General features: G+C 60.6%; 107 protein-coding genes, 1 tRNA gene and 2 pseudogenes (2 of these 110 cut by a window edge). 46 read left to right on the plus strand and 64 right to left on the minus strand.

Annotated elements, in window-relative coordinates:
* The 9 genes from thrS to J3P82_RS09585 form a co-directional block, all read left to right on the plus strand.
* On the plus strand, window positions 1-1253 hold the 3' portion of the coding sequence (thrS, locus tag J3P82_RS09545) for a threonine--tRNA ligase (RefSeq protein ID WP_186609420.1). Its footprint begins 670 nt before the window's first position; the window shows 1253 of its 1923 coding nt (coding positions 671-1923); the start codon falls outside the window, past its left edge; its stop codon occupies window positions 1251-1253.
* Entirely contained in the window at window positions 1253-1804 is a 552-nt protein-coding gene (gene infC / locus J3P82_RS09550) for a translation initiation factor IF-3 (RefSeq protein WP_169432615.1), read from the plus strand. Before thrS ends, infC begins: the two co-directional genes overlap by 1 nt.
* 60 nt (window positions 1805-1864) lie before the next feature.
* Window positions 1865-2059: a 50S ribosomal protein L35 gene (rpmI, locus tag J3P82_RS09555; RefSeq protein ID WP_003442181.1), complete on the plus strand. Its 195-nt coding sequence runs from the start codon at window positions 1865-1867 to the stop codon at window positions 2057-2059.
* A gap of 29 nt (window positions 2060-2088) precedes the next feature.
* A complete protein-coding gene (gene rplT / locus J3P82_RS09560) occupies window positions 2089-2445 on the plus strand; it encodes a 50S ribosomal protein L20 (protein WP_002553161.1) in 357 nt (118 codons plus the stop codon).
* 109 nt (window positions 2446-2554) lie between these two features.
* Window positions 2555-3571 carry a phenylalanine--tRNA ligase subunit alpha gene (gene pheS, locus J3P82_RS09565; RefSeq protein WP_030142134.1) on the plus strand — a complete coding sequence of 339 codons (1017 nt, stop codon included), beginning with the start codon at window positions 2555-2557 and terminating at the stop codon, window positions 3569-3571.
* Between the two features lie 35 nt (window positions 3572-3606).
* A complete protein-coding gene (gene pheT / locus J3P82_RS09570; protein ID WP_434562557.1) occupies window positions 3607-5985 on the plus strand; it encodes a phenylalanine--tRNA ligase subunit beta in 2379 nt (792 codons plus the stop codon).
* A gap of 3 nt (window positions 5986-5988) precedes the next feature.
* The gene (gene ihfA / locus J3P82_RS09575) at window positions 5989-6291 is read left to right on the plus strand and encodes an integration host factor subunit alpha (protein ID WP_002553164.1); all 303 of its coding nucleotides are present in this window, start codon (window positions 5989-5991) and stop codon (window positions 6289-6291) included.
* Window positions 6272-6628: a MerR family transcriptional regulator gene (locus J3P82_RS09580; protein ID WP_003179985.1), complete on the plus strand. Its 357-nt coding sequence runs from the start codon at window positions 6272-6274 to the stop codon at window positions 6626-6628. Before ihfA ends, J3P82_RS09580 begins: the two co-directional genes overlap by 20 nt.
* 90 nt (window positions 6629-6718) lie before the next feature.
* Window positions 6719-6795, plus strand: a tRNA-Pro gene (locus tag J3P82_RS09585).
* A gap of 100 nt (window positions 6796-6895) precedes the next feature.
* On the opposite strand, the gene J3P82_RS09590 is transcribed toward J3P82_RS09585, so the two are convergent.
* The 6 genes and pseudogenes from J3P82_RS09590 to J3P82_RS09615 all read right to left on the minus strand — a co-directional run bounded on the left by J3P82_RS09590 (window position 6896) and on the right by J3P82_RS09615 (window position 12614).
* On the minus strand, window positions 6896-8899 hold the full coding sequence (locus J3P82_RS09590) for a DKNYY domain-containing protein (protein ID WP_434562559.1): 2004 nt from the start codon (window positions 8897-8899) through the stop codon (window positions 6896-6898).
* Window positions 8900-9009: 110 nt separating this feature from the next.
* Window positions 9010-9132 (minus strand): annotated as a pseudogene (locus J3P82_RS09595) (NAD(P)-dependent oxidoreductase); the annotation flags it as partial.
* Window positions 9133-9147: 15 nt separating this feature from the next.
* Window positions 9148-9975 carry an EamA family transporter gene (locus J3P82_RS09600; protein ID WP_434562561.1) on the minus strand — a complete coding sequence of 276 codons (828 nt, stop codon included), beginning with the start codon at window positions 9973-9975 and terminating at the stop codon, window positions 9148-9150.
* A 75-nt stretch (window positions 9976-10050) separates the two neighbouring features.
* Complete coding sequence (gene gcvA / locus J3P82_RS09605) at window positions 10051-10956, minus strand: transcriptional regulator GcvA (protein ID WP_434562563.1); 906 nt, start codon at window positions 10954-10956, stop codon at window positions 10051-10053.
* Between the two features lie 71 nt (window positions 10957-11027).
* Window positions 11028-11636: a LysE family translocator gene (locus tag J3P82_RS09610; RefSeq protein WP_434562565.1), complete on the minus strand. Its 609-nt coding sequence runs from the start codon at window positions 11634-11636 to the stop codon at window positions 11028-11030.
* A gap of 189 nt (window positions 11637-11825) precedes the next feature.
* Complete coding sequence (locus tag J3P82_RS09615) at window positions 11826-12614, minus strand: SDR family NAD(P)-dependent oxidoreductase (protein WP_434562567.1); 789 nt, start codon at window positions 12612-12614, stop codon at window positions 11826-11828.
* Between the two features lie 146 nt (window positions 12615-12760).
* On the opposite strand from J3P82_RS09615, the gene J3P82_RS09620 reads away from it, so the two are divergent.
* The gene (locus J3P82_RS09620; RefSeq protein WP_434562569.1) at window positions 12761-13345 is read left to right on the plus strand and encodes a TetR/AcrR family transcriptional regulator; all 585 of its coding nucleotides are present in this window, start codon (window positions 12761-12763) and stop codon (window positions 13343-13345) included.
* A gap of 222 nt (window positions 13346-13567) precedes the next feature.
* On the opposite strand, the gene J3P82_RS09625 is transcribed toward J3P82_RS09620, so the two are convergent.
* The 5 genes from J3P82_RS09625 to J3P82_RS09645 form a co-directional block, all read right to left on the minus strand.
* On the minus strand, window positions 13568-13831 hold the full coding sequence (locus tag J3P82_RS09625) for a hypothetical protein (RefSeq protein ID WP_434562571.1): 264 nt from the start codon (window positions 13829-13831) through the stop codon (window positions 13568-13570).
* A gap of 81 nt (window positions 13832-13912) precedes the next feature.
* The gene (locus J3P82_RS09630; protein WP_434562573.1) at window positions 13913-15049 is read right to left on the minus strand and encodes an FAD-binding oxidoreductase; all 1137 of its coding nucleotides are present in this window, start codon (window positions 15047-15049) and stop codon (window positions 13913-13915) included.
* 9 nt (window positions 15050-15058) lie between these two features.
* The gene (locus J3P82_RS09635) at window positions 15059-16315 is read right to left on the minus strand and encodes an aromatic ring-hydroxylating oxygenase subunit alpha (RefSeq protein ID WP_434562575.1); all 1257 of its coding nucleotides are present in this window, start codon (window positions 16313-16315) and stop codon (window positions 15059-15061) included.
* A 139-nt stretch (window positions 16316-16454) separates the two neighbouring features.
* Window positions 16455-17393, minus strand: coding sequence for a LysR substrate-binding domain-containing protein (locus J3P82_RS09640; protein WP_434562577.1), 939 nt, complete (start codon window positions 17391-17393; stop codon window positions 16455-16457).
* 29 nt (window positions 17394-17422) lie between these two features.
* On the minus strand, window positions 17423-17554 hold the full coding sequence (locus tag J3P82_RS09645; RefSeq protein ID WP_434562579.1) for a hypothetical protein: 132 nt from the start codon (window positions 17552-17554) through the stop codon (window positions 17423-17425).
* Window positions 17555-17757: 203 nt separating this feature from the next.
* On the opposite strand from J3P82_RS09645, the gene J3P82_RS09650 reads away from it, so the two are divergent.
* A complete protein-coding gene (locus J3P82_RS09650; protein WP_434562581.1) occupies window positions 17758-18465 on the plus strand; it encodes a TetR/AcrR family transcriptional regulator in 708 nt (235 codons plus the stop codon).
* Complete coding sequence (locus J3P82_RS09655; RefSeq protein WP_434562583.1) at window positions 18455-19234, plus strand: pyrroline-5-carboxylate reductase family protein; 780 nt, start codon at window positions 18455-18457, stop codon at window positions 19232-19234. Before J3P82_RS09650 ends, J3P82_RS09655 begins: the two co-directional genes overlap by 11 nt.
* 71 nt (window positions 19235-19305) lie before the next feature.
* On the opposite strand, the gene J3P82_RS09660 is transcribed toward J3P82_RS09655, so the two are convergent.
* The gene (locus tag J3P82_RS09660; protein ID WP_434562585.1) at window positions 19306-21342 is read right to left on the minus strand and encodes an FAD-dependent oxidoreductase; all 2037 of its coding nucleotides are present in this window, start codon (window positions 21340-21342) and stop codon (window positions 19306-19308) included.
* Between J3P82_RS09660 and J3P82_RS09665 the strand changes: the two genes are divergently transcribed.
* From J3P82_RS09665 to J3P82_RS09680, 4 genes are all read left to right on the plus strand, one after another.
* Window positions 21341-21622, plus strand: coding sequence for a hypothetical protein (locus tag J3P82_RS09665; RefSeq protein WP_434562587.1), 282 nt, complete (start codon window positions 21341-21343; stop codon window positions 21620-21622). The two genes, J3P82_RS09660 and J3P82_RS09665, sit on opposite strands and share 2 nt — an antisense overlap.
* Before the next feature lie 230 nt (window positions 21623-21852).
* Window positions 21853-22752, plus strand: coding sequence for a glycine betaine ABC transporter substrate-binding protein (locus tag J3P82_RS09670; RefSeq protein ID WP_434562589.1), 900 nt, complete (start codon window positions 21853-21855; stop codon window positions 22750-22752).
* Window positions 22753-22837: 85 nt separating this feature from the next.
* A complete protein-coding gene (locus tag J3P82_RS09675) occupies window positions 22838-23182 on the plus strand; it encodes an Ldh family oxidoreductase (RefSeq protein ID WP_434562591.1) in 345 nt (114 codons plus the stop codon).
* Window positions 23131-23505 (plus strand): Ldh family oxidoreductase, encoded by a 375-nt coding sequence (locus J3P82_RS09680; protein WP_434562593.1) that lies wholly within the window; start codon window positions 23131-23133, stop codon window positions 23503-23505. The genes J3P82_RS09675 and J3P82_RS09680 overlap by 52 nt, the downstream gene beginning before the upstream one ends.
* Before the next feature lie 151 nt (window positions 23506-23656).
* Here J3P82_RS09680 and J3P82_RS09685 read toward each other — a convergent pair whose 3' ends face one another.
* From J3P82_RS09685 to J3P82_RS09720, 8 genes are all read right to left on the minus strand, one after another.
* Window positions 23657-24610, minus strand: a complete 954-nt coding sequence (locus J3P82_RS09685; protein ID WP_434562595.1) for a GlxA family transcriptional regulator — start codon at window positions 24608-24610, stop codon at window positions 23657-23659.
* Window positions 24607-25968 (minus strand): dimethylsulfonioproprionate lyase DddP, encoded by a 1362-nt coding sequence (gene dddP, locus J3P82_RS09690; protein WP_434562597.1) that lies wholly within the window; start codon window positions 25966-25968, stop codon window positions 24607-24609. Before dddP ends, J3P82_RS09685 begins: the two co-directional genes overlap by 4 nt.
* A gap of 99 nt (window positions 25969-26067) precedes the next feature.
* Window positions 26068-27558 carry an aldehyde dehydrogenase gene (locus J3P82_RS09695; RefSeq protein ID WP_434562599.1) on the minus strand — a complete coding sequence of 497 codons (1491 nt, stop codon included), beginning with the start codon at window positions 27556-27558 and terminating at the stop codon, window positions 26068-26070.
* 1 nt (window position 27559) lies between these two features.
* Window positions 27560-28462, minus strand: coding sequence for a dihydrodipicolinate synthase family protein (locus J3P82_RS09700; protein ID WP_434562601.1), 903 nt, complete (start codon window positions 28460-28462; stop codon window positions 27560-27562).
* Window positions 28463-28604: 142 nt separating this feature from the next.
* The gene (locus tag J3P82_RS09705) at window positions 28605-29924 is read right to left on the minus strand and encodes an NAD(P)/FAD-dependent oxidoreductase (protein ID WP_434563764.1); all 1320 of its coding nucleotides are present in this window, start codon (window positions 29922-29924) and stop codon (window positions 28605-28607) included.
* Window positions 29925-30131: 207 nt separating this feature from the next.
* Entirely contained in the window at window positions 30132-31160 is a 1029-nt protein-coding gene (gene proX, locus J3P82_RS09710; RefSeq protein ID WP_434562603.1) for a glycine betaine/L-proline ABC transporter substrate-binding protein ProX, read from the minus strand.
* 55 nt (window positions 31161-31215) lie between these two features.
* Window positions 31216-32169, minus strand: coding sequence for a glycine betaine/L-proline ABC transporter permease ProW (gene proW, locus J3P82_RS09715; protein WP_434562605.1), 954 nt, complete (start codon window positions 32167-32169; stop codon window positions 31216-31218).
* A 94-nt stretch (window positions 32170-32263) separates the two neighbouring features.
* Window positions 32264-33424, minus strand: a complete 1161-nt coding sequence (locus tag J3P82_RS09720; protein ID WP_434562607.1) for a quaternary amine ABC transporter ATP-binding protein — start codon at window positions 33422-33424, stop codon at window positions 32264-32266.
* Window positions 33425-33757: 333 nt separating this feature from the next.
* Here J3P82_RS09720 and J3P82_RS09725 point away from each other — a divergent pair, with 333 nt between their 5' ends.
* The 4 genes from J3P82_RS09725 to J3P82_RS09740 all read left to right on the plus strand — a co-directional run bounded on the left by J3P82_RS09725 (window position 33758) and on the right by J3P82_RS09740 (window position 38228).
* Window positions 33758-34726, plus strand: a complete 969-nt coding sequence (locus tag J3P82_RS09725; protein WP_434562609.1) for a LysR family transcriptional regulator — start codon at window positions 33758-33760, stop codon at window positions 34724-34726.
* A gap of 274 nt (window positions 34727-35000) precedes the next feature.
* The gene (locus J3P82_RS09730; protein ID WP_434562611.1) at window positions 35001-36236 is read left to right on the plus strand and encodes an aromatic ring-hydroxylating oxygenase subunit alpha; all 1236 of its coding nucleotides are present in this window, start codon (window positions 35001-35003) and stop codon (window positions 36234-36236) included.
* Window positions 36237-36350: 114 nt separating this feature from the next.
* Window positions 36351-37244 (plus strand): dihydrodipicolinate synthase family protein, encoded by an 894-nt coding sequence (locus J3P82_RS09735; RefSeq protein ID WP_434562613.1) that lies wholly within the window; start codon window positions 36351-36353, stop codon window positions 37242-37244.
* Between the two features lie 96 nt (window positions 37245-37340).
* Window positions 37341-38228: a DMT family transporter gene (locus tag J3P82_RS09740; protein ID WP_434562615.1), complete on the plus strand. Its 888-nt coding sequence runs from the start codon at window positions 37341-37343 to the stop codon at window positions 38226-38228.
* Window positions 38229-38277: 49 nt separating this feature from the next.
* Here J3P82_RS09740 and J3P82_RS09745 read toward each other — a convergent pair whose 3' ends face one another.
* Both J3P82_RS09745 and J3P82_RS09750 read right to left on the minus strand, forming a co-directional pair.
* Window positions 38278-39132 carry a methyl-accepting chemotaxis protein gene (locus J3P82_RS09745; protein WP_434563766.1) on the minus strand — a complete coding sequence of 285 codons (855 nt, stop codon included), beginning with the start codon at window positions 39130-39132 and terminating at the stop codon, window positions 38278-38280.
* Window positions 39133-39186: 54 nt separating this feature from the next.
* Window positions 39187-40221: pseudogene (locus J3P82_RS09750) on the minus strand (cache domain-containing protein); the annotation flags it as partial.
* Between the two features lie 267 nt (window positions 40222-40488).
* Here J3P82_RS09750 and J3P82_RS09755 point away from each other — a divergent pair.
* On the plus strand, window positions 40489-41532 hold the full coding sequence (locus J3P82_RS09755) for a GlxA family transcriptional regulator (RefSeq protein ID WP_434562617.1): 1044 nt from the start codon (window positions 40489-40491) through the stop codon (window positions 41530-41532).
* A gap of 7 nt (window positions 41533-41539) precedes the next feature.
* Here the strand turns inward: J3P82_RS09755 and J3P82_RS09760 are convergent, their stop codons facing one another.
* From J3P82_RS09760 to J3P82_RS09770, 3 genes are all read right to left on the minus strand, one after another.
* Window positions 41540-41746 carry a hypothetical protein gene (locus tag J3P82_RS09760; RefSeq protein WP_186609360.1) on the minus strand — a complete coding sequence of 69 codons (207 nt, stop codon included), beginning with the start codon at window positions 41744-41746 and terminating at the stop codon, window positions 41540-41542.
* Between the two features lie 231 nt (window positions 41747-41977).
* Window positions 41978-42379, minus strand: coding sequence for a hypothetical protein (locus tag J3P82_RS09765; protein ID WP_434562619.1), 402 nt, complete (start codon window positions 42377-42379; stop codon window positions 41978-41980).
* Window positions 42380-42659: 280 nt separating this feature from the next.
* Window positions 42660-43382 carry a pirin family protein gene (locus J3P82_RS09770; RefSeq protein WP_434562621.1) on the minus strand — a complete coding sequence of 241 codons (723 nt, stop codon included), beginning with the start codon at window positions 43380-43382 and terminating at the stop codon, window positions 42660-42662.
* A gap of 229 nt (window positions 43383-43611) precedes the next feature.
* Here J3P82_RS09770 and J3P82_RS09775 point away from each other — a divergent pair, with 229 nt between their 5' ends.
* Window positions 43612-44562 (plus strand): GlxA family transcriptional regulator, encoded by a 951-nt coding sequence (locus J3P82_RS09775; RefSeq protein ID WP_434562623.1) that lies wholly within the window; start codon window positions 43612-43614, stop codon window positions 44560-44562.
* A 183-nt stretch (window positions 44563-44745) separates the two neighbouring features.
* Window positions 44746-46236 (plus strand): ATP-binding protein, encoded by a 1491-nt coding sequence (locus tag J3P82_RS09780; RefSeq protein ID WP_434562625.1) that lies wholly within the window; start codon window positions 44746-44748, stop codon window positions 46234-46236.
* Here the strand turns inward: J3P82_RS09780 and J3P82_RS09785 are convergent.
* Window positions 46183-48993, minus strand: a complete 2811-nt coding sequence (locus J3P82_RS09785; protein ID WP_434562627.1) for an ATP-binding protein — start codon at window positions 48991-48993, stop codon at window positions 46183-46185. The two genes, J3P82_RS09780 and J3P82_RS09785, sit on opposite strands and share 54 nt — an antisense overlap.
* A gap of 235 nt (window positions 48994-49228) precedes the next feature.
* On the opposite strand from J3P82_RS09785, the gene J3P82_RS09790 reads away from it, so the two are divergent.
* From J3P82_RS09790 to J3P82_RS09820, 7 genes are all read left to right on the plus strand, one after another.
* Window positions 49229-50050, plus strand: a complete 822-nt coding sequence (locus J3P82_RS09790) for an alpha/beta fold hydrolase (protein ID WP_434562629.1) — start codon at window positions 49229-49231, stop codon at window positions 50048-50050.
* Window positions 50051-50110: 60 nt separating this feature from the next.
* A complete protein-coding gene (locus tag J3P82_RS09795) occupies window positions 50111-51058 on the plus strand; it encodes a LysR substrate-binding domain-containing protein (protein ID WP_186609342.1) in 948 nt (315 codons plus the stop codon).
* Window positions 51055-51468 (plus strand): DoxX family protein, encoded by a 414-nt coding sequence (locus J3P82_RS09800; RefSeq protein ID WP_434562631.1) that lies wholly within the window; start codon window positions 51055-51057, stop codon window positions 51466-51468. Before J3P82_RS09795 ends, J3P82_RS09800 begins: the two co-directional genes overlap by 4 nt.
* Window positions 51461-52087 (plus strand): antibiotic biosynthesis monooxygenase, encoded by a 627-nt coding sequence (locus tag J3P82_RS09805; RefSeq protein ID WP_434562633.1) that lies wholly within the window; start codon window positions 51461-51463, stop codon window positions 52085-52087. Before J3P82_RS09800 ends, J3P82_RS09805 begins: the two co-directional genes overlap by 8 nt.
* 121 nt (window positions 52088-52208) lie before the next feature.
* Window positions 52209-54047: an amidohydrolase gene (locus tag J3P82_RS09810; RefSeq protein WP_434562635.1), complete on the plus strand. Its 1839-nt coding sequence runs from the start codon at window positions 52209-52211 to the stop codon at window positions 54045-54047.
* A 43-nt stretch (window positions 54048-54090) separates the two neighbouring features.
* On the plus strand, window positions 54091-54720 hold the full coding sequence (gene ycaC / locus J3P82_RS09815; RefSeq protein WP_030141308.1) for an isochorismate family cysteine hydrolase YcaC: 630 nt from the start codon (window positions 54091-54093) through the stop codon (window positions 54718-54720).
* Between the two features lie 127 nt (window positions 54721-54847).
* The gene (locus J3P82_RS09820; RefSeq protein ID WP_434562637.1) at window positions 54848-55726 is read left to right on the plus strand and encodes a LysR family transcriptional regulator; all 879 of its coding nucleotides are present in this window, start codon (window positions 54848-54850) and stop codon (window positions 55724-55726) included.
* A 55-nt stretch (window positions 55727-55781) separates the two neighbouring features.
* On the opposite strand, the gene J3P82_RS09825 is transcribed toward J3P82_RS09820, so the two are convergent.
* The 23 genes from J3P82_RS09825 to J3P82_RS09935 all read right to left on the minus strand — a co-directional run bounded on the left by J3P82_RS09825 (window position 55782) and on the right by J3P82_RS09935 (window position 82896).
* On the minus strand, window positions 55782-56255 hold the full coding sequence (locus J3P82_RS09825; RefSeq protein ID WP_434562639.1) for a hemerythrin domain-containing protein: 474 nt from the start codon (window positions 56253-56255) through the stop codon (window positions 55782-55784).
* A gap of 300 nt (window positions 56256-56555) precedes the next feature.
* Window positions 56556-58019 (minus strand): NADH-quinone oxidoreductase subunit NuoN, encoded by a 1464-nt coding sequence (gene nuoN, locus J3P82_RS09830; protein ID WP_434562641.1) that lies wholly within the window; start codon window positions 58017-58019, stop codon window positions 56556-56558.
* Window positions 58020-58026: 7 nt separating this feature from the next.
* Window positions 58027-59559, minus strand: a complete 1533-nt coding sequence (nuoM, locus tag J3P82_RS09835) for an NADH-quinone oxidoreductase subunit M (RefSeq protein ID WP_434562643.1) — start codon at window positions 59557-59559, stop codon at window positions 58027-58029.
* 39 nt (window positions 59560-59598) lie between these two features.
* The gene (nuoL, locus tag J3P82_RS09840; protein ID WP_434562645.1) at window positions 59599-61452 is read right to left on the minus strand and encodes an NADH-quinone oxidoreductase subunit L; all 1854 of its coding nucleotides are present in this window, start codon (window positions 61450-61452) and stop codon (window positions 59599-59601) included.
* Window positions 61449-61757: an NADH-quinone oxidoreductase subunit NuoK gene (nuoK, locus tag J3P82_RS09845; RefSeq protein WP_003180046.1), complete on the minus strand. Its 309-nt coding sequence runs from the start codon at window positions 61755-61757 to the stop codon at window positions 61449-61451. Before nuoK ends, nuoL begins: the two co-directional genes overlap by 4 nt.
* A gap of 4 nt (window positions 61758-61761) precedes the next feature.
* Window positions 61762-62262, minus strand: a complete 501-nt coding sequence (gene nuoJ, locus J3P82_RS09850) for an NADH-quinone oxidoreductase subunit J (RefSeq protein ID WP_039592868.1) — start codon at window positions 62260-62262, stop codon at window positions 61762-61764.
* A 9-nt stretch (window positions 62263-62271) separates the two neighbouring features.
* Entirely contained in the window at window positions 62272-62820 is a 549-nt protein-coding gene (gene nuoI, locus J3P82_RS09855; protein WP_072392816.1) for an NADH-quinone oxidoreductase subunit NuoI, read from the minus strand.
* 11 nt (window positions 62821-62831) lie between these two features.
* Entirely contained in the window at window positions 62832-63839 is a 1008-nt protein-coding gene (gene nuoH, locus J3P82_RS09860; protein WP_186609329.1) for an NADH-quinone oxidoreductase subunit NuoH, read from the minus strand.
* Entirely contained in the window at window positions 63836-66550 is a 2715-nt protein-coding gene (nuoG, locus tag J3P82_RS09865) for an NADH-quinone oxidoreductase subunit NuoG (protein WP_434562647.1), read from the minus strand. Before nuoG ends, nuoH begins: the two co-directional genes overlap by 4 nt.
* A 142-nt stretch (window positions 66551-66692) precedes the next feature.
* The gene (gene nuoF, locus J3P82_RS09870) at window positions 66693-68051 is read right to left on the minus strand and encodes an NADH-quinone oxidoreductase subunit NuoF (RefSeq protein WP_434562649.1); all 1359 of its coding nucleotides are present in this window, start codon (window positions 68049-68051) and stop codon (window positions 66693-66695) included.
* Entirely contained in the window at window positions 68048-68545 is a 498-nt protein-coding gene (gene nuoE / locus J3P82_RS09875) for an NADH-quinone oxidoreductase subunit NuoE (protein WP_186637683.1), read from the minus strand. Before nuoE ends, nuoF begins: the two co-directional genes overlap by 4 nt.
* Before the next feature lie 2 nt (window positions 68546-68547).
* A complete protein-coding gene (gene nuoC, locus J3P82_RS09880) occupies window positions 68548-70332 on the minus strand; it encodes an NADH-quinone oxidoreductase subunit C/D (protein WP_434562651.1) in 1785 nt (594 codons plus the stop codon).
* Window positions 70333-70404: 72 nt separating this feature from the next.
* Window positions 70405-71079: a NuoB/complex I 20 kDa subunit family protein gene (locus tag J3P82_RS09885; protein WP_186609323.1), complete on the minus strand. Its 675-nt coding sequence runs from the start codon at window positions 71077-71079 to the stop codon at window positions 70405-70407.
* A 10-nt stretch (window positions 71080-71089) separates the two neighbouring features.
* Window positions 71090-71503: an NADH-quinone oxidoreductase subunit A gene (locus J3P82_RS09890; RefSeq protein ID WP_434562653.1), complete on the minus strand. Its 414-nt coding sequence runs from the start codon at window positions 71501-71503 to the stop codon at window positions 71090-71092.
* A gap of 548 nt (window positions 71504-72051) precedes the next feature.
* Complete coding sequence (gene aceA, locus J3P82_RS09895) at window positions 72052-73377, minus strand: isocitrate lyase (protein ID WP_434562655.1); 1326 nt, start codon at window positions 73375-73377, stop codon at window positions 72052-72054.
* Window positions 73378-73834: 457 nt separating this feature from the next.
* Window positions 73835-74596, minus strand: a complete 762-nt coding sequence (locus J3P82_RS09900) for a secretin N-terminal domain-containing protein (RefSeq protein WP_434562657.1) — start codon at window positions 74594-74596, stop codon at window positions 73835-73837.
* Between the two features lie 256 nt (window positions 74597-74852).
* On the minus strand, window positions 74853-75278 hold the full coding sequence (locus J3P82_RS09905; protein WP_434562659.1) for a GNAT family N-acetyltransferase: 426 nt from the start codon (window positions 75276-75278) through the stop codon (window positions 74853-74855).
* Window positions 75271-76437: a JmjC domain-containing protein gene (locus J3P82_RS09910; protein ID WP_434562661.1), complete on the minus strand. Its 1167-nt coding sequence runs from the start codon at window positions 76435-76437 to the stop codon at window positions 75271-75273. The genes J3P82_RS09905 and J3P82_RS09910 overlap by 8 nt, the downstream gene beginning before the upstream one ends.
* Window positions 76438-76521: 84 nt before the next feature.
* Window positions 76522-77892, minus strand: coding sequence for an adenylosuccinate lyase (purB, locus tag J3P82_RS09915; protein ID WP_434562663.1), 1371 nt, complete (start codon window positions 77890-77892; stop codon window positions 76522-76524).
* 124 nt (window positions 77893-78016) lie between these two features.
* Window positions 78017-78640 (minus strand): high frequency lysogenization protein HflD, encoded by a 624-nt coding sequence (gene hflD, locus J3P82_RS09920; protein ID WP_434562665.1) that lies wholly within the window; start codon window positions 78638-78640, stop codon window positions 78017-78019.
* Window positions 78637-79761 (minus strand): tRNA 2-thiouridine(34) synthase MnmA, encoded by a 1125-nt coding sequence (gene mnmA / locus J3P82_RS09925; protein WP_186609302.1) that lies wholly within the window; start codon window positions 79759-79761, stop codon window positions 78637-78639. Before mnmA ends, hflD begins: the two co-directional genes overlap by 4 nt.
* A gap of 59 nt (window positions 79762-79820) precedes the next feature.
* Window positions 79821-80267 (minus strand): NUDIX hydrolase, encoded by a 447-nt coding sequence (locus J3P82_RS09930; protein WP_434562667.1) that lies wholly within the window; start codon window positions 80265-80267, stop codon window positions 79821-79823.
* 403 nt (window positions 80268-80670) lie between these two features.
* A complete protein-coding gene (locus tag J3P82_RS09935; protein ID WP_434562669.1) occupies window positions 80671-82896 on the minus strand; it encodes an NADP-dependent isocitrate dehydrogenase in 2226 nt (741 codons plus the stop codon).
* 481 nt (window positions 82897-83377) lie between these two features.
* On the opposite strand from J3P82_RS09935, the gene icd reads away from it, so the two are divergent.
* On the plus strand, window positions 83378-84634 hold the full coding sequence (gene icd / locus J3P82_RS09940) for an NADP-dependent isocitrate dehydrogenase (protein WP_186609296.1): 1257 nt from the start codon (window positions 83378-83380) through the stop codon (window positions 84632-84634).
* 74 nt (window positions 84635-84708) lie between these two features.
* On the opposite strand, the gene J3P82_RS09945 is transcribed toward icd, so the two are convergent.
* Window positions 84709-85002: a cold shock domain-containing protein gene (locus J3P82_RS09945; protein ID WP_434563768.1), complete on the minus strand. Its 294-nt coding sequence runs from the start codon at window positions 85000-85002 to the stop codon at window positions 84709-84711.
* Between the two features lie 240 nt (window positions 85003-85242).
* On the opposite strand from J3P82_RS09945, the gene clpS reads away from it, so the two are divergent.
* Together clpS and clpA are read left to right on the plus strand one after the other, a co-directional pair.
* Window positions 85243-85605 carry an ATP-dependent Clp protease adapter ClpS gene (gene clpS / locus J3P82_RS09950; protein WP_053157775.1) on the plus strand — a complete coding sequence of 121 codons (363 nt, stop codon included), beginning with the start codon at window positions 85243-85245 and terminating at the stop codon, window positions 85603-85605.
* Window positions 85606-85634: 29 nt separating this feature from the next.
* A complete protein-coding gene (gene clpA, locus J3P82_RS09955; protein WP_434562671.1) occupies window positions 85635-87905 on the plus strand; it encodes an ATP-dependent Clp protease ATP-binding subunit ClpA in 2271 nt (756 codons plus the stop codon).
* Window positions 87906-88023: 118 nt separating this feature from the next.
* Here the strand turns inward: clpA and infA are convergent, their stop codons facing one another.
* The 4 genes from infA to trxB form a co-directional block, all read right to left on the minus strand.
* Window positions 88024-88242, minus strand: a complete 219-nt coding sequence (gene infA, locus J3P82_RS09960; protein WP_002553999.1) for a translation initiation factor IF-1 — start codon at window positions 88240-88242, stop codon at window positions 88024-88026.
* A gap of 158 nt (window positions 88243-88400) precedes the next feature.
* Window positions 88401-89108: an arginyltransferase gene (locus J3P82_RS09965; protein WP_186609286.1), complete on the minus strand. Its 708-nt coding sequence runs from the start codon at window positions 89106-89108 to the stop codon at window positions 88401-88403.
* Between the two features lie 57 nt (window positions 89109-89165).
* Window positions 89166-89846 carry a leucyl/phenylalanyl-tRNA--protein transferase gene (gene aat, locus J3P82_RS09970; protein WP_434562673.1) on the minus strand — a complete coding sequence of 227 codons (681 nt, stop codon included), beginning with the start codon at window positions 89844-89846 and terminating at the stop codon, window positions 89166-89168.
* Between the two features lie 67 nt (window positions 89847-89913).
* The gene (gene trxB / locus J3P82_RS09975; protein WP_434562675.1) at window positions 89914-90873 is read right to left on the minus strand and encodes a thioredoxin-disulfide reductase; all 960 of its coding nucleotides are present in this window, start codon (window positions 90871-90873) and stop codon (window positions 89914-89916) included.
* A 318-nt stretch (window positions 90874-91191) separates the two neighbouring features.
* Between trxB and J3P82_RS09980 the strand changes: the two genes are divergently transcribed.
* From J3P82_RS09980 to cysG, 6 genes are read left to right on the plus strand one after another with little or no spacing between them, the layout of a single operon-like run.
* Window positions 91192-93597 carry a DNA translocase FtsK gene (locus J3P82_RS09980; protein WP_434562677.1) on the plus strand — a complete coding sequence of 802 codons (2406 nt, stop codon included), beginning with the start codon at window positions 91192-91194 and terminating at the stop codon, window positions 93595-93597.
* Between the two features lie 58 nt (window positions 93598-93655).
* A complete protein-coding gene (gene lolA / locus J3P82_RS09985; RefSeq protein WP_434562679.1) occupies window positions 93656-94279 on the plus strand; it encodes an outer membrane lipoprotein chaperone LolA in 624 nt (207 codons plus the stop codon).
* Window positions 94280-94307: 28 nt separating this feature from the next.
* On the plus strand, window positions 94308-95633 hold the full coding sequence (locus J3P82_RS09990; protein ID WP_434562681.1) for a replication-associated recombination protein A: 1326 nt from the start codon (window positions 94308-94310) through the stop codon (window positions 95631-95633).
* Entirely contained in the window at window positions 95630-96004 is a 375-nt protein-coding gene (crcB, locus tag J3P82_RS09995) for a fluoride efflux transporter CrcB (RefSeq protein ID WP_018608522.1), read from the plus strand. Before J3P82_RS09990 ends, crcB begins: the two co-directional genes overlap by 4 nt.
* Window positions 96005-96019: 15 nt before the next feature.
* Window positions 96020-97300: a serine--tRNA ligase gene (gene serS, locus J3P82_RS10000; RefSeq protein ID WP_434562683.1), complete on the plus strand. Its 1281-nt coding sequence runs from the start codon at window positions 96020-96022 to the stop codon at window positions 97298-97300.
* The gene (cysG, locus tag J3P82_RS10005; protein WP_434562685.1) at window positions 97301-98695 is read left to right on the plus strand and encodes a siroheme synthase CysG; all 1395 of its coding nucleotides are present in this window, start codon (window positions 97301-97303) and stop codon (window positions 98693-98695) included.
* A gap of 43 nt (window positions 98696-98738) precedes the next feature.
* Here the strand turns inward: cysG and J3P82_RS10010 are convergent, their stop codons facing one another.
* The 8 genes from J3P82_RS10010 to J3P82_RS10045 form a co-directional block, all read right to left on the minus strand.
* On the minus strand, window positions 98739-99734 hold the full coding sequence (locus J3P82_RS10010) for a glutathione S-transferase family protein (protein ID WP_434562687.1): 996 nt from the start codon (window positions 99732-99734) through the stop codon (window positions 98739-98741).
* 88 nt (window positions 99735-99822) lie between these two features.
* Entirely contained in the window at window positions 99823-100824 is a 1002-nt protein-coding gene (locus J3P82_RS10015) for a glycosyl transferase family protein (RefSeq protein WP_434562689.1), read from the minus strand.
* Window positions 100821-101156 carry a TusE/DsrC/DsvC family sulfur relay protein gene (locus J3P82_RS10020; protein WP_434562691.1) on the minus strand — a complete coding sequence of 112 codons (336 nt, stop codon included), beginning with the start codon at window positions 101154-101156 and terminating at the stop codon, window positions 100821-100823. The genes J3P82_RS10015 and J3P82_RS10020 overlap by 4 nt, the downstream gene beginning before the upstream one ends.
* Window positions 101153-101446: a sulfurtransferase complex subunit TusB gene (gene tusB / locus J3P82_RS10025; protein ID WP_434562693.1), complete on the minus strand. Its 294-nt coding sequence runs from the start codon at window positions 101444-101446 to the stop codon at window positions 101153-101155. The genes J3P82_RS10020 and tusB overlap by 4 nt, the downstream gene beginning before the upstream one ends.
* Window positions 101446-101808 carry a sulfurtransferase complex subunit TusC gene (gene tusC / locus J3P82_RS10030; RefSeq protein ID WP_434562695.1) on the minus strand — a complete coding sequence of 121 codons (363 nt, stop codon included), beginning with the start codon at window positions 101806-101808 and terminating at the stop codon, window positions 101446-101448. Before tusC ends, tusB begins: the two co-directional genes overlap by 1 nt.
* Window positions 101808-102200, minus strand: coding sequence for a sulfurtransferase complex subunit TusD (gene tusD / locus J3P82_RS10035; RefSeq protein WP_434562697.1), 393 nt, complete (start codon window positions 102198-102200; stop codon window positions 101808-101810). Before tusD ends, tusC begins: the two co-directional genes overlap by 1 nt.
* 114 nt (window positions 102201-102314) lie before the next feature.
* Window positions 102315-102650: a DUF6388 family protein gene (locus J3P82_RS10040; RefSeq protein ID WP_434562699.1), complete on the minus strand. Its 336-nt coding sequence runs from the start codon at window positions 102648-102650 to the stop codon at window positions 102315-102317.
* Between the two features lie 2 nt (window positions 102651-102652).
* Window positions 102653-102913, minus strand: a complete 261-nt coding sequence (locus tag J3P82_RS10045) for a hypothetical protein (RefSeq protein ID WP_109755533.1) — start codon at window positions 102911-102913, stop codon at window positions 102653-102655.
* A 141-nt stretch (window positions 102914-103054) separates the two neighbouring features.
* Here J3P82_RS10045 and J3P82_RS10050 point away from each other — a divergent pair, with 141 nt between their 5' ends.
* Window positions 103055-103405, plus strand: a complete 351-nt coding sequence (locus tag J3P82_RS10050) for a hypothetical protein (RefSeq protein WP_434562701.1) — start codon at window positions 103055-103057, stop codon at window positions 103403-103405.
* Here J3P82_RS10050 and J3P82_RS10055 read toward each other — a convergent pair.
* A complete protein-coding gene (locus J3P82_RS10055; protein ID WP_434562703.1) occupies window positions 103402-103830 on the minus strand; it encodes a GNAT family N-acetyltransferase in 429 nt (142 codons plus the stop codon). The genes J3P82_RS10050 and J3P82_RS10055 overlap by 4 nt on opposite strands.
* Before the next feature lie 161 nt (window positions 103831-103991).
* Between J3P82_RS10055 and ggt the strand changes: the two genes are divergently transcribed.
* The 4 genes from ggt to J3P82_RS10075 all read left to right on the plus strand — a co-directional run bounded on the left by ggt (window position 103992) and on the right by J3P82_RS10075 (window position 108334).
* Window positions 103992-105719, plus strand: coding sequence for a gamma-glutamyltransferase (gene ggt, locus J3P82_RS10060; RefSeq protein WP_434562705.1), 1728 nt, complete (start codon window positions 103992-103994; stop codon window positions 105717-105719).
* An 18-nt stretch (window positions 105720-105737) separates the two neighbouring features.
* Window positions 105738-106271 carry a cysteine hydrolase family protein gene (locus J3P82_RS10065; protein ID WP_434562707.1) on the plus strand — a complete coding sequence of 178 codons (534 nt, stop codon included), beginning with the start codon at window positions 105738-105740 and terminating at the stop codon, window positions 106269-106271.
* 176 nt (window positions 106272-106447) lie between these two features.
* The gene (locus J3P82_RS10070; RefSeq protein WP_434562709.1) at window positions 106448-107668 is read left to right on the plus strand and encodes a helix-turn-helix domain-containing protein; all 1221 of its coding nucleotides are present in this window, start codon (window positions 106448-106450) and stop codon (window positions 107666-107668) included.
* 33 nt (window positions 107669-107701) lie between these two features.
* Window positions 107702-108334: a Vgb family protein gene (locus J3P82_RS10075; protein ID WP_434562711.1), complete on the plus strand. Its 633-nt coding sequence runs from the start codon at window positions 107702-107704 to the stop codon at window positions 108332-108334.
* A gap of 83 nt (window positions 108335-108417) precedes the next feature.
* On the opposite strand, the gene J3P82_RS10080 is transcribed toward J3P82_RS10075, so the two are convergent.
* Window positions 108418-109305, minus strand: coding sequence for an EamA family transporter (locus J3P82_RS10080; RefSeq protein WP_434563770.1), 888 nt, complete (start codon window positions 109303-109305; stop codon window positions 108418-108420).
* Window positions 109306-109680: 375 nt separating this feature from the next.
* On the opposite strand from J3P82_RS10080, the gene J3P82_RS10085 reads away from it, so the two are divergent.
* A complete protein-coding gene (locus J3P82_RS10085; RefSeq protein ID WP_434562713.1) occupies window positions 109681-110811 on the plus strand; it encodes a sensor histidine kinase in 1131 nt (376 codons plus the stop codon).
* Window positions 110812-110906: 95 nt separating this feature from the next.
* Window positions 110907-111740: the 5' portion of an SMP-30/gluconolactonase/LRE family protein gene (locus J3P82_RS10090; protein WP_434562715.1), read on the plus strand. The gene runs 255 nt beyond the window's last position; only the first 834 of its 1089 coding nucleotides appear in the window; it begins with the start codon at window positions 110907-110909; its stop codon lies off the right edge, out of view.

Raw genomic sequence — 111740 nt, forward strand, 5'->3', positions numbered from 1 at the left:
ACAAGAAGCAGCTGGCGGCCTACATCCAGCGCATCGAGGAAGCCGAAAAACGCGATCACCGCAAGATCGGCAAGCGGCTGGGCCTGTTCCACACCCAGGAAGAGTCCCCGGGGATGGTGTTCTGGCACCCGAACGGCTGGACCCTGTACCAGGTGCTCGAGCAGTACATGCGCCAGGTCCAGCGTGAGAACGGCTACCTTGAGATCAAGACGCCGCAGGTGGTCGACCGCAGCCTGTGGGAGAAATCCGGGCACTGGGCCAACTACGCCGACAACATGTTCACCACCCAGTCGGAAAACCGCGACTACGCTATCAAGCCAATGAACTGCCCTTGCCATGTGCAGGTGTTCAACCAAGGCCTGAAAAGCTACCGCGAGCTGCCGATGCGCCTGGCCGAGTTCGGTGCTTGCCACCGCAACGAGCCGTCGGGTGCCCTGCACGGCATCATGCGTGTACGTGCATTCACTCAGGACGACGCACACATTTTCTGCACCGAAGAGCAGATGCAGGCCGAATCTGCTGCCTTCATCAAGCTGACCATGGACGTCTATCGAGACTTCGGCTTCACCGAAGTAGAGATGAAGCTGTCCACTCGTCCGGAAAAGCGCGTTGGCTCCGACGAGCTGTGGGATCGCGCCGAAGCGGCCCTGGCCGCCGCCCTCGATAGCGCGGGCCTTGCGTACGATCTGCAACCGGGCGAGGGGGCTTTCTACGGTCCAAAGATTGAATTCTCGCTGAAAGATTGCCTTGGTCGCGTCTGGCAGTGTGGTACCCTGCAGCTCGATTTTAACCTGCCGATCCGTCTGGGCGCCGAATACGTGTCCGAAGACAACAGCCGCAAGCACCCGGTCATGCTTCACCGTGCGATTCTCGGTTCCTTCGAGCGTTTCGTCGGGATCCTGATCGAACACTACGAGGGCGCGTTCCCCGCGTGGCTGGCGCCGACCCAGGCAGTGATCATGAATATCACTGATAAACAGGCAGATTTTGCCGCTGAAGTCGAAAAAACTCTCAACCAAAGCGGATTTCGTGCCAAGTCCGACTTGAGAAATGAAAAGATCGGCTTTAAAATCCGCGAGCATACTTTGCTCAAGGTTCCCTTTCTCTTGGTTATCGGAGATCGGGAGGTCGAGATGCAGACTGTCGCTGTGCGTACTCGTGAAGGTGCTGACCTGGGCTCGATGCCCGTCGCCGAATTCGCTGAGTTTCTCGCGCAAGCGGTTTCCCGGCGTGGTCGCCCAGATTCGGAGTAATTATTATTAAGCGTGAAATGAGACAAGATAAACGAGCTGCACCGAAAGCCCCGATCAACGAGAATATCTCGGCACGCGAGGTTCGGTTAATTGGCGCTGATGGCGAGCAGATTGGCATCGTCTCGATTGATGAAGCGCTTCGTATTGCTGAAGAAGCCAAGCTTGATCTGGTAGAAATTTCCGCAGACGCAGTCCCGCCTGTTTGCCGGGTGATGGACTACGGCAAGTCGATCTTCGAAAAGAAGAAGCAGATTGCCGCGGCAAAGAAAAACCAGAAGCAGATTCAGGTAAAAGAAATCAAGTTTCGTCCAGGGACGGAGGAAGGGGATTACCAGGTAAAACTGCGCAACCTGGTACGTTTCCTGAGTGATGGGGACAGGGCCAAGGTATCCTTGCGATTCCGCGGCCGTGAGATGGCCCACCAGGAGCTGGGGATGGAACTCCTCAAGCGGGTTGAACAAGACCTGCTCGAGTACGGTTCGGTCGAACAGCATCCTAAGATGGAAGGACGCCAGCTGATCATGGTCATCGCCCCGAAAAAGAAGAAATAATCAACAGGGCACGGCAGGCCTTCTGATTATGTTTATCAACTGAATGCGGAGTATCCGAACATGCCAAAGATGAAAACGAAAAGTGGTGCTGCTAAGCGGTTTCTGAAAACTGCTAACGGTATCAAGCATAAACACGCTTTCAAGAGCCACATCCTGACCAAAATGTCGACCAAGCGTAAGCGTCAGCTGCGCGGTAGCAGCTTGCTGCACCCGTCCGACGTTGCAAAAGTCAAGCGTATGCTGCGCCTTTGCTAATTTTTGGTTAAGAATAGAGGAAGTAACTCATGGCTCGTGTAAAGCGTGGCGTCATTGCCCGTAAGCGTCACAAAAAAATTCTGAAACTTGCTAAAGGCTACTACGGCGCGCGTTCCCGCGTATTCCGTGTTGCCAAGCAAGCGGTAATCAAGGCAGGCCAATACGCCTACCGTGACCGTCGTCAGAAAAAACGTCAGTTCCGCGCTCTGTGGATCGCTCGTATCAACGCTGGTGCTCGTGTTAACGGTCTGTCCTACAGCCGTTTCATCGCTGGCCTGAAAAAAGCGTCCATCGAGATCGACCGTAAGGTTCTGGCTGATCTGGCAGTGAACGAAAAAGCGGCGTTTGCTGCGATTGTCGAGAAAGCTAAAGCCACCTTGGCTTAAGTACCCCCGGCAGTCACCCGGGCTCACCTCTGTGGGTCCAGGTGCCAAACGTCATAAATAGGGGAAGAGCCTTAAAGCTCTTCCCCTATTTTGTATCTGGAGTCTGTACATGGAAAACCTGGACGCGCTGGTCGCTCAAGCACTAGAGGCTGTGCAAAGCGCTGAAGATATCAATGCCCTGGAGCAAATCCGGGTTCACTACCTTGGCAAGAAAGGCGAGTTGACTCAGGTGATGAAGACCCTGGGGAACCTGCCGGCCGAAGAGCGTCCGCAGGTCGGTGCGCTGATCAACGTCGCCAAGGAACGTGTCACAGAGGTTCTCAATGCACGCAAGGCGCTGTTCGAGGAGGCCGGTCTGGCCGCCAAGCTCGCCGCTGAATCCATTGACGTGACCCTGCCTGGCCGTGGCCAGACTTCCGGTGGCCTGCATCCGGTGACCCGGACCCTGGAACGCATCGAGCAATTCTTCACCCACATTGGCTACGGCATCGCCGAAGGCCCTGAGGTCGAAGACGATTATCACAACTTCGAGGCGCTCAACATCCCAGGCCATCACCCGGCCCGGTCGATGCACGACACCTTCTATTTCAACGCGAACATGCTGTTGCGCACCCATACCTCGCCGGTACAGGTCCGCACCATGGAATCGCAGCAGCCTCCGATCCGCATCGTCTGCCCAGGCCGTGTGTACCGCAGCGACTCCGATATCACCCACTCACCGATGTTCCACCAGGTCGAAGGCCTGCTGGTGGATCGCGACATCAATTTCGCCGACCTGAAAGGCACCATCGAGGAATTCCTGCGGGTGTTCTTCGAGAAAGAGCTGGCCGTGCGTTTCCGCCCTTCATACTTCCCATTCACCGAGCCATCGGCAGAAGTCGATATGGAATGCGTAATGTGCAGCGGCAAAGGTTGCCGTGTCTGCAAGCAGACTGGCTGGCTGGAAGTCATGGGCTGCGGCATGGTTCATCCCAACGTGCTGCGCATGTCCGGGATCGATCCGGAAGAATTCTCGGGCTTTGCCTTCGGCATGGGCGTAGAGCGCCTGGCCATGCTGCGTTACGGTGTGAATGACTTGCGCCTGTTCTTCGACAACGACTTGCGGTTCCTTGCGCAATTTCGCTAGGTCGCAACCCGTAACGAAACTATTAGGAGAGCAGGATGAAATTCAGTGAACAGTGGCTGCGCGGCTGGGTAAGCCCGCAGGTAAGCCAGGACGAGCTGGTTGCTCGCCTGTCGATGGCCGGTCTTGAGGTCGATAGCGTGACGTCGGCCGCCGGTGCATTCAACGGTGTGGTCGTGGGCGAGGTGCTGAGCACCGAGCAGCACCCTGACGCTGACAAGCTGCGGGTTTGCCAGGTCAGCAACGGCGCGCAAACGTTCCAGGTGGTTTGTGGTGCGCCAAACGTGCGCCCCGGCTTGAAAATTCCGTTCGCCATGATCGGTGCCGAACTGCCGGGCGACTTCAAGATCAAGAAAGCCAAGCTGCGCGGCGTCGAGTCCAACGGCATGTTGTGCTCCCAGGCTGAACTGCAGGTTGGCGAAGGCAATGATGGCTTGATGGAGCTTCCGGCCGATGCGCCGGTAGGCCAGGACATCCGCCAGTATCTGGGCCTGGACGATGCGAGCATCGAGGTCGACTTGACGCCGAACCGTGGCGACTGCCTGTCGGTGGCCGGCCTGGCCCGTGAAGTCGGCGCCTTGTATGCCGCGCCTGTCACGCGTCCCGTGGTCGCGCCGGTCCCCGCGGTGCATGACGAAGTGCGTCCGGTCGACGTACTGGCGCCCGCGGCCTGTCCGCGCTACCTGGGTCGCGTGATCCGTAACGTCGACCTGTCCAAGCCGACGCCGCTGTGGATGATCGAGCGCCTGCGTCGCTCCGATGTGCGCAGCATCGACGCGGCTGTCGACATCACCAACTACGTGATGCTTGAGCTGGGCCAACCGCTGCACGCCTTCGATCTTGCCGAAATCAACGGCGGTATTCGCGTGCGCATGGCCGACGAAGGCGAGAAGCTGGTGCTGCTCGACGGCCAGGAAGTGACCTTGCGCAGCGATACGCTGGTGATTGCCGACCATACCCGCGCCCTGGCGATTGCCGGCGTGATGGGGGGCGAGCACAGCGGCGTCTCCACGACCACTCGCGACGTATTCCTTGAAAGCGCCTTCTTCGACCAGATCGCCGTTGCTGGCAAGGCTCGCTCGTACGGCCTGCACACCGATGCCTCGCACCGTTACGAGCGTGGCGTGGACTGGCAGCTCGCCCGTGAAGCCATGGAGCGCGCCACTGGCCTGCTGCTGGAAATCACCGGTGGCGAAGCCGGCCCGATCATCGAGGCCGTCAGCGAACAGCACCTGCCCAAGATTGCACCGGTCACCCTGCGTGCCCAGCGCATCACCCAGATGCTGGGCATGGCAATGGACCCGGCTGAAGTCGAGCGCCTGCTCAGTGCCCTGGGCCTGACCATCCGCGCGGACGGGGAAGGGCAGTGGCGCGTCGAAGTGCCAAGTCATCGTTTCGATATCAGCCTGGAAGTCGACCTGATCGAGGAGCTGGCTCGCCTGTACGGCTACAACCGCCTGCCGGTTCGCTATCCGCAAGCCCGCCTGGCTCCGCAAGCCAAGGCTGAGGCCCGTAGCGACCTGCCGGAGCTGCGTCGCCTGCTGGTGGCCCGTGGGTATCAGGAAGCGATCACCTACAGCTTCATCGATCCACGCCAGTTCGAGCTGTTCAATCCGGGCGTCGCGCCGCTGTTGTTGGCAAACCCGATTTCCAACGACATGGCGGCTATGCGCTCATCCCTTTGGCCAGGCCTGGTCAAGTCGCTGCAGCACAACCTGAATCGACAGCAGGATCGCGTACGCCTGTTCGAAAGCGGCCTGCGCTTCGTGGGTCAGCTGGACGGCCTGAAGCAAGAGCCGATGCTCGCCGGTGTGGTCTGTGGCAGCCGCCTGCCGGAAGGCTGGGCGCAAGGTCGCGATGTCGTGGACTTCTTCGACATCAAGGCCGACGTGGAAGCAGTGCTGGGCTTCGCCGGCGCGCTCCACGCGTTCACTTTCGTACCGGGCAAGCATCCGGCGCTGCACCCTGGGCAAACCGCGCGCATCGAGCGGGACGGGCGTGAAGTTGGCTACGTCGGTGCCATTCACCCTGAACTGTCAAAAACCCTGGGCCTGGATCGTCCGGTCTTTGTTTTCGAGCTGGTCCTGGCCGAAGTCGCCCAAGGAAAAATGCCGAAATTCCAAGAGTTATCGCGCTTTCCTGAAGTGCGTCGTGACCTGGCCCTGGTGGCTGATGTCGGTGTCGCGTCCAGCGCTGTGTTGGCGGTAATTCGTGAAAATGCAGGCGACTGGCTAACGGACCTCAGGCTATTTGACGTGTATCAGGGTAAAGGTATTGATCCGCATAGAAAAAGCCTTGCAGTCGGCTTGACCTGGCAGCATCCATCGCGCACTCTTAACGACGATGAGGTGAATACCGCAACGCAGAATATCCTCACCTCGCTCGAAAACAGGTTGAACGCCACGTTAAGGAAGTGACGTATGGGGGCTCTGACGAAAGCTGAGATGGCGGAACGTCTGTATGAGGAGTTGGGCCTGAATAAACGGGAGGCCAAAGAATTGGTCGAACTGTTTTTCGAAGAAATCAGGCACGCTCTCGAAGACAACGAACAGGTCAAATTGTCCGGTTTCGGCAATTTTGACCTCCGGGACAAACGTCAGCGGCCTGGCCGCAATCCGAAAACGGGAGAAGAAATCCCGATCACGGCTCGCCGTGTGGTCACCTTTCGTCCAGGGCAGAAGTTGAAGGCCCGAGTTGAGGCTTATGCTGGAACCAAGTCATAACGACGAACTACCCGTCATCCCGGGCAAACGCTACTTCACCATTGGTGAAGTCAGCGAGCTGTGTGCGGTAAAACCGCACGTGCTGCGCTATTGGGAGCAGGAGTTTCCTCAACTCAACCCGGTCAAGCGCCGCGGAAACCGCCGGTATTATCAGCGACAAGACGTACTGATGATCCGGCAGATCCGCGCGCTGCTGTATGACCAGGGGTTCACCATTGGCGGCGCACGCCTGCGCCTTTCCGGTGATGAAGCCAAAGACGATACAACCCAGTACAAACAAATGATCCGCCAGATGATCGCCGAGCTCGAAGACGTGCTGGTGGTGCTCAAGAAATAAATTTCTGCTTTTAAATACTTCCAGTTTTCAAAAGCTTGCGATATATTCCTGAGCGTTCCGTTGAGAAGCGGAACAAGATTCACGCCTAGTCGGGGCGTAGCGCAGTCCGGTAGCGCACTAGCATGGGGTGCTAGGGGTCGAGTGTTCGAATCACTCCGTCCCGACCATATTTTTCAATGACTTAGGCCAATGTTCACAGCATTGGCCTTTTTCATGGGCGTGACTTTTGCGGGACTATGCTTTTCATTGTTGAACCTGCCTGGGCCACTACCCCAGCGTTTCCCGATACTGCGCTTCATCGACTTCAGTCAAGGTCGCATAGCCGTCGTAGTGGTAGATTCGATACTTGTCCCGGGCATAACGGTCGGTCAGGAATTCCAGAGTGGCCAGGTCGATACGCTTGGCGCTCAGTGGGCGTCGGTGGCAGAACAACTTGCGCGTGCCCAGTTGCAGGAAGTCGGGATGCGGTACGCGGACTTCATCGGGATCGAATGCCACATCCAGCGGCTTGCCTTCCGAGAGGATCAGATCAGGGCTGATGGCATAGGTGCCTAAAAAACGGGTATCGCAAGGACGTAGCTTTTTCTTCGCCTCGCCGTAGTAATACACCAAGTCCCGGTCCTTGGCCCAGCCGTGCCCGCAGGACTCGAAAGTAGCGACTTGCGCCTTACGAATCGGTTCGGGGGGCTGATAAAAAACCCGGTGGCAGAACACGGTTTTTCCGTCCGTCAGGTAGGGCCCGCCGAGTGAGCGGAAGTGCTCCACCGGTTCCTGGGAAAACCGCTCGGGCACTTCCGTTTGCGCATTATGGAACGGGATCAGATACAAGCCTTGGACATCGCCGCACAGGTGCGTGTCGAGCAATTTGAAACTTGCCGCGTCCAGTCCGTTGATAACGCGCCCGTGGAAATAGACCTGGCGGCCCCGTTCAAAACCGAGACCGATGGCCTCTAGCGGCAGCGTATCTGCCTGTATTTGCGGTTCTTCAGGCTGCGCCTGCAAGCGGTGCCACCAGTAACCTTTGAGCTGCGGATGGGCCTCGAAGTAGGGCGCCCATTCCTGCTGCATCGCTGCGTCGATGATTCCGCCAGAGCCCAGCGGGCCATGCTTGTCACCCGCCAGCACCGGCGAGTGATCCTGCTCATCGCGGTAGAGCTGGGTCACGACGAAGCTTTCCAGCTCGACATCCAGGCGTTTCTGGTGTCGGTAGACGTGCCGGTGGTCACAGTAATAATCGAACCCCAAGTGTCGAAAACTCGGGCCATGGGCGTCACGCAAGCGCGTGCCGGCGGCGTAGACGTACAGGTCGTCCACGGCAAAATACTCATCCTCGTATTCGCTGGCGCCGACCACGCGGCCGCCCTCATCGAACGTTGGCTGGCAGCACTTGAGCAGGTGGAAATCGCCAACGTAGCGAATGCTCTTGCCGGTCAGGTAATAGGCGCGGTGCCGGTCCTTGGCGTAGCGTTCGTTGAGCACAGAGAAGGTGGCCAAGTCGGCATTGTCGATGCGGTAGAAGTATTCATAGGAAATGCTCGAGCCTTGCTGCGCTTGGACGATGATCGATTGTCCATCGGTTCCCCAGCGTTGGGCGAGCATTCGGAAGTCGTCAGGGTTTCTGATTGGCAGCGGCGTGCCGTCTTTCTGGTGCAGGGGTTTGTAACCCTTGTAGACCTGATCGTCGATCACTCGGTAGGACGGGTGATTGCAATACCGCACCCGCGTCGTGGCGCTGGCGATGAATTGTCCCTGCAGAAAGATATTCACCCCGTCGCTGAACAGGGCAGAAGCTGAAGTCACCGAGGCTGGCGACGATGCCAACAGGGCCAGGCTTTCGGACCGTGCCTCCGGGACTTGGGTGATCGCGTACTCGCCGAACCAATAGGCGCCGGTTTCGTCACGCCAGTACTGATAGCCGAGGCTTTCCAGGCCCTTGTCGAACTGAAACGCCAACGTTTGGAGCGCATGGTAGCCGTGGCGTTCACGGTAGGCTGGGAGCAGGTAGTAATCGCGCAGCGCATTGCGCAAGACCCAAGGGTTGCGGCGGTGCCGCCAGACCGGCTGGCCGGCCAGCAAGGGCGAGGGCGGATAATGTCCATCATTGGCGCATCGCGCCAACTCGCCTGGGTGTGCGCCTTCAAGATTGAGCATGATGTACACGTCGGGCACTTGCCCGTCGCCCAGCAGCACGCCGTCCATGAACGCGAAGCCTTGGTGCCATTCAAGATCCAGCAGCTCCCAGTCAGCGAAGGGTGCCTCGATGCCTGTCATATCGTTGGGGCCTGAACGCCGTGAGTATTGGCTCGAGAACTAACATTTTTGCGGCGATCTCGCCAGCTTGGCCATCCAATCATTTGCCGCCCCTTTGCATAGTCGACCTATTCATTGGGGCTGCCGAGGCGCGCCGATGCCGAAGAGATGTTGATCACCACGCCGCCCGGACCGTTGTGCCGATAGGACATGCGCTTCACCGCCTGCTGGGCGCAGAGAATCGGGCAAATGGAGGGCAGTTGGCTATATTAGCCGATGATGAGGATCCCGCTAACGATCACGGCGCACGCCAGGAGGCGGCGGGTGGTGAGTGTCTCGCCGAGGAACAGGTAGCCGATCAATGCTGCGAACAGCACGCTGGTTTCGCGCAATGCCGAAACCGCGCCCAAGGGCGCTGCGTTCATGGCGTAGATGACGATTCCATAGGCCAGCAAAGAGACCAGCCCGCCGGCCAGGGCGGTCAACATGCCGGGCCGGACGGAGAATAAACTGCGAGCGTCGCGCAGACCGATGTACACCACAGGCATCATCACGCCCCACAACGCGCACATCCATACGGTGTAGGCGAGCGGCGCGCCGGAAAGCCTGGCGCCAATACCGTCGGTGACGCTGTAGGCGGCGATGAAGCAGCCAGTCCCCAGCGCATAGGGAAGGCTGGGAACCGACAGTTTGCGGCCCCTGAAAGCCAGCGAGATGATCCCGCCTGACACCAGCGCAATACCGAATAACGTAGCGGGGGCGATGGTTTCTCCGGCGAAGACGGCGGCGCCCAGAGTGATCAACACCGGCGACGATCCACGGGATATCGGATAGACCTGCCCCAAGTCGCCGACCCGGTAGCTGCGCACCAGAAACAGGTTGTAGCCGACGTGCAGCAGCGCCGAAAGCAGCGCATAGCCCCAACTGGCAGGCGCCGGTGGCGGCATGAACGCCGCGGCGATGACACTGGCGATGGCGACAGCGATGCACATCATCGTCATCGACCATAGGCGATCGGCGCCACCGCGCAGGAGTGCATTCCAGCTGGCATGCAGGAGCGCGGCGAAAAGAACCAGAAGAACGATGTGGATAGGCATGCGCCGATGTTAAGCAAACCAACGCCGGGCCTACAGCGAAGTCTCCTCATCGCTTCATGAGGAAACGTTCATGCCTCACTCATAGGAACGTTGGACTTTCAGCGCCTCACTCATCAACCACTGGCGAAAACTCACGATGTGTGGCTGCGATTCGATGCCTTTTGGACAGACGAAATAGTAGGCAAGCGGTGAGGAGAATGGCACATCGAACAGCCGCACCAGACGGCCATCGCTGATTTCGGTTTGAACATGCCCGCTGCGCACCAAGGCAACGCCCTGGCCGAGCAAGGCTGCTTCGACCGTCATGTTGGTATCGCCAAACCTGACGCTTTCCTTGAGTGGCAAAAATTCCAGCCCGACCTTTTCGAACCAAGCCTCCCATTTCGGCACGAGCTCGGCGCCGTCTCGGGTCAGCAGCGGGTAATGCAACAATTCGGCGGGGCTGCGCGGTGTCCCGAAGCGCTGCAGCAGATCGGGGCTCGCCACCGGGAACACCTGCTCGCCGAACAGGTATTCCGAATAGAGCCCGGGGTAACTGCCCTTGCCGAGCCGGATCGCGACGTCGGCCTGGGCGTTGGAGAAATGAATGATTTTGTCCGTGGTGTCCAGCGAAACCAACAGCTCGGGATGCTGGCGGGAAAGATTCGGCAAACGCGGCAGCAGCCATTTCAGGGCGAAGGAATAGGTGGTGCTGACTTCGAGCCGGACTCGGCCTTTTTGCTCGCGCAGATCGGCCAGGGACGCCTCAAGGCTCATGAAGAACTCCCGAACGATGGGCGCCAGCGTAGCACCCGCCGCCGTGAGGCTTAATGATTTGCCACGCTCGAACAACTGCAATCCCCAAAGCGCTTCCAGATGCTTGAGCTGGTGACTGACCGCGCTTTGGGTAACGTGCAGCTCATCGGCGGCAGCGGTAAAGGTCGCGTGCCGGGTGGCTGCTTCAAATGCACGCAATGTAGCGGTTGGCGGCAGATCTCTCATGTGTACGGTGTCCCGGCGCTGCGTCAGAAATGCGCATCATGAGCGCAGGCTCATGATAGTGCATCCTGTCTTCAGCTGTGGATGGGCAGGGACAATCCAAATAGCACAAAAAATCCTCCACAGACTTTATTGAAACGGCGACCGGTGCGAGCCAGCCAAGGTCTGACTCGGTGCGCTGCGCTGGCCACCAGATACTCAACGGCGAACTCGACGACGGCGTAGGTCAGCGCGATGGCGATCGTCTGTACGACAATGTTTCTGTGCGGATCCAGGAATGGCGGGATGAATGCGGTGAACAGCAGCAGGGCCTTGGGATTGGAAATGGCTGACACCAACCCTTGGCGGAACAGCGACGAAGGTCGCAAGCTGTCTGTGCCGGTTGCCTCAAGGCTGACCGGTGGAGATCGCCACAGCCCGAAGCCCAACCAAATCAAATAGAGACCGCCGACGATTTTCAACGCGGTGAACCAGGTGGCCGACGCCTGGATGAGTGCGCCCAATCCCAACGCGCAAAGCGAAAGCACCAACGCGAAGCCGAGTACGCCGCCGGTGATGGTGAACAGCGTTTTGCGGCTTCCGTGAATCGCTCCATGGGTCAGCGCCAATAACGCGTTGGGACCTGGGACTACCGCTATGCCGCAGCAGGTAACCAAGTAAAGCAACCAAGTCTCAAATGGCATGATCCGATCCTGATGTGTTGATCCTGACGCGCATCCTGCGGGTGAACTGTTGTCATGGAAAGCGCATTATTCACGTTGTGCATGCTTCTATCATCAGGGCGTTGAGGCTTCAGGCCTAGTAGCGTTGAGGCGGTAGCAGGATCGAAGATCAGCTGGGGAGCCGTTGATTCGGCCCCCGCGACGCAACTGTCAGCCCTGGACCCGATACCGCTCGGCCACCGTCGACTGCTTGATTTGCGCCAACAACCCTTGCCGCGCAGCCTGTAAGGCGTCCCATTGAGCGCCGTCCTGCAGGGGCGGAATGGTCACTGGTTCGCGGCGATCGAATCCGACCAATGCGGCATCGACCAGGTCGCCGACTTCCATGATTTCGCTGAGGCCGTTGATGTCGATGCCCGCGCGGTCCCAGATTTCGGTGCGGGTGGCGGCGGGTAGAACGGCTTGTACGTAAACGCCCTTGGGCGAAAGCTCCAGGCTGAGCCCTTGGGAGAGAAACAGCACGAATGCCTTGGTCGCACCGTAGACCGTCATGCCGAACTCCGGCGCCAGGCCGACCACTGAGCCAATGTTGACGATCGCGCCGTCGCCGGCGTGCGCCAAGCGGGGGGCGATGGCGCTGGCCAGTCGAACCAATGCGGTGGTGTTGAGCGAAACGAGGTGCGCGACGCTGTCGGTGGTCTGTTCGATGAAACTGCCGGATTGGGCGGCTCCGGCGTTGTTGATCAGAATCCCGATGCTGGCGTCGTCACGCAGGCGCGCCTCGACGGTGTGCAGATCGCCAGTTTGGGTCAGGTCGGCCTGGAGCACATCGACGCTGACGCTGTGTTCGCTGCGCAGCTCGGCCGCCAAGGCTTGCAGTCGCGCGTTGTCGCGGGCAACCAGCACCAGGTTGTGCCCGCGTTGCGCAAAGCGCTTGGCATAGACAGCACCGATACCGGTGGAAGCGCCGGTGATGAGAACGGTTGTGGGAGTGGTCATGAGGTGAGTCTCTTCAAGGATTCGAGGACAGCGTTGCGTTGGTGATCTTAGGATGATGATCAGAATCTAAACTGTCAATGAATATGATTACGACCGGCATCTATGTATGATGCAGGCATGATTCGAACGGCTACGAGGTAATAAACATGAGAGTGACCAAGGCCCAGGCCCAGGCAAACCGGGAGCACATCGTCGAGACGGCTTCGGTGTTGTTTCGTGAGCGAGGCTTTGACGGCATAGGCGTGGCGGATTTGATGGCTGCCGCCGGCTTCACCCATGGCGGTTTCTACAAACATTTCGGTTCGAAAAGCGACCTGATGGCTGAAGCGGCCGCGAACAGTCTTTCGCGATCGCTGGCAGGCGCTGGCGAGATGGACGTGGCTGAGTTCTTCCAGATGTATGTTTCCAAGGAGCACCGTGATGCGCGGGGCAATGGTTGCACCCTGGCGGCGCTGTGCGGCGATGCGGCGCGTCAATCCGACGGGTTGAAGGCCACGTTCGCCAGCGGCATGGAAAGCACCCTGGCGTCACTTGCAGAAAAACACGACGCCGGGCCGCAAGCGCCTGACGGAGTAGAGCGGGCGGCCATGATCAGTCTGTTCGCACAGGCCGTCGGCGCGCTGATGTTGTCGCGGGCCTGCCCGGACGACGCTCCGCTGGCAAATGAAATACTCGAGGTCTGCCGTGCCCGGATCCTGGCGTCCTTGCCAATGTCAGAGGACAAGCGGTAGGGCCATCGCCTACCGCACTTCAATCAGAAGATGAACTTGAACAGGGCGATGACCACGATCAGGCCGATCAGGAAGATGATCCCAACGGTACCACCAAGAAACTTCAACATAAGAACACTCTCATCAGATGGGCTTAATTTTCTAGACCCCTGGCGAGCGTGCTCGGTTCGGTAAATTTTCTGGCGTCAATCGCTACGAAGAGGTGAGAGGGGAAGGCGCCGTTCAGTGAAGCGCCAGGGACCTCGGAACAGAGACATGTTCGAATTTTGCAATGGTCTTGATCCAATAACGCCGGTATTCGGTCTTGTCCGGCGCCAGCGGTTTATAGCTTGACCAGGGATGCTCCGCCTTCAAGCGGGCCCGATAAGCCTCCCATTCTTTTTGCTCGGCCACTTCCCTGGCTTTGTTTCTGTCATCGAACCAACCCAGGACATAGGGCTCGCCCTGATCCGAGCCGTTCGCTATCAGCAGATAAATTTCAGTCATTACGATCCCCATCGTCATCCAGCAACCCAGGTCACTGGGGTCTTGTCATGGGTATCGGCCGTCGGTTCTGGTTTTTGAGGATTAAAGATCAAGGACCAGGTCGGAAGTGGGCTTGCTGCAGCACAGCAAACGCAGGCCTTTGTCGATTTCCCGTTGCCTGATGCCGCCGTTGTGGTTCATGTCTACCGTGCCCTGGAGCAGGGTGGTCTTGCAGGTGCCACAAACGCCCTGGCTGCAGGAGGAGGGCACGATCGCACCGGCTTTCTTGGCGGCAGACAGCACGGTCTGATTGGCCGGCATGCTGAACGTCTTGCCTGAGCGCGACAGGGTCACGGTGAAGACATCTTGCTGGTTGAACGAAGGAGCCTGCTCGATCAACGGTTCGTCATTCAGCACGGCAATGTCAAAGCTTTCCTGATGGTAATGGGCGAAATCGAACGCCGCTTCCTTGAGCAGCGTCTTGACCGCTTCCATGTAGCCCTGGGGACCGCAGGTAAAGATTTCCCGTTCCTTGTAGTCCGGCACGTGTTGGCTCAACAACGACAAGTCGAGCCGGCCTATCGGTTGTTGCCATTGAGTGGTGTCGCCGAGCCCTTCGCAAACACTGATGACCCGCACCCCCGGCATGGCAGCCTGCATGCGCGTCAACTCTGCATGGAAGATGATGTCGGTGGGCGTGCGGGCGCTGTGTACAAACACGATGTCGAGGTTGCCGGCCATGTCGCAGGCAGCCCGGGTCATCGACATCAGGGGCGTTACGCCGGAACCGGCGGACAGGTACAACAACTTGGTCGCCGGATGACCGACCGGCGTAAAGCTACCCGCCGGGCCGGAGGCCTTCAGGCGGTCGCCGGGCTTGAGGTGGTCATGCAGCCAGTTCGACACCGTGCCCCCCGGCACGCGCTTGACGGTAATGGAAAACGCAAACGGCCGGGTCGGGGAGGACGACAGGGTGTAGCAGCGGGCAATGGTCTGCCCACCAATGGTCGGCGAGAGGGTGATGAATTGACCGGGCTCGAAGCTCAGCGCGCTGAAGTCCGCACAGCGAAAAATGAAGGTCTTTACGTCATGGGTTTCCGGGCGTACGGCGCAGCATTGCAGGGTTTTCTGTTCACCGCTGTGCCATTGCGCGCCGAACGTGCCCCAGGTGGCCGGGTCGGTGAAACGCTGGACTACGCTGGCGCTTGCGGGGCGTGTCGGGTTTTCGTAGGTCGTCATGTTCATTCCTCACACGCCATGGGCGGCCAGACGCGCCGCGTACCAGCGGGAGAACTGGTCGACATAGGTTTCGGTAAAGGCCGAGAGCGGCCCGGGCGTGTAGGCCGGATCCTGGGTGCCGCTGTGGGTGATGCCGACGAGGTTGGCGTCTTGCTGGTTGGTCGCGACCCAGACTTCGGTCAGCTTATCCAACTGGTAATCGACGCCTTCGACGGCATCGGCATGGACCAGCCATTTGGTGCGCACCAGGGTCTTATCGGGTGCCAGCGGGATGATGTAAGAAACCACGGCGTGGTCGCTCATGACGTGGGCCCATGAGTTGTGCGTCCAAAGATGCACGTCGCCCAAGTCGCGGCGCGTGAGGTCGCCAAACAGTCGGGTGCACGCCACGCGGGTGTCCAGGGTCTGGGATTCGCCGTCGCCGGCAATGGCCAGTCGCTGCGAGCGGAACTGGGTCACGACGTCTTCGCCCAGGTGTTCGACGGCCTCGCAGATATAACCTTCGCGCTCCCAGTTGGCCTTGGTCTCGGCGTTGCGGCGGTGATACTCCGCCAGCGCCTGGAGTGAATCCTCGCCCAGCCCGTCGGTGCAGAAACCGAAATCTTCGGGCAGGAAAGAGGCGGTCAATTCCGGGTGGGTGGCGGCGCAGTGATAACACTCGCGGTTATTCTCGATCACCAGTTTCCAATTGCCGTTCTCGATGATTTCCGATTCGTAGGCGATCTTGGAGTGGGCAATGTCATATTGGGCGAAACGCGGTGTCATGACCTGGTCAAGGTACAAGATGTCTTCTGGCGGTTCGTCGCCCAGGCAGACGAAGACATGGATGCCGATCACCCGAGTGTGCACCGGAATCAGGCTTTTGCATTTAGGGTCGAACGCCTGGCCCATGTGTGCCGCATGTTTCAGGCTGCCGTCCAGGTCGTAGGTCCACTGGTGATAAGGGCAGACCAGCATGCCCACCGTCGACTTGCCGGCCGGTTTCAAGCGAGCGCCGCGGTGCCGGCAGACATTGCGAAACGCCTGCACATGCTCGTCATCGTCGCGCACCAGGAGGATGGATGACTTGCCAATGTCGATGGTCGAGACATCACCGGGTTCGGGGACGTCGCTGGTGACCCCCACCAGAATCCAATGCTGGGTAAAAAAGATATCGACGTCGGTTTCAAAAACATCCTGGCGACCAAACAAACCGCCCGGCATGCCATGGCCGGGCGTGCGGTCGGTCAGGAGTTCACGATGGGTCTTCACGGTATTAATTGTCATTATGGGTCTCGCTCAAACGCAAAGTTGATCAGGCGGCGAGTACAGTTTGGAAAGGTGGGATAAGGCCGTCAATGCGCTTTATTTTCACGCTCGCATAACTTTGCGTTATGCGTAAAGCAGGCCTTAAAAAGCTATTTAATCAAGGGTTTAGGTAACTGTCGTCGCGCAGCCAATCGATCAGCGCCTGGGTGATGGGCTCCAGTTTTCGACCGCTCGGAATAACCAGGTAATAAGCGTCTTTTGGCTTGACCACGTAAGGCGTAATTCTGATCAGCTCACCACTGTTGAGTCGATGCGCGATCAGTCGACTCCATCCCAGTGCAATGCCGTGGCCTTGGATGGCCGCCTCGATCGCATCGTTATAGGAACTGCAGCGAAATGAATAGGTGAGCTTGGGACGCCCATCGCCGAGTTCCCGGCACCAACGGTTCCAGGTCATCCAGCCTTCCAGGGTGGAATCGGAGTCAATCAGCGCCGTGTCCAAAAAATCGGTGACGGACGAGGGGGCCGCGTTGGCGGCCAGCCAGGCTGGCGCGCAAACGGGAAACACTTCTTCATCGAACAGGAAAAGCGAACTGCCATCCTCCCATTTCCCATTGCCGAAACGGATGGCCAGGTCGACGTCATCCCGGTATGAACTGGGGGAGACCTGTTGGGTCAGCAAGCGCAACTTCAACTTCGGTTGCAGGGTGCGCAGTGCAATCAACCGGGGGAGTATTCTCGAGTGGGAAAACGCTTGCGTGCAGGCGATGGTGATCTCTTGCTCACCAATGCCCTCGGCAATTTTGTCGAAGACACTGGCCATGCGATGAATGGACTCGGCGACGACCAGGTGCAGCACATAGCCTTCGTGGGTCAGCTTGATCGACCGATGAAGCCGATGGAACAGCTTGGTCCCCAGGGTATCTTCCAATAACCGGATCTGTTTGCTGACGGCCGCCTGCGTCACGCCCAGCTCTTGGGCGGCCAGGGTGAAACTGGCCAGCCGCGCCACGGCTTCGAATTCCAGCAACGCCGTCATCGACGGTATCAACCGCCGATAGCCCTTGACCTTTTTATCGATATCGCTGGGTTGCATAGGTGTGTTCCAACGCCGTGCCGGGTGACTCACGCCACCGAAGATTCTCGTGCGGGCTCATCGGGCACGGGGTGCGACAGGTTGTGCCCCAGCAGTGCCCGATACAGGTCATCGTCGCGCAAGATGCCCAGGACGGTACCGGCTTCATCCCGCACGATCAAGGGATGGCCCGTTTCGTAGCGAATCTGCAGGGCGGCGCGCGATGATCTCGCACACCAGAGTGGCGAACGTCACCTGGGCCAGGGTTTCCATGGTTTCCTGCCAGTAGTGCTCAATACCGTCAAGTCAATAGAATGTACTCATGTGTACATTAAGGGATCATCAGGGTACATTTCTATTACGTATTTGAAGAAGGAGGCGCACGATGCCGCAGGTAGGGAAGGCCCGTAGTAAGGCCCAGGACGCAGGCTGGCGGGGCTCGCCGGAGGGCTGGCTGGAAGCGGCCTACGAAGCTCTGAAGGAGTCGGGCATCGATGCTGTCCGGGTCATGCCGCTGGCCAAGCGCCTGGGCTTGTCACGCACCAGCTTCTACTGGTTCTTCGAAGACCGCGAGCAACTGCTGGCTGCGTTGCTATCGCGTTGGCGGGAGACCAATACGGGAGGCTTGGTCCGGCAAAGTGAAAGCTATGCCGAAAGCATCTCCGAGGCGATCCTGAATGTGTTCGAGTGCTGGCTTAACCCTCAGCTGTTCGACTCGCAGTTCGAGTTTGCCGTGCGCAGTTGGGCGCTTCAGTCCGCTGAAGTGGCTCAAGAGGTCGCGGCGGTAGATGAGCAGCGAATGAACGCCCTGGCAAGCATGTTCAAGCGCTTTGGCTATGACAGCCAAGGCGCTGACACCCGGGCCCGAACGATCTATCTGACGCAGATTGGCTACATCACCATGAACACGACTGAGCTGATCACCGTGCGCTTCCAGCGCATTCCTCATTACGTGAGCATCTTCACCGGTAAAATCCCCAAGCAGCGCGAACTGGATCGTTTCTACGGGAAGTTCGGCTATGCCGAAAAAGAGCCGGGGGTTTTCGTTCCCTTGACCGACACGTTCGACGAGGGCACCGCCGATGATCAATGAAACCCTGGGGATCATTGGCGGAACCGGTTGGTTGGGCGGCGCGATTGCCAAGGCAGTGTTGGCGAAGGCACTGCTGCCGGCAGGCAACCTGGTCATTTCCAACCGTTCGGGCAGTCACCCATTGGCACAACAAGGCGCCTGCCTGGTCACGGATAACCAGGACTTGGTCGATCGCAGCGACGTTATCATCATTGCGGTTCGCCCCGAGCATTTCACCCGTCTGAATATCAACGCGACTGGCAAGACCGTTATCTCCCTGATGGCCGGGATCAAGGCACAAGTGATCGTCGCGCAGACCTCCCCTGCGGCGGTCGTGCGGGCGATGCCCAACGCGGCGGTGGAAATCGGCCAGTCCTTCACGCCTTGGTATTGTGCTGGAGAGGTAGAGGCGACAACGAGAAGCTTTGTGCAGCGCGTGTTCGAATGCGTGGGTACGGCAGCTGAGGTTCAGGAAGAGGACTTCATTGATTACTTGTCCGCACTCTCGGGCACCGGTCCGGCCTTTCCGGCCTTGCTGATGACTGTGTTGGCCAATCAGGCGATGGCAGCCGGCATCCCTGGCGACATCGCGCAGCTTGCCGCGAAAAATGTCGTGGTCAACAGCAGTCAATTGCTGGCGAGCCGCGACGCCCAGCAAATGATCGATGCTTTGGTCGCCTACCGTGGTGTAACGGCCGCCGCTTTGCAGACGATGACCGAAGGGCATTTTGAGGAGCAGGTCGCAAGGGCGTTGCAGGCAGGTGCCAGCGTGGCTCGCAAGGGGCTCTAAGCCTGATAGAACGAAGCCCTTCACCAGCGCATAAAAAAATGCCCCTGATCCCTGGGATCAAGGGCACCACTTCAAATGTCTTTCACCAGCCGCAAGGCATCGTAGATCGCCGCATGGGTATTGCGCGCCGACACCGCGTCGCCGATCCGGAACAACTGGAAACGGCCTTCGGGGTTGGTCACGATATTTTGGGTTTTCCCGGCAATCAGATCCTGTTGTTCGACCGCACCGTTGTTGTTCGAATGCGGGCGCAATTCGAAATACAGGTCATCCAGGGGCAGGGTGCCGTGGTTGACCACCACCTGATCGACCACCCGCTGCTTGTGCACCTGGCCGTAGTCGCTGCCGAAGTTGACCACCAGGCGACCGTCGCGTTTTTCCACGGAGTCAACCCGATAGGTGACTGTGAAGGTGACGTCCAGGTCTTGCAGGCTGCGCATGTAAGGCACCAGGTTCATTGCCATCACCTCCGGCGCGAACGAGCGGTCCGGCGTGACGATCTCCAGTTTTGCGCCGCTGTTGGCGATCACTTCGGCCGCCTGTAGCGCTGCGTGGTCGCCCGCGTCGTCGAAAATCAGCACGTTCTTGCCGGGCTTGATGTCGCCGGAAATGATGTCCCAAGTCGACACCACCAGTTCATTGCCGTGCTTGAGCACCTCGGTGTGCGGCAAGCCGCCGGTGGCGACGATCACCACGTCCGGCTCTGCGGCCATGACCGTCTCGGCCTCGGCCCAAGTGTTGAATTGAAACTTCACGCCCAACCGCTCGCATTGCGCCATGCGCCAGTCGATGATGCTGATCATCTCGCGCCGCCGCTCGCTCTGCGCGGTCAAGCGGATCTGTCCACCCGGATGATCCGCGACTTCGAACACCGTGACCTCGTGGCCACGTTCGCCGGCCACCCGTGCCGCCTCCAGGCCCGCCGGGCCGGTGCCGATCACCACCACCTTGCGCTTGACCGCCGCCTTGGGGATTTCGTGGGGCATGGTTGTTTCGCGCCCGGTGGCGGCGTTGTGGATGCAATACGCGGCGCCGCCCTGGTAGATGCGGTCCAAGCAGTAATTGGCGCCCACGCATGGGCGGATTTCCTCTTCACGCTTTTCGATGATCTTGCGCACGATGTGCGGGTCGGTCATGTGTGCGCGGGTCATGCCGATCATGTCGACCTTGCCGGAGGCGATGGCGTGCCGCGCCGTGGCAACGTCCGGGATCTTGGCCGCATGGAATGTCGGGAAGCCCGTAGCGGAGCGAATCTCACCGGCGAAATCCAGGTGCGGCGAGTTGCGCATGCCTTGGATCGGAATCACGTCGGTGAGGCCGGCGTCGGTATCGATGTGCCCACGAACGACGTTGAGGAAGTCCACCAGGCCGCTGTCCTTGAGCATGTGGGAAATCTGCAGGCCGTCGCTGGCGCCAAAGCCGCCGGGCAGGTCTTCGTCACCGGTGTAGCGCACCCCGAGCAGGAAATCCTCACCGCAGCGCTGGCGGATACCGCGCAACACCTCGAAGGTGAAGCGCATGCGGTTTTCCAGAGAACCACCGTAAGGGCCATCGAGATCGTTGGTCAGTGGCGACCAGAACTGATCCATGAGGTGCCCGTACGCCTGCAGTTCCAAGCCATCGAGGCCGGCGGCCTTCATGCGTTCGGCGGCGTCCACATAATCCTTGATGATCCGGTCGATGTCCCACTCTTCCATTTTTTTCGGAAAGGCCCGGTGGGACGCTTCGCGGCGATGGGACGGTGACACGACCGGGAGCCAGTCAGCCTTGTCCCAGCGGGTGCGCCTGCCCAGGTGGGTCAGTTGGATCATCACCGCCGCGCCGTGTTCGTGGCATTCGTCGGTCAGGTCCTTCATCCATTTGACCACTTCGTCCTTGTACGCCAGCACGTTGTTGAACACCGGCGGGCTGTCACGGGAAACAGCGGCGGAGCCCGCCGTCATGGTCAGCGCCACGCCGGCCTTGGCGCGTTCGACGTGATAAGCGCGGTACAAATCCTTCGGCATGCCGTCGACAGGATAAGCGGGCTCATGGGAGGTGGTCATGATCCGGTTCTTGAGGGTCAGGTGCTTGATCTTATAGGGCTGCAGCAGAGGATCACTGGACATGGTGTTGCTCCGGGAACAGAACATCAGGCTTGGTTTTGACACAACGGTAGGTCGAATGTTCACGTGTGTCAACGATTGGGACACACATGTACATTTTTCTTGCCTGACGGAAAAACCAGGATTACCATCCAGTCGAAACAGGGATGTTCCAGATCGTCCAACCGGTCACCCCATCGTCACGATCAACCAGGACGCTGAAGCGCCGATTGCGCAACTGGCGGATTACATGCTGGTGGCGGACCTGTTCGAAGCACTGCCGGCGCTCGAAAAAGCATTTTGAATTCAAGACGTTAAACGACGAACCCGTGGCGAGGTAGCAAGCTCCCTCGCCACGGGTTTATCGACAACCTTGAAAGATTCAACCCGCCAACGGGCGAAGGAGGGTAGGCCACACTCGATAGCCGTGATTTTCATAATTAGAACTTACCCATGGCCGTGCGCGGCCGCGATGGGAAATGAATGCTTCTGCTGCCCTGCCAATAACTATTAATACAGTCTGCGGAGATGCACATGATGACGTTATCCAATAAAACTTTTATCGGCTGGTTTGCCGGCCTTGCATTGGCCTGCGGCAGTCTGATCGCCCACGCCGAGGAACCCACGCCCATTCGTATCGGTTGGGTGAATTGGTCGGATACGGAAATCGCTGTAAAGCTGGCCGATACCGCATTGCGCGACCACTTGAAGCAACCGGTCAAATTGGTGCTCGCCGATATTGGCATTCAGTTCCAGGCCTTGGCCAACGGCAATATCGACCTGATCCCGATGGTTTGGCTGCCGAGCACTCACAAGTCGTTCTACGACAAATACAAAGACAAGCTCGAAGACCTCGGTGTGCTGTATGAAGGTCGGATCGGCATGGCGGTGCCAACGTCCATTCCCACCAGCGAGCTGGCCAGTGTCGAAGACCTGAACAAGCCTGAAGTGCGGGAAAAGCTCGGCGGCAAGATCCTGACGTCGGAAGTGGGCAACGGCCAATACAAACTCACTGAGAAGGCCATCAAGGAGTACAAGCTCGATGGCTACAAGATGGTCGCGTCTTCAGAGTCCGGCATGCTCAGTGAGTTGGATCGCAACAACAAGCGGGACAAGTGGTCGTTGGTCAACGCCTGGAGTCCTCATTGGATGTTCGCCAAGTGGCCACTGCGTTACCTGGATGACCCGAAGCAGGTGTTTGGCGGCGCCGAGCAGATTCACGCGATTGCCCGCAAAGGCTTTAGCGCCGAGCATCCCGATGTCGCGCGGTTCTTTGCCAACTTCAAGATTCCCAAGGCCGACCTTGAGAAGTTGATGTCGTCCGCCCGTGACAGTTCGGCAGACAAGGTCGTTGCCGAGTACTACGCCGCCAACAAGCCCCGCTTCGAAGCGATGTTCGGCAGCCAGACCGCTGCCGTGACACCGGCCCAGTAATGGCCGCTATCCGATAGTTGTGTTGCCATCCGATGCCCTTGGTGAAGGGCATCGAATGCATCGAACGAATATTCAGGCGATACCCTTGAAGACCACGACTTATCGTCGCTTTACCCTGGATGAAGCGGTCGACTGGGTGAAGCACCTCTGCGAAGCGAAGGGCTGCTCACCCGCGGTTGCCGACTCACTGGCCCACGCCACCGTGGCTGCGCAAGCGCGCGGTAACCAGGCCGTGGGGTTTCGGCATCTCGCCGATTACTTACCGGGTTTTTCATCCGGACGCATTAATCCACGTGCCGAGCCATGCATCTCCCGGGCCGGCGCGATTATCTTCAAGTCTGATGCCCAAGGCGGAATTGCCCAGCTGGGTGTCGATCGGTGTTTCGATTCGCTGTGCGATGCCGCGCACGCCAATGGCATGGCCGCCTGAGCCAATGCAACAGTTTCACCAGCGGCGAGCTGGGCGACTACACGCTGCGGTTTGCCCAGGCCGGGCTGATTGCCTTGGCAGTCGCAAACGGACCGGCGCTGGTGGCCGTTCCTGGCGCCAAGGGCAAGACCTACTCGACCAATCCGCTCTCATTTGCCGCGCCCTCGGCCGATGGCATCCCCCTGTTGTTCGACCAGGCCTGCAGCGCCGCGGCATTCGTGAACATCGCCCACGCCGCCTCGACGGGCAGCGATATTCCCACGCAATGGCCAACGCACAGAATGATGGGATCGATGTTCCCGTTGATTTGCTGGAACAGTTGAGCCGTCTGTAGGCCAGTTCGATACGTTGCTTGGGAAATGGGATCGAAAATGGTGATGAACAGCACTGAAGTTCCAGCGTCGGGTGGAAATCGGTAGCCTTCGTGCAACAGGCGAGATTACGCCGTGAAGCCTGGCGCCTCATTGGCCGACGCTATATTTCGTAACGACTTTCCTTTGATGGCGGAAAACCGAAAAGCGTGCTGTAGCACTTGCTGAAGTGAGGGGTGGAGACGAAACCGCAGGCAATGGCGACATCCGTGACGGTCAGCCTGGAGTTCTGTAGCAGGCGCCGTGCCTCGGTCAGCCGAAGCTCCAGATAGTAGCGTTGGGGAGACATATTGATCTGCTTGCGAAACAGGCGCTGGATCTGGCGCTTGGAAAGCTGAACGCATTGAGCGAGCAAGTCCAGGCTTAAAGGTTCTTCAAGGTTGCATTCCATCAACGCAATGACTTCTCGCAGACAGGCACTGACTTTGCGATCCAGGACCTTGGCCGAGGTACGAAACCGAGACTCATGGTCCAACAGGTCAAACACCGCGTCCGCGACTTTCGGGTCGAGGGCCGCGTAAAGCCACTTCATCATGATCTGAAAGGCACCGGCTGGGTTTGATGCCGTGAATCGGTCCCTGTCGAACACCACCGTATCCAGCGTTACCGTGGTCTTGGGCGAACACTCCGACAAGGCCATTCGTTGCTCGGCATGAATAGCGCATCGGTAACCATCCAGCAGTCCGGCCTTGCCCAAGTACCAGGCGCCGTTCCATAACCCGCCGAGCGCAATGGGCAGGTTCGCCAGTTTGGTCAGCAGCGTTACCAGCCCGCCGGGAAGTACCCTCGGCGTGCGTAGCCCGCCGCAGACAATCATCAAGTCCAGCGCCGCGATCCTGATATCGGTCAACGGTGTGTCTGGCCTGATGGGGATTGCCAGGTCGCTGATCACTTCAGAGTCGTTGCGACTGAAGGTATGGATTCTTATCGACCCGGGCTGAATGAGGTTGGCGGTCACCAGCACGTCCAGGCAATGAGTGAAACAGGTCAGGGAAAAGTTATCGAGCAACAGGAATCCCACGCTCGATGTTTTCTGGGGCTCGATCATCGGGTTCATGACGTGTGCTTCGTATCCCGCAGGAAACTCTCATCGAAAGGGTAGTGGGTGAGTAATTCATAACCGGTCTGGGTCACCAGCAATTGGTTCTCCAGCTTGATGCCATCCCGTCCGCCCACCTCACCGACATACGCCTCGACGCACAGGGCCATGCCCGGCTGCAGTTCGCCCTCGTATCCGTAGGATTCCAAGTCCTCTGGGTAGCGAATGCTCGGGTATTCGTCACACAGGCCGACGCCGTGATAAAGCACGCCATAGCGTTGGGCCCGGCACGGTTCGGGCAACCGGTGCGCCTTGGCGGTCAGCTCGGTGAAGCGTACGCCCGGCTTGATCAACTCGGTGTTATGGGCGATATGGTCATGGGCGATCCGGTACAGGCGCTTCTGTTCGGCCGTGGGCTCCAGTCCCCCACAGATCCAGCTGCGAGACATGTCCACGCACATGCCGTAGGTGCCGATCAGATCCGTATCGAAGGACAGCAGGTCGCCGTCGCTCAATACCCGTGGGCCGGACTCCTGGAACCAGGGGTTGGTGCGAGGACCGGAACTGAGGATGCGCGTCTCGATCCATTCGCCACCGCGACGGATATTGCCGGAATGCAGCGCGGCCCAGACATCGTTTTCGGTCGCGCCGGCGCGCATTGCCTGGTGCATTTCGGCCACTGACGCTTCGCATGAAGCCACCGCACAGCGCATCGCCTTGATTTCATCCGGGCCCTTGATCATGCGCGCGAATTCGGTGACTTCCTGGCCGCTGCAAAGCTCGATCGCCAGGGCATCCAAGGCGCGCACGCCGGCGACTTCGACTCGATCGACCGCAAGCCGGCGGTTGGCTCCGGCGTGTTGGCGCAGCAATTCGTCGAGTTGCGCGGCGAAATGCCTGGCATGCCGATCCGTGTGCTCACCGGTCTCGAAAAAGAAAAACGATGCGCCACTGCGCAACTCCGTCACCAGTGGCAGATGGGCGCTAAGGTGATCGCAACCATGGAAGTCCCACAGGACGACATGCCCGCTGGCGGCGACAAAGCATGCCCGTGCGGGGTTATGTGTCGTCCACAGTTGCATGTTGGTGGTATCGGTCGCGTAGCGGATATTCAGCGGATCGAATAACAGGATGCCACCCAGGTCACGGGCGACCAGTTGATCGACTATCCGTTGTAATCGGTACTTGCGCAGGGTGGGTAACTGGGGCGGCTCCAGGCCCAAGCTCTCCCACTCGGCAAAAGCCAGCGCAGTAGGGCCGATTTCGACACGGTCGTTGTCATTGACGGAGCCGTCTTTTTTTAATGCAGTTGCACGCTGCCTGGCGGGGTCGATGCGCCGAGCATTGGCTGGAACTGAAAAAGGTGAAGTGGTCATGAAGGGATCCATACGCTTTAACACCTAATCCGATCACCGCTTGCGTGGAGCGGTGACCGGTGTGCTGAACGCTGTCAGTACAGCCCGTGCTCGATCAGGTTACGAAGCATCGATCCAAATGGTTTTAAGCTCGGTGTACTGATCGTGTGCCCAGACGGATTTGTCGCGACCACCAAAGCCAGACTCCTTGTAACCACCGAACGGCGTGGAGGCGTCGCCTTCACCGAAACAGTTGACCGTGACCACGCCCGCACGAATCTCCCGCGACAGACGCAAGGCGTTACGCAGGCTGCCGGTATAGGCGGATGCCGCCAGGCCGTAGACCGTGTCGTTGGCAAGTTCGATGGCTTCGTCGATCGTGCTGAAGCTGGTGACGCTCAATACCGGCCCGAAGATCTCCTCGATAAACAGGCGACTGTCACGTTCGACCCCATCAATGATCGTCGGCTGCACGAACACGCCGGACTCGGTCTCGCCACCTTGCATCACGTTGAGTTTCTGCTCGGCTGCATATTCCAGATAAGAACGCACTTTATCGAAATGCGTTTTGCTGATCATGGCGCCGAGGCGATTTTCCGGATCCAGTGGGTCACCCATTTTCCAATCGCGCAGGTGCTTGCTGATCAGTTGCAGCAGTTCATCCTTGACGTCTTCATGAACAATCAGCCGCGAGGAGGCCGAGCAGTTTTCGCCCATGTTCCAGAACGCGCCGGCCGTCACATACTGGGCAACCTGATCGAGGTCTTCGCAGTCATTCATCACCACGGCGGGGTTTTTCCCCCCCAGTTCAAGCACCACGCGCTTGAGGTTCGACTCGGACGCGTACTTGAGGAACAACCGGCCCGTGTCGGTAGAACCGGTGAAGCTGACCATCGCCACATCCATGTGGCGACCGATTGCCTCGCCAGCCTCCCGGCCGCCGCCAGGGGTAATGTTGAATACGCCTGGCGGAATACCGGCCTGGTGGGCCAGCTCGGCAACACGTAGCGCGGTCAGGGTGGTTTCCTTGGCCGGCTTGACCACGATGGAACAGCCAGCGGCCAGGGACGGACCAATCTTCCAGGCCAGCATCAACAAGGGGAAGTTCCAAGGCAGGACCAGGCCGACGACACCGATCGCTTCGCGCACCACCATCGTTACGGCACCGTGGCCGGTCGGCGCGGTACTGTCGTACACCTTGTCGATCAATTCCGCATGCCAGCGCAGGGTATGAATAGTATCGGGCACATCGACGTTCTGGCATTCGCTGACCGGCTTGCCACTGTCCAGGCTTTCCAGCACGGCAAGCTCATCGGCGTTGTCTTCCAGCAATTGGGCGAAACGCAGGAGCACCTGCTTGCGTGCGCCGGGCGACAGCTTATGCCAGCGACCATCCTCGAACGCCTGCTTGGCGGCAGCCACGGCAACGTCAACGTCACGGGTATCGCAAGCCGCTATCTCTGCAAGCTGTTCACCCGTGGCCGGGTTCGTCGTGATGAAGGTTTTTCCAGAGAGGGCATCGCGGAACTCGCCGTTGATGAACGCCTGGGTAGGAAATTTCAACTGGGCGGCGATGGCCGCGTACTGTTCTTTGCTCAGTAAATCAGCCATTTCAGACACCTCCAGTGATCTGCGCGATGTTGCGCTTGAGCTCGGTGACGACGCCTTGCAGCGCCTGCTTTTCCTCAAGATCCAGGCCGTGCAGCGGGGCGCGCAGGCCGCCGGTGCTCAAGCCGTTCAGTTCACACCCGTACTTGATGGACTGGACAAATTTTCCGCCTTCCAGGAAGTCCATCAGCGGCATCATCGCCGCCATGATGCGGCGGCCTTTGTCGAAGTCTTTCTCGACCACGCAGGCCTCGTACAACGCGACGTGCTCGCGGGGAATGAAGTTGGAACCGGCGCACACCCAACTGCGGGCGCCCCAGGCGAAGAATTCCAGGGCTTGATCGTCCCAGCCGCAAGACAGCGCGATGTGCGGGTACTTGCAGGCCAAACGGTGCATCTGCGCCATGTCACCGGAGCTTTCCTTGATGGCGACGATGTTTTTTACATCGCGCACCTCATCAAAGAATTCCACGCCCATGCTTACGCTCATGCGGCCTGGATAGTTGTAAAGCATGATGGGGAGATTGGCGGCGCGGTCCACTGCCTTGACATGCAGGGCGATCTCTTTTTGCGTTGGCAGTGCATAGGGCGGTGAGCCCACCAGCAGCGCATCGGCCTTGATGGCCTTCGCCGCTTCGGCGTAGGCGACCGAGTCTTCAGTGCGGATGGCGCCGGTCCCCACGATCAGCGGCAGACGACCGCGCAGCACGTCCTTGGCCTGGGCGGCCAGGTCGAAACGCTCTTGGGCGGTGTGAGCATAATATTCGCCGGTTGAACCGCCGATAATGATGCCGTGGACCTTGGAGTCCACCAGATACTCCAGGACTTCGGCGAAGGCGGTCTTATCGATACTGCCGTCAGAGGTCAGAGGCGTAACGGCCGGTGTGTAAATGCCTTCAAATTTCATTAATCTCGCTCCAGTTAGTGTCACTGCCTATCAAGCGGCGCTAGATCGATAGCGTCAGCGCAGCCCATTTTTTAAACTAAGGGAGGCCGCCTGCTGAAGATCGAACAAGTGGACTCAACTTCTTCAAGTTTGGCGGGCCGGATCAACTTTCTTTACCCGCTCGGTACTGTCCCCAGCGCAAACTTATATTGACGCCCGCGGAAACCAGCGGTGCGGGTGGGTTAGGGCAGGGGCCGGGTGATTTCAAGACGAAATCAATGAGCTCGGATTGTTCTCCAGCCAGCCAATCAGCCAAGAGTTTGCCGGTTGCCGTCCCGCGGGTAACGCCTAATCCGTTGCAACACAGTGCCCCATAGACGTGGGGTGAAAGTTCGCCGAAATAACCCATATGGTTACGTGAAAGAGCCAGTGCGCCACCCCAGGTATATTCGAAGTTCATTTCAGGCAGCATGGGAAAGCGTCGTTCGAAAGAGGCCTGATGCCTGGCGACAAAGCGTTTCAAATATTTTGAGTCGCTGCGGCCATCCGGGTTAAAGCTGAAACTGTTACGGATCAAAAGACGGTTATCCGGTGTGCGACGTACCGTGGTACCGAATGGATCCGCAGGAATGATGCCCCAATAAGGCCGGCCGCCAAGGCGAGCTTGCTCTTGCTCGGTCATGGGACGGGTCAGGCTGGCATAGGTGAACACCGGTAGCATTCGCCCTTTCAGAAAGCCGAAACTCATGCCAAAGGCATTATTGGTCAGGATCAGTTTGTCGGCGGTGATTGAGCCCCCGGCGTGCTTGAGCACCGTCTTGGTGCCGTACTCGACATGGGTGATCGCGGTGTTTTCATACAGCGTCACGTTGCTGGGGAGGCTGTCGGCCAGCCCTTTGACCAGCGCCGAGGGCTGAAGCAAAGAAGTCCCTGGGGTAAATAAGGCTTTGCGGTAGAAATGCGTGCCGATATGTTCGGGTAGTTCGCCAGCCTCGATCATCTGGTAGGGCTGATCGAGCTTATCGAGTCCGCGACGGTAAGCCTCCAGGACAGCGATGCCTCGTGGTTCAACGGCCGCCTGATATTTACCGCAATGCTTCATCTGGCAGTCGATGTTGTGGCGTTCAACCAGCTCTTTTAGATAACTCAAGCCACTGAGATTAAGTTTCAGCGTTGTTTTGGCCGTGGCGATATCGCCAATGTAATCTTCAGCGGCGATGTCATGTGGCAGGTCGATAGCGAACCCGGCATTACGACCGGAAGTTCCAAAGCCCACTTCCTGAGCGTCGATCAACACGATCTGATCGTCGGGGAAGTGAGTGGCGAGTTGACGGGCGGCGGCAAGCCCCGTGAAGCCGGCACCGACAATGACCCAACGGGCGCTGCTATGGCCTTGATGGGCGGGCCTGATTGGGCGCCCTTTGCTCAAGTGATACCACCCGCAAGATTGATCATCGGCAGGTAACGAAGAGACTTTTAACATTTCAAGATCCTGTTCATTCAACCGATCCGACGCCAGTCATGCAAAAAAAGGGTGCGCGATAATTTCACGTGAGCTGAGTAACCAACGGACGTAAGTGTCAAGACTTTGCAGTTTCAATTAACGGTGTTGTGAGGCGACGTGCTGCGACGAACGCAATGTCATTAAAGGACGGGGCAGTCAGCGACGTGCCCCACCTCGATAGGCTTATTATTTGCTCGCTTGTGTCGCCGCTGCGCGAGCTGATTGCAACCATGCGTCAAACTGCTGCCGATGGGCGGCCACCCAGTCCTTGGCATGACGACGGATATCAGCCGGCTTTTTCTCGCCCTGTTGCATTTTCAAGTTCTGGGCACTTTCGTCGGCGGTGGTAATTTGCATCACCGAAAGGAATTTCAAGGCCGCCGGGTTTTTCTCGGCGAAGTCTTTGTTCAACACCGCCTCGACTTTATCTACCGCAAAGCCGAGATTCTTGCCGTTGTACATCGTGTTGACATCGTTCTTGCCCTCAGGCAAGTCGGTTTTCGGTACTTCCAGCCATACCACATCCTTGTCTTCGACCAACACAGTGGCGATCCACTGTGGAACCCAAGTGAAGTAAAGAATCGGCTGACCTTCCTTATAACGAGTGATGGTGTCGGCCATCAGTGCGAAATAAGAACCCTGGTTGACGTTTATCGATTTTTCGAGGCCGTAAGCCTTCATGTGATGAGCGATAACCAGCTCGCAGCCCCAGCCAGGATTGCATCCCGTCATGTCCGCTTTGCCGTCGCCGTTGGTGTCGAACAGTTTGGCGATTTCCGGTTTTTTCAGATCGGTGATGTATTTGATGCCATGGGCGTCAGCGGTCTTTTTGTCAATCAAATAACCTTGGAGTACGCCGGGCATGATGTCGCCCGCCTTGACCATGGCCTTATCGCCCCCGGCCTGCTGGTAGAACTTATCGTGCAATTTGTCCCACAAATGCACCGTAAAGTCCGCATCACCACTGCCAAGGGCCATCATCATGACGCCGTACTCGGTCTCCTTGGGTTCCTGCACCTTGTAACCCAGCTCTCGAAGACCTTCCATCGCCACTTCACCGCGGAATCGTTCCTCAGCGATAGAAGGGAATATAGGGGTAACCTTTACACCGTCGCCCGGTTGGTTCGCCGAGGCGTTCGCGCACAGGGACGTAGCCACAATGGCGAGTGCTGTAGCGCAATTGAGAACGCTGCGGGAAAGCTTGAATTCAGACATTTTCGCGTACCTTTTTTGGTTTTATCTTCGTGGGCGGCAGATCGAATACGAGGGGTTAAGCTGTCTTGCTCCTTCCCACCGGTTGTTTCGCTCCAAACAAGCGCAGAACAACGCCGACAGGACCTGTGTGATACCAGCGCAGGCTTGGGTCGGCCCCGGTGCGAGCACCCATGGCCTGGGTCAGTCGGTCAAGGAAGATGGCGAGCAGCACCAAGCCAGTCCCGCCGACCGTAGCCAAGCCCATGTCCAGGCGACCGATGCCGCGCAGGACCATTTGGCCCAGGCCGCCCACCGAGATCATCGAAGCGATGACCACCATCGACAGCGAGAGCATCAGGGTCTGATTGAGTCCAGCCATGATGGTGGGGGTCGCCAGTGGCAACTGGACGCGGGTCAGCATCTGCCGAGGCGTGCAGCCAAAAGCGCGGGCCGCTTCTATCTTGTCTTCCGGTACTTGGCGGATGCCCAGGTTCGTCAGGCGCACCAGAGGGGGGAGGGCGAAGACAATGGTCACCAGGATGCCCGGCACGTTGCCGATGCCGAACAGCATGACGACAGGGACCAGATAAACGAACGCCGGCAATGTCTGCATGGCATCGAGTACGGGGCGCAAGATCCTTTCCAGGTTGTCGCTACGGGCGCAGAGAATACCCAGGGGTATACCTAGCAAGGCGCAGAAGAATACTGAAGTCAGTACCAGCGCCAGCGTGGTCATCGACTCGGACCAGACACCGATCAGGCCCAGCAGGGTGAGCGTCACAAAACACAGCAGAGCCATGCGTTTACCGGCTAGCTGCCATCCCAGCAAGGAAGACAGAATGATCCCGATGCTGGGTGGGATGCTCTGCAACGTGTACTCGACGCCGTTCAGTACCTGGTCAATCGGCCAGCGGATGGCGCGGAACACATCGCGAAAGTTGTGTACCAGGAAATTGAGGGTGCTTTCCACCCAGTCACCCAATGGAATAGTGAGGACTTGAAACGGGTCGAGAAAACTGAACTCGGACATCAGGGTTTACCTCTTCATCATCACCGCAGCGGCGTTATGAAGGCCGCAGGTACTTCAGGTCAGGGACGCGCCGGCGTAGAGGGGCGCGCCTGTATTAGTGGCGGCTCAGCGTTTGCAGTAACTCACTCTTTGACAGGGTCCCGGTGAGCGCCCCCGAACGGTCGAGTACAGGGACCGGATAGGGCAGGTTGGCGGCGATTTCCAGTACTTCGTGCAGGGGGGTATCGGTAAATACCGGGTGCTGTTGGTGCTGGGTGTAATGCGTGCTGCCACCAGCGCCACTGGCATCGATATCCACGACCCCGAGCAATTGCCCGCCTTCATCAATCAAGTAACCAAACGGTAGGCCGGCCTTGAACTGTGGCGCTTGGCCGTTCAGCTTGCGAACCCATTCAGGATCGAGCTTGGCCACGTCGCCTGCCTTGAGAATCCGGGAGCTGTCGAATCCTTTGAAGAACGTACGTACATAGTCATTGGCCGGTTGACTGATCAACTCTTGAGGTGTGCCGATCTGTACCACCTGGCCTCCCTCCATGATCGCGATGCGATGACCGATGCGAACGGCTTCCTCAATGTCATGGGAGATGAAGATGATGGTGCGCTTTTGCTCGGCTTGCAGGCGGATGAGCTCTCCCTGCATCTCGCTGCGGATAAGCGGGTCCAAGGCGGAAAAGGCTTCGTCCATCAGCAGGATGGTCGGGTCGTTGGCAAGCGCGCGGGCCAGGCCTACCCTTTGCTGCATACCACCGGAAAGTTGATGCGGATAACTGTGCTCCTGTCCGGCTAGACCGACTTGACTGAGGGCTTCCCTGGCGCGGCTATGGCGCTCCTTTTCAGCGATACCGGAAATCGCCAGGCCGAAGGCGGTGTTTTCCAGGACACTCATGTGGGGCATCAAGGCAAAGGATTGGAACACCATGCCCATCTCTTTACGGCGGACATCAAGCAGGGCTTTATCAGCCAGCCCGGTAATTTCGCGACCGTTCAGATAAATGCTGCCGGAGGTGGGTTCGATAAGGCGGTTGAACAAGCGCACCATCGTCGACTTGCCAGAACCCGAGAGCCCCATGATCACAAAGATTTCGCCACGCTTGACGGCAAAGCTGGCGTCGAAAACACCAATAACCTGGCCTGTTTTCTCAAAGACATCTTGTTTGCAGGCGCCGGCGGCGAGCATTTTCATTGCCGCGTCGGGTTGTGCGCCAAATATTTTAAAAACGTTCTTAACAGAAATGATTTCGTCTGAACTAGTCATCGCGTCCCTCCTTTGCGTGTAACGCTACAAGCGCGCGAAATCGAATCGAGTTCGAGCGTTGATAATTTAGGCGGGCAGGAATAAATGATTGATGTGCGCATGACATTTAACCTTGTTTTTATTGTTTGCCCTTGGGCTCGGGCTTTTTTTCAATCTATAAGTATCCCGGTCTTAAATCCAACAACATTTACAGGGCTTTATGGATAACCTAACGTTATCGAGGCCTGTCGAAACGACCGCCTTGGCGCGATCACGACGCTTTGTATGGCCTGGTCCAGGCGATTGAGTTACGCTGCGCGGCTTTCGCGGAGGAAAGGAGTGTGAGGGCTTACCATGCTCAGCAGACACGTTGACCCCGATACATTACTACTCAGAATGCCTTCCCTCAGGGCGGTCAGAGCATTTGTCGCCGCCGCCAAATATGAAAGCTTCACTCGGGCAGCCGAGGCACTCTGTGTATCGCAAGCAGCGATCAGTCGGCAGATTCGCGAGCTTGAGGATTCGTTGGGCGCTCAACTGTTCATGCGCGCCGGGCGGACTGTAGAACTCACCGCCGAGGGGAAGATTTTTTTTGAGGCGGCGCAACTGTCCTTCGTCAATATCGCACAGGCGGCTGAAAGGATTCGTACCACGCCGACGCAGAAGCACATCCTGACTGTTTGTTGCTCGCCGGCATTCTCTGCATTGTGGCTGACAGAACATCTTCCAGAGTTTCGTGCGACGAACCCGGATATCGAGTTCAACCTGATCACTACTCAGAACTTTGTGAATATGGAGCCTGGCGTAGAACCGGACATCATCATTTCAAAGATTCGCAAGGTAGGGGACGGGTATAAGAGCTATCAGTTGTGCCACGATATTATTTATCCTGTTTGCTCTCCCGTATTCCTGGAGTCGCACCCCGAACTGACTTCGCTTGAAGGCGTTCGCGATTCTTCGCTACTCGATCTGAGCCCCTATGGACGCTCGGGGGTGGCTGAGCATGTGGACTGGGGGGTATGGCTGGCTTTTCTGAACATTGATATTGATGAGCGTCCTGGCGACTGCCCGCCTATTTTTCATGCCAATGATTACAACCTGATCATGAACATGGTCTTGACCCATCAAGGTGTCGCACTGGGCTGGAACCAGCTGGTCGGGGCCATGGTCGAGAGAGGCCAGCTTGTTCGCCCCGTCGAGCAGCAGGTGACGCTTCGAAACAGTCTCCATTATGTTGCCTGTAATGAAAGGACCGAATATGAAGATGCCTGTCGGAGAGTGCGCGACTGGATCCTTTCGAAGTTTTCCAGATGGGCCGTATGAATTTCCCCCCCGGCAGGCTCCTCTCGGCCGCTAGCGAAATGTAAACAGGGTATTGTCCGGGTTCACCGGGTCATAACGCCAAGTTATCAGTTGAACAACGAAAATGTAGTTTTGTCGAGCGGATTGGCTATCGTACTCTTCGTGTTAAACATGGCTGATACATGCGTGTTCAGCGGCTGCGTTGGGCGATTTTCTGCGCTGTATCCGCCGGCCATGACAGCGTTTTCTGGGCGTACTTGCCATTAACCGTCAGGTTGATGTGTAGAGGATAATAATGAATATCAAAGCATCCGTGATCGACCTGATTAAAAAGCGCAAGGCCCGCCACGCGCTTCCACGCGAACTGTATATCGAGCCCGATGTTTTTCGCCAGGATCTCGAGCAGATCTGGCACAAGGATTGGATCTTTGCCGGGCATACCTTTGAGCTTGAAAAACCCGGGCAATACTTGACGTTGCAGATCGGTGACTATCCAGTCTTGGTCATCAGGGACAAGAGTGGCCAGGTCCGGGCTTTTCACAATGCTTGCCGCCATCGTGGCTCTAAAGTTTGTGAGCACGCCCAGGGCAAAGTTGCAAAACTGGTCTGCCCTTATCATAAGTGGACTTTCGAACTGGATGGCAGCCTTTTGTTTGCCGGTAACATGGGCGCCGATTTCGACAGGACTCAATACAACCTGAAACCTGTTCATTGTGAAGTTGTTCATACCTACATTTACGTATGCGTCGCCGACGAGGCGCCCGAGTTCGAAAGTTTCAGGAACTCTGTAAGTCCTTTCATCGCCCCGCATTTCCTGGATAACTGCAAGGTGGCTTTCGAGTCAAACCTCATAGAAAAGGGTAACTGGAAGCTCGTCTTTGAAAACAATCGCGAGTGTTTCCACTGTGACGGTACGCATCCGGAGTTGATGAACTCTTTTGTCGAGAATCTTTCGGTGGCAGGCGTCGGGGGCGAAGATGATCCCGAACTGACGGCGCACTGGAATCGCTGCGAAATCGCCGGTATGCCCAGCAAGCTGGTCATGGACCCGAATGGCCGTTTTCGTATGACACGCATTCCGCTTTCCGCGGGCGCGGTGAGCTACACGATGGATGGTAAACCGGCTGTGACGGGACGCCTGGATAAAAGCGGCGAGCCGGATATCGGCGCGTTGCTCTACTTTAACTACCCATCTACCTGGAACCACTTTCTTGGCGATCACGCATTGAGCTTCCGGGTCCTCCCGATCGGACCTGGCGAAACACTGGTGACGACCAAATGGCTGGTGCCCAATACCGCCGTAGAAGGTGTTGACTACGAGATTGATCGGCTGACGAAGGTCTGGCTTGCCACCAACGATCAAGACCGTCGTCTGGTGGAAGGCACGCAGGCCGGTGTGACCTCGCCGACTTACGAACCGGGACCCTTCTCGGACATTGCGGAAAATGGTGTATGCCAGTTTGACGATTGGTATTGCGAAACCATGCTGACGCGCCTCCAGGCCCAGATTCCACTTAAATCGGTGGGTTGATTTCCCGGCGACGATGGCCGGCGCTTTCTGCGTCGGCCATTGCTATTGCATGCAAACAGCCCGAAAGGGTTGTTGGCGCATCCGATCAAGAAGAACAAGAAGGGACTCAACTCAATGTCCGCATTCGCTTTTTCCGGTCTCAACCTGGCCGTGACCACGCCGTTTGATGGCCAAGGCAAGATCGACTATCCACGCTTCGAGACGTTGCTCGAACACTATCTGGCTGCTGGCGTACAGGGTTTTGTCCTGAGTTCCGGGACGGGCATGCACGTCTACCTGAGCCAGGAAGAGTCCAGGCAGCTGGTTGCCTTTGGTGCCAAGGTCATCAATGGGCGTGCTCGCGTCATCGTGCAAACTTCTGCCTTGTTGGCGGAGGAAGTGGTGCAGCGCACCCGCCATGCCGCTGAATGCGGCGCCGATGGCGTCATGGTGCTGCCACCGTTTTTCGAAGGCCCCACCGACGACCAGGGCATCGTCGATTTCTACGCCACGGTGTCCGAAGCTGGGTTGCCGATCATTGGTTACAACGTGCCCCAGGCAGTGGGCGTGGAAGTGACCCCTTCGCTGTTTCGCCAGTTGAGCCAGATTCCAAACTTCGTCTCGGTCAAGGACAGCAGCGGTGATCTCGCCGCCCAGGCCTCGCTGATCCGCACGGGCCTGCCGACGATGAATGGCGCCGACGCGCTGGTGCCTTACGCGCTCTTGGCCGGTGCCGCGGGCCTGATCTGGGGTGGGGCGAACATGGCGCCGCGATCTTGTGTTGCGGTGGCGAAGGCTGCCATGGAACTGGATTGGGCGCGAGCCCGGGAGATCTGGCGGTCGATCGAGCCGGTGATGTCATTGATCTGGCAGGGTGATTATGTACAGTCGGTCTATGCCGCTGCCCAGATCAGCGGTTATGGGGCTGGGAATCCGCGTCGGCCCTTGGCGCGTTTGTCCGTCGATAAAATCGACAGGCTCACGGTTGCCCTTGCGCCGTTGATCGCCCTCGAGTCAGACCTCGCCTGACGACGGCGCCCGGGCGTACGATTACGCGAATGGCGTGCCGGGCATGAATGATGCCTGTCGTCACGAAGCCGCAGTCTCCCCGCAATGGAGTGGTCTATGAGCAGTCAGTTGGACAGCGCGGCGCGTGCTTGCGATGTACCCAGGCCTGGGCTTGGCATTGTCTTGTGTTTGTTGTCCATGCTGATCTTCGCGGGCCAGGATGGGGTGACCAAGGTGCTGGTCAAAGACTTGCCGGTCGCGCAGCTGGTCATGGTGCGTTATTGGGTGTTCCTGGCATTTGCAGTGGGCTATAGCGTCTATCAGGGCACACTGCGCACCGCCTGTCGAAGCCGGCACCCCTACCTGCAGATCATTCGTGCGCTGATCGGGGTGGGTGAAATCGCGTTGTTTGGCCTAGGACTGCGCTACCTCGGGTTGGCTGAGATGCATGCGCTGTATGCGGTGTTTCCCTTGATGACCCTGGCGCTGGCCGGCGCGTTGCTGGGCGAATTCATTGGGGTGCGTCGATGGATTGCCGCTGCCACCGGCTTCATGGGAACGTTGATTATCCTTCGACCCGGTAGCGGAGTTTTCGAACTGGCGGCACTGATCCCGTTGGTGGCGGCCCTGGGGTTCGCGCTGTTCAACGTACTGACACGCCGTATTAGCCGGGACGATTCGTTTGCGACGAACCTGCTTTACATGGGCTCCATCGGCGCCTTCGTCATGACGGTATCCGGCCTTCCCGGATGGGTGGCGCCGACGCCGATGCAATGGGGCCTTATCGCGGTGCTTGCCACCACCGGTGTCGTGGCCCAGCTGCTGCTTATCCAAGCGCTCAGGTACGCAACGGCCGCGACGCTGCAACCGTTCAATTACACGCTGCTGGTGTTTGCCACGTTGATCGGCTTGTTCGTGTTCGGCGAGCTTCCGGATATCTGGACCATCGTAGGAGCGTGCACGGTGATTGCCGCTGGTCTGTACGCGATCCGGGCGAAAGGGTAGTGCGCAGGATGGATCGGGGCGTGAGCCGTCCTTGGCTCAGCGATGTCGATTAGAACTTGAAGCGCCCAACCAAGCCCTTGAGCTGCCCGGAAATATCGGTCAAGCGCCCCGAACCGGTCTGTGCCGTATGGGCGAACTCCTCGACCAGCTGCGCGTCGGAATGGATCTGCGCGATGTGCCGGTTGATGTCTTCGGCCACTTGGTGCTGTTCTTCCGCGGCCGTGGCGATCTGGGTGTTCTGGTCGCGAATCGAGTCCACCGACGTGCGGATCTTGTCGAAGCTGTCACGGGCCTGCTGGATACGCTCGACGCTGGTTTGTGACACTTGCAGGCTGTTCTGCATTTGTTGGGTCACTTCCTGGGTGCGCCGCGCGAGGTTGCCGAGCAGGCTGTCGATCTCGCCGGTGGAGTCGGCGGTGCGCCGTGCCAGGGCGCGCACTTCGTCGGCCACCACGGCAAAGCCACGGCCCTGATCGCCTGCACGCGCCGCCTCGATGGCGGCGTTGAGGGCCAGCAGGTTGGTCTGCTCGGCGATCGAGCGAATAGTGTCGAGGATGGTGTTGATGTTCTTGCTGTCCTGTTCCAGCGCCTGCATGGTCTGGGTCGACTTCTGCAGGTCCTCGCTCAATTTCAATACGCTGCCGGTGGCTTCGCCAATGTGATGCTGGCCGTCGTGCACGTCGCGGTAGCCGGTATCCGCGCTGACGGCGGCCTGGCTGCAAGAACGGGCCACTTCGTTGGCGGTGGCGACCATTTCGTTGAAGGCGGTGCTCACCAGCTCCACGGCCTGGCGCTGGCGCCCGGCGGCATCGTTCATGTTCTGGGCCACGTTGCTGGTATCGGCCGCGGCAGTTTGCAGGTCGGACGAGGCGCTGCCGATGCGCTGCATCAGTTGCGCGATCATGCCCAGGAACTGGTTGAACCAGCCCGCCAGAGTGGCCGTTTCGTCCTTGCCCTGCACCGATAGTTTGCGGGTGAGGTCACCTTCGCCTTCGGCGATTTCCTGCAGGCCATTGGCAACACCGCGGATCGGCCGCACGATCACGCTGGCGAAGCTGGCGCCGACAATGGCGAAGACCACGGCCAGCGCGGCGGCGATGGCGGCGATCAACCAGGTCAGGCTCGAGGCCTCGGCCATCACTTCGTCGCGTTTGATCAGCCCGATGAAGCGCCAGCCCAGGCTTTTGGAGGTCACGATGTTAGCCATGTAAGGCACGCCATCGATTTCGATCTCGGTGGCACCATCGCTGCTCTTGGCCAGCGCGGCGTAATTGGGACCCAGATCGGCCAGCGGCTTGAAGTTATGCTTGGCCTCGGCGGGGTCGACCAGCACGTTGCCGCTGGCTTCCACCAGCATCAGGTAGCCGCTGTCGCCCAGCTTGATGTTCTTGACCAGTTCGGTCAGCTGCTTGAGCGATACGTCGAGGCCGACCACGCCGACCAGTTTGCCGCTGGCGTCGGCGACGGTGTGCACGATGCCGATCAACGACACGTCGTCCGGCGCCCAGTAATAGGCATCGGTCTTCACGGTGGTGCCAGGCGCCGCAATGGCTGCCTTGTACCAAGGGCGCGCGCGCGGGTCGTAGTTGGAAATCTTCGGATCATCCGGCCAACTGGCGTAGCCGCCGTCCGCCAGGCCCAGGGACAGGTAGGCGGTGGTTGGGTGGCTCTTGGCAAACTGGTCGAAAATCTCCAGCAGTTGTTTGTTGTTTTCGGTCAGCGGGATTTGCGCGGCGTCAGCGCCGGAATAGTTCTTCAGGTCCTTGGCTGCGACGATCCGCGGGTCCTTGGCGAAGAATTCGACGTTCTGCATGATGCCGTCGAAGAACTGCTTCATGCCGTTGTCGATCTGGCGGATCTCGCGGCTGCTGCTGTCCAGGAAGTTGGCTTGTGCCGCGTCGCGCAGGTTCAATACCACGAGCACCGCCACCAGGATAACCGGGAGGCAGGCAATGGTCGCGAACGCCCATGTCAGCTTCTGTTTGATATTCATGACTTCTCCCGCAGGTATTTATCGGTATTGGAACGGCGGAAACATTAGCGAGCGTTGCGAACTTGGAAGGGAAAGCGCCCATGCCTACTCTGAGGCTATCGACCAATGTCGTATTCCCTTGAGTTGGCCACCTGTCGGAGGTCGTTAACGCTGACAGTGATGTCGCGCAGACGATTGTCGCCCGTGCGGTTAATCGCGAAGATGCTATCGCTCGGGGACTGTTTGCCCGAGTCCAGTCCCGATCGCCTTCCTGTCTCACGAGGCCCCATGCCCAGCGCATTCGAAAGCGTACTCAAGAACAAGAACATGGCCTATCGCCCTCAAGGGGCTGTGCCTGTCGGACAAGCGCCGGTCCGCGTCGCGTTTGTGCTGATGGACAATTTTTCAATGATGTCCTTTACCGGCGCGGTGGACGCGCTGGTCACCGCCAATCTGATGAGCGACGTGCCGCTCTATGAAGTGCTGACAGTAGGCGCATCGGGCGGCCAGGTGACGAGTGACCTGGGCATCGTCATTTCCACCGATACCGAGCTGACGCAATTGCCGGATAACCTGGACGTGCTGATCGTTGCGGGAGGCTTTCGCGTGAAATTGCAGGGCACGCCCTTGCTGCGGCGCAAGCTGCGCGCCAATGCGGCATCGGGGACGATAGTGGGTGGGCTGTGGAACGGCGTGTTTTTCGTCGCGGATGCGGGCTTGCTCGACGGTTTCGAATGCGCGGTCCACCCGGAAAGTCGCGCGACGATGACCGAGATGTTCCCCCACGTGAAAGTCTTGAGTCGTGCCTATGTGGTGGACCGCGAGCGGGTCAGTTGCGCGGGCGCCAACAGTTCGCTGCGCATGATGCTCCAGCTGATCCGTCGCACGGGCGGGGAGGCGTTGGTGGGGGCGATCGAGGAAATTCTTCGTTGCGACGAATCAGGCGATGACGCCACCGATCTGCCGCCGATCTTCGTCGAGACGGATCCGACGCTGCCGGAAAGTCTCAAGCTGGCGTTGGAGCTGATGTGGCAGAACGTCGAGGAACCGTTGACGATCGATGAGCTGGCGGCTTGCGTCAAGGTTTCGAAGCGCCAGCTGGAGCGGCGGTTCTGCCGGTTTCTCGGTGCGACGCCAACCCGCTATTACCTGGAGCTGCGCCTGACTCGGGCGCGCCAGCTCATCCAGCAAACCAATCGATCGGTCACTGAGATCGCCGTCGCAACGGGCTTCGTCAGCTCCCCGCATTTCCAACGACGCTTCCGGGATTTTTTTGGCGTTCCGCCCGGCAGCTACCGCACGGCATTCGGGCGAAAGCAAGTGTCGCAGTGAGCGGCCTTCAGGCCGCGCGCGTCTTCTGAACGACGTACAACGCGATACAGCCTGTGGCACACAGCCAGATGATCGAGCCGCAGGCGGCCGCTATCAAGGAAAAATCAGAATCCAATTCGAGCATCCCTGGCACGGCGTACGCGAACCAAAGGAGAGAGATCAAAACGTAGGCCAGCGACGACATCAGGAGTTCGAATATCTTTTTTGCGTGCATCAAAGTTCCCCGCCCGCCGACAAGGGCAGGTGTTCCAGGCTATCAGTCAGGTTGTCTTTTTTTCTGTCTGGGCAGAAATAAAAGCTGTCTCATTAGTTGATGGCGCATCGCTGCAAGGCTTGCCGATCAACTACGCAGACATTCCATGTCAGAGAGCTAGCAGGAAACTTCGCTCTGTAATGACATCCGCACCTCTGCGAATGGCGACGCCACAGGCTAGTGGCGTTGGGTTCAGCTTTTATGGTCCGACAGTTTGTCCGCTGGCAACTCTTTCGTCTGTGTGGCGGTCAGGGTTTTGCCTTTGCAGAGTATTCTCGCCACCTCATCAGCGATCGAACCCTCGACGATTCGCCCTTGCATCTGGTCGAATTCGGCTTTTTCCAGACCTTCGAGACTGTTGTACATGCCCATATGGCGGACGTTTCTATCGGTGCAATCGAGTTCAAGCTTGGTGTAAGTGGTGAAATAGGTACCGGTTCTTTTTACCGTCGCCTGGACAGCCGTCCCACTTTCAACAAACGAGACGATGGCGTACTCGGCATTCGAGTCATCGTAGGTGTATTGAATCTTCTGTACGTCTGCACTCGCTTGGCATACTGCGAAAGCAATGCCTATCGAAATAACCTTTTTCATTTCTTTTCTTCCGTGAAATGAGCTGTACTAAGCGATGATGGCCAAGTGAAATCATTTTGCTTGGCTTGAGAGGCCGAGTCAATATGGCAGTGTGATGACAGATCCTGGCCGCTGGTCGGACAGCGTCAGTGCTTCGGGACTTTAGGCCTTCGCCGCTGGCGCCGCAATACGAAGGGCGAAACCCTATCGCGGCGTTTGCGCTGGAGAGCGAGTGAGGCCATGAGTCCCTGTGGGAGCGAGCGGGTCCCACAGGTTCATCGATAGCGTCACGGCGTGGGCCTCATGGCATTTGCGGCAGTTCCTGTGGGCGCAGGTCAAACACCAGCACCTCGGCGTCTTTGCCGTTGGTCAGCGTCAACACTTGCTCATTGCGCACTCGTACGCCATCGCCTTCTTGCAACGCCACGCCATTGAGCTCGACGCTGCCTCGGGCGACATGCACATAGGCGTAGCGATCAGTGGCCAACGTCAGTGTGGCGCTTTCCTTGCCATCGAACAGGCCGGCATACACCCGTGCGTCCTGACGAACATGCAGCGAACCTTCGGCGCCGTCGGGGGAGATGATCAGTTGCAGGCGGCCGCGTTTCTGTTCGGTACTGAAATGTTCCTGCTGGTAGCGCGGCGTGGCACCTACGACATTGGGCACGATCCAGATTTGCAGGAAGTGCACCGGTTCGTCGGCGCTGTGATTGAACTCACTGTGGGCCACGCCACTGCCGGCGCTCATCAGTTGCACATCGCCCGGACGAATGACCGAGCCTGTCCCCAAGGTGTCCTTGTGCTCCAGCGCGCCTTCGAGCACATAGGAGAAAATTTCCATGTCCCGATGCGGGTGCTGGCCGAAGCCTTTGGCCGCGGCGACGCGGTCGTCGTTGATGACCAGCAGGTCGGAAAAACCCTGTTGGTTGATGTCGCGGTAGTGGGCGAACGAAAAGGTGTGGAACGAAGTCAGCCAGCCGTGACGGGCGATACCGCGTTCAGTCGCTTTGCGAAGGGTCAGCATGAGGATTCTCCTGGTTTCAGTGGGCGGTGGCCGTGGCCGTTCGCCGGGTACAGAAGAAGGTTAATGGTTATCAGGCTGTTCAATAAGCGGCTTAATGGGGAAATACTGTCCGTCCTGAGTGGACAATCTCGCCGACGGTGCTTCGCTTCGTCATAATGCCCGCCAATGTCCCGTTGTCACCCTGTGGCCGAGCTGGCAGCAGTGTCCTCCCGATTTTGGCGTCTTATCCATGAAAACCGTTGCGATGGTGTTATTCCCCGATTTCCTGCTGCTCGACATGGCCGGGCCTCTCGAAGTGTTTTCCATCGCCAATCGTTTTCTCGGGCCGGATCAACACTATCAGTTGCTGACCCTGGGCACCGAGCGAGGCCCGCTGCGGGCCTCCAATGGTGTGACGGTCCAGGCCGACATCCATATCGACCAGGCTTGGGCTGCCTACGACATATTGTTGGTGCCGGGCGGCCCTGGCGCCTACAACGATCGGCATCCAGGTTTGCACACCTGGCTGCGGGCCTCGGCCCAACGGGCCACTCGCTACGGTTCGATCTGTACCGGCGCCTTTGTGCTCGGTGAAGCGGGCCTGCTGGACGGGCACCGCGTCACCACCCATTGGCACTACACCGAGCGGCTGATCCAGCGCTTTCCCAAGGCGTTGGTCGAGACTGACAAGATCTTTTTGCAAGACCGGCGCCTGATCACGTCGGGCGGCGTCACGGCCGGCATCGATATGGCTTTGTCCATCGTCGCCCAGGACCATGGGCGCAAAGCCGCGCTGGATATTGCCAAGGTATTGCTGGTGGTGATGCAGCGTCAGGGCGGGCAGGCGCAGTTCAGTCCGTCGGTTGCGGTGATCGCGACCCAGGATTCGCCGGTGACGCGCGTACAGAACTACGTGATGGAGCACCTGGAGGAACCCTTCACCGTCGAACGCATGGCGGCCCTGGCCGCCATGAGCGCTCGGCATTTTGCCCGGGTGTTCGTCCGGGAAGTCAAGATGACGCCCATGGAGTTCCTGCAGGGCGCGCGTATCGATCGGGCGCGGCAGTTGCTTGAATCCACCGACTTGCCGCTCAAGACCGTGGCCTTTCGCAGCGGGTTCGGCAGTGTCCGGCACATGCGCCTGCTGTTCAGTGAAAAACTCGGCCTGACCCCGGTCCAGTACCGGCAGCAGTTCAGTTGAGCCTCCGGTGTCCGTCCTGGGCACCGTCATGTCCGTGATGGGTCCTGTGCCAGCATTGTTCTCCCGTCGATGGCTGCCAAGATAACGGCGAACCCTCTGGAAAGGATGCGCAAGAGCCAGGGCAGACGTGTGCGGCGTTGCGCAGCGATCTGCCTGGACCGGTCATCTGGCGCAGGATCGCTCATGAACAGTTTCGTCAAACCCTGCACCGAGCCCACGGTGTGCTTCGGTCCGTTTGTCTTCCATCGCCAGCAGCGACTGGTCACCCGTGACGCAAGCCCCTTGGCGCTGGGCGGTCGCGCGCTGGACATTTTGCAAGTATTGGTAGCGCACGCCGGGGCCTTCGTCAGCAAGCAAACGCTGATTGCCCGCGTCTGGCCCGACAGCGTGGTTGAAGACATCAATCTGCGGGTGCATATCGCGGCGCTGCGGCGAGCGTTCGGCGAGGGCCGTGACGGCCAACGCTACATTCTCAATCATCCCCGCCAGGGCTACTGCTTTGCCGTGCCGCTGGCGTTGGAGTCAGTTGCGCAACTCCCCGACACGCCGCCGTCCGAGCGGCACAATCTGCCCGCGCGCCTGAGTCCGGTGATCGGTCGCGACAAGGTGCTGGGCCGCTTGCTGGTCGAAGTGCCCCGCCAGCCGCTGACTACCGTCACGGGTCCGGGCGGTATCGGCAAGACCACCGTGGTGCTGCGCACAGCTGAGCTGTTGCTGGAGCACTTTGCCGACGGCGCCTGGTTCATTGATATGGCTGCCATCAACGACCCGGCGCAGGTCCCGGTGCGGATTGCCCAAGCCCTTGGCCTGGCCGGCGGGGCCTTGGCCCAGCGACTGCAACCCTGTCGGATGTTGCTGGTGCTCGATGGCTGTGAACACCTGATCGGCGCCTGCCGGGAACTGGCCGTGACGCTGCGGGCAACGGCGCCGGGCGTATCGCTGCTATTGAGCAGCCGCGAAGCCCTCGATCTTGCTGACGAAAATGTCGTGCAATTGCCCGGCCTGGCTGTGACATCGCCCCACGAACCCTGCCACCAGATATTGGCCTCCCCGGCGGTACAACTATTGATTGATCGGGTCGGCGCCCGGCAGCAGGATTTCAAGCCGAGTGAGCGCGACCTGATCCCCTTGGCGCGGATCTGCCGGCGCTTGGATGGGTTGCCGCTGGCACTGGAATTGGCGGCGGCGCAAGTGGATGTGCTGGGCGTGGCCGGGGTTCTCGAGCAGTTGAACTACGGTCTGTCGCTGCTGAGCCATGGACGTCGCACAGCCGAGGCGCGCCACCGAAGCCTGGAGGCGGCCCTGGATTGGAGTTTCGAACGCTTGAGTGACGATGAGCGAACTGTTTTCCAACGCCTCGCGGTGTTCGAATTGCCGTTCACGCTCAAGGCGATGATGGCCGTGGCCAGTTGCTTGGAAGTGGAAACCGGTCGATTGCCCTGGCTGTTGTCACGGCTGGTCGCCCAATCGCTGGTGATGGTCGAGCAACGGGCCGAAGGGATTCGTTACCATCTGCTGCGCACCACCCGCGCCTATGCCTTGGAAAAACTGCGCGGCAGTGGGCAATGGCAGCTCGTGCATCGACGCTACGCGCTGCAACAAGCGTGGCAGACGCACCGGTCACGACCCGAGGCGCCGGGCCAGCGACTGGAGCAGCGCGTCGGCTTCTTTTAGATCGGGCGTGTCGAAGCCTTCGGTGAAGCGTCGATAGACGCGGGCGAGCACATCCTCTGCGGCCTCGTCCTGGTCCTGGCGCTGCCACAGTCGGGCCAGCGACAGAGCGCAGCGCAACTCCCAGGCGAGCGCGCCTTGACGCCTGGCCACGTCCAGCGCGGCCAGCAGCAGCGCTTCGGCTTGGCTTTCGACATGCGGGTCATTCTGCGCCAGCAAGGCTTGAGCGTTGGCCCGCAGGATCTCCGCCGAACACCAGCCTGCGGCGCCGCTGTGGGCGCGTTCGATCTGCTGCGCACTGACAGCCTCTGCCCGCAGCGTCACGACGATGTCCTCGATCAGGCTGGTGGTGGTCGGGTACGTCGCCAGGGGTGCGCCGTCAAATGCGCGTTGGTAATGGCAGGCCCAGTCATGGAACAGCATCACCGAATGCTTCCTGGCCTGGCACTTCAAGAGATCGAGCCGTTCGCGGGCGGTCAAGTGATCGCCAGCGTAATGGGCGATTACGCAACCGGCCGTCGCCAGGGTGTAGCAGATCGAGGTCCCGTGGTTGATCTGCAGGGCGATTTGCAGCGCCAGGTCGGCGGTGCGCCGGGCTTTTTCGGCGAATCCTTGCAGCCAGAGAATGCGCGCCAGGATGGTCAGCGCCGCCACGCTCTGTTCGTATTGCACGCCGAAACCGTGGGTGAAGCGGCTCAGGTGGCCGTTTTGGGCCAGGCGCTGGATGACCTGCTCGGCATGGTGCCGCGCAGCGCCCTGATCGCCGGTGAAATGCAACGCCAGCACCCGCAACCGTTGGGTGCTCAAGGACAGCACCGGATCGCCCGGCAGCCCCAGCCGGTCGAAGGCCAGCCATTGTTCCAGCGCCTCCTGGTAGCGACCGCGGCTGAGATTTACCGTCATTTGGCCCGACACTGCCCGCAGCTCGCCGGGTAAATCGTGGCATAACCGGGCCCATTGCCGGGCCGTGACGAACGCCTCGACGGTGGCAGGTGTACCGCCCTCGGTGTGGTAGTTGAAACTGGCGTGGGCCAGCTCCAGGGCGAGGGTCAATTTCGGGCACGGCGAGGGGCCGGACCTGAGCAATTGCCGGGCCTTGCTGACGTAAAGCCCATGTTCCTTGAGCAGCGACAGTTCTTGCCAGAGGGGCAGGGTGCGGGCGGTCAGGCGGATCGCCACGCTGTGGGAGCCGTGCGGGCCCAACCCTCGGTCCAGCGCCGCGCGGATGTCGTCACGGTAGGTCGCGTAGCGTTCGATCCAAAGCCGCGTGGGCGTGGTGTGCCAATCTTTCTCGGCCTGCTCCATGAGCGTCAGGCAGCGCTCGGCGTGACGCTCCTGGCTGGCGGCGAGTTCGCCTGCGTCGATCAACTTCTCCAGGGCATAGCTTCGGGTGGTGTCCAGCAGGCGATAACGCACCTCTTCGTCGCCGATCTCGACATTCAGCAGGGATTTGGCGACCAACTGACTGACCGACACCAACACTTGCTCGGGCGCTACATGCTGGCCAACGATGACCGCCGCGGCCGAGACGAGATTGAAACTGCCCATGAACACCGCCAGGCGTCGCAAGCACGTCTGCTCGCACGTGGTCAGTAGCGCGAAGCTCCAATCCAGCGTGGCGCGCAGCGTCTGTTGGCGCGGTGCGCTGGCGTGAATGTCATGGTCGAGCAGGGCGACGCTGTCCTGCAACTGCCGGCAAAGCTCTTCCAGTCCCAAGCGCCCCACCTGGGCCGCGGCAAGTTCGATCGCCAGGGGAATGCCATCCAGCCGCTGGCAGATGTCTACCACCATCGGCACTTCATGATCGGTCAGCTCGAAATCGTCCTGGCTGGCCATCGCCCGCTCGGCGAACAGTTGCAGCGCCGGGTAGGCCAGGGCTGGATAACCTTCGATGACCACGCCCCGTGGCGGCAGCGCCAGTGAGTCGAGGCGTTGCACGTGTTCGCTTTCGGCGCGCAGGCCTTCGCGGCTGGTGGCCAGGATGTGCAAGTGAGGCGCGCCACGCAGCAAGGTCTCGCAGAGCGGGGCAACGGCGTCGATCAGGTGTTCGCAGGTGTCGATCACCAGCAACAAGTGACGCTCCTTGAGCGGCCGGATCATGGCCTCAAGCGGCTCGCCGTCCTGCAGCGATAGATCGAGCAGGGCGCAGAGATTGGGCGCGATCATGGCCGGGTCGTTGAGCGAGCCCAGGTCCAGCAGATAAGTGCCGTCGCGGTAATGGCCGATCAGCCGCTCGGCGACCCGCAGGGCGACGGTGGTCTTGCCGATGCCACCACTGCCAACCAGGGTAATGAAGCGTTTTCGCGGCAGCTGCGCCACCAGCGCCTCGACCATGCCTTGACGGCCGATCATGCGAGTGCGGCGCGGCGGCAGGTTGCGCGCCAGCGAAGGGTGCGGGATACGCGCCAGTTGTTCGGGCGATTCGAACGTCACCGGCGCGACAAAACTGTAGCCGCGCTGCGCCACGGTGACGATGTAGCGCTGGCCGGCTTGCCCATCGCCCAAGGCCTTGCGCAGTGCCGCCACGTGAACCCGCAGATTGGTGTCTTCCACCACGCTCTTGGGCCAGACACGAGCGATCAGTTGCTGCTTGCTCACCACTTGGCCGGCGTGTTCGAGCAGCACCAGCAGAATCTCCACCGCTCGCCGTCCCAGGCGCAACGGTTGCCCGCCCTCCAACACCAGGCGCTGGCGCGGATGGACCCGGTAAGGGCCGAAATGCACTGTCTGTTCGACGGGCAGGCTGAGGTATTGGCTCATGGTGCGCTCATTGTTCTGTTCCCCTGGTCAGGGGTTGTACCTGAGCATATTCCTCAGGTTTTGCGCCAAGCGCAACGGCAAGGCGTTCTGTTCCAACCAAGCTCCCTCGCCACAAAAAGCGCTCTCCAGTAGCTTGTTAAAACCTCAGTCGCGAAAAAATTAACAACGTTTAACTCACGCCAATACCTCCTGTGACCGGACCATGAAGCCTCTATCCACCTCAAGGAGTCATGTCATGAGCACGTTCATCACCCGCGACGGCACAGAGATCTACTACAAGGATTGGGGCAGCGGCCAACCGGTGGTCTTCAGTCACGGCTGGCCGTTGAACTCCGACAGTTGGGAGGCGCAGATGATGTTCCTGGCCTCCAACGGCTATCGGGTGATCGCCCATGACCGTCGGGGTCACGGACGTTCCAGCCAGCCCTGGGACGGCAATGACATGGACACCTACGCTGACGATCTGGCCGAACTGATCGAGCGCCTGGACTTGAAGAACGCCGTGCTGCTCGGTTTCTCCACCGGCGGTGGTGAAGTGGCGCGCTACATCGGTCGTCATGGCGCCGCTCGCGTCGCCAAGCTTGGCCTGATCTCGGCGGTTACACCGCTGATGCTCAAGACTGCGGCCAACCCCGGCGGATTGCCCATCGAGGTGTTCGACGGCTTCCGCCAGGCCTCACTGGCCGATCGTTCTCAGCTATACAAGGATGTGGCCAGCGCGTTTTTTGGCGCCAACCGCCCGGGCGCCAAAGTCTCCCAGGGCATGATCGACTGGTTCTGGATGCAGGGCATGCTCGCCGGCCACAAGAACACTTATGACTGCATCAAGGCGTTCTCGGAGACCGACCTTTCCGAAGACCTGCGCAACATCGACGTGCCGACCCTGGTGGTGCATGGCGATGACGACCAGGTGGTGCCGATCGAAACCGCTGGCGTCGCTGCCGCCAAGCTGCTCAAGAACGCGCAGCTGCTGGTCTACCCGGGCGCGCCCCACGGCCTGACCGACACCCACAAGGACCGCTTGAACGCGGACCTGCTGGCGTTCATCCAGGGCTGAGGCGTACCGGCGCGGGCCTGCGCCTGCGCCGGTACTCGGCATTCAACAGGAACGACACCCATGAACCGCAACGATTTACGCCGCCTCGACATGAACCTGCTGGTGATCTTCGAGGCGCTGATGTTCGAGAAGAACCTGACCCGCGTCGCCGAAAAGCTGTTCATGGGCCAGCCGGCGGTGAGCGCGGCGCTGGGGCGACTGCGGGATCTGTTCGATGACCCGCTGTTGATCCGTCATGGCCGCGGCATGGAGCCCACGCCGCGAGCCCTGGCGATCCTGCAGGAGCTGCAACCGGCCATGGACACGATCTCCGGCGCGGTCAGCCGGGCCAAGGCATTCGACCCGTCCACCAGTTGCGACGTGTTTCGCATCGGTCTGTCCGACGATGCCGAATTCGGCTTGTTCCCGCCCTTGCTGAGCCAACTGCGCGAAGAAGCCCCGGGCATCATCGTGGTGGTGCGGCGGGCCAATTTCCTGCTGATGTCGTCGCTGCTGGCCAGCGGTGAAATCAGCGTCGGCGTCAGCTACACCACCGACCTGCCGGCCAATGCCAAGCGCAAGAAACTGCGGGACATCCCCTGCAAGGTCTTGCGCGGCGACAAGCGTCCGGAGCCGCTGACGCTGGATGAATACTGTTCGCGTCCCCACGCCATGGTTTCGTTCTCGGGCGACCTGAGCGGCAACATCGACCTGGACCTGGCGCGCATCGGCCGGGCCCGCAAAGTCGTGCTCGCGGTGCCGCAATTCAGCGGCTTGCGCGCACTGCTGGCCGGCACCGAGCTGATCGCCACCGTGCCGGACTACGCCGCCTGCGCGCTGGTGGAAGGTTGCGCCCTGCGCGCCGAAGACCCGCCGTTCGAGATCAATGCCGCCGAGTTGTCGATGGTCTGGAGCGGTGTGCATGACAACGACCCTGCCGAACGCTGGTTGCGCTCGCGCATCGCCACGCATATGTCCCAACCGCTGCCGGCAGCCGCCTCGACGGACCCGGCCGGAGCTCACCGATGAACACCTTTGACGAACGCCGCATGCAGGACCTGGGCTTGCTGTTCCTGCGCCTGAGTGGCGCGCTGTTTCTGCTGTGGGTCCATGGCCTGCCAAAACTTTTGAATTACAGCACCGAGCTGAGCCGCATCGAAGACCCGTTCCACCTTGGCGCCGCCCCGACACTGATATTGGCGATCTTTGCCGAAGTGCTCTGCCCGTTGCTGATCATGGCCGGCGTGCTGGTGCGCCTGGCGTGCCTGCCCATCCTGTTTCTGCTGGCGGTTGCGCTGCTGGTGGTGCACCCGCAGTGGAGCCTGGAGGAAGGGCAGTTCGGCTGGTTGCTGCTGATTATATTTACCAGCGTGTTCATTGCCGGCCCTGGTGGCCTGGCGATCAATACGCGTTTTGCTGGAGTGCGTCACCATGCCTGAATCTCAAACCATCAAGTCCACCGCACCGAACGCGACACCCGGTTTTGACGAAATCGTCACCCTGGTGGTCAAGCACCGGATCAAGGCCGGCCAGGACGGTGCCTATGAAGCCTGGCTGCGACGCATCGTCAGCGTCGCCGGTCAGTGGCCCGGGCATTTGGGCGTGGACGTGGTCCGGGGCAAGCAGGGCGGGTTGTCCTTGTTTACCTGCGTGCTGCGTTTCTGCTCCACCGACGCCATGCAGCGCTGGCTCGATTCCCCCGAGCGCCGTGAACTGGTGGAAGAGGCCGCGCCCCTCTTGGCCGATGGCGACCAGACCGAAGTCGCGCCGCATAAAGAGTTCTGGTTCGCCCCGCTGGCGGATGCCTCGGCGCCGCCGCCGCGCTGGAAGCAATCGGTGGTGACGCTGCTGGTCATCCTGCCGCACACCTTGCTGGTGCCGTTGCTCTGGGGGCCTTTGCTGCAACTCAACGCGTTTCTATCCAACTACGTGGTCGCGACGTTCCTGATCACCGTGACCATCGTGCTTTCGGTGGTGTACGTGTGCATGCCGCTGGCGACGCGCTTGTTCGCGCCGTGGCTGGAAGCGTCCATGACCCACGAGCATCTGGAGCCGTAAGCATCGCCGATGCTTTTGTGACAAGCACTGTTGTGGCGAGGGGATTTATCCCCGTGGGATCGCGAAGCGATCCCTCTAAATGTCGCCGCCTATCGATTCATTTATCGTCAAAGGAAATCCCATGAACGCCGATCTGATTCTGTTCAATGGCCAATTTCATACCGTCGACCGCGAGAAACCTCGTGCCAGCGCGGTTGCCATCAGCCAGGGGCGCTTCGTCGCCGTGGGCACCGACGCCGAGGCCATGGCCTTGCGCGGCAGCGGCACCCAGGTCGTCGACCTCAAGGGTCGCACCGTCATTCCCGGGCTCAACGACTCGCACTTGCACTTGATCCGTGGCGGCTTGAACTACAACCTGGAGCTGCGCTGGGAAGGTGTGCCATCGCTGGCCGACGCCTTGCGCATGCTCAAGGACCAGGCCGATCGCACACCGACCCCTCAATGGGTACGGGTGGTGGGGGGCTGGAACGAATTCCAGTTCGCCGAAAAGCGCATGCCGACCCTGGAAGAACTCAACCAGGCGGCTCCCGATACGCCAGTGTTCGTCTTGCACCTGTATGACCGCGCCTTGCTCAATCGCGCCGCGCTGCGCGTCGCCGGTTATACCCGCGACACGCCGAACCCGCCCGGCGGCGAGATCGTTCGCGATGCCAACGGGAACCCGACCGGCATGCTGGTGGCGCGGCCCAACGCGATGATCCTTTACTCGACGCTGGCGAAAGGGCCGAAGTTGCCGCTGGAATATCAGGTCAACTCCACTCGCCAGTTCATGCGCGAACTCAATCGCCTGGGCCTGACCAGCGCCATCGACGCCGGCGGCGGTTACCAGAACTACCCGGACGATTACCAAGTCATCGAGCAGTTGGCCCGCGAGCAGCAGTTGACGGTGCGCATCGCCTACAACCTGTTCACCCAGAAGCCCAAGGAAGAGCTCACTGACTTCAAGAACTGGACCGGCAGCGTCAAGTTGCACCAGGGCGATGACTTCCTGCGGCACAACGGCGCCGGTGAAATGCTGGTGTTCTCGGCGGCGGATTTCGAGGACTTCCTCGAGCCGCGTCCGGACCTGCCGCCAGGCATGGAGCAGGACCTGGAGCCGGTGGTCCGCCATCTGGTCGAGCAGCGCTGGCCGTTCCGCCTGCACGCCACGTATGACGAATCCATCAGCCGTATGCTCGACGTGTTCGAGAAGGTCAACCGCGACATTCCGTTCAACGGCCTGCCCTGGTTCTTCGACCACGCCGAGACCATCACGCCGAAGAACATCGAGCGGGTCCGCGCGCTGGGCGGTGGCATCGCCATCCAGGACCGCATGGCCTTCCAGGGCGAATATTTTGTCGACCGCTACGGCGCCAAGGCCGCCGAAGCCACTCCGCCGATCAAGCGCATGCTCGCCGAAGGCGTGCCGGTGGGAGCTGGCACCGACGCCACCCGCGTGTCGAGCTACAACCCGTGGACCTCGTTGTACTGGATGGTCAGCGGCCGTACGGTTGGCGGTCTTTCCTTGCATGAAGAAGGCCTGCCGCGCCTGACCGCCTTGGAGCTGTTCACCCACGGTAGCGCCTGGTTCTCGTCGGAGCAGGGCAAGAAGGGCCAGATCAAGGTCGGCCAACTGGCGGACCTGGCGGCCCTGAGCGCGGATTTCTTCAGCGTCGAGGAAGAAGCCATCAAGTGGATCGAATCGGTGCTGACCGTGGTGGACGGCAAGGTGGTCTACGCCGCCGGCGACTTCGAAAAACTCGGCCCGGCCAGCGTCCCGGTACTGCCCGACTGGTCGCCGGTAGTCAAGGTCCCGGGCCACTGGCGTCCGACTTCACCGTTGCAGGCGCAAGTTCACCAATGCAGCGGGCCGTGCAAGGTGCATTCCCATAGCCACGAACGGGCGCGTTTGTCGAACGTGCCGGTCAGCGACTTCCAGGGGTTCTGGGGCGCGTTTGGCTGTTCGTGCTTTGCGTTCTGATTGACACACCCATTTCTCTACATCCATCCAACGGAGTCATCTCATGAGCAACGTTCCCGCTTACAACCGTCTGAACAAGGACGACGCGGTGGTCCTGCTGGTCGACCACCAGACTGGCCTGATTTCCCTGGTCCAGGATTTTTCGCCCAACGAGTTCAAGAACAACGTACTGGCGCTGGCTGACCTGGCGAAGTTCTTCGGCCTGCCGACCATCCTGACCACCAGCTTCGAACAAGGCCCCAACGGCCCGATCGTGCCGGAGCTCAAGGAAATGTTCCCGGACGCGCCGTACATTCCGCGTCCAGGCCAGATCAATGCCTGGGACAACGAAGACTTCGTCAAGGCGATCAAGGCCACCGGCCGCAAGCAACTGATCATCGCCGGCGTGGTGACCGATGTCTGCGTGGCGTTCCCGACCCTGTCGGCCCTGGCTGAAGGTTTCGACGTATTTGTCGTGACCGACGCCTCGGGCACCTTCAACGAAACCGTGCAACAAGCCGCCTGGGTGCGCATGACCGCTGCCGGCGCGCAGATGATGAACTGGTTCTCGGTGGCGTGTGAGCTGCATCGCGACTGGCGCAACGACATCGAAGGGCTGGGCAACCTGCTGTCCCAGCGCATTCCGAACTACCGCAACCTGATGAACAGCTACTCGGCGCTGACGGCCAAGTAAGTTGTCGACTGGCTGAACGATGCCCGCCGATGTGCGGGCATTTTTCGTTCTGGCCGACCACCGCAGGTTTTGTATTTGGGTTGAAATCTCCCTATAAAGGCTGTGACTGTCCACCCCTGGAATGACAATGAACCCCTTCGAAGAAATGCGCATCTTTGCCCAGGTCATGGAGTCCGGCAGTTTCACTGCGGCGGCGGACAAGCTCGGGCTGTCCAAGCAGTTCGTCAGCCGCAAGCTCATGGAGCTGGAGCAACGCCTCGGGGTGCGCCTGCTCAATCGCTCGACGCGGCGGCTGGACGTGACGCCCTTGGGCCAGCGTTACTACGAGGCGGCGCTGCGCCTGCTCAGTGAAGTCGAGCAAGTGGAGCAGGGCATCAGCGGCCAGACCAGCGAGCCGCGCGGGACCATTCGGCTCAGCGCCCCGTTGTCCTTCGCCGTGGCGCACTTGGGCAGCCTGCTGCCGCTGTTCCTGCAGCGCTATCGGGATGTCAGCGTCGAAGTTGACCTGAGCGACCGTTCGGTGGACCTGCTCGGCGAAGGTTATGATCTGGCGCTGAGGATTGGCGTGCTGGAGGATTCGACACTGATTGCCCGGCGTATTGCGACCATCGAACGGGTGTACTGCGCCAGTCCCGCCTACCTGACGCAACGGGGCATGCCAACGCGACCTGAAGACCTGCGCAACCACGATTGCTTGCCTTACGGGCACAGCCGTCAGGTGCAGTGGCGATTCGAAGGAAATGGCAAACCGTTGACGCTGGAAGTGGTGGGGCGAATGCGCGCCAATAACGGTGACCTGCTCAGGGACGCGGCCATTGCCGGCATGGGCATCACGTATCTGCCGACATTCATTCTCGGCGAAGCGTTAAAGGACGGTCGCCTGGTCAAGCTGCTGGAGGGTTTCGAAACCGAGCCGTTGGCCCTGTCGGCGGTCTACCCGCAACATCGCCAGGGCTCTCGGCCAGTACAGGCGTTGGTTGAGTTCCTGCGCGAGCAGATGCAATAAAGGCGTAGACGCGCACTCAGCCGTCCTGGGACGGCTGAAGCTCAAAGGCGCTTGATCAAGCGGCCAGGTTGGCGCTGAACTCTTTCTTGTACTGGGCTTTCACGGCTTCCATCTGATTGCCCAGCTCATCGAGTTTAGCCTTGCCGAGGATCTTCTGGGCTTTGGGGAACATTTCTTCCTCTTCCTCCTCGATGTGATGCTCCAACAGTTCTTTGACCACTTTCACGCGACCCGCGAATTCAGGCTGGGAAGGGTCGGTGTTTTTCAGGTCTGGCAGCACCAACGAGTCTACGGTGCGGTGTTCTTCCTTGGCCTCGTAATACATCTCGGCCTCTTCCTTGTCACCCGCCTCTTTGAAGGCTGGATAGAGAATTTCTTCTTCCAGGCGTGTATGGATAGACACTTCCATTTCAAGCTTGGCCAACAGTTCGGTGCGTTTCTTGAGCGCGCGGTCGGTGGACTCGCTCAATTGGGACAGGATGCCCTTTACGCGTTCATGGTCGGCTTTCAACAGGTCGATGGCGTTCATATGTAGCTCCTGGCAATTCACGGATGCGGGCAGGCTTCAAGCGCCGACGCCGCGTACCAGGTAGATTGCATCGGCCGTGCCAGCCGAAGCGCTTATAAAAATCCTTTTGAAACAGCGAGTTAAGGTTTCTTCGATTTTTTTCGTCGTGCAGGCTGCATGAGCGCTGGGGAAAACGCCTTGCACTTTGCGCTAAGCAGGATGCCAGCATTCAAGCAACGCCCCCATACGCCAAAACCACCAGGCAAAAAAAACCCGTATCGGCCGATACGGGTTTTTTGTGTGGCTACAGTCTTTGCTCAATCAACCTGTCAAACCCGCCTGCTGAACCAACGTCAGCAACGGCTGCGGGTACACGCCGAGGAAGAACGCCAACATGGCGATGGCCAGCAGCATCACGCCGCCTGCCTTCTGCTCCCAGTGCAACTCGGCGTCGTGGCGACGCAGGTTCGGTTCCATCAGGTACAGGGTGACCATCACGCGCAGGTAGTAGAACACGCCGATGGCACTGCCCAGCACCAGGGAGCCGACCAGCCACCATTGGTGGGCCTCGACGCCGGTGGCGATGATGTAGAACTTGCCGATGAAGCCGGCGGTCAGCGGGATGCCGGCCAGGGACAGCATCATCACGGTCAGCACGGCGGTCAGGTACGGACGGCGCCAGAACAGGCCGCGGTATTCGTACAGGGCGTCGGCGTCGCGGCCGTTGTACGGCGAGGACATCAGGGTGATCACACCGAAGGCGCCGAGGCTGGTGATCACGTAGGTCACCAGGTAGACGCCGATGGCTTCGACGGCCAGGCCTTTGCTGGCGATCAACGCGATCAGCAGGTAGCCGAAGTGGGCGATGGACGAGTAACCCAGCAGACGCTTGAGGTTGCTCTGGGTCAGCGCCAGCAGGTTGCCGAACAGGATCGACGCGATGGCGATGATGGTCAGAACGTTGCTCAGTACGCCGCTGCTCGCCACTGGAGAGATCTGGAACAGCCGCACCATCACCGCGAACACCGCCACTTTCGAAGCAGTGGCGAGGAACGCCGCCACGGGGGCCGGGGCGCCTTCGTAGACGTCCGGGGTCCAGAGGTGGAACGGTACCAGCGACAGCTTGAACGACAGGCCGATCAGCATCATGCCCAGGCCCAGTTGCGCGAGCGGGCTTGGCAGGCCGGTGGCCGCCAAGGCCTGGCCGATGCCGACGAAGCTCAAGGTGCCGGCGTCGGCGTAGAGCAGGGCCATGCCGAACAACAGAAACGCGGAACCGGCTGCCGACAGCACCATGTATTTGATGCCGGCTTCCAGGGAGCGCTTGTTGAAGAAGGCGTAGGCCACCAGGCCGTAGACAGGCACCGACAACAGCTCCAGGCCGATGAACAGGCTGGCCAGGTGCTGCGCGCTGACCAGGACCAGGCCACCGGCGGCGGCCATCAGGATCAGCAGGTACAGTTCTTCGCGGTTGCCTGGGTAACCCGAACCGCCATCACCCAAGTAGGCATGGGCGAGGGTAACGCAGGCGAGGGTGGCGACCAGGATCAGCGCCATATAGAGGCAGGCGAAACTGTCGATCTGCACCAGCGGCGTGACCGCCAGGGGCGCGACTTTCAGGGCCGGCAAGATCGACAGCAAGGCCAGGTTCAGCCCCGCCACCGACAGCAGGAAGGTCTGCGAGTGATTGCGCCGCCAGGCGATCGCCAGCATCACCACGATGATCGTGGCGCTGGTGATCAGCAGCGGCGCAAGCGCGATAAAGTGTTGAATCGTGAATTCCATAGCGCTCTTACCGGGCCGAAGCGAGTTGAGAGAAGGCGGTGCCAAGCCACTGCTGCACGCCATGCATCGTGGCGGCGGACGTGTCGAGGAACGGCTGCGGGTAGACGCCGAGATAAACCAGTAGCACCGCAAGGCCAAGCACCATGATCAATTCGCGACCGTCCATGCCCCGCAACACTTCGTCCGACTTGGTCGGACCGAAGTAGGCGCGGTGGATCATGATCAGCGAGTAGACCGAACCGAACACCAGGCCGGACGTGGCAATCGCCGTGATCCAAGGTGCGCTGACGAACGAGCCGATCAGGATCAGGAACTCGCCGACGAAGTTGCCGGTGCCCGGCAGGCCCAGGGACGCGGCGGCGAAGAACAGGCTGATCGCCGGCAGGTAGGCGATGCGCGACCAGATGCCGCCCATTTCACGCATGTCCCGGGTGTGCAGGCGCTCGTACAGCTGGCCGCTGAGGATGAACAGCGCCGCCGCCGACAGGCCGTGGGCCAACATTTGGATCACCGCGCCTTGCAGGGCGAGCTGGCTGCCGGAGTAGATCCCGATCAGCACGAAGCCCATGTGCGAGACGCTGGAGAAGGCGATCAGGCGCTTGATGTCGCTCTGGGCAAACGCCAGGAACGCACCGTAGAAAATCCCGATCAGGCCCAGGGTCATGGCAATCGGCGCGAACTCGGCCGAGGCATTCGGGAACAGCGGCAGGGCGAAGCGCAGCAGGCCGTAGGCCGCCGTTTTCAGCAGGATACCGGCCAGGTCCACGGAACCGGCGGTCGGTGCCTGGGCGTGGGCGTCCGGCAGCCAGGAGTGAAACGGCACCACCGGCAGCTTCACCGCGAAAGCGATGAAGAAGCCCAGCATCAGCACGTACTCGGTGGTGCGCGACATCTGCACTTTCAACAGGTCGGCGTAGTTGAAAGTAATCACGCCGGTGTTGTTGAAGTTCACCAGCACCAGGCCAAGGATCGCCACCAACATGATCAGGCCGGAAGCCTGGGTGAAGATGAAGAACTTGGTCGCCGCGTAGATCCGGGTTTTCTTGCCGTCCGAAGAACTATGACCCCAGAGCGCGATGAGGAAGTACATCGGCACCAGCATCATTTCCCAGAAGAAGAAGAACATGAACAGGTCCAGCGCCAGGAACACGCCGACGACACCGCCCAGGATCCACATCAGGTTCAGGTGGAAGAAACCGACGTGACGCTGGATCTCTTTCCAGGAGCAGAGTACCGAGAGGATACCCAGCAGGCCGGTCAGCAGGATCATCAGCAGCGACAGGCCGTCGAGGGCCAGGTGCACGCTGATGCCGAAGCGCGCGATCCAGACATGCTTGAATTCAAGCGCCCAGGTCGGGTCGGCGCCAGGCGCCGGTGCAAATGAATAGTCGCCGGTCGCCCACAGCCAGAGGCCGAGCGCGAGTTCCAGGGACATGGTCAGCAGCGCAATCCAGCGCGGGAGGGTGGAGCTGGAGCGCTCCGCCATCCAGCACAGCAGGCCGCCGATGAAGGGGATCAGGATTAGCCAGGGCAGAATCATGACGGGCTCGTTTCCTTTCGCAAGTTCGCAAGGTTCATATCAGACCGCTACCAGCACGATGGCGCCGATAACCAGCACGGCGCCAGCCGCCATGGAAGCCGCATACCAACGCAGTTGACCGGTCTCGGTACGGCTCAGGGCAGTGTGGCCGCCCTTGGCCATGCGCGGGATCAGGCCAATGGTCTGGTCGAGCGGGTCTTTGCGCAGAATGTGGCTGATCGCAAGGTATGGCTTGACGAACAGTTTGTCGTAGATCCAATCGAAGCCCCAGGCGGCGAACCACCAGGCTGAGAGGAAACGCCCGATGCCGCTGTTGGCGATGGTCGTGACGAAGCGGCGCTTGCCGAGGAACAGCAGGGCCGCCAGCAGGATTCCCGCCAGGGCGATGGCACCCGAGGCGATTTCCAGGCTGTGCTTGGCTTCGCCGCCGGCATGACCGACGCTTTGCGGCAGCACATCGGCCAGCGGCGGGGTGATCATGGCGCCAACGAAGGTCGACAGCACGATCAGCACCGACAGCGGCAGCCAATGGGCGATGCCATGGCCGGCGTGGGCTTCAGTCTTGGCTTCACCATGGAACGCGATGAAGATCAGGCGGAAGGTGTACAGCGAGGTCATGAACGCACCCACCAGACCTGCGTAGAGCAGACCCTGGTTACCGCTGGCAAACGCTTCCCAGAGGATCTCGTCCTTGGAGTAGAAACCGGCGGTGACCAGTGGCAGGGCCGCCAGGGCCGCGCCGCCGACGATGAAGCTGGCGTAGGCCAACGGCAGTTTTTTCCACAGGCCGCCCATCTTGAAGATGTTCTGCTCGTGGTGGCAGGCCACGATCACCGCACCGGAAGCAAGGAACAGCAAGGCCTTGAAGAAGGCGTGGGTCATCAGGTGGAAGATCGCGCCTTCCCAGGCACCGACGCCCAGGGCCAGGAACATGTAGCCAATCTGGCTCATGGTCGAGTAGGCGAGGATGCGCTTGATGTCCGTCTGGACCAGGGCGGCAAAACCAGCCAGTACCAGGGTCACGCCGCCGACGACGCCGACCAGGTGCAGGATGTCTGGCGCCAGGGCGAACAAGCCGTGGGTACGGGCGATCAGGTAGACGCCGGCGGTGACCATGGTTGCGGCGTGAATCAGCGCTGAAACCGGGGTCGGACCGGCCATCGCGTCCGCCAACCAGGTCTGCAGCGGCAGTTGCGCGGATTTACCGACGGCGCCGCCCAGCAGCATCAGGGTCGCCAGGACGATCCAGAAGTCGCCGGCCTTGAAATGCTCAGGCGCACGTACCAGCAGTTCCTGGATGTTCAGCGTGCCCAGTTGCTGGAACAGGATGAACAGGCCGATGGCCATGAACACGTCGCCGATCCGGGTCACGATGAAGGCCTTGAGTGCGGCGTTACCGTTGTTGCGGTTGCTGTAGTAGAAACCGATCAGCAAGTACGAGCACAGGCCCACGCCTTCCCAGCCGAAGTACAGGAACAACAGGTTATCGCCGAGCACCAGGAACAGCATGCTGGCGATGAACAGGTTGGTGTAGGCGAAGAAGCGCGAATAACCGGCCTCACCGCGCATGTACCAGGAGGCGAACAGGTGGATCAGGAAACCCACGCCGACCACCACGCCGAGCATGGTCACCGACAGGCCGTCCAGGTAGAGGGCGAAGTTCGGTGTGAAGCCTTCCACCGCCATCCACTGCCACAGCACCTGCACATACGCGCCACCTTCCGGCGGGGCAACGTTGAATTGCCAGATCACGTAGGCCGTGACGAGGGCGGACAGGCCGATGGAGCCCACGCCAACCAGCGCCGAAAGGTTTTCCGACCAGCGTCCACGAGAGAACGACAGCAGCAGGAAACCGATAAGGGGAAATACGAAAGTCAGGAAGAGAAGGTTCATCCGCGCATCTCGCTGGCAGCGTCAATATCGAGAGTGTGGAAGCGGCGGTACAGCTGCAACAGGATCGCCAGGCCGATACTGGCCTCGGCGGCTGCCAGGCTGATCACCAGGATGAACATGATTTGTCCATCCGGCTGCGCCCAGCGAGCGCCCGCGACAATGAACGCCAGGGCGGAGGCATTCATCATGACCTCCAGGCTCATCAGCACGAACAGTATGTTGCGGCGGACCATCAGGCCGACCAGACCGAGACAGAACAGGATGCCGGCAACCGCCAGACCATGCTCGAGAGGGATAGCAGGCATGTGATTACTCCTTCGCCTCGTTACGGCCCAAATGGAATGCCGTGACGACTGCGGCAAGCAGCAGCATCGAGGCGAGTTCGACCACCAGCAGGTACGGACCGAACAGGCTGATGCCCACGGCCTTGGCGTCTACGGTGGTGTGGCCGATGGCCTGGCCGCTCTGGTGGGCGAACAGCACATACAGCAGTTCACCCAGCAGCAGGGCGGACAGGATCACCGGTCCCGCCCAGATGCCGGGCTTGAGCCAGGCGCGTTCCTGCTGGATCGCCGCAGGGCCCAGGTTGAGCATCATCACCACGAACACGAACAGCACCATGATGGCGCCGGCGTAGGCGATCACTTCCAGGGCACCGGCAAACGGTGCACCGAGGGCGAAGAAGGTCATGGCCACGGCGATCAGCGAAATGATCAGGTAGAGCAGGGCGTGCACGGGGTTGGTGTTGGTGACCACACGAAGTGTGGAGACCACCGCGATACCCGATGCGAAATAGAAAGCGAATTCCATCTTTCTTCCTTAAGGCAGCAAGCTCTTCACGTTGATCGGTTCGGCTTCGTTCTGCGCGGCGCCTTTCGGCTTACCGGCAATGGCCATACCTGCAACACGATAGAAGTTGTAATCAGGGTTTTTACCGGGACCGGAAATCAGCAGATCTTCTTTCTCGTACACCAGGTCCTGACGCTTGAAATCGGCCATTTCGAAATCCGGCGTGAGCTGGATCGCGGTGGTCGGGCACGCCTCCTCGCAGAGTCCGCAGAAAATGCAGCGCGAGAAGTTGATACGGAAGAAGTCCGGGTACCAGCGACCGTCTTCGGTCTCGGCTTTCTGCAGCGAGATGCAACCGACAGGGCACGCCACGGCGCACAGGTTGCAGGCCACGCAGCGCTCTTCGCCGTCGGGGTCGCGGGTCAGGACAATGCGTCCGCGATAACGCGGCGCCAGGTAGACCGCTTCTTCCGGGTATTGCAGGGTGTCGCGCTTGCGAAAACCATGGCCGAAGATCATGACCAGGCTTCGCAGTTGGGTACCGGTACCCTTAACGATGTCGCCAATATATTTGAACATGGGTCAAATCCTCACTGAACCGCGGCCGCAGGCGCGTTCATCAAAACGATCGCAGCGGTCACCAGCATGTTGATCAGGGTCAGCGGCAGGCAGAACTTCCAGCTGAAATCCATCACCTGGTCGTAGCGCGGACGAGGGATCGAGGCGCGCAGCAGGACGAACAGCATGATGAAGAACGCGGTCTTCAGGGCGAACCAGACGAAGGACAGTTGCGGCAGGATGCCGAACGGACCGTGCCAGCCACCGAAGAACAGCGTCACCAGCAGCGCCGAGATCAGGATGATGCCGATGTACTCGCCGACAAAGAACATGCCCCATTTCATGCCGGCATATTCAATGTGGTAACCGTCGGCCAGTTCCTGTTCCGCTTCCGGCTGGTCGAAGGGGTGACGGTGAGTCACGGCCACGCCAGCGATGAAGAACGTACAGAAACCGAAGAACTGCGGAATGATGAACCACAGGTTCTGGGCCTGGTATTCGACGATGTCGCGCATGTTGAACGAACCGGCCTGGATCACGATGCCCATGAGCGACAGGCCCATGAACACTTCGTAGGACACGGTCTGGGCCGAGGCCCGCAGGCTGCCGAGCAGGGCGAACTTGTTGTTGCTCGACCAACCGGCGAACAGCACCGCATACACCGACAAACCGGCCATGGCGAAGAAGAACAGCAGGCCGATGTTCAGGTCCGCCACGCCCCAGGTCGGGGTGATCGGAATGACTGCGAAAGCAATCAGCAAGGCGCTCATGGCCACGACCGGTGCCAGGGTGAAGATCACCTTGTCGGCAAACGGCGGGGTCCAGTCTTCCTTGAAGAACATCTTGATCATGTCGGCGGCGATCTGGAACATGCCGAACGGGCCGACGCGGTTAGGACCGTAGCGGTCCTGCCACCAGCCCAGCAAGCGACGTTCGACGAAGCTCAGCAACGCGCCGCAGACCACCACGGCCAGCAGGATCACGATGGCCTTGAGGACCGTCAGGATCACGGCGATCACTTCAGGGGTGAACCAGCTCATTGCGCTGCCTCCTGCAGACCGTCGACGGTTTTGCCGAAAATCGCCGGTGGGATACCGGCCAGACCGGCCGGCAGGGCCACCAGGCCGGCGCCCAATTCTTCATTGATGCGCAGCGGCAGACGCAGGGTCTGGCCGGCCACGTTCAGGCTCAGCAGGGCGCCGTCATTGACGCCCAGGCGATCGGCTTCGGACTTGGCCAACGACACGTAGGCCGCAGGGATGCGTTCCTTGACCGGCTCGGCCTTGGAAGAGTTTTCTTCGCTGCCGAACAGGTGATGGAACGGCACGACCTGCCAAGTCCCCGGTGCCGGGTTGAAGGCGCGCGGCACGCTGGCGAACCAGCCGAGGCCATCGCCCTGGCTTTCGATCAGGCGGGTGCCCGGATCACCGGCGCGCAGGTGACCACCGACTTCGTCCTGGAACTTGTTCCACGCTTGTGGCGAGTTCCATCCTGGCGACCAGGCGAACGGCACTTGCGAGCGCGGTTCGGCGGAGCCCGAGTAACCTTCCATGGAGAAGGCGAACGCGGTGTCCTTGTCTTGGGAGGTGCGTGGTTCGTGAACGCTGATGTTGGCGCGCATCGCGGTGCGGCCGGAATAGCGCAGCGGCTCACGGGCCAGTTTCAACCCCTTGATACGGAACGCGGCGGACGGCGCGGCGTCGACGATGCGGTTCAGCTGTGGGCTGCTCGAGGCAACGGCCGCGGTGACGTGGTCCAGCTGCGTCCAGTCGATCGGCTGGTTCAGCAGGGTGGCGCGCAGGGCGTGCAGCCAGCGCCAGCCCTCATGCACCAGAATGCTGGCGTCCAGGTAAGTCGGGTCGAACACCTGGAAGAAGCGCTGGGCGCGACCTTCCTGGCTGACCAGCGTACCGTCGCCTTCGGCGAAGCTCGCCGCCGGCAGCACCAGGTCGGCGCGGTCGGTGGTGGCGGTTTTCTGATGGTCGGCGACGATCAGTATTTTCGCGGCATTCAGCGCGGCGTCGACCTTGGCGTTGTCAGTGCGGGTGAACAGGTCGTTCTCCAGCACCACGATGGCGTCGGCGCTGCCGTCGATCACCGCTTGCAGCGCGGCGTCCACCGATTCGCCACCGAGCATGGCCAGGCCGAGGCTGTTGGCTTCCGGCACGATCAGGCTGATGGAACCGTTCTTCTCGCGCAGCTTCAAGGCCTTGGCGATGTTGGCCGCGGCTTCGATCAGCGCCTTGGAACCCAGGGAAGTGCCGGCAATGATCAATGGGCGCTTGGCCGCCAGCAGGGCGTCGGCGATGCGTTGGGCGAGGGCGGCGGCTTCGCTGTCCAGGCCATCAACGGCCGGGGCACTGGCGTCCAGGGCGTGGGCGACGGCGAAACCGATGCGCGCCAGGTCGTCCGGAGCGGCGTGGACACATTCTTCGGCGATGTCGTCGAGCTTGGTTTCAGCGAGGCTGGCGATGAACAGTGGGTTCAGCGCGTGCTGGCCGATGTTCTTCACGGCCGCGTCGAGCCACGGCTGGACGCGCATGGCGTCGGCCATGTCCTCGGCCTTGCCCTTGACCGACTGGCGCAGGGACAGGGCCATTCGGGCGGCGGTCTGGGTCAGGTCTTCGCCAAGGACGAACACCGCATCGTGGTCTTCGATGTCGCGCATCGTCGGCACGGGCAGCGGGCTGTCCTTGAGCACTTGCAGCACCAGGCGAATACGTTCCAGCTCGCCGGCTTCGATGCCGCTGTAGAAGTGCTCGGCGCCGACCAGTTCACGCAGGGCGTAGTTGCTTTCCAGGCTGGCGCGAGGCGAACCGATGCCGACGATGTTGCGTCCGCGCAGCAGTTCGGCGGCCTTGTCCAGGGCTTCGTCCAGGCTCAGCTTGGCGCCGCCCGCGAGCAGCGGCTGGCGTGGGCGATCCTTGCGATTGACATAGCCGTAGCCGAAACGGCCACGGTCGCAGAGGAAATACTGGTTCACCGAACCGTTGTAGCGGTTCTCGATGCGCCGCAGTTCGCCGTAGCGTTCGCCCGGGCTGATGTTGCAACCGCTGGAGCAGCCGTGGCAGATGCTTGGCGAAAACTGCATGTCCCACTTGCGGTTGTAGCGCTCGGAGTGAGTCTTGTCGGTGAACACACCGGTCGGGCAGACCTCGGTGAGGTTGCCGGAGAACTCGCTTTCCAGGGTGCCGTCTTCAACGCGACCGAAGTACACGTTGTCGTGGGCGCCGAACACACCGAGGTCGGTGCCGCCGGCGTAGTCCTTGTAGAAACGCACGCAACGGTAGCAGGCGATGCAGCGGTTCATTTCGTGGGAAATGAACGGGCCGAGGTCCTGGTTCTGGTGGGTGCGCTTGGTGAAGCGATAACGGCGCTCGTTGTGGCCGGTCATCACGGTCATGTCTTGCAGGTGGCAATGGCCGCCTTCCTCACAGACCGGGCAGTCGTGAGGGTGGTTGGTCATCAGCCATTCGACGACGCTGGCGCGAAACACTTTCGCTTCTTCGTCGTCGATGGAGATCCAGCTGCCGTCGGTGGCGGGGGTCATGCAGGACATGACGATCCGACCACGCTTGTCGTTCTCGTCGGTGTACTGCTTGACCGCGCACTGGCGACAAGCGCCAACGCTGCCAAGGGCGGGGTGCCAGCAGAAATAAGGAATGTCGAGGCCCAGCGACAGACATGCCTGTAACAGGTTGTCTGCGCCATCGACTTCGAGCTCTTTGCCGTCTACGTGGATAGTGGCCATGGTTCAAAGTTCTTCGTTGGCCCGGTGTCAGCGGGCGTGGCTAATGGAATCTTGTTATTCGTCCGAATCCAAACAGCCTCGGTAAAAAGGCGTCATCGAACGAAAGGCAAAGGGCACGGACCCTTCGCCTTTTTAAGCATCGTTACGCGCCGACCATGGTCGGCGTGATCACCTGGTTGAGATCGCCTGCGCGGGTGGGCGCAATGCCGGCCTCGAATTCAGGGCGGAAGTATTTGATCGCGCTGCCCAATGGCTCCACGGCACCCGGTGCGTGTGCACAGAAGGTCTTGCCTGGGCCGAGGAAACCCACCAGCCCCAGCAGGGTCTCGATGTCGCCGGGCTGGCCCTGGCCGTTCTCGAGGGCCATCAGCAGCTTGACGCTCCATGGCAAGCCGTCGCGGCAAGGCGTGCAGAAACCGCAGGATTCACGGGAGAAAAACTGCTCCATGTTGCGCAGCAGGGAAACCATGTTGACGCTGTCGTCCACCGCCATCGCCAGGCCGGTACCCATGCGGGTGCCCACTTTGGCGATGCCGCCGGCATACATCTGGGCGTCCAGGTGCTCCGGCAACAGGAAGCCGGTACCGGCGCCGCCGGGCTGCCAGCACTTGAGCTTGTAGCCGTCGCGCATGCCGCCTGCGTAATCCTCGAACAGCTCGCGACCGGTGACGCCGAACGGCAGTTCCCACAGGCCAGGGTTCTTGACCTTACCGGAGAAGCCCATGAGCTTGGTGCCCATGTCTTCGCTGCCGTCGCGGGCCAGGGATTTGTACCAGTCCACGCCGTCGGCAATGATCGCCGGCACGTTGCACAGGGTCTCGACGTTGTTCACGCAGGTCGGCTTGCCCCACACGCCTACGGCGGCAGGGAAGGGCGGCTTGGAGCGTGGGTTGGCGCGGCGGCCTTCCAGGGAGTTGATCAACGCGGTTTCTTCACCGCAGATGTAGCGCCCGGCACCGGTGTGGACGAACAGCTCGAAGTCAAAACCCGAGCCCAGGATGTTCTTGCCCAGCAGGCCCGCGGCCTTGGCTTCTTCCACGGCACGGTTCAGGTGCTTGGCGGCGGTGGTGTACTCGCCGCGCAGGAAGATGTAGCCACGGTAGGTCTTCAGCGCGCGTGCGCTGATCAGCATGCCTTCGATCAACAGATGGGGCAGTTGCTCCATCAGCATGCGGTCCTTCCAGGTGTTGGGTTCCATCTCGTCCGCGTTGCACAACAGGTAGCGGATGTTGATGGTCTCGTCCTTAGGCATCAGGCCCCACTTCACGCCCGTCGGGAAACCCGCGCCGCCGCGGCCCTTGAGGCCGGCGTCCTTGACGGTCTGGACGATGTCGTCGGCGGCCATGTCGGCGAATGCCTTGCGCGCGGCGACATAGCCGTTCTTGGCCTGGTATTCGTCCAGCCAGACCGCTTCGCCGTCGTCACGCAGGCGCCAGGTCAGCGGGTGGGTTTCGGCCGAACGCTGGATGCGGTTGGCGGGCCCGAAGGAAGTCAGGGTCATACGTAGCCCTCCAGCAGTTTGGCGACGCCATCCGGCTTGACGTCACCAAAGGTGTCGTCATCGATCATCAGCGCCGGAGCCTTGTCGCAGTTGCCCAGGCAGCACACCGGCAGCAGGGTGAAGCGGCCGTCGGCGGTGGTCTGGCCCAGGCCGATGCCCAGCTTGCTCTGGATCTCGTCGACCACCGACTCGTGGCCGCCGATGTAGCAGACCATGCTGTCGCAGACACGAATGATGTGCCGGCCCACTGGTTGGCGGAAAATCTGGCTGTAGAACGTCGCGACGCCCTCGACGTCGCTGGCCGGGATGCCAAGGATCTCGCCGATGGCGTAGAGCGCGCCATCAGGCACCCAGCCACGTTCCTTCTGGACGATCTTCAGGGCTTCGATCGAGGCCGCGCGCGGGTCTTCGTAGTGATGCAGCTCGTGCTCGATGGCCGAGCGCTCGGTTTCGCTCAAGGCGAAACGGTCTGTCTGGATAAGCGTGCTGTTCATGCTTAGCGGTCCACGTCGGCCATAACGAAATCGATACTACCCAGGTACGCGATCAAGTCCGCGACCATGCTGCCTTTGATCACCGAAGGGATCTGCTGCAGGTGCGGGTAGCTTGGGGTGCGAATCCGGGTGCGGTAGCTCATGGTGCCGCCATCGCTCGTCAGGTAATAACTGTTGATGCCCTTGGTCGCTTCGATCATCTGGAAGGATTCGTTGGCCGGCATGACCGGACCCCACGAAACCTGCAGGAAGTGCGTGATCAAGGTCTCGATGTGTTGCAGCGTGCGCTCTTTGGGCGGCGGCGTGGTCAGTGGGTGATCCGCCTTGTACGGGCCTTCCGGCATGTTGCGCATGCACTGGTCGATGATCTTGATGCTCTGGCGCATTTCCTCGACGCGAACCATGCAACGGTCGTAGGCATCGCCATTGGCCGCCAGCGGCACTTCGAACTCGAAGTTCTCATAGCCCGAGTACGGGCGCGCCTTGCGCAGGTCGAAATCCAGGCCGGTGGAGCGCAGGTTCGGACCGGTGACGCCCCATTCCAGCGCTTCCTTGGTGTTGTAGGCGGCGACACCGACGGTACGGCCCTTGAGGATGCTGTTCTGCAAGGCGGCCTTGGTGTATTCGTCCAGGCGCTTGGGCATCCACTCGACGAAGTCCTTGACCAGTTTTTCCCAGCCACGCGGCAGGTCGTGGGCGACACCGCCGATGCGGTACCAGGCCGGGTGCAGGCGGAAGCCGGTGATGGCTTCGATCACGGTGTAGGCTTTCTGGCGGTCGGTGAAGGTGAAGAACACCGGCGTCATGGCGCCCACGTCCTGGATATAGGTACCCAGGAACAGCAGGTGGCTGGTGATACGGAAGAACTCGGCCATCATGATGCGAATCACGTTGACCCGGTCCGGCACCGTGATGCCCGCCAGTTTTTCCACCGACAGGACGTACGGCAGGTTGTTCATCACGCCGCCGAGGTAATCGATTCGGTCGGTGTACGGAATATAGCTGTGCCAGGACTGGCGCTCGCCCATCTTCTCGGCGCCACGGTGGTGGTAGCCGATGTCCGGGACGCAATCGACGATTTCTTCACCGTCCAGTTGCAGGATGATGCGGAACGCACCGTGGGCCGAAGGGTGGTTCGGACCCAGGTTGAGAAACATATAGTCCTCGTTGGCGCCCGAACGCTTCATGCCCCAATCTTCGGGCTTGAACCGCGCCGACTCTTCCTCGAGCTGTTGCTTGGCCAGCGTCAGGCTGTAGGGGTCGAACTCGGTGGCGCGGGCCGGGAAGTCCTTGCGCAGCGGGTGACCTTCCCAGGTCGGCGGCATCATGATGCGGGTCAGGTGCGGGTGGCCCGGGAAGTCGATGCCGAACATGTCCCAGACTTCGCGCTCATACCAGTTGGCATTCGGCCAGATGCCGGTCACGGTCGGCACGCTGAGGTCGCTTTCGGACAAGGCGACCTTGATCATCACGTCACTATTACGCTCCACCGACAGCAGGTGGTAGAACACGGTGAAGTCGACGCCGTCGGGCAACCCTTGGCGCTTGGTGCGCAGGCGCTCGTCCACGCCGTGCAGGTCATAGAGCATGACGTACGGCTTGGGCAGGTTGCGCAGGAAAGTCAGCACTTCGATGAGCCTGGCACGGGCAACCCAAAGCACCGGCATGCCGGTGCGGGTCGACTGGGCGGTGAACGCCTCTGCGCCAAAGCGGTTGTTCAGTTCGACGACCACATCCTGGTCGTCTGCCTTGTAAGGCGGGATGTACAGAGCACTGCCTGTAGTCATGGTTATTTATCGCTTTCGGTCAACGTAAAGAATGAAGCCAGGTTCTCGTTTCTTCTACAGAGCAGAACTGGATCAGACTTCGTCGGGGCTGCGCAGATTGGTGACTGCGATTCGCTGTTCGCGGCGCTGTTCCTTTTGCGACGGCATGTCGGCGCGGTAGACGCCTTGATCGCCGACGACCCAGGACAGTGGGCGACGCTCCTGGCCGATGGACTCCTGCAGCAACATCAAGCCTTGCAGGAACGCTTCGGGGCGGGGCGGGCAGCCGGGCACGTAGACATCCACCGGGAGGAATTTGTCGACCCCCTGGACCACGGAATAAATGTCGTACATGCCGCCGGAGTTGGCACAGGCGCCCATGGAAATGACCCATTTGGGCTCCAGCATCTGTTCATACAGGCGCTGGATGATGGGGGCCATTTTCAGGAACGGCGTACCGGCGATAACCATGAAATCCGCCTGGCGCGGCGATGCCCGGATCACCTCGGCGCCAAAGCGCGCGATGTCGTGGGGCGCCGTGAAGGCAGTGGTCATTTCCACGTAGCAGCACGAAAGGCCGAAGTTGTACGGCCAAAGGGAGTTCTTGCGACCCCAGTTGACCGTGCTGTTCAGCACGTCTTCGAGCTTGCCCATGAAGATGTTCTTGTGGACTTGATCTTCTAACGGATCGGAGACGGTTTCCCGCTTGCCGATCGGATACTGCTCGTTAGGAGCATCGGGGTCGATCCTGGTGAGATTGTATTGCATTGCCAAAGCCTCATTGTTTCAGCTTCGCCTGCCGCTTACGCCGAGCTTCCGGAGCCCAATCAAGCGCCCCCACCCGGTAAAGGTAGACAAGACCTGCCAACAGAATTGCTATGAAAACGAGAGCTTCGACGAATCCGGTCCAGCCGCTTTCGCGGACGGACACAGACCATGCAAAGAGAAAAAGGGCTTCGATATCGAAGATCACGAACAGCATCGCGACCAGATAGAATTTGGCTGAGAGCCGCAAGCGGGCGCCACCGGTAGGCAGCATGCCGGACTCGAACGGTTCATTCTTGCTGCGGCCCCAGGCTTTTGACCCGAGCAGGCTCGACACACCGAGCATGAAGGCACACAGGCCGACAACGCCCAGAAGGAAAATGGCAAAGGCCCAGTTGTGGGCCATGAGTCCTGTCGCTTCGGGCATGCTGGAAATCCTTAACAGAGAGCAAAGGTCTCTGAGCTTGAAAAGAAATAACGCAGTGACGATATGTCGCAGCAATCAATCGCGGTGATTTTATGGCTAAACACCGGGCAAGTAAAATTCCAATGGCGAAATTATTTATTGGAATAAGGACATAGCGCGCCTCCGTGACCTCGCAGCCCCGGCCCAGTGGGGATTGGCTGTTGTTCGCCGATGAGTATTTTGTTCAGGATGTAACAATGAAAACGCCTTTCAAATGATAATTATTATTATTTGGCTGGTCTTTGTCCTGCGCAGTCCGTCAACGACTGAGAACTTGTCTTATATAGCAGCGACTGCAATTGTCAGCGCCGGCCGTTTTACTCTTTTTCAGACTGTCCGATACTGCGTTCGATCAATTTTTCTGCCGATTCACTCATTTTCCTGTGGGAAGGTGAGTATGTCGCCTGTCGAAGCGTAGGCGAAAAAAAGCCCCGAACCAGTCGGGGCTTCAAATCGTCGGCTTTGCGGTTAGTTTTTATTCGGTCCGCAAGGGCCGTTTACGCGATAGATCAGTGGAACTGTTCTTCTTCGGTCGACCCGGTCAGCGCGGTCACGGACGAGGTGCCACCCTGGATCACGGTGGTCATGTCGTCGAAGTAGCCGGTGCCGACTTCCTGCTGGTGGGCCACGAAGGTGTAGCCTTTGGAAGCGTCAGCGAACTCTTGTTCTTGCAGTTTCACGTAGGCAGTCATGTCGTTGCGGGCGTAGTCGTGCGCCAGGTTGAACATGCTGTGCCACATGTTGTGAATGCCGGCCAGGGTGATGAACTGGTGCTTGTAGCCCATGGCGGACAGCTCGCGCTGGAACTTGGCGATGGTCGCGTCGTCCAGGTTTTTCTTCCAGTTGAAGGAAGGCGAGCAGTTGTACGACAGCAGTTGGTCCGGGTATTCCTTCTTGATCGCTTCGGCGAAGCGACGGGCTTCGTCCAGGTCCGGCCTGGCGGTTTCGCACCAGATCAGGTCGGCGTACGGGGCGTAGGCCAGGCCGCGGGCGATGGCCTGGTCAAGACCGGCGCGCACCTTGTAGAAGCCTTCCTGGGTACGTTCGCCAGTCACGAATGGCTGGTCGTACGGGTCGCAATCGGACGTCAGCAGGTCGGCCGCGTTAGCGTCGGTGCGCGCCAGGATGATGGTCGGCGTACCGGCAACGTCGGCAGCCAGACGGGCAGCGGTCAGCTTCTGCACGGCTTCCTGGGTTGGCACCAATACTTTGCCGCCCATATGGCCGCATTTTTTCACCGAGGCCAGCTGGTCTTCGAAGTGAACGCCGGCGGCGCCTGCCTCGATCATGCTTTTCATCAGCTCGTAGGCGTTCAGTACGCCGCCGAAACCGGCTTCGGCGTCAGCCACGATCGGAGCGAAGTAATCGATGTAGCCTTCGTCGCCCGGGTTCTTGCCGGCTTTCCACTGGATCTGGTCGGCGCGACGGAACGAGTTGTTGATGCGCTTGACCACGGTTGGAACCGAATCCACCGGGTACAGCGACTGGTCGGGGTACATGGATTCGGCGGAGTTGTTGTCCGCCGCCACTTGCCAGCCCGACAGGTAGATCGCCTGGATGCCGGCCTTGACTTGCTGTACAGCCTGGCCGCCGGTCAGGGCGCCCATGCAGTTGACGAAATCTTTCTCGGGACGGAAGGCTGGCTTGGCGCCCTGGGTGACCAGGTTCCACAGCTTCTCGGCGCCCATTTTCGCAAAGGTGTGCTCAGGTTGAACCGAACCACGCAGACGGACGACGTCAGCAGCGGAGTAATTGCGCTTCACGCCTTTCCAGCGCGGGTTTTCAGCCCAGTCTTTTTCAAGGGCTGCAATTTGCTGTTCGCGTGTCAGTGCCATGGAGATAAACCTCGTCGCATAGGTCTGGGGTGGAAAATTCCTGCTCCTGCCGACCAGGGGGTTGGCGTACAAGTCGGTTCAGGCGGGGAGGCGACGGGATGAACGATGGGCTCGAGGGGAAAGTGAGCAGGTAGGGGCGAGCTGCGGGCGCATTCGGGCGTCGTGGGCCTTCATACGAACTCAGTGTGATGCCGGGTTACCTAGTTACGCTTCCGTCCCTCGGGACAACTTCGTTCCAGTCGCAACCTCGTCAAACACACCTTGTGGGCGGTACAGACACGAATCGGCTCGCAGGGTAGTTGCAAGCGTCGACCCGAAGGCCCTTGCCAGGGCCCCTGATTAGCGGGAGCGAGGCCATCATGCCTTCGGTTTTTTGGCTCGTCAAACGTTTTGTAGTGCTTTTTTCAGAGCACTACATCTTTGGTCTAATGAGACTCGTCAGTCAGTTTTTGGTGCTTTAGTTCAGGGTGTCGACCTTGACCCGCAGAACCATGTCATCCCGGCCCTGGGTCGAGTAGCTGCGGGTCAGGCCCTGTTTATCGGCTTGCGTCTGGCGATTCACGCCGGCCAGGGTGATCCATTCACCCAAGCGGCCGCTGACAGTTGTGTCGGTACTTTGCACGTTCACTACATCGGGACGTTCCTGGCTCATGCGGTCACGGTTGGTACTGATGTTCAGATGAACGGTCTCGCCGGTGACACTGGCCGTGACATAAAAACCTTGGGTGACGTTGCGGTATTCGGTCTGGCTTTGCAGGCGACCGTAGCCGTCGGTCTGGTTGCTGGTGAACGGCACGCTCTGGCCCACCTGGATCAGCGCCGGCTGGCCCTCGCTGGCCTGGATCTGCTGCACGCCGCCGTCACGGCTGGCGGTGCTGCGGTTGATGATGCGGGTCTGGCTGGGGGCGGCGCCGTTGATGGAATAGCCCTGGTCGCCCTGCAGGTTGTTCTCGTTGGTGTCCACGGTGATCAGCAAGCGCTTGGGGGCGGTATCCAGTTGAGCCAGGAATTGCCGAAGCTCGGCGATCTTGCCGGGCTCGGCGTTGACGATCAACTGGTTGCCATAGGCGCTGACCTGGCCGTCCTTGCCGATGAAATTCTGCGCCACCGGTAGCAAGTCCGCGCTGGTTCGGTAGTTCAGCGGCACGATTTCGGTGGCGGCCAAGACTGACAGGCTGCAACCGAGCAGCAAGGTGGTCAGCAAGGTACGTAGGGACATGTCCATTTCTCCGCGAGACAAAGGCTAGATATTGCCAGTTTGTCGGCCCCGGGTGGGGCAAGTTGAATGGTAGACGGCAAAACGCCCCGGCATCGGTGGATGGCGGGGCGTTTTGAGCGCTGCAGGATGCTCTTGTGGCGAGGGAGCTTGCTCCCGCTGGGCTGCGCAGCGGCCCTCGTTTTTTGGGGTCACTGCGCGACCCAGCGGGAGCAAGCTCCCTCGCCACAGGGTATTGTGTTGCTGCTTCCAGCGGTGTTCAGACCGAGCGCCGGACCATGTCGACATGAGGAATTCCGGCTTCCAGGAACTCCTCGCTGACCACCGCAAACCCCAGTCGCTCGTAGAACGACGTGGCGTGCACCTGGGCGCTGAGCATCTGCTGCTTGAGCCCGCGCTTCTCGGCTTCGGCGATCGCCGCATGCATCAGCGCATCGCCGACCTTCAGGCCGCGCCAATCCTTGAGGACCGAAACGCGGCCGATATGGCCGTCAGTCAGCAGGCGCGCGGTGCCGATGGGGAAGTCGCCTTCGAAGGCCAGGAAATGCACGGCGTCCTGGTCATCCGAATCCCACTCCAGCTCCGGTGGCACGGATTGCTCGGCAATGAATACCGCTTCACGAATGCGCCGGATCTCGGCGATATCCTTTTGCCAGTCTGCGACACGAACGTGGATTTTATTCATCGGCGAACCCCAGGCTACCTTGCTTGACCAATTCATGAATGAGGCCGCGACCATCCTCGTCGGCCAGCCAGGGGCCGAGGTTCTCGATGTGCAGCGCGTCGGCGGCGCAGATCATCTTCAACAGGTCACGCAGCTTGCCCGGCAGGTAGCGGCTCTGGCCGCTGGCGAACAGCAACAGGTCGTCATCGACTTCCGACCAGGCCAGGCGAGCGCTCGGGTTGCGGATGATCACCGCGCCCTGTTCCAGGCTGGCCAGCAGGTCGTCTTCTTCCATCTCCGGACCGACCACCAGTTCCGGGTAGCGCGGCTCGGTCATGAACTGGCCGAACCAGGTCAGCAACAGGCGTTCGTCGCTCATGTGCTCGGCCAGCAGGCCTTTGAGTCGGTCGAGGGCGTCGTGCTGGATCTGGTGCGGGTCGGCGACAGGTCGCGCATCGGCGTCGGTGTAGCGCTCTTCGTCAGGCAGGAATTGGCTGAGGAAGTCAGTGAAATGCGTCAGTACCTCGGCCGCGCTTGGCGCGCGGAAACCCACCGAGTAAGTCATGCAATCATCCACGGCGACGCCGCAATGGGCCAGGCGTGGCGGCAGGTAGAGCATGTCGCCCGGTTCCAGGACCCACTCGTCGGTGGCTTCGAAATCGGCGAGGATGCGCAGGTCCGCGTGCGGCAACAGCGGGCTCTCGGAGTCGCACACCTGGCCGATTTTCCAGTTGCGCTTGCCATGGCCTTGCAGCAGGAACACGTCGTAGTTGTCGAAATGCGGGCCTACGCCGCCACCGGGGGTGGCGAAGCTGATCATCACGTCATCGATGCGCCAGCTCGGCAGGAAGCGGAAATGCTCCAGCAGCTCGCTGACTTCCGGGACGAACTGATCGACTGCCTGTACCAGCAGGGTCCACTCGCGCTCCGGCAGCTTGCTGAATTCGTCCTCGGCGAACGGGCCGCGACGCAGCTCCCACGGGCGTTCGCCGTGCTCGATCACCAGGCGCGACTCGATCTCTTCTTCAAGCGCCAGGCCAGCCAACTCGTCGGCGTCGATCGGGCTTTCGAAGTCGGGGATGGCCTGGCGGATCAGCAGCGGTTTTTTCTGCCAGTAGTCGCGCAGGAACTCCCGTGCCGTGATACCGCCCAGGAGTTGCAGTGGAATATCAGGATTCATGTGTAACCTATTGAAAAAATATACTTCTCAGACGCGAATAAAAACGCCCGGCGCGGCCGGGCGTCTCAAAGATGAAGCGGTGTATCAGATACGCTTGGCTTGTGCCGCTGCGTTGCCGATGTAACTGGCCGGTGTCAGCTTCTTCAGCTCGGCCTTGGCCTCGGCAGGCATGTCCAGGCCATCGATGAAAGTCTGCAGCGCTTCAGGGCTGATGCCCTTGCCACGGGTCAGTTCTTTGAGCTTTTCATACGGGTTTTCGATGTTGTAGCGACGCATCACGGTCTGGATCGGCTCGGCCAGGACTTCCCAACAGGCGTCCAGGTCGGCGGCGATTTTCTGCTGGTTCAGTTCCAGCTTGCTGATGCCCTTGAGGCTGGCCTCATAGGCGATGACGCTGTGGGCAAAACCCACGCCCAGGTTGCGCAGCACGGTGGAGTCGGTCAGGTCGCGCTGCCAGCGGGAAATCGGCAGCTTGCTCGCCAGGTGTTGGAACAGCGCGTTGGCGATGCCCAGGTTGCCTTCGGAGTTTTCGAAGTCGATCGGGTTGACCTTGTGCGGCATGGTCGAGGAACCGATTTCGCCGGCAATGGTGCGCTGCTTGAAGTAACCCAGGGAGATGTAGCCCCAGATATCACGGTCGAAGTCGATCAGGATGGTGTTGAAGCGGGCGATCGCATCGAACAGCTCGGCGATGTAGTCGTGCGGCTCGATCTGGGTGGTGTACGGGTTGAAGCTCAGGCCCAGCTCGTCTTCGATGAAGGCGCGGGCGTTGGCTTCCCAGTCGATGTCCGGGTAGGCCGAGAGGTGGGCGTTGTAGTTGCCCACGGCGCCGTTGATCTTCCCCAGCAATGGCACGGCGGCAACCTGGGCGATCTGGCGCTCCAGGCGGTAAACCACGTTCGCCAGTTCCTTGCCCAGGGTGGTCGGCGAAGCCGGTTGACCGTGGGTGCGCGAGAGCATCGGCACGTCGGCGAAGCGGATCGCCAGCTCGCGGATGGCCTGGGCGGTCTGGCGCATCAGCGGCAGCAGCACGTCGTCACGGCCTTCGCGCAACATCAGGGCGTGGGACAGGTTGTTGATGTCCTCGCTGGTGCAGGCAAAGTGAATGAACTCGCTGACGTTGGCCAGCTCCGGCAGCTTGGCGGCCTGCTCCTTGAGCAGGTATTCGATCGCCTTGACGTCGTGGTTGGTGGTGCGCTCGATCTCTTTGACGCGCTCGGCGTGCTCCAGCGCGAAATCGTCGGCCAGGGTGTTGAGCACCGCGTTGGCTTCGGCGGAAAAAGCCGGGACTTCGCCAATGCCAGGGTGGGCTGCCAGGCGCTGGAGCCAGCGCACTTCAACCAGGACGCGGGCGCGGATCAGGCCGTACTCGCTGAAAATCGGGCGCAGGGCCTGGGTTTTGCCGGCGTAGCGGCCGTCTACAGGGGAAACCGCAGTGAGCGAAGAAAGCTGCATGGGGTGTTCTCGGACAGTCGGGCAACGAAATGGGGCGCGTATCATACATGAAAACAAACGCCGGTCCGTCGCCAACTGACCGGCGTGTTACGCGTAATAAGCTAATAAAACAGGTTGAGGCGGCTTATTCGTTGCGCATCAACGGGTAAAGCTCTTTCAACAATTTGCGTCGGCTAATCACCAGTTGCCAGCGATGACCACCGAGCTGCCGCCATAACCGCGCCGAGCGAATCCCGGCCAACAGCAGGGCGCGGATCTTCGAGGCATTGTTCGGTTGCTGCAGGTTGCGCATGTCGCCATGGACCTGGATGCGCTGGCGCAGGGTGCTCAGGGTGTCCTGGTACAGCGCGCCGCAGGCGGCGATCACGTTTTCATGGGACGGCCCGAAGTGCTCGACCTGGGACTGGATCTGCGGCAGGCGCTTGCCAATGGTTTCGAGCAAATCGTCGCGCTTGGCCAACTGGCGCTCCAGGCCCAGCATCGACAGGGCGTAGCGCAGCGGCTCGCGTTGCAGGGTGCTGGGGTCGCGCTCCAGGGCGCCGATCAAGGCGCGATAGCCTTCGCGCAGGTTCAGGTCGTCGCCGCCGTAGACTTCCAGCGTGTCCTTGGGGTCGCGCACCAGCAGGCTGCCGAGCATGCAGCCCAGGCCGGCTTCGGTGGTCTGGCCGGTCTTGGCGATCCGGTCCACCAGCACGGCGGCGAGAAACACGCCGCCCAGTGCCGTCAGTTGTTCCTGGATCGGCGTCATGCCTTGTTGCTCCAAGGCTCTGCGACTTCGATCACGCCGCCGCCCAGGCAGATGTCGCCGTCATAGAACACCACGGACTGGCCGGGTGTGACCGCGCGCTGCGGATCATCGAACGTGGCGCGATAACCGCTGGCGGTTTTTTCCAAGGTGCAGGGCTGGTCGCTCTGGCGGTAGCGAACCTTGGCCGTCAGGCGACGCGGCTCGCTGAGGTCGATCGGGTTGACCCAATAGATGTCGGAGGCGAGCAGGGCGCGGGAGAACAGCCACGGATGGTCGTTGCCCTGGCCGACGATCAGCTCGTTGTGCTCCAGGTCCTTGACCAGCACGTACCACGGCTCTTCGCCGGCATCTTTCAGCCCGCCGATGCCCAGGCCTTGGCGCTGGCCGATAGTGTGGTACATCAAGCCATGGTGACGACCGATGACTTCGCCTTCGGTGGTCTTGATCTCACCCGGCTGGGCCGGCAGGTATTGCTTGAGGAAATCGCTGAAACGGCGCTCGCCGATGAAGCAGATCCCGGTGGAATCCTTTTTCTTGGCGGTGGCGAGCTGGTGTTTCTCGGCGATCGCGCGCACTTCGGGCTTTTCCAGTTCGCCCACCGGGAACAGGGTCTTGGCGATCTGCTCACCGCCGACGGCATGCAGGAAGTAGCTCTGGTCCTTGTTCGGATCCAGGCCCTTGAGCAGTTCGGTGCGGCCGTCGATGTCGCGGCGGCGCACGTAGTGGCCGGTGGCGATCAGGTCGGCACCGAGCATCATGGCGTAATCGAGGAACGCTTTGAACTTGATTTCGCGGTTGCAGAGGATGTCCGGGTTCGGCGTGCGCCCGGCCTTGTATTCGGCCAGGAAGTGCTCGAACACGTTGTCCCAGTACTCGGCGGCGAAGTTGGCGGTGTGCAGCTTGATGCCGATCTTGTCGCATACGGCCTGGGCGTCTGCGAGGTCGTCCATGGCGGTGCAGTATTCGGTTCCGTCGTCTTCTTCCCAGTTCTTCATGAACAGGCCTTCCACCTCGTAACCCTGCTCGATCAGCAGAAGAGCGGAAACGGAAGAGTCCACGCCGCCGGACATGCCGACTATGACGCGCTGCTTGGGGGTATTCGAAGAGGCTGGATCACGCATAGGAATTCAATGTGTGTCTTGAAAAAGGACGCGATTCTATCAGGCCCGGGCGCGCAAGGCTAAAGAGAAGGGCGGATCAGCGCCAGACTGTGGCGATGGCCGGCCAGGTAATCGTCGATGCAGCGGATGACCAGTTCGCTGCGCCAGCTGTCGCGCTGTGCCAGCAATTCGTCGCGGGTCAGCCACTTGGCGCCGAGGATGCCGTCGTCCAGTTGATAATCCGGGTGGTGTTCCAAGGCTTTGGCGGTGAAGCAGACCCGCTGGTAGGTCACGCCGTTGCTGGGAGCGGTGTACAGGTAGATGCCCACGATGCTGGTGGGCTCGACGTCCCAGCCGGTTTCTTCGAGGGTTTCGCGCACGGCGGCTTCGATCAGGGTTTCGTTGGGGTCCAGGTGGCCGGCGGGTTGGTTGAGTACAGCGCGTCCGCCTTTGGATTCTTCCACCATCAGGAAGTGGCCGTTGTCCTCGACGATGGTGGCGACGGTGATGTGGGGGTGCCAGTTCATGGGGCTCCTTTATTTCTCAGGTTGGGATGTGGGCTGCGGTGGGGGTGTTCGCGATGATGGGCTGGGAGCTGGCCTTGATCGAGTACATATCCATTGCTGCGGTAACGGCTGCTTATGGTTCCGCTTTTACAGCGGGTCACTTTTTTCAGACGCCAAAAAAGTACCCAAAAAGGCTTTGCCCCACCACTCGGTGCCTCGCTTAGGCTCGGCATGCCCTCACTCCGGCCATCGTGGTTAACGGGGCGCCTGAGATCAAGATCAAAAGCGAGGCGGCCTGACAGCCGGCCTGGTTCTTGGTGGTGCCGCGTTTCCCCTGTGGGAGTAGGTTGTCAGGGGGAAATGGGGGGTGCCAGAAACACAAACCCCGGCACAAGGCCGGGGTTCGTGGTGTTTCATTGCAGCGTTACACCAGCGCAGCAATCGCCGCGTTGAAGGTGTTGCTCGGGCGCATGGCCTTGCTGGTCAGCTCAGGGTTGGCGAAGTAGTAACCGCCGATGTCCACTGGCTTGCCCTGGACGGCGTTGAGCTCGGCAACGATTTTATCTTCGTTGTCGGTCAGGGTCTTGGCCAGGGTCGTAAACTGGGCCTTGAGGGCTGCGTCGTCATCCTGGGCGGCCAATGCCTGGGCCCAGAACAGGGTCAGGTAGAAGTGGCTGCCGCGGTTGTCGATGCCGCCGACCTTGCGCGAAGGCGATTTGTTGCGGTCCAGGAACTCGCCAGTAGCCTGGTCGAGGGTCTTGGCCAGCACCAGCGCTTTAGGGTTGTTGTAGGTCACGCCCAGGTGTTCCAGGGAGGCGGCCAAGGCCAGGAACTCGCCCAGGGAATCCCAGCGCAGGAAGTTTTCTTCCAGCAGTTGCTGGACGTGCTTGGGTGCCGAACCGCCGGCGCCGGTTTCGAACAGGCCGCCACCGTTCATCAGCGGCACGATCGACAGCATCTTGGCGCTGGTGCCCAGTTCCATGATCGGGAACAGGTCGGTCAGGTAGTCGCGCAGCACGTTGCCGGTCACCGAAATGGTGTCCTTGCCTTCGCGGGTGCGAGCCAGGGTGAACTTCATCGCGTCGACTGGCGACATGATGCGGATATCCAGGCCGGAGGTGTCGTGATCCTTCAGGTAAGCCTGGACCTTCTCGATCATCACGCCATCGTGGGCGCGCATCGGGTCCAGCCAGAAGATCGCCGGGGTGCTGCTGGCGCGGGCACGGTTGACGGCCAGCTTGACCCAATCCTGGATCGGCGCGTCCTTGGTCTGGCACATGCGGAAGATGTCGCCAGCCTCGACGTTCTGCTCCAGCACGGTGCGACCGTTGTTGTCCGAGACACGGACGACGCCGTCGGCCTTGATCTGGAAAGTCTTGTCGTGGGAGCCGTACTCTTCGGCTTTCTTGGCCATCAGGCCGACGTTCGGCACGCTGCCCATGGTGGTTGGGTCGAAGGCGCCGTGTTGCTTGCAGTCTTCGATCACCGCCTGGTAGATGGTGGCGTAGCAGCGATCCGGGATCACGGCCTTGGTGTCGTGCAACTGGCCGTCGGTGCCCCACATCTTGCCGGAGTCACGGATCATGGCCGGCATCGAGGCGTCAACGATGACGTCGCTCGGCACGTGCAGGTTGGTGATGCCCTTGTCGGAGTTGACCATCGCCAGCGACGGACGAACGGCGTAGACCGCCTGGATGTCGGCTTCGATCTGCGCCTGCTGCTCGGCCGGCAGGGCCTTGATGCGGGCGTACAGGTCGCCGATGCCGTTGTTCAGGTTGAAGCCGATCTGCTCCAGCACCTGGGCGTGCTTGGCCAGCGCGTCCTTGTAGTACTCGGCGACGATCTGGCCGAACATGATCGGGTCGGAGACCTTCATCATGGTGGCTTTGAGGTGGACCGACAGCAGCACGCCTTTTTGCTTGGCATCTTCGATTTCAGCGGCGATGAAGTCGCGCAGGGCTTTTTTGCCCATGACTGCGCAATCGAGGATCTCACCGGCTTGTACGGTGGTCTTTTCCTTCAGGACGGTGGCAGTGCCGTCCTTGGCGATCAGCTCGATTTTCACGCTGCCCGCGGCGTCGATCAGGGCGGCTTTTTCGCTGCCGTAGAAATCACCGGTGCTCATGTGGGCCACGTGGGACTTGGAGTCGGCAGCCCAGGCGCCCATCTTGTGCGGGTGCTTGCGAGCGTAGTTCTTGACCGACAGCGGCGCGCGGCGGTCGGAGTTGCCTTCGCGCAGGACCGGGTTCACGGCGCTGCCCTTGACCTTGTCGTAGCGGGCGCGGGCTTCTTTCTCGGCGTCGGTGCTCACGGTTTCCGGGTAGTCCGGCAGCGCATAGCCCTGGGCCTGCAGTTCCTTGACCGCGGCCTGCAGTTGCGGCACCGAGGCGCTGATGTTCGGCAGCTTGATGATATTGGCTTCAGGCGTGACGGCCAGGTCGCCCAGCTCGGCGAGGTGGTCGGCTACGGCTTTGTCACCCAGTTGCTCGGGGAAGCTGGCCAGGATGCGCCCTGCGAGGGAGATATCGCGGGTCTCCACGGCGATATCGGCCGAAGCGGTGAAGGCTTCGACGATCGGCAGCAGCGAATAGGTGGCGAGGGCAGGCGCTTCGTCGGTGAAGGTATAGATGATCTTCGAGCGGGTGGGCATATTCGGATTAACTCTCTTCTTTGCTAAAGCATGCGCAGAAACTCGAGGGGCGCCGGGTAAGCGCGTTCGTTCAAAGTCATCCGTGAGCCGAATGTCGAGGTTTCTTCGCGGTGATGTTGGGTGCATCAGTCGAGCGTCAAGCGGTCGGCCCGCGGTAACGGACCGGCTTTCAAATTGGCGGAAAGTCTCGTAATAGAGCCGTCAGCCATCGTGACCCTGTGGTCAGCGGCGGCATTATACATAGGTAGCTGGCGATCTGCCGACGGTTCATAGGCTTCCGCACACGTCCATTGGTCTAAACGTCGCAGGTCGCAGGGCTGGGCTATGCTCAAGTTTGGCGCTTTTCCCTTGGTTTTCAGGCTTGTACGCGGCGAAGTCGATTAATTTGCCCGGCATGGGCCGAACGTAGGGTTTGCGTGCCGATACAACTGGGGTACGCTCGAACGCAGCCAGATGTTCAATCCAAGCAATGGAGTTCAGCATGGGGTATCAAAAGATTCAGGTTCCGGCCGTCGGTGACAAAATCACCGTCAATGCAGACCATTCTCTTAATGTTCCCGACAACCCGATCATCCCCTTCATCGAAGGCGATGGCATTGGCGTTGATATCAGTCCGGTCATGATCAAGGTTGTCGACGCCGCGGTTGAGAAGGCTTATGGCGGCAAGCGCAAGATTTCCTGGATGGAAGTCTACGCGGGTGAAAAAGCGACCCAGGTCTACGACCAGGACACCTGGCTTCCCCAGGAAACCCTGGACGCGGTCAAAGACTATGTGGTTTCCATCAAGGGTCCGCTGACCACCCCGGTCGGTGGTGGTATCCGCTCGCTGAACGTAGCGCTGCGCCAGCAACTCGACCTGTATGTCTGCCTGCGCCCGGTGCGCTGGTTCGAAGGCGTGCCCAGCCCGGTCAAGAAGCCTGGCGACGTGGACATGACGATCTTTCGCGAGAACTCCGAAGACATTTATGCCGGCATCGAATGGAAAGCCGGTTCGGCCGAGGCCACCAAGGTCATCAAATTCCTGAAAGAAGAAATGGGCGTCACCAAGATCCGCTTCGACGAAGATTGCGGTATTGGTGTCAAGCCGGTTTCCAAGCAGGGCACCAAGCGTCTGGCGCGCAAAGCCTTGCAATATGTTGTCGACAATGACCGCGATTCGCTGACCATCGTGCATAAAGGCAACATCATGAAGTTCACCGAAGGTGCCTTCAAGGAATGGGCCTACGAAGTAGCGGCCGAGGAGTTCGGCGCCACCCTGCTCGACGGCGGGCCGTGGATGCAGTTCAAGAACCCGCGGACCGGCAAGAATGTCATCGTCAAGGACGCTATCGCCGATGCGATGTTGCAGCAGATCCTGTTGCGTCCAGCTGAATATGATGTGATCGCGACCCTTAACCTCAACGGTGACTATCTCTCCGACGCCCTGGCAGCGGAAGTGGGCGGTATCGGTATTGCGCCGGGCGCCAACCTGTCAGACACCGTGGCGATGTTCGAAGCCACCCACGGCACCGCGCCCAAGTATGCAGGCAAGGACCAGGTCAACCCGGGTTCGCTGATCCTGTCGGCGGAGATGATGCTGCGCCACATGGGCTGGACCGAAGCGGCCGACCTGATCATCAAGGGCACCAACGGCGCGATTTCGGCCAAGACCGTGACCTATGACTTCGAGCGCTTGATGGACGGCGCCAAGCTGGTGTCGTCTTCTGGCTTCGGCGATGCGCTGATTTCGCACATGTAAGCGCGTCCAGGCCAAAAGAAAATGCCCGGTTCGAGCGATCGAACCGGGCATTTTTCTTGGATTGGGGTAGGGCGTCAGTGGTTTTCGGTGACGCGAGCCCTGGCGGCCACGGGAGCGACTTCGACCTCGACGGTGACCGGGGTGATCGCGATGGCGTGCACGCCTTTCGGTCCCTGGATTTTATCGAATGTTACTTCTTGCCCGGCCTTCAAGGTTTTGTAACCGTCCATCTGGATGGCCGAGTAATGGGCGAAGAGATCTTCGGGTTTCTCTTCGGGTTTCTCTTCGATTTCTCGACGTTTTTCTTCGTTGATGAAACCATAGCCCTTGGCATTGTTGAACCATTTGACCTTTCCGTTGAATCGCATCCCGGTGCCCGACATACCAATTTCCCTCTGCAACACACCCCGCCAACGGAGTATCATCCTGATCATCCGCCGTCGATCAATGGAAATCGGATTGACTTCGCGGACCTTTTTAACCCACGGTGGGCTCTATTGGTTGTAACACCGATTTCCCGATAGTCAAGGTGATCGGGCAGTAGCGGTTGAAATCGCCTGCAAGTGACCCCATCACTGTATTCGCTAACTAAACGAACCTTTCTTTCCATGCATGCAATCAGCCAGATTCGACTAACATTCAATCAGGATCGCCCGGATCAACATGACGACGATTCCGCAGGCATTGCTGTTCAGGAAGCCAAGCCTGCGTTACAGGCGCCACCGATGTACAAGGTGGTTTTGTTCAACGATGACTACACACCGATGGATTTCGTCGTCGAAGTGCTCGAGGTGTTTTTTAACCTGAATCGCGAGCTGGCGACCAAGGTCATGCTGGCCGTCCATACAGAGGGGCGGGCAGTATGTGGAGTGTTTACCCGCGACATCGCCGAGACGAAGGCCATGCAGGTCAACCAGTACGCCCGGGAAAGCCAGCATCCGCTACTCTGTGAAATCGAGAAGGACGGTTAACGCCGACCACTTGGGTATGAGGTGAAGCTATGTTAAACCGCGAGCTCGAAGTCACCCTCAATCTTGCCTTCAAGGAGGCTCGTTCGAAGCGTCATGAATTCATGACCGTCGAGCACCTGCTGCTGGCCCTATTGGATAACGAGGCTGCCGCCACCGTTTTGCGTGCCTGCGGCGCGAACCTCGATAAACTCAAGCATGATTTGCAGGAGTTCATCGACTCCACCACGCCATTGATCCCCGTCCACGATGAGGATCGCGAAACCCAGCCAACCCTGGGCTTCCAGCGTGTCCTGCAACGTGCTGTCTTTCATGTACAGAGCTCGGGCAAGCGTGAAGTGACCGGAGCCAACGTGCTGGTCGCGATCTTCAGCGAACAGGAAAGCCAGGCGGTTTTCCTGCTCAAGCAGCAGAGCGTTGCACGCATCGATGTCGTCAACTACATCGCCCATGGCATTTCCAAAGTGCCGGGGCATGGCGATCACTCCGAGGGTGAGCAGGATATGCAGGACGACGAGGGCGGTGAGTCTTCTTCTTCGGGCAATCCGCTGGATGCCTATGCCAGCAACCTGAACGAACTGGCGCGCCAGGGGCGTATCGACCCGCTGGTCGGGCGCGAGGCGGAAGTCGAGCGCGTGGCGCAGATCCTGGCTCGGCGTCGCAAGAACAACCCGCTGCTGGTGGGCGAGGCGGGCGTCGGCAAGACCGCAATCGCCGAAGGCCTGGCCAAGCGCATCGTCGACAACCAGGTGCCGGACCTGCTCGCCAATAGCGTGGTGTATTCCCTCGACCTCGGCGCCTTGCTGGCCGGTACCAAGTACCGCGGTGACTTCGAGAAGCGCTTCAAGGCGTTGCTCGGCGAGCTGAAGAAGCGTCCTCAGGCGATCCTGTTCATTGACGAGATCCACACCATTATCGGTGCCGGGGCGGCGTCGGGTGGCGTGATGGATGCGTCCAACCTGCTCAAGCCGTTGCTGTCGTCGGGTGATATCCGCTGCATCGGCTCGACCACGTTCCAGGAGTTTCGCGGGATCTTCGAGAAGGATCGTGCCTTGGCGCGGCGCTTCCAGAAGGTCGATGTGTCGGAGCCGTCGGTGGAAGACACCATCGGTATCCTGCGCGGGCTCAAGGGCCGCTTCGAGCTGCACCACGGCATCGAGTACAGTGACGAAGCCCTGCGCGCCGCTGCCGAACTGGCCTCGCGCTACATCAATGACCGGCATATGCCGGACAAGGCGATCGATGTGATTGACGAGGCGGGCGCTTACCAGCGCCTGCAACCGGTGGAAAACCGGGTCAAGCGCATTGAAGTACCGCAAGTCGAGGACATCGTTGCGAAAATCGCGCGCATCCCGCCAAAACATGTCACGAGTTCCGACAAGGAATTGCTGCGTAACCTGGAGCGCGACCTGAAGTTGACGGTGTTCGGCCAGGATGCGGCCATCGACTCGCTGTCGACCGCAATCAAGCTGTCCCGCGCCGGTCTCAAGTCGCCGGACAAACCGGTGGGTTCGTTCCTGTTCGCCGGGCCTACCGGTGTCGGCAAGACCGAGGCGGCGCGGCAACTGGCCAAGGCGATGGGCATCGAGCTGGTGCGCTTCGACATGTCCGAGTACATGGAGCGTCACACCGTCTCGCGTCTGATCGGTGCGCCTCCAGGTTATGTCGGTTTCGACCAGGGCGGCTTGCTGACCGAGGCGATTACCAAGCAACCGCACTGCGTGCTGTTGCTCGATGAGATCGAAAAGGCGCATCCGGAAGTCTTCAACTTGCTCCTGCAAGTCATGGATCACGGTACGCTGACCGATAACAACGGGCGCAAGGCGGATTTCCGCAACGTGATCATCATCATGACCACGAACGCCGGTGCCGAGACCGCGGCGCGCGCTTCGATCGGTTTCACCCATCAGGACCACTCGTCCGATGCGATGGAAGTGATCAAGAAGAGCTTCACGCCTGAATTCCGCAACCGCCTGGACACCATTATCCAGTTCGGTCGCCTCAGTCATGAAGTCATCAAGAGCGTGGTGGACAAGTTCCTTACCGAACTTCAGGCGCAGCTCGAAGACAAGCGCGTATTGCTGGAAGTCACCGATGCGGCTCGCAGTTGGCTGGCGGAAGGTGGTTACGACGTGACGATGGGCGCGCGGCCGATGGCTCGCCTGATCCAGGACAAGATCAAGCGTCCGCTGGCCGAGGAAATCCTCTTCGGCGAACTGGCCGAGCATGGCGGTGTAGTTCACATCGACATCAAGGACGGCGAGCTGACGTTCGACTTCGAAACCACGGCCGAAATGGCCTGACCGTTACCTGCATCAAGCTAAAGGCGCCGAAAGGCGCCTTTTTTCTGTGTGTTGGGATCGTTCCCACGCTCCACAAACAAAAACGCCCGACATGAGCCGGGCGTTTTGTATTGACTTGTTAGCGAGCGCGGTAAGTGATGCGCCCTTTGCTCAAGTCATAGGGCGTCAGCTCGACGCGCACTTTGTCACCGGTAAGAATACGAATGTAGTTCTTGCGCATCTTGCCGGAGATATGCGCGGTTACGACGTGCCCATTTTCCAACTCCACACGAAACATGGTGTTGGGCAGGGTGTCGACGACAGTGCCTTCCATTTCGAAGCTGTCTTCTTTCGACATGCAGTAAAGCCCTCGGTATCCAGTGAATGGCCCGGTGCAACTGCGCCAGGCAAAAGCGGCGTGCATTGTGCCCGAAAAAGGGGGGGCAAGCCAAGGGGTTCTTGGGAGGTTCATCAATGAGGCTGGCGCCGGGACCGAGCAAGAACCCGCGAGCTGCCTTAGTTCAAGACAACCCACCGCTGGTTGATCAGCAATTCAATGGGCCGATATTGGGTCTTGTAGTTCATTTTTTTGCAGTTCTTGATCCAGTAGCCCAGGTAGACCGCTTCCAGGCCCAGGCGCCGGCATTCGTTGATTTGCCAAAGGATCGCGTAGCGTCCGAGGCTGCGTTTTTCTTCGTCGGGCTCATAAAAGGTGTACACCGCCGACAGTCCGTTGGGCAGCAGGTCGGTGACGGCGATGGCCATCAGCTTGCCTTCGAGGCGAAACTCATAGAACCGTGAAAACGGCAGGTCGCGTACCAGGAAAGTCGAGAATTGGTCCCGGCTGGGTGGGTACATGTCGCCGTCGGCGTGGCGCTGTTCGATGTAACGCTGGTACAGGTCGAAATATTCTTCGCTGAACTGTGGCTTGGCCGGCCGAACCTGTAGGTCCGCGTTGCGCTTGAAGATGCGCTTCTGCTGGCGATTGGGGGTGAATCGAGCCACAGGGATGCGCGCGGGAACGCACGCGTTGCAATGCTGGCAATGGGGCCGATAGAGATGATCGCCACTGCGACGAAAACCCATCTCGGACAGGTCTGCGTAGACGTGCACATCCATAGGCTGGCTAGGGTCGAGGAACAGCGTCGTGGCCTGCTCCTCAGGCAGATAACTGCAGGAGTGGGGTTGAGTGGCATAGAACTTCAAGCGCGCCAACTCAGTCATGATCGACCCTCGGAAATAAACTTCAATTGAAGTGTAAGCCAGGAGCGCGAATATCGCTCAGCAAACCCAGGAGGCACGGTTGGGCTGATCCAGGTGGGCCTTCAGGTAACCGGCGAACGCTGCGCGCGGAATCGATCGCGCACCCAGGCTGTGCAGGTGCTCGGTGGGCATCTGGCAGTCGATCAGCACAAAACCCGCTTCCTTGAGGTGTTGGACCAGGGTGGCGAAGCCGAATTTCGACGCATTGTCGGCCCGGCTGAACATCGACTCGCCAAAAAAAAGTTGCCCCATCGCCAGGCCGTACAGGCCGCCCACCAATGCGCCCTGATCCCAGACTTCCACCGAGTGGGCGAAGCCGCGCTGGTGCAATTGCAGATAAGCGGTCTGCATGGCGTCGGTGATCCAAGTGCCGTCGGCATAATCGCGGGGTGCGGCGCACGCCTTGATGACCGCGGCGAAATCCCGGTCGAACGTCACTTCGTAGCGTTGCTTGCGCAACAGCTTGTTCAGGCTGCGCGAGACGTGCAGTTCGTCGGGAAACAGCACGGTACGCGGGTCCGGCGACCACCAAAGGATCGGCTGGCCCTCCGAGAACCAGGGAAAGCAGCCGTGACGATAGGCCTGGATCAACCGATCGGCGGACAGGTCGCCGCCAGCGGCCAGCAGGCCGTTGGGGTCGCGCATGGCCTTTTCCAGCGGTGGAAAATCCAGTGTGTTGCGTTGTAACCAGGTCAGCATTGTTATCCGAACTTGCAGAAGGGGAGGGTAGCGGACTCTGTTCGGAGCCCGCCCTAGAGGTTAACCGTCAAACGGCCGGGATGTCATCGAGATACTTCTCTGCGTCCAGAGCGGCCATGCAACCCGCGCCGGCGGACGTAATAGCCTGGCGGTAAACATGATCGGCCACGTCGCCTGCGGCAAATACACCTTCAATATCGGTTGCGGTGGCGTTGCCTTCGCTGCCGCCGCGCACGATCAGGTAGCCGTCGCGCATCTTCAACTGGCCTTGGAACAGATCGGTATTGGGTTTATGCCCGATGGCGATGAACACGCCGGCCAGGGATAGCGTGCTGGTTTCCCCCGTCTCGCTGTGCCGCAGGCGCGCGCCGGTCACGCCGCTGGCGTCACCCAGCACTTCGTCCAGGTTCTGGTTCCAATGCAGGCGGATGTTGCCGCTGGCGGCTTTTTCGAAGAGTTTATCCTGGAGTATTTTTTCCGAGCGCAGCTTGTCCCGTCGGTGAACCAAATGCACTTCCTTGGCGATGTTGGACAGGTACAAGGCTTCTTCCACCGCGGTATTGCCGCCGCCGATCACCGCCACTACCTGGTTCTTATAGAAGAAACCGTCGCAGGTCGCGCAAGCTGAAACGCCCTTGCCGGCAAAGGTTTCCTCCGAGGGCAGCCCGAGGTATTGAGCCGAGGCACCGGTGGCAATAATCAGCGCGTCGCAGGTGTAGGTGCCGCTGTCGCCGACCAGTTCGAACGGACGCTGTTGCAACTTGGCGGTATGGATATGGTCGTAGACGATCTGCGTGTCGAAGCGCTCGGCGTGCCGTTGCATGCGCTCCATCAGCACCGGTCCGGTCAGGCCTTCGACGTCGCCAGGCCAGTTATCGACTTCAACCGTGGTCGTGAGCTGGCCACCGGCCTGCATGCCCGTAATGACGACGGGTTTGAGGTTGGCACGGGCGGCGTAGACAGCCGCGCTGTACCCGGCAGGGCCGGAACCGAGAATAATCAGGCGTGAATGCTTCGCTTCGCTCATAAAAACACCTCATAAGCCTTTGTCACAAAAGAGAATGCATGCTCAAATTGGCGCCCATCAACCCCTGTTTCTGGCTATGCTGTCGCCGAGCGTACGAGCAATGCCTCGGGCGTGACAAACCCGTACAATGCTTGAGTTTTGAACGCAGGAGCGGCAAAAGATCAAATCTTCGGCAACACCTGCGGTTTTCCGGACGCATGTCACAGTGGTAAAAGTAGTACCGGTTGTGCACGTTCACTTTTTTACCTGCTCGTCATGGGCAGTTTTTTATAGTCATTCAACAGATGGACGCGCCATTGGCGCAGGAAAAGAAGCGTTTTGAAGAAATCCACCGCAGCACCCAAGACAGTCGTTCCGCTCTGGCGCCAACAATTGCACTACCGGCTCAAGGAAGGTGCGTTGATCGCCATCGGTGCCTTGTGCCTGTTCCTGATGATGGCCTTGCTGACGTACGGCAAGGACGATCCGGGCTGGAGCCATAACAGCAAGATCGAAGACGTGCAGAATTTCGGCGGTCCGGCCGGTTCCTACAGCGCCGACATCCTGTTCATGGTGCTGGGCTATTTCGCCTACATTTTCCCGCTGCTGCTGGCGATCAAGACCTACCAGATTTTTCGCCAGCGCCATGAGCCCTGGCAGTGGAGCGGCTGGCTGTTCTCCTGGCGCCTGATCGGCCTGGTGTTCCTCGTACTGTCGGGTGCCGCGCTGGCCCATATCCATTTCCATGCACCCACTGGCCTGCCGGCCGGGGCGGGTGGCGCGCTGGGGGAAAGCCTCGGCGACCTGGCCAGGAATGCCCTGAATATCCAAGGCAGTACCTTGCTTTTTATCGCCCTGTTCCTGTTCGGCCTGACGGTGTTCACCGACCTGTCGTGGTTCAAGGTCATGGACGTCACCGGCAAGATCACCCTCGACCTGATCGAATTGATCCAGGGCGCGTTGAACCGCTGGTGGGCGGCACGCAACGAGCGCAAGCAACTGGTCGCGCAGCTGCGCGAGGTCGACGACCGTGTCCATGACGTGGTGGCCCCGACGACGCCGGACAAACGCGAGCAGGCCAAGGTCAAGGAACGCCTGATCGAACGCGAGCAGGCCCTGAGCAAACACATGTCCGAGCGGGAAAAACAGGTGCCGCCAGTCATCACCATGGCCCCGACCAAGCCGCCCGAGCAAAGCAAGCGCGTGCAGAAGGAAAAACAGGCACCGCTGTTCGTCGACAGCGCGGTGGAAGGCACCTTGCCGCCGATCTCGATTCTCGATCCCGCCGAGAAGAAGCAACTCAATTATTCCCCCGAATCCCTGGCGGCCGTTGGGCACTTGCTGGAAATCAAGCTCAAGGAATTCGGCGTCGAGGTTTCGGTGGACTCGATCCATCCGGGCCCGGTCATTACCCGTTACGAAATCCAGCCGGCGGCCGGTGTGAAGGTCAGCCGCATCGCCAACCTCGCGAAGGACCTGGCGCGGTCCCTGGCCGTGACCAGCGTGCGGGTGGTGGAGGTGATTCCGGGCAAGACCACCGTGGGCATCGAGATTCCCAACGAAGACCGGCAGATCGTGCGTTTCTCCGAAGTGCTGTCCACGCCTGAGTATGACAACCACAAATCGCCAGTCACCCTGGCCCTGGGGCATGACATCGGCGGCAAGCCGGTTATCACCGACCTGGCGAAGATGCCCCACCTGCTGGTGGCCGGTACCACCGGTTCGGGTAAATCGGTGGGGGTGAACGCGATGATCCTGTCGATCCTGTTCAAGTCTGGCCCGGAAGACGCCAAGCTGATCATGATCGACCCGAAAATGCTTGAATTGTCGATCTACGAAGGCATTCCGCACCTGCTTTGCCCAGTGGTCACGGACATGAAGGACGCGGCCAACGCCCTGCGCTGGAGCGTTGCCGAGATGGAGCGCCGCTACAAGCTGATGGCGAAGATGGGCGTGCGCAACCTGTCGGGCTTCAACGCCAAGGTCAAGGAAGCCGAGGAAGCCGGCACGCCGCTGACCGACCCGCTGTACAACCGCGAAAGCATCCACGACGAAGCGCCATTGCTGCACAAGCTGCCGACCATCGTCGTGGTGGTGGACGAATTCGCCGACATGATGATGATCGTTGGCAAGAAGGTCGAAGAGCTGATCGCCCGTATCGCCCAGAAGGCCCGTGCGGCCGGTATCCACTTGATCCTCGCGACCCAGCGGCCATCGGTGGATGTGATCACCGGCCTGATCAAGGCCAACATTCCAACGCGCATGGCATTCCAGGTGTCGAGCAAGATCGACTCACGGACGATCATCGACCAGGGCGGCGCCGAACAACTGCTGGGCCACGGCGACATGCTCTACATGCCGCCCGGTACCAGCCTGCCGATTCGGGTCCACGGCGCGTTTGTTTCCGATGACGAAGTGCACCGCGTGGTAGAGGCCTGGAAGCTGCGCGGTGCGCCTGAATACAACGACGACATCCTTGCCGGTGTCGAAGAAGCCGGCAGCGGTTTCGAAGGCAGCAGCGGCGGCGGCGATGACGACGCCGAAACCGACGCGCTTTATGACGAGGCGGTGCAGTTCGTCCTGGAAAGCCGCCGGGCTTCGATTTCCGCCGTACAGCGCAAGCTGAAGATCGGTTACAACCGCGCCGCACGCATGATCGAAGCCATGGAAATGGCCGGTGTGGTGACGGCGATGAACACCAACGGCTCGCGCGAAGTACTGGCGCCGGGCCCGATGCGCGACTGATGACCCGGGCGGCGTGGTGACACGCCGCTCGACCCCCCACGAATTCATGAGGACTCCCATGCGCCTGATTCGCATGCTGCTGTTGCCCGTATTAGCCGTGACCACTTTGTCGGCCCATGCCGGCGAAAAGGACGTGGCCCGCCTGACCCAGTTGTTGGGTGGCTCCCAGACCCTGACCGCGCGCTTCTCGCAATTGACCCTTGATGGCAGTGGTACTCAATTGCAGGAAACGGCGGGAGACATGGCCTTGCAGCGTCCGGGCCTGTTCTACTGGCACACCGATGCGCCGGCCGAACAGTTGATGGTGTCGGATGGCAAGAAAGTCTCCCTGTGGGACCCGGACCTGGAACAGGTGACCATCAAGACTCTCGACCAGCGCCTGACCCAGACGCCAGCGCTGCTGCTCTCCGGTGACATTTCCGAGATCAGCCAGAGTTTCGAGATCACCTCCAAGGAGGCCGGTGGCGTGATCGACTTCACCCTCAAGCCCAAGACCAAGGACAGCCTGTTCGACAGCCTGCGCCTGTCGTTCCGCAACGGCCTGGTCAACGACATGCAACTGATCGACAGCGTCGGCCAGCGCACCAACATCCTGTTCACCGGGGTCAAGGCCAATCAGCCGATCGCCCCGTCCAAGTTCAAGTTCGACATCCCCAAGGGTGCCGATGTGATCCAGGAATAACCCAGGCCTGGAGGTTGCATAAGCAGTGATGGACCTGTTTCGAAGCGCCCCGATAGCCCAGCCATTGGCCGCCCGCCTGCGCGCAACCAATCTGGATGAATATGTCGGCCAGGAACACGTCCTCGCCCGGGGCAAGCCCCTGCGCGAGGCCCTGGAACAGGGGGCCTTGCACTCGATGATCTTCTGGGGGCCGCCGGGGGTGGGCAAGACCACCCTGGCGCGGCTGCTGGCGGAAGTCTCGGACGCGCATTTCGAAACGGTGTCGGCGGTGCTGGCCGGGGTCAAGGAAATCCGCCAGGCGGTGGAAATCGCCAAGCAGCAAGCCGGCCAGTACGGCAAGCGCACTATCCTGTTCGTCGACGAAGTGCACCGATTCAACAAGTCGCAGCAGGATGCGTTCCTGCCCTATGTCGAAGACGGCACGCTGATTTTCATCGGCGCGACCACGGAGAACCCTTCGTTCGAACTCAACAACGCCTTGCTGTCCCGCGCGCGGGTCTATGTCCTCAAGAGCCTCGATGAGGCGGCGATGCGCAAGCTGGTGCATCGCGCGTTGACGGAAGAGCGCGGCCTGGGCAAGCGTCAGCTCAGCCTCAGCGATGAAGGCTTCCAGATCCTGTTCAGCGCCGCCGACGGCGATGGCCGGCGCCTGCTCAATTTATTGGAAAACGCCTCGGACCTGGCCGAAGACAACAGCGAGATCGACGTCGAGCTGCTGCAAAGCCTGCTAGGCGATACCCGGCGCCGCTTCGACAAGGGCGGCGAGGCGTTCTACGACCAGATTTCGGCGCTGCACAAGTCGGTGCGCGGCTCCAACCCGGACGGCGCGCTGTACTGGTTTGCGCGGATGATCGACGGCGGCTGCGATCCGCTGTACCTGGCCCGACGCGTGGTGCGCATGGCCAGCGAAGACATCGGCAACGCCGACCCCCGCGCCCTGAGCCTGTGCCTGGCGGCCTGGGACGTGCAGGAACGGCTCGGCAGCCCGGAAGGCGAACTCGCCGTGGCCCAGGCCATTACCTACCTGGCCTGTGCACCGAAAAGCAACGCCGTGTACATGGGCTTCAAGGCGGCGATGCGCAGCGCCGCCGAGCACGGTTCCCTCGAAGTCCCATTGCACCTGCGCAACGCGCCGACCAAGCTCATGAAGCAACTGGGCTATGGCGAAGAATACCGTTACGCCCACGACGAGCCCGACGCCTACGCCGCCGGCGAAGACTATTTTCCCGAAGAACTCGAGCCCCAGTCGTTCTATCAACCGGTGCCCCGTGGCCTGGAATTGAAGATCGGCGAGAAGCTCAATCATTTGGCACAGCTGGACCGACTGAGTCCACGGCAGCGGAGAAAACCTTGATCCCCTTGATTCTTGCGGTCTCTGCCGGTGGCGTCGCCGGCACGCTGTTGCGTTTCGCCACGGGCAACTGGATCAATGCAAATTGGCCACGGCACTTCTATACCGCGACGCTGGCCGTTAATATCGTGGGCTGTCTGCTGATCGGCGTTCTTTACGGCCTTTTTTTGATTCGTCCCGAGGTGCCCATCGAGGTGCGCGCGGGATTGATGGTCGGCTTTCTTGGCGGCCTAACGACTTTTTCATCCTTTTCACTGGATACGGTGCGCTTGCTGGAAAGCGGGCAGGTGCCGCTGGCCCTGGGCTATGCGGCCATCAGCGTGTTCGGCGGGCTGCTCGCCACCTGGGCCGGCCTGTCCCTGACCAAACTTTGATAACGAGAGACCGACATGCTCGATTCCAAACTGTTACGTAGCAACCTTCAGGACGTAGCGGACCGCCTGGCATCCCGTGGCTTTGCCCTGGATGTCGCGCGCATCGAAGCGCTGGAAGAACAGCGCAAGACCGTCCAGACCCGCACCGAAGCCCTGCAGGCTGAACGTAACGCGCGCTCCAAATCCATCGGCCAGGCCAAGCAGCGCGGCGAAGACATCGCGCCGCTGATGGCCGATGTCGAGCGCATGGCGAACGAGTTGAGTGCCGGCAAGACCGAACTGGACGCGATCCAGACCGAACTGGATTCGATCCTGCTGGGCATCCCGAACCTGCCTCACGAATCGGTGCCGGTCGGCGAAGACGAAGACGGCAACGTCGAAGTGCGCCGTTGGGGCACGCCGAAAACCTTTGATTTCCCGGTACAGGACCACGTGGCCCTGGGCGAGAAATTCGGCTGGCTGGACTTCGAGACCGCGGCAAAGTTGTCGGGCGCGCGTTTCGCCCTGCTGCGCGGGCCGATCGCCCGTCTGCATCGCGCACTCGCGCAGTTCATGATCAACCTGCACGTCACCGAGCACGGCTACGAGGAGGCCTACACGCCGTACCTGGTCCAGGCGCCTGCCTTGCAGGGCACCGGCCAGTTGCCAAAGTTCGAGGAAGACCTGTTCAAGATCAGCCGCGAAGGCGAGGCGGATCTGTACCTGATCCCGACCGCCGAAGTGTCGCTGACCAACATCGTCGCTGGCGAGATCGTCGACGCCAAGCAATTGCCGATCAAGTTTGTCGCCCATACGCCGTGCTTCCGTAGCGAGGCCGGTGCGTCGGGCCGTGATACCCGCGGCATGATCCGCCAGCATCAGTTCGACAAGGTCGAAATGGTCCAGATCGTCGAGCCGTCGAGATCCATGGAAGCCCTGGAAAGCCTGACCGCCAACGCCGAGAAGGTCCTGCAATTGCTCGAGCTGCCGTATCGCACCCTGGCGCTGTGCACCGGCGACATGGGCTTCAGCGCGGTCAAGACCTACGACCTGGAAGTCTGGATCCCGAGCCAGGACAAGTACCGCGAGATTTCCTCGTGCTCCAACTGCGGTGATTTCCAGGCCCGCCGCATGCAGGCACGTTTCCGCAATCCGGAAACCGGCAAGCCGGAGCTGGTCCACACCCTCAACGGCTCCGGCCTGGCGGTGGGCCGTACGCTGGTGGCGGTGTTGGAAAACTACCAGCAGGCCGACGGTTCGATCCGTGTGCCGCAAGTGCTGAAACCGTACATGGGCGGCATCGAGGTCATCGGCTAAATGGACTATTTGCCACTGTTCCACAACCTGCGCGGCAGCCGCGTGCTGGTGGTTGGCGGCGGCGAGATCGCCTTGCGCAAATCTCGCTTGTTGGCCGATGCCGGTGCGTTGCTGCGGGTGGTTGCGCCCGACATCGAGCCGCAATTGCGGGAGTTGGTCAGTGGCAGCGGCGGTGAATGCATCCTGCGCGGTTACGTGGAATCGGACCTGGACGGCTGCGGCCTGGTCATCGCCGCCACCGATGACGAGCCGCTCAACGCCCAGGTCTCGGCCAATGCTCACAAGCGTTGCGTGCCGGTCAACGTGGTGGACGCACCGGCGCTGTGCAGTGTGATCTTCCCGGCGATCGTCGACCGTTCGCCCTTGGTCATCGCGGTGTCCAGCGGTGGTGACGCGCCGGTGTTGGCGAGGCTGATCCGCGCCAAGCTGGAGACCTGGATTCCGTCGACCTATGGGCAACTGGCCGGGCTGGCGGCGCGTTTTCGCACTCAGGTCAAGCAGCTGTTCCCGGACGTGCAGCAGCGCCGGGCCTTCTGGGAAGAAGTGTTCCAAGGTCCTATCGCCGACCGTCAATTAGCGGGGCAGGGCGGCGAAGCCGAGCGCCTGCTGCGGGAAAAGATCGACGGCCAGGCGCCGAACGCGCCGGGCGAAGTCTATCTGGTGGGCGCCGGGCCGGGCGATCCGGACCTGCTGACCTTCCGCGCCTTGCGCCTGATGCAGCAGGCGGACGTGGTGCTTTACGACCGCCTGGTAGCCCCGGCAATCCTGGAACTGTGCCGACGCGACGCCGAACGCATCTACGTCGGCAAGCGCCGTTCCGAACACGCCGTGCCCCAGGACCAGATCAACCAGCAATTGGTTGATCTGGCCCGGCAAGGCAAGCGCGTGGTGCGGTTGAAGGGGGGCGATCCGTTCATCTTCGGCCGCGGCGGCGAAGAAATCGAAGAACTGGCGGCCCATGGCATCCCGTTCCAGGTGGTCCCAGGCATCACCGCGGCCAGTGGATGCGCGGCCTATGCCGGGATCCCGCTGACCCATCGCGACTATGCGCAGTCGGTGCGTTTCATCACTGGCCATCTTAAGGACGGCACCAGCGACTTGCCGTGGGTGGACCTGGTCTCCCCGGCGCAGACCTTGGTGTTCTACATGGGGTTGGTGGGGCTGCCAGTCATTTGCGAGGAGCTGATCAAGCACGGTCGCGCGGCGGACACGCCGGCAGCGCTGATCCAGCAAGGCACGACTTCGAACCAGCGGGTATTCACCGGCACCCTGGCGGATCTGCCACGCCTGGTGGCCGAGCATGAAGTCCATGCGCCGACGCTGGTGATTGTCGGGGAAGTGGTGCAACTGCGCGAGAAACTGGCGTGGTTCGAAGGCGCCCAGGGTCAGGTCTAGAGACCGCGCTGATCGTTCCCCACGCAGAGCGTTGGGAGCGATCTCAAGCTCGCCAAATCCCTTTCCCACTCAACCGTTCCCGATCATGCGCCACCCTGAAGTCCTGCTTCGGCCCCTTAGGCACGATCCCATTCGGGTTGATGGTCTTGTGGCTGCCGTAGTAGTGGCGCTGGATATGTTTGAAATCCACGGTCTCGGCGATCCCAGGCCATTGGTACAACTCCCGCAGCCAGTTCGACAGGTTCGGATAGTCGGCGATGCGCCGCAGGTTGCATTTGAAGTGGCCGAAGTACACCGCGTCGAAACGGATCATCGTTGTGAACAAGCGGATGTCGGCCTCGGTCAGGTACTCCCCAGCCAGGTAGCGGCGGGTGTCCAGCAGGGCTTCCAGACGGTCCAGTTCGGCGAACAGCTGGTCGAAGGCTTCTTCGTAAGCCGCTTGGGTGGTGGCGAAGCCGGCGCGGTAGACGCCGTTGTTCACCGCCGGATAGATGCGCTCGTTCAACGCATCGATATCGCCGCGCAGGCGCTCTGGGTAGAGGTCCAGGTTGTTGCCGGTCAAGCCATCGAAGGCTGTGTTGAACATGCGGATGATTTCCGCTGATTCGTTGTTGACGATGCGTTGCTGCTGTTTGTCCCACAGCGCGGGCACGGTGACGCGACCGGTGTAGTCCGGCGTATCGGCGGTGTAGCGCTGATGCAGATAGTCGAAGTGGTCGAGCTTGTCGCCCGTCGAGCCGTGAGCCTGGTCGAAGGTCCAGCCGTTTTCGAGCATCAAGTAGCTGACCACCGAGACGTCGATCAGATTTTCCAGGCCCTTGAGCTTGCGATAGATCAGCGTGCGGTGCGCCCAAGGGCAAGCCAGGGACACATATAAATGATAACGCCCGGTCTCGGCGGCGAACCCGCTCTCGCCGGAGGGGCCGGCGCTGCCGTCGGCGGTGATCCAATGGCGGCGTTGCGCCTGCTCACGCTGGAAACTGCCGTCCTTGCTCTCGTACCACTGATCTTGCCAGCGGCCTTCAACTAACAAACCCATCTCGACATCCTCGCTCAATATTGCTTTGAGACGAGTCTATTCCGATAGGTTCGAACTAAAAGCGCAAAGGTTGGACGTTGATGATCGGCTAAATCGATCTATTTCGCGCATCCCAATATTGCCGGGCGCGGTCGAAAGCCGCTTCGCGAGTCAGCCCCAGGCCGCGCAATGCCAGGGCCATGGTGGCGATCAGCGCCAGTTGCGGGTAGCTGTCTTCGACGTCGCCGCGCCAGACGGCTTTCAGGTGTTGCGGGTCGAGGTTGTCCGGTTTGACGTGGCGCTGCTCGGACAGCCGTGGCCATTCTTCGTCCCAGCTGGCGCCGCCAGTGGTGCCGTACAAATGGCTGTCGGCGTCCGGGTTGATTTCGATTTCGCCGCCGTCGCCCTTGATCACGATGGCGGTATCACCGAGTAATCCGCTGGCATCGCGATGCACGGCCTGGTAGCCAGGATGGAAAATGCTTTGCAGGCCGCAACGGGCGCCCAACGGGTTGAGGATTCGCGCCAGGGAGTGAATCGGTGAGCGCAGGCCGAGGGTGTTGCGCAGGTCGATCATCCGTTGCATTTGCGATGCCCAGTCCACCAGCGGCATGAACGCCAGGCCGCCGTTGTCCAGCGCCGTGCCCACCTGTTGCCAGTCGCGACACAAGGGGATATCCAGCAAACCAAGCAACTGTTCCGTGTAGAGCCGGCCCGCCGTGTGGGCGCCGCCGCCGTGCATGAAGATTCGCACGCCGTTCTGCCCGAGGCATTTGGCCGCCAGCAGGTACCAGGGCAGGTGGCGCTTCTTGCCGGCATAGGTCGGCCAGTCGAGGTCAACCGCCAAGGTCGGCGCTACCAGGCGTTGGCGCAGGGCTTCGGTGAAGCCGGCCATTTCCTCGGCGCTTTCTTCCTTGTGCCGCAACAGCATCAGGAATGCGCCGAGCTGGGTCTCTTCGACTTGCTCATCAAGCACCATGCCCATGGCTTCACGGGCTTCTTCGCGGGTCAGGTTGCGCGCGCCGCGCTTGCCTTTGCCAAGGATGCGCACAAATTGGGCGAACGGGTGTTCGACCGGGGTTTCTAGGGTCAGCGCTGGAAAGTCGGTCATAAGCAATTCGTCGGTTTGGGCAGGCCCGCCAGCTTGGCGGCGAGTTTGGCGGGAGTGCCTTTGAACAATCGATTCAGGTGCAGACTGTTGCCCTTGTGCACGCCGAGTTTCAGCGCGGTGTACTTGATCAGCGGTCGGGTCGCGGGGGAAAGCTGGAATTCATCATAAAAGGCCCGCAGCAATTGGAGCACTTCCCAGTGCTCGGGGCCCAGCTCGATGCCTTCGGCGGCGGCCAGGGCCGTGGCGACGTCGGCCGACCAGTCGCGCCGGTCGGCAAGGTAGCCGTCTTTGTCCAGCGCGAGGGTGCGCTCGCCCACGGTCAACGCATTCATAGCCAACTGTTGACCTTGTCATGCTGGATCGACAGCTCCACAAAGGCCGGGTAGTCGATGGCTTCGGCCCAGTCTGGAACGGGCAGGGCACGGGCCTGGGCGTCTTGCGCGAGTACGAACAACTTGCGACTGCCGGACTGCAACGTTTCAAACGGCACGGTGCCAGGTTGCAGCGCATACGTCGCGTCGCCGCACAGCAGCAGCGCATCCTGGCTCCCCAGCAGCCGCAAGCAACTGGCGAGGCGGTTGTCGCCGAAGGGCGAATGAGACAACACATGCAAAGTCGACATCAGAGGGTGATCACCTGGTCGTATCGGTCAATGAGCGCGGCGATGTCCGTTGCGCTCAGTACGTTCAAGTCGGCCAGTGCCAGGGCATCGGTGGCGAGACCGCGTTGTGTCGCGCTTTCGGCACAGATAAACAGGTCTTCGACGCCAAACATCGGCAATGCCTGCAAATTGGCACTCAGGTCCTTTTGCTGGACGGCCTTGGCGTCCTGGCCGGCGACGAGCTGGAACACGCCGTCATCGAGAAACAGCAGGCCGATAGGCAAGTCGAATGCGCCGCCGGCCAAGACGATATCCAGCGCTTCCCGGGCGCCAGGGCCGGACCATGGCGCCTGGCGGCTGATCAGTAATAAAGACTTGGCCATCACGCGCCTCCAAAACAGATCAAGCGGTCGGCGTCCTGGATTGCATCGTGCAACTGGCCCAGCCCGGACAAGGCCCAGGGCGCCTCGACGCTGACCGCCGGACGCTGGTAGCGCTGGGCTTCCTCGTTATTGAGCACGCCACGCCGCAACGCCGCCGCGATGCACACGACACCGTCCAGCTGGTTGTCGCTGACAAACGTGTGCCATTGCCGGGGCAGGTCCTGTTCATCCTGGGGGGAGACGATGCTGTTGGCGGCGTTATAGACGCCGTCCTGGTAGAAAAACAGCCGCACGATCTCATGCCCACCGGCCAGCGCGGCCTGTGCAAACAGCAAGGCGCGACGCGAGGAGGGCGCATGGGCGGCGGAAAACAGCGCGATGGCGAACTTCATGACAGACCCGATCTGTAGAACTGCGGCCATGATAAAGCTTTATCGGCGGTGGGGCGATTGCTCGGCGGATCAATGAACCCGAGTGGCGCGGGAGCGAGCTCCCTCACCACGGGCTCAGCCTTGGCTTTTGAGGCCATTCAACTCGCAATACTCCGCCCATTCCATCCCCGCCATCTCCGCCACTTCCCGGTGCACCTCCAGGCGCTGGGCCTGGTATTCCTGCGGCGAGGCGGCGGTAAGCTGCAAGGTCAGCTCCCAGGCAAACAGGCCCAGGCGCTCGGCCTCGGCTTCGAACGCTTCGTGCAATCGCTCAGCGCGGTATTGCGCCGCCGTCTCGCCCTTGACCTGAGCCAGCAGCGGGTTGAGATTGTCCAGCTCGATGCGCAGCTCGGGGCGCTGGTCGAGAAAGATTTCCAGGGCTCGTTCGTGTTGCTGTTCGGTTGCCGCCATGATCACTCCTTCGGGGATGAAGATTGCTTCTTGCTGGCCTTGGCCGCTGCCGCCAGGCATTCGAGGGCGAACTGTTCGGTGTAGGTCATCTGGATCGGCGTGGTTTCGCCCTTGACGGTGCGTTCGCCGTCCAGAATGTAGCGGATTCGCTTGTCGGTGACGCCGATTCGCTTGGCGATCCAAGAGGGTGTCTGGCCGATCTGGCTGATCAGTTTGTCGGCGTATTCGGCGGTGGGTTTGTAGAACTCGGCGTTGGGTGTCATGGAATGTTCCGCGATGGCTGGAGGCAATGGCGCGACAGGTTGCGCGAATCGTGGGGCGCTGTCGCGTGTAAATTTGATTAAAGCCGCCCGGACGCCCGGGTGGCAGTGCTACAGTCCGTTTTTTTTCAATGAGTGAACGCAATGCGAATGCTGATGGTGGCCATGGCCGCAACCCTGCTGGCCGGCTGCGCAGGTTCGGCCATGGAACAGGCCCGGACCCAAACCCCCTACAAGACCCTGGCCTCCGACAAGCCAGAGCAGAATGTCGCCCAATGCGTGAAGTTCGCATGGGAGGACGAAGCGGTGTTCGGGGTCGATGCTGGTGCCTACCTGCAGCCGGGCAAGAAAGGCGGCTCGACGGTCTACACCCGCTCGGCCGAATCATTTGTCGATATACAAGCCAGCGCCACGGGCACGGCATTGAATTACTACGCCAAGCACGAGGATTTCGTCGCCAAGCGCCGGTTGGCCGCGCTGGCGACGTGTCTCTAGTCGACGGTCAGGCGCTTCTGAAAGAAGAAGCGCTGATGTCCCGGCGGGTAGTCATCGATCTGGCCGCACTCTGTAAAGCCGTGCTTGCGGTAAAAATCCGGGGCCTGGAAATCGAAAGTGTCGAGCCAGATACCCACGCAGTTCTTCTCCCTGGCCAGCGTCTCGGCCATCTGCATCAGCTCTGAGCCTGTGCCTTGGCCCCGGGCCTGTTCCGGCACCACCAGCAATTCGATATAGAGCCAACGAAAGAACACCCGGCCATACAGCCCGCCGACGATTTCGTTGTGCTCGTCCCGCACCAACCAGGCGACCAATTCAGGGGCGCTTCCGCCGGTCTGGGCGGTGTTGTAGGCCCGTAGCGGGGCGAGGATGGCCTGGCGTTCCGCGTCGGTGGGGGCGTCCGTGCGTTCGATTCGCAGCGTCATGGGCGATGTCCTTGTTCAATAAAAAGCAGCGCACGAGCCTATCTCAAAGGGTACTTTGCCGTCACCCGGTCGTCGGCGGACAGGCGCATTTGGTAAACCGAGCCATACTGCCTAATGCTTTTGAAGCGATCCCGACCCTTAGAACAAGAAGAGACCGACTCATGAAGTTCGAATCCCTGGCCCGGACCCTCATCGCCACTTCACTCACCCTTAGCTGTTTCCATGTGCACGCCGCGTCCCAAGCCCCGGTTGCCGCCGAGAACGGCATGGTGGTGACGGCCCAGCATCTGGCGACTCACGTCGGCGTCGACGTCCTCAAGAACGGTGGTAACGCCGTGGATGCGGCGGTGGCGGTGGGCTATGCGCTGGCGGTGGTCTATCCCGCGGCGGGTAACCTGGGCGGTGGGGGGTTCATGACCCTGCAAATGGCCGATGGCCGCAAGACCTTCCTCGATTTCCGCGAAAAAGCCCCGCTGGCCGCCACGGCTGACATGTACCTGGACAAGGACGGCAACGTCGTTCCCGAACTCAGCACTCGCGGCCACTTGGCGGTAGGGGTGCCAGGCACCGTGTCCGGCATGGAGCTGGCGTTGAAGAAATACGGCAGCAAACCCCGCGCCGAACTGATCGCCCCGGCGATCAAGTTTGCCGAGGAAGGTTTCGTCCTGGAACAGGGCGATGTCGACCTGTTGGAAACCGCCACCGAGGTGTTCAAGAAGGACATGCGTGATTCCGGCGCGATCTTCCTGCACAACGGCGAGCCGATGCAGGCCGGGCAGAAATTGGTGCAGAAAGACCTCGCCAAAACCCTGCGGGAAATTTCTACCAAGGGCGCCGACGGCTTTTACAAAGGCTGGGTGGCCGACGCCCTGGTGACGTCCAGCCAGGCCAACAAGGGCATCATCACCCAGGCCGACCTCGACAAGTACAAGACCCGCGAGCTGGCGCCGGTGGAGTGCGATTATCGCGGCTACCACATCATTTCCGCTCCACCGCCCAGTTCCGGCGGCGTGGTGCTGTGCCAGATCATGAACATCCTCGATGGCTACCCGATGAAAGACCTGGGGTTCCATTCGGCCCAAGGCATGCACTACCAGATCGAAGCCATGCGTCACGCCTACGTCGACCGCAACAGTTACCTCGGCGATCCGGACTTCGTGCAGAACCCCATCGATCATCTGCTGGACAAGAACTACGCGGCAAAACTGCGGGCCGCGATCGAGCCGCAGAAGGCTGGCGACTCCAACAAGATCAAACCCGGCGTGGCGCCCCACGAGGGCAGCAATACCACGCACTATTCGATCGTAGATCAATGGGGCAACGCCGTTTCCGTCACGTACACCCTCAACGACTGGTTCGGCGCCGGCGTGATGGCGAGCAAGACCGGGGTAATCCTCAACGATGAGATGGACGACTTCACCGCCAAGGTCGGCGTGCCCAACATGTACGGCCTGGTGCAGGGTGAGGCGAACGCCATCGCGCCGGGCAAGGCACCGCTGTCGTCCATGAGCCCGACCATCGTCACCAAGGACGGCAAGACCGTAATGGTCGTCGGTACGCCCGGCGGCAGCCGCATCATCACCGCCACCTTGCTGACCATTCTCAACGTGATCGACTACGGCATGAACCTGCAGGAAGCGGTGGATGCGCCGCGCTTCCATCAACAATGGATGCCGGAAGAAACCAACCTGGAAACCTTCGCCGCCAGCCCCGATACGCTCAAGCTGCTGGAAAGCTGGGGCCACAAGTTTGCCGGCCCGCAGGACCCCAACCACATTGCTGCGATCCTGGTGGGCGCGCCGTCGCTGGGTGGCAAGCCCGTGGGCAAGAATCGCTTCTACGGCGCCAACGACCCGCGCCGCAATACCGGCCTGTCGATGGGCTACTAACCGTTCGCAGAGGGACACATGAATACCGCATTGCTGATCATCGACGTCCAGGAAGGGCTGTGTGCCGGCGAAGAAGAATGCTTCGACAGACCACGCCTGATCCGGACCATCAACGACCTCAGTGCCAGGGCTCGGGCCGTCGGCTTGCCGGTAATCCTGGTCCAGCATGAAGAGCTGGAGGGATCGCTGGCCTACGGTTCCGCTCCCTGGCAGTTGGCTGATGGCCTGGCTACCGGGGCGGACGACCTGCGGGTGCGCAAGACCACAGCGGACGCGTTCTACCAGACCGATCTGCTGGCCCTGTTACAGGCCCGGGGCATTGATCGGGTGGTGATTTGCGGGCTGAAAACCGACCACTGCATCAATGCCACCGTACGTCAGGCTCATACATTGGAATATGAGGTTGTCTTGGCCGCCGACGCTCATTCCACGGTAGCCAACGGCAGCCTGCCGGCCGAGCAGATCATTGCCGATCACAATCAGCAACTGGGACGGCTGAGCAGTGCGGTCTCGCGGATCGATGTGATATCGGCGGCCAGGATCCGCCTGTAGCCGATATCCACTTGGGTCTGGGCCGGCAGGGCAGTTCAGGATGCGGGCAGGCTTGTGTGGCGAGGGAGCTTGCTCCCGCTCGAGCGCGAAGCGGTCGCAAAATTTTCGGGGCGCTGCGCCCCCAGCGGGAGCAAGCTCCCTCGCCACAAAGGCCATTGCCACAAAGACCATCGTTTATGGATTACGAAATCAACGCAGCAGCGCAAGCATTGGCGGCGGGAGACCCGGTGGCCGCGCTCAATCGTGTTGCCTTGCGCAATGATGCCCCGGCTCTCGCGCTGCGTGGCATTGCCATGGCGCAGTTGGGGGATCTGGCCAACGCCAGGGCCCTGATGCGTCGTGCGGCGGCTGCCTTTGGGCCCAAGGAAGCCGTGGCCCGGGCAAGGTGCGTGGTCGCCGAAGGCGAAATTGCCTTGGCGTCCCGTGACTTGACGTGGCCGACGAAGCGCCTCGACGCCGCGCGGGCGGTGCTCCAAGCCCATGGCGACCGGGCGAACGTAGGGCACGCCCATGCCATCGAGATCCGCCGCCTGCTGTTGCTCGGTCGACTCGATGAGGCCGAGCGCAGGCTTGCTGATCTGGATCTGTCCTGCCTGCCTTGCGCATCGCGGGCAGCTTGCGAGCTAGTGGCTGCGGGCATTGCCATGCGCCGGCTAAAAACGCGAATCGCCCGTGCCGCTCTCGAAAGGGCTGGGCAAGCGGCACGGCAAGCGGGCATCGGCGCGCTGAACGCGGAGATTGAAAGCGCCTGGCAAATCCTCCAAACGCCTGCGGCGCGCCTGATTGCCCGAGGCCAGGAGCGCTTGCTTATCCTGGAGGAGGTTCAAGCGATGCTGGACAGCGCGGCGCTGGTGGTGGACGCGTGTCGGTATGGAGTGAATGGCGCGGGTATTCAGGTTTCCCTTTCACGGCGCCCGGTGTTGTTTGCCTTGGCGCGAGAGCTGGCCCAAGCCTGGCCCGGCGACGTGTCGAGGGAAACGCTCATGGCCCAGGCCTTTGGCTTGAAACTGACGGACGAGTCCCATCGCGCGCGGCTGCGGGTTGAAATGGGACGGCTGCGGACGGCGCTTCGCCCGATGGCTGGGGTGCTCGCAACGAAGCGCGGCTTTACCTTGGCGCCGCATCATGCCGACGAGGTCGTGGTGCTGGCGCGCGTCATCGAGCAACCCCACGGCGCAGTGCTGGCACTGCTGGCGGACGGTGAAGCGTGGTCGAGTTCGGCCTTGGCGTTGGTTCTCGACACCAGCCAGCGCAGCGTGCAACGGGCCTTGGAAACCCTGGCCGCCCGCGGCAAGGCGCAATCGATTGGCCGCGCCAGGGCTCGTCGCTGGACCGCGCCGCCGATGCCTGGATTCGCGACGGTATTGTTACTCACTGCGTTGCCAGCCGATCGTTAGGATGCAGTCACACCCACCGACGAGGCGAGCGAGATGAAACAGTCAAAAGCACAAATCCTGCGTGAATACGGTCCTTTTCCGGGCGTCGATTGCGTGCACGGCGTAAGCCATGATGGCGAGCGCGTCTGGTTTGCTTCAGGCGAGAAGCTGCACGCCCTTGATCCTGCCAGTGGCGAGACCGTGCAGTCGCTCGATGTCCCAGCCAATGCAGGCACGGCGTTCGACGGTGAACATCTTTTCCAGATCGCTGGCGACAGCATCCGTAAGATCGACCCGCACACCGGCCAGGTACTGGCGACGATTCCGGCCCCCAACAGCGGTGACGATTCGGGACTGGCGTGGGCCGAAGGGTCGCTCTGGGTCGGCCAGTACAAGGCGCGCAAGATCCTGCAGATCGACCCGGCCGACGGGAAGATCCTGCGCACCATAGAATCCAACCGCTTCGTCACGGGCGTGACTTGGGTCGATGGAGAACTTTGGCACGGCACTTGGGAAAACGACGAGAGCGACCTTCGGCGCATCGATCCGCAGACCGCGCAAGTGCTCGAAAGCGTGACCATGCCGCCGGGGACCGGCGTGTCGGGGCTGGAATCCGATGGGGCCGACCGGTTTTTCTGTGGCGGGGGTGGCAGTGGCAAGGTGAGGGCGGTGCGTCGGCCAGTGTGAAATTGGCAGGTTTTTCGTAGACCGTGTGGCGAGGCAGCTTGCACCCTCGCCACAATGTTTTTCAGACCGCTCAACGGTGCGGGTCAATCGCGAGCAGCCACAGCCACCTTGGCCCGCTCAACCTTGCGCCAGGTAAGCAACACAATGCCCGCCACCACGATCGCGCCGCCGAACACTTGGCCCGGATTGAGCATCTGGTCCAGCACCAGCCAACCGATCAGCAAGGTTGCCAGTGGTTCGATGTTCATCACCGGGGCGTTGCGTGGCATGTCCAGGCGCGGTACGCAAATGAACAGCACGATGAACCCCGTGCCGTAAAGCACCACCAGGGTGGCCAGGGCGAACCAGCCGGTGCTGGTGGCTGGCAGGTCGAGGCCGCCAGGCAGTGCGCCGGTCAGCCCTGCGAGGTTGACGCTGCTGAACACGATGAAAATCGTCAGCAGGCTGCGCACCGAACCGCGGACTTGGGACAACTTGTGGTCGGTGATCCACAACGCGCAAGCGAAGACGCACGCGGCGCAGAATGCCAGGCCAACGCCCAACAGCCACTGTGGGCCGACGTCGGCCTGGGACGACAATCGCGCCGGTACTTCCAGCACGAACACCAGGCCGACCAGGATCATCCCCATCAACGCTGCCGTGCGGGCGGTGGGGCGTGGGCCACCGAGCGCCCAGGTCAGCAGCGCCAGCAAGATCGGAAACAGGTTGCCCACCAACAGGGCCAGCGCCACCGGCACCCGGGCGACGGCCGAGTACAGGCACAGGCTCTGGGCTGCGATCAACAGCCCGAGGACGAATTGCCAGCGCCAGGCACCAGCGGGCAGGCGCAGGCTTTGACGTTGCCACAAGACCATCGCCGCCAATACCAGCAGCGTCCCACCGGAGCGCATCAGGATCGCCAGCAAAACGCCGGCACCGTCATCGAAGGCCGCCCGCGCGGCCACATGGTTGCCGGCGAAGGCACACCCCATGCAGAGCAGAATGAGCACGGCGATATGGCGCGGGAATGGAGCAGGGGCATCGGATGCAGCGATGGAGCGGGTCATGGCAGGTATCTCAAAGGCAGGCCGCCGAAGCAGCAATGCCTCGGAGGGGTCTATTTTTAGTTATAGGTTGTCGTACAACTCTGAAGTGTTTGTACCGGATCAAGCAGACACAGACAAGTCTCGGTTTTCCGAGCTATCGCAGTCTGCGTGGCGAGGGGGCTTGCTTCCGTTCGGCTGCGAAGCAGTCGTCGTCTTTCGATTCCAGACGCGGGCGTACATCCGATAACGATTTGCTGTAAAACAACTAACCGCTGCGTTGTTTCCGGCACCGGTCCTTTTGACCTTCTCGCGGAGCAACCCATGCGCCTGGCTGATTTCATTGTCGACAACATAGAACCGATCCTTCAGGCCTGGGAGGATTTCGCCAGAACTATCACCCCGGCGTCGATTGGCATGGATTCGGTGGCGTTGCGCGACCATGCCGAGCAGATGCTGCGAACCATCGCCGTTGACCTGCGCACCCAGCAGACCCCCGAAGAGCAGATTGCCAAGTCCTTGGGCGACGCTCCGGCGGCAGAGGCCGAAACCGCCGCTGAAACCCACGCGGTCATCCGCCAGTCGTCCGGGTTCACCGTCGAACAGATGGTTTCGGAATACCGTGCGCTGCGCACCAGTGTGCTGATGCTCTGGATGCCCCATGCCCAACTGGATCAAGCGAAGGCGATGTCGGATGTGATCCGCTTCAACGAAGCCGTGGACCAAGCCCTGGCAGAATCGGTCGTCAGCTATTCAGCGGCAGTCGACGCGGCGCGCAATCTGTTTCTGGGGATCCTCGGGCATGATCTGCGCAGCCCATTGGGCGCCATCCTGCTCGGTTCCGAAGTGCTCCTGCGCGCGGGCGACCTGCCGGCCAAGGCGACCAAAATTTCTTCACGCATCTACACCAGCGTCAAACGGGCGAACAAGATCGTCGGCGATCTGCTGGACTTCACGCGCACCCAGCTGGGTTCTGGCATCCCGGTACAGCGCTTCAAGGGTGACCTGGTGGCGGCATGCGAAGGCATGGTGGAAGAGGCGCGCGCCTATCACCCGGAAAGCACCATCAACTTCGAGACCCGCGGTGCGCTCGAAGGGCTGTTCGACCCGTCGCGGATGGAACAGGTGTTTTCCAACCTGATCGGCAACGCGGTCCAGCATGGCGCAGCGGGTGCACCGATCACGGTTTCGTTGAGCTGCGAAGGGGATGAAGCCGTCATCGCGATCAACAACCAGGGCAAGCCTATCGAGAAGGACGCCATCGACAGCATTTTCAATCCGTTGGTCCGGCAGCTGCGCAGCGGCGATATGCAATACGGCCCCACGGCGGGCTTGGGGCTGGGCCTTTACATCGCCTCGGCGATCGTGTCGGCGCACCAGGGTACGATCGAAGTCCATTCGAAGGTGCGCGGGGGCACTACGTTCACCGTTCGGATTCCCCTTCACTCGGAATGAAGAAGCAGTTGAACGCACGATATTTACTTGTACGATGTCCTATCACGAGCTAAAACTAACGTCCCGTCCAATAATAAAATTAACGGAGACGTACGATGGATGCTTCGCAACCTGCAACCGCCGATCAAGGGCGCCGGATTTTCCTGAAAAAATCCCTGGTGGTCTCGGCCGCCGCCGCGACGCTCGGACAGCTGCCCGGGCTCGCCCAGGCCGAGCCGCTGAGCCAGCGTTACCCCGATCCTCTGGTGAACATTCTCGACCCCAGCTTCATGGACCTGCGCCTCTTCAACGCCAGCGTGGAAAAGCTCGCCACCGGGCTGCGCTGGGCGGAAGGGCCGGTGTGGATCGGCGACGGTCGATACCTGCTGGTCAGTGACATCCCCAACAACCGCATCATGCGTTGGGACGAGGTCACCGGTGGGTTGTCGGTGTATCGCGAGAACTCGAACTTCTCCAACGGCATGTGCCGTGATCGCCAGGGCAGGCTGTTGGTCTGCGAAGGCTCGACCACGTCAAGCGAAGGGCGGCGAGTCACCCGCACCGAACACAATGGAACCCTTACCGTGTTGGCCGACAGTTTCGACGGCAAGCCGTTGAACTCGCCCAATGACATCGTCTGCAAACGAGACGGCTCGGTCTGGTTCACCGACCCACCGTTCCAGACCGGCAACAATTACGAAGGGCACAAAGTCACCCCGGCGCAACCCCACGCGGTGTACCGCATCGACGGCGAAACCGGCAAGCTCAGCCGGATGATCGACGACCTGGCGGGGCCGAACGGCCTGTGTTTCTCCCCGGATGAAAAAACCCTCTACGTGGTCGAAGGCCGGGCCAAGCCCAATCGCCTGGTCTGGGCGATCACGGTCAAGGATGACGGCACCCTGGGCGAGCGCCGCAAGCATATCGAAGGGTTGGACTACGCGGCCATC

This window comes from Pseudomonas sp. Z4-20 (assembly GCF_051131955.1).
Taxonomy (GTDB): Bacteria; Pseudomonadota; Gammaproteobacteria; order Pseudomonadales; family Pseudomonadaceae; genus Aquipseudomonas; species Aquipseudomonas marvdashtae.

What these genes read in the sequence shown, in the direction of transcription:
- J3P82_RS09780 (WP_434562625.1), top strand. Translation starts at nt 44,746, where the DNA reads ATGAACAGTTTCGTCAAACCCTGCACCGAGCCCACGGTGTGCTTCGGT.
- J3P82_RS09825 (WP_434562639.1), bottom strand. Translation starts at nt 56,255, where the DNA reads ATGAACGCCATCGACCTGTTGAAAGCCGACCATGAACGCGTAAAGGGC.
- gcvA (WP_434562563.1), bottom strand. Translation starts at nt 10,956, where the DNA reads ATGAGAGATCTGCCGCCAACCGCTACATTGCGTGCATTTGAAGCAGCC.
- J3P82_RS09805 (WP_434562633.1), top strand. Translation starts at nt 51,461, where the DNA reads ATGCCTGAATCTCAAACCATCAAGTCCACCGCACCGAACGCGACACCC.
- nuoC (WP_434562651.1), bottom strand. Translation starts at nt 70,332, where the DNA reads ATGACTACAGGCAGTGCTCTGTACATCCCGCCTTACAAGGCAGACGAC.
- nuoN (WP_434562641.1), bottom strand. Translation starts at nt 58,019, where the DNA reads ATGGAATTCACGATTCAACACTTTATCGCGCTTGCGCCGCTGCTGATC.
- J3P82_RS10075 (WP_434562711.1), top strand. Translation starts at nt 107,702, where the DNA reads ATGAAACAGTCAAAAGCACAAATCCTGCGTGAATACGGTCCTTTTCCG.
- tusC (WP_434562695.1), bottom strand. Translation starts at nt 101,808, where the DNA reads ATGGCCAAGTCTTTATTACTGATCAGCCGCCAGGCGCCATGGTCCGGC.
- pheT (WP_434562557.1), top strand. Translation starts at nt 3,607, where the DNA reads ATGAAATTCAGTGAACAGTGGCTGCGCGGCTGGGTAAGCCCGCAGGTA.
- mnmA (WP_186609302.1), bottom strand. Translation starts at nt 79,761, where the DNA reads ATGCGTGATCCAGCCTCTTCGAATACCCCCAAGCAGCGCGTCATAGTC.
- tusD (WP_434562697.1), bottom strand. Translation starts at nt 102,200, where the DNA reads ATGAAGTTCGCCATCGCGCTGTTTTCCGCCGCCCATGCGCCCTCCTCG.
- J3P82_RS09635 (WP_434562575.1), bottom strand. Translation starts at nt 16,315, where the DNA reads ATGACAATTAATACCGTGAAGACCCATCGTGAACTCCTGACCGACCGC.
- ihfA (WP_002553164.1), top strand. Translation starts at nt 5,989, where the DNA reads ATGGGGGCTCTGACGAAAGCTGAGATGGCGGAACGTCTGTATGAGGAG.
- J3P82_RS10040 (WP_434562699.1), bottom strand. Translation starts at nt 102,650, where the DNA reads ATGGCGGCAACCGAACAGCAACACGAACGAGCCCTGGAAATCTTTCTC.
- J3P82_RS09660 (WP_434562585.1), bottom strand. Translation starts at nt 21,342, where the DNA reads ATGTCCAGTGATCCTCTGCTGCAGCCCTATAAGATCAAGCACCTGACC.
- J3P82_RS09625 (WP_434562571.1), bottom strand. Translation starts at nt 13,831, where the DNA reads ATGACTGAAATTTATCTGCTGATAGCGAACGGCTCGGATCAGGGCGAG.
- J3P82_RS10055 (WP_434562703.1), bottom strand. Translation starts at nt 103,830, where the DNA reads ATGACGCTGCGAATCGAACGCACGGACGCCCCCACCGACGCGGAACGC.
- rplT (WP_002553161.1), top strand. Translation starts at nt 2,089, where the DNA reads ATGGCTCGTGTAAAGCGTGGCGTCATTGCCCGTAAGCGTCACAAAAAA.
- J3P82_RS10015 (WP_434562689.1), bottom strand. Translation starts at nt 100,824, where the DNA reads ATGACCGACTTTCCAGCGCTGACCCTAGAAACCCCGGTCGAACACCCG.
- infA (WP_002553999.1), bottom strand. Translation starts at nt 88,242, where the DNA reads ATGTCGAAAGAAGACAGCTTCGAAATGGAAGGCACTGTCGTCGACACC.
- aat (WP_434562673.1), bottom strand. Translation starts at nt 89,846, where the DNA reads ATGCTGACCTGGTTACAACGCAACACACTGGATTTTCCACCGCTGGAA.
- J3P82_RS09600 (WP_434562561.1), bottom strand. Translation starts at nt 9,975, where the DNA reads ATGCCTATCCACATCGTTCTTCTGGTTCTTTTCGCCGCGCTCCTGCAT.
- J3P82_RS09885 (WP_186609323.1), bottom strand. Translation starts at nt 71,079, where the DNA reads ATGCAATACAATCTCACCAGGATCGACCCCGATGCTCCTAACGAGCAG.
- J3P82_RS09630 (WP_434562573.1), bottom strand. Translation starts at nt 15,049, where the DNA reads ATGACGACCTACGAAAACCCGACACGCCCCGCAAGCGCCAGCGTAGTC.
- J3P82_RS09755 (WP_434562617.1), top strand. Translation starts at nt 40,489, where the DNA reads ATGCCCAGCGCATTCGAAAGCGTACTCAAGAACAAGAACATGGCCTAT.
- J3P82_RS09795 (WP_186609342.1), top strand. Translation starts at nt 50,111, where the DNA reads ATGAACCGCAACGATTTACGCCGCCTCGACATGAACCTGCTGGTGATC.
- J3P82_RS09785 (WP_434562627.1), bottom strand. Translation starts at nt 48,993, where the DNA reads ATGAGCCAATACCTCAGCCTGCCCGTCGAACAGACAGTGCATTTCGGC.
- J3P82_RS09615 (WP_434562567.1), bottom strand. Translation starts at nt 12,614, where the DNA reads ATGACCACTCCCACAACCGTTCTCATCACCGGCGCTTCCACCGGTATC.
- J3P82_RS09740 (WP_434562615.1), top strand. Translation starts at nt 37,341, where the DNA reads ATGAGCAGTCAGTTGGACAGCGCGGCGCGTGCTTGCGATGTACCCAGG.
- J3P82_RS09820 (WP_434562637.1), top strand. Translation starts at nt 54,848, where the DNA reads ATGAACCCCTTCGAAGAAATGCGCATCTTTGCCCAGGTCATGGAGTCC.
- J3P82_RS09765 (WP_434562619.1), bottom strand. Translation starts at nt 42,379, where the DNA reads ATGAAAAAGGTTATTTCGATAGGCATTGCTTTCGCAGTATGCCAAGCG.
- J3P82_RS09670 (WP_434562589.1), top strand. Translation starts at nt 21,853, where the DNA reads ATGATGACGTTATCCAATAAAACTTTTATCGGCTGGTTTGCCGGCCTT.
- ggt (WP_434562705.1), top strand. Translation starts at nt 103,992, where the DNA reads ATGAAGTTCGAATCCCTGGCCCGGACCCTCATCGCCACTTCACTCACC.
- trxB (WP_434562675.1), bottom strand. Translation starts at nt 90,873, where the DNA reads ATGAGCGAAGCGAAGCATTCACGCCTGATTATTCTCGGTTCCGGCCCT.
- J3P82_RS10045 (WP_109755533.1), bottom strand. Translation starts at nt 102,913, where the DNA reads ATGACACCCAACGCCGAGTTCTACAAACCCACCGCCGAATACGCCGAC.
- J3P82_RS09890 (WP_434562653.1), bottom strand. Translation starts at nt 71,503, where the DNA reads ATGCCCGAAGCGACAGGACTCATGGCCCACAACTGGGCCTTTGCCATT.
- J3P82_RS10010 (WP_434562687.1), bottom strand. Translation starts at nt 99,734, where the DNA reads ATGGGTTTGTTAGTTGAAGGCCGCTGGCAAGATCAGTGGTACGAGAGC.
- nuoJ (WP_039592868.1), bottom strand. Translation starts at nt 62,262, where the DNA reads ATGGAATTCGCTTTCTATTTCGCATCGGGTATCGCGGTGGTCTCCACA.
- J3P82_RS09695 (WP_434562599.1), bottom strand. Translation starts at nt 27,558, where the DNA reads ATGGCTGATTTACTGAGCAAAGAACAGTACGCGGCCATCGCCGCCCAG.
- clpS (WP_053157775.1), top strand. Translation starts at nt 85,243, where the DNA reads ATGCATGCAATCAGCCAGATTCGACTAACATTCAATCAGGATCGCCCG.
- J3P82_RS09665 (WP_434562587.1), top strand. Translation starts at nt 21,341, where the DNA reads ATGGTGTTGCTCCGGGAACAGAACATCAGGCTTGGTTTTGACACAACG.
- tusB (WP_434562693.1), bottom strand. Translation starts at nt 101,446, where the DNA reads ATGTCGACTTTGCATGTGTTGTCTCATTCGCCCTTCGGCGACAACCGC.
- J3P82_RS09655 (WP_434562583.1), top strand. Translation starts at nt 18,455, where the DNA reads ATGATCAATGAAACCCTGGGGATCATTGGCGGAACCGGTTGGTTGGGC.
- J3P82_RS09730 (WP_434562611.1), top strand. Translation starts at nt 35,001, where the DNA reads ATGAATATCAAAGCATCCGTGATCGACCTGATTAAAAAGCGCAAGGCC.
- J3P82_RS10065 (WP_434562707.1), top strand. Translation starts at nt 105,738, where the DNA reads ATGAATACCGCATTGCTGATCATCGACGTCCAGGAAGGGCTGTGTGCC.
- nuoE (WP_186637683.1), bottom strand. Translation starts at nt 68,545, where the DNA reads ATGAACAGCACGCTTATCCAGACAGACCGTTTCGCCTTGAGCGAAACC.
- nuoI (WP_072392816.1), bottom strand. Translation starts at nt 62,820, where the DNA reads ATGTTCAAATATATTGGCGACATCGTTAAGGGTACCGGTACCCAACTG.
- hflD (WP_434562665.1), bottom strand. Translation starts at nt 78,640, where the DNA reads ATGACGCCGATCCAGGAACAACTGACGGCACTGGGCGGCGTGTTTCTC.
- aceA (WP_434562655.1), bottom strand. Translation starts at nt 73,377, where the DNA reads ATGGCACTGACACGCGAACAGCAAATTGCAGCCCTTGAAAAAGACTGG.
- J3P82_RS09900 (WP_434562657.1), bottom strand. Translation starts at nt 74,596, where the DNA reads ATGTCCCTACGTACCTTGCTGACCACCTTGCTGCTCGGTTGCAGCCTG.
- rpmI (WP_003442181.1), top strand. Translation starts at nt 1,865, where the DNA reads ATGCCAAAGATGAAAACGAAAAGTGGTGCTGCTAAGCGGTTTCTGAAA.
- lolA (WP_434562679.1), top strand. Translation starts at nt 93,656, where the DNA reads ATGCGCCTGATTCGCATGCTGCTGTTGCCCGTATTAGCCGTGACCACT.
- J3P82_RS09650 (WP_434562581.1), top strand. Translation starts at nt 17,758, where the DNA reads ATGCCGCAGGTAGGGAAGGCCCGTAGTAAGGCCCAGGACGCAGGCTGG.
- J3P82_RS09935 (WP_434562669.1), bottom strand. Translation starts at nt 82,896, where the DNA reads ATGCCCACCCGCTCGAAGATCATCTATACCTTCACCGACGAAGCGCCT.
- J3P82_RS09705 (WP_434563764.1), bottom strand. Translation starts at nt 29,924, where the DNA reads ATGTTAAAAGTCTCTTCGTTACCTGCCGATGATCAATCTTGCGGGTGG.
- J3P82_RS09790 (WP_434562629.1), top strand. Translation starts at nt 49,229, where the DNA reads ATGAGCACGTTCATCACCCGCGACGGCACAGAGATCTACTACAAGGAT.
- dddP (WP_434562597.1), bottom strand. Translation starts at nt 25,968, where the DNA reads ATGACCACTTCACCTTTTTCAGTTCCAGCCAATGCTCGGCGCATCGAC.
- J3P82_RS09990 (WP_434562681.1), top strand. Translation starts at nt 94,308, where the DNA reads ATGGACCTGTTTCGAAGCGCCCCGATAGCCCAGCCATTGGCCGCCCGC.
- proW (WP_434562605.1), bottom strand. Translation starts at nt 32,169, where the DNA reads ATGTCCGAGTTCAGTTTTCTCGACCCGTTTCAAGTCCTCACTATTCCA.
- J3P82_RS10085 (WP_434562713.1), top strand. Translation starts at nt 109,681, where the DNA reads ATGCGCCTGGCTGATTTCATTGTCGACAACATAGAACCGATCCTTCAG.
- nuoM (WP_434562643.1), bottom strand. Translation starts at nt 59,559, where the DNA reads ATGATTCTGCCCTGGCTAATCCTGATCCCCTTCATCGGCGGCCTGCTG.
- J3P82_RS09590 (WP_434562559.1), bottom strand. Translation starts at nt 8,899, where the DNA reads ATGACAGGCATCGAGGCACCCTTCGCTGACTGGGAGCTGCTGGATCTT.
- J3P82_RS09640 (WP_434562577.1), bottom strand. Translation starts at nt 17,393, where the DNA reads ATGCAACCCAGCGATATCGATAAAAAGGTCAAGGGCTATCGGCGGTTG.
- ycaC (WP_030141308.1), top strand. Translation starts at nt 54,091, where the DNA reads ATGAGCAACGTTCCCGCTTACAACCGTCTGAACAAGGACGACGCGGTG.
- purB (WP_434562663.1), bottom strand. Translation starts at nt 77,892, where the DNA reads ATGCAGCTTTCTTCGCTCACTGCGGTTTCCCCTGTAGACGGCCGCTAC.
- J3P82_RS09810 (WP_434562635.1), top strand. Translation starts at nt 52,209, where the DNA reads ATGAACGCCGATCTGATTCTGTTCAATGGCCAATTTCATACCGTCGAC.
- J3P82_RS10020 (WP_434562691.1), bottom strand. Translation starts at nt 101,156, where the DNA reads ATGAATGCGTTGACCGTGGGCGAGCGCACCCTCGCGCTGGACAAAGAC.
- icd (WP_186609296.1), top strand. Translation starts at nt 83,378, where the DNA reads ATGGGGTATCAAAAGATTCAGGTTCCGGCCGTCGGTGACAAAATCACC.
- cysG (WP_434562685.1), top strand. Translation starts at nt 97,301, where the DNA reads ATGGACTATTTGCCACTGTTCCACAACCTGCGCGGCAGCCGCGTGCTG.
- proX (WP_434562603.1), bottom strand. Translation starts at nt 31,160, where the DNA reads ATGTCTGAATTCAAGCTTTCCCGCAGCGTTCTCAATTGCGCTACAGCA.
- J3P82_RS09910 (WP_434562661.1), bottom strand. Translation starts at nt 76,437, where the DNA reads ATGAATCCTGATATTCCACTGCAACTCCTGGGCGGTATCACGGCACGG.
- J3P82_RS09770 (WP_434562621.1), bottom strand. Translation starts at nt 43,382, where the DNA reads ATGCTGACCCTTCGCAAAGCGACTGAACGCGGTATCGCCCGTCACGGC.
- nuoG (WP_434562647.1), bottom strand. Translation starts at nt 66,550, where the DNA reads ATGGCCACTATCCACGTAGACGGCAAAGAGCTCGAAGTCGATGGCGCA.
- J3P82_RS09735 (WP_434562613.1), top strand. Translation starts at nt 36,351, where the DNA reads ATGTCCGCATTCGCTTTTTCCGGTCTCAACCTGGCCGTGACCACGCCG.
- J3P82_RS10070 (WP_434562709.1), top strand. Translation starts at nt 106,448, where the DNA reads ATGGATTACGAAATCAACGCAGCAGCGCAAGCATTGGCGGCGGGAGAC.
- J3P82_RS09775 (WP_434562623.1), top strand. Translation starts at nt 43,612, where the DNA reads ATGAAAACCGTTGCGATGGTGTTATTCCCCGATTTCCTGCTGCTCGAC.
- nuoH (WP_186609329.1), bottom strand. Translation starts at nt 63,839, where the DNA reads ATGAGCTGGTTCACCCCTGAAGTGATCGCCGTGATCCTGACGGTCCTC.
- nuoF (WP_434562649.1), bottom strand. Translation starts at nt 68,051, where the DNA reads ATGACCCTGACTTCCTTCGGGCCCGCCAACCGCATCCAGCGTTCGGCC.
- J3P82_RS09725 (WP_434562609.1), top strand. Translation starts at nt 33,758, where the DNA reads ATGCTCAGCAGACACGTTGACCCCGATACATTACTACTCAGAATGCCT.
- nuoL (WP_434562645.1), bottom strand. Translation starts at nt 61,452, where the DNA reads ATGAACCTTCTCTTCCTGACTTTCGTATTTCCCCTTATCGGTTTCCTG.
- J3P82_RS09930 (WP_434562667.1), bottom strand. Translation starts at nt 80,267, where the DNA reads ATGAACTGGCACCCCCACATCACCGTCGCCACCATCGTCGAGGACAAC.
- J3P82_RS09620 (WP_434562569.1), top strand. Translation starts at nt 12,761, where the DNA reads ATGAGAGTGACCAAGGCCCAGGCCCAGGCAAACCGGGAGCACATCGTC.
- nuoK (WP_003180046.1), bottom strand. Translation starts at nt 61,757, where the DNA reads ATGCCTGCTATCCCTCTCGAGCATGGTCTGGCGGTTGCCGGCATCCTG.
- J3P82_RS09685 (WP_434562595.1), bottom strand. Translation starts at nt 24,610, where the DNA reads ATGAACCCGATGATCGAGCCCCAGAAAACATCGAGCGTGGGATTCCTG.
- J3P82_RS09720 (WP_434562607.1), bottom strand. Translation starts at nt 33,424, where the DNA reads ATGACTAGTTCAGACGAAATCATTTCTGTTAAGAACGTTTTTAAAATA.
- clpA (WP_434562671.1), top strand. Translation starts at nt 85,635, where the DNA reads ATGTTAAACCGCGAGCTCGAAGTCACCCTCAATCTTGCCTTCAAGGAG.
- J3P82_RS10080 (WP_434563770.1), bottom strand. Translation starts at nt 109,305, where the DNA reads ATGGGGTGTGCCTTCGCCGGCAACCATGTGGCCGCGCGGGCGGCCTTC.
- J3P82_RS09610 (WP_434562565.1), bottom strand. Translation starts at nt 11,636, where the DNA reads ATGCCATTTGAGACTTGGTTGCTTTACTTGGTTACCTGCTGCGGCATA.
- serS (WP_434562683.1), top strand. Translation starts at nt 96,020, where the DNA reads ATGCTCGATTCCAAACTGTTACGTAGCAACCTTCAGGACGTAGCGGAC.
- J3P82_RS09580 (WP_003179985.1), top strand. Translation starts at nt 6,272, where the DNA reads ATGCTGGAACCAAGTCATAACGACGAACTACCCGTCATCCCGGGCAAA.
- J3P82_RS09700 (WP_434562601.1), bottom strand. Translation starts at nt 28,462, where the DNA reads ATGAAATTTGAAGGCATTTACACACCGGCCGTTACGCCTCTGACCTCT.
- J3P82_RS09965 (WP_186609286.1), bottom strand. Translation starts at nt 89,108, where the DNA reads ATGACTGAGTTGGCGCGCTTGAAGTTCTATGCCACTCAACCCCACTCC.
- J3P82_RS09745 (WP_434563766.1), bottom strand. Translation starts at nt 39,132, where the DNA reads ATGATCGCGCAACTGATGCAGCGCATCGGCAGCGCCTCGTCCGACCTG.
- pheS (WP_030142134.1), top strand. Translation starts at nt 2,555, where the DNA reads ATGGAAAACCTGGACGCGCTGGTCGCTCAAGCACTAGAGGCTGTGCAA.
- J3P82_RS09800 (WP_434562631.1), top strand. Translation starts at nt 51,055, where the DNA reads ATGAACACCTTTGACGAACGCCGCATGCAGGACCTGGGCTTGCTGTTC.
- J3P82_RS09945 (WP_434563768.1), bottom strand. Translation starts at nt 85,002, where the DNA reads ATGCGATTCAACGGAAAGGTCAAATGGTTCAACAATGCCAAGGGCTAT.
- J3P82_RS09905 (WP_434562659.1), bottom strand. Translation starts at nt 75,278, where the DNA reads ATGAATAAAATCCACGTTCGTGTCGCAGACTGGCAAAAGGATATCGCC.
- J3P82_RS10050 (WP_434562701.1), top strand. Translation starts at nt 103,055, where the DNA reads ATGCGAATGCTGATGGTGGCCATGGCCGCAACCCTGCTGGCCGGCTGC.
- J3P82_RS09760 (WP_186609360.1), bottom strand. Translation starts at nt 41,746, where the DNA reads ATGCACGCAAAAAAGATATTCGAACTCCTGATGTCGTCGCTGGCCTAC.